This is a genomic window from Myxococcus sp. AS-1-15, from assembly GCF_020037055.1.
Taxonomy (GTDB): Bacteria; Myxococcota; Myxococcia; order Myxococcales; family Myxococcaceae; genus Myxococcus; species Myxococcus fulvus.
Map to the genome: position 1 here is coordinate 56669 of NZ_JAIQDF010000020.1, position 110859 is coordinate 167527.

At 70.0% G+C, this 110859-nt stretch carries 102 protein-coding genes (2 of these 102 only partly in view); 61 read left to right on the forward strand and 41 right to left on the reverse strand.

The features are described from left to right. Positions 1–343, forward strand: partial view of a hypothetical protein gene (locus K8625_RS37955; protein WP_223785447.1) — the 3' portion only. Its footprint begins 314 nt before the window's first position; the window shows 343 of its 657 coding nt (coding positions 315–657); the start codon falls outside the window, past its left edge; the stop codon is at positions 341–343. Between the two features lie 169 nt (positions 344–512). Further along, complete coding sequence (locus tag K8625_RS37960; RefSeq protein WP_223785448.1) at positions 513–1412, forward strand: nucleoside hydrolase; 900 nt, start codon at positions 513–515, stop codon at positions 1410–1412. Between the two features lie 78 nt (positions 1413–1490). Here the strand turns inward: K8625_RS37960 and K8625_RS37965 are convergent, their stop codons facing one another. Both K8625_RS37965 and K8625_RS37970 read right to left on the reverse strand, forming a co-directional pair. Next, the gene (locus K8625_RS37965; protein ID WP_223785449.1) at positions 1491–1820 is read right to left on the reverse strand and encodes a YgdI/YgdR family lipoprotein; all 330 of its coding nucleotides are present in this window, start codon (positions 1818–1820) and stop codon (positions 1491–1493) included. Between the two features lie 234 nt (positions 1821–2054). Further along, complete coding sequence (locus K8625_RS37970) at positions 2055–3029, reverse strand: LysR family transcriptional regulator (protein WP_223785450.1); 975 nt, start codon at positions 3027–3029, stop codon at positions 2055–2057. Positions 3030–3134: 105 nt separating this feature from the next. Between K8625_RS37970 and K8625_RS37975 the strand changes: the two genes are divergently transcribed. Further along, positions 3135–4406: an MFS transporter gene (locus tag K8625_RS37975; RefSeq protein WP_223785451.1), complete on the forward strand. Its 1272-nt coding sequence runs from the start codon at positions 3135–3137 to the stop codon at positions 4404–4406. A gap of 21 nt (positions 4407–4427) precedes the next feature. On the opposite strand, the gene K8625_RS37980 is transcribed toward K8625_RS37975, so the two are convergent. After that, the gene (locus K8625_RS37980; protein WP_223785452.1) at positions 4428–5726 is read right to left on the reverse strand and encodes a hypothetical protein; all 1299 of its coding nucleotides are present in this window, start codon (positions 5724–5726) and stop codon (positions 4428–4430) included. 82 nt (positions 5727–5808) lie between these two features. Between K8625_RS37980 and K8625_RS37985 the strand changes: the two genes are divergently transcribed. Then, positions 5809–6735 (forward strand): zinc metalloprotease, encoded by a 927-nt coding sequence (locus tag K8625_RS37985; RefSeq protein WP_223750218.1) that lies wholly within the window; start codon positions 5809–5811, stop codon positions 6733–6735. 22 nt (positions 6736–6757) lie between these two features. Continuing rightward, complete coding sequence (locus K8625_RS37990) at positions 6758–7246, forward strand: PQQ-binding-like beta-propeller repeat protein (protein ID WP_223785453.1); 489 nt, start codon at positions 6758–6760, stop codon at positions 7244–7246. A gap of 22 nt (positions 7247–7268) precedes the next feature. Here K8625_RS37990 and K8625_RS37995 read toward each other — a convergent pair whose 3' ends face one another. Beyond that, on the reverse strand, positions 7269–7628 hold the full coding sequence (locus tag K8625_RS37995; RefSeq protein ID WP_223785454.1) for a DUF1428 domain-containing protein: 360 nt from the start codon (positions 7626–7628) through the stop codon (positions 7269–7271). Between the two features lie 336 nt (positions 7629–7964). Between K8625_RS37995 and K8625_RS38000 the strand changes: the two genes are divergently transcribed. The 8 genes from K8625_RS38000 (at position 7965) to K8625_RS38035 (ending at position 17373) form a co-directional block, all read left to right on the forward strand. Then, positions 7965–9728 (forward strand): FAD-dependent oxidoreductase, encoded by a 1764-nt coding sequence (locus K8625_RS38000; protein WP_223785455.1) that lies wholly within the window; start codon positions 7965–7967, stop codon positions 9726–9728. A 39-nt stretch (positions 9729–9767) separates the two neighbouring features. Then, entirely contained in the window at positions 9768–10946 is a 1179-nt protein-coding gene (locus tag K8625_RS38005; RefSeq protein WP_223785456.1) for an FAD-dependent oxidoreductase, read from the forward strand. A 32-nt stretch (positions 10947–10978) separates the two neighbouring features. Then, positions 10979–11512, forward strand: coding sequence for an AidA/PixA family protein (locus K8625_RS38010; RefSeq protein WP_223750223.1), 534 nt, complete (start codon positions 10979–10981; stop codon positions 11510–11512). 63 nt (positions 11513–11575) lie between these two features. Next, positions 11576–12109, forward strand: coding sequence for an AidA/PixA family protein (locus K8625_RS38015; protein WP_223750224.1), 534 nt, complete (start codon positions 11576–11578; stop codon positions 12107–12109). A 31-nt stretch (positions 12110–12140) separates the two neighbouring features. After that, positions 12141–13652 carry a peroxidase family protein gene (locus tag K8625_RS38020; RefSeq protein WP_223785457.1) on the forward strand — a complete coding sequence of 504 codons (1512 nt, stop codon included), beginning with the start codon at positions 12141–12143 and terminating at the stop codon, positions 13650–13652. 145 nt (positions 13653–13797) lie between these two features. Continuing rightward, on the forward strand, positions 13798–14502 hold the full coding sequence (locus K8625_RS38025) for an ABC transporter ATP-binding protein (protein WP_223785458.1): 705 nt from the start codon (positions 13798–13800) through the stop codon (positions 14500–14502). A gap of 10 nt (positions 14503–14512) precedes the next feature. After that, complete coding sequence (locus tag K8625_RS38030; protein WP_223785459.1) at positions 14513–15940, forward strand: DUF3526 domain-containing protein; 1428 nt, start codon at positions 14513–14515, stop codon at positions 15938–15940. A gap of 17 nt (positions 15941–15957) precedes the next feature. After that, entirely contained in the window at positions 15958–17373 is a 1416-nt protein-coding gene (locus tag K8625_RS38035) for a DUF3526 domain-containing protein (RefSeq protein ID WP_223785460.1), read from the forward strand. 13 nt (positions 17374–17386) lie between these two features. Here K8625_RS38035 and K8625_RS38040 read toward each other — a convergent pair whose 3' ends face one another. Next, positions 17387–18679 (reverse strand): general secretion pathway protein GspE, encoded by a 1293-nt coding sequence (locus tag K8625_RS38040; RefSeq protein ID WP_223785461.1) that lies wholly within the window; start codon positions 18677–18679, stop codon positions 17387–17389. A 289-nt stretch (positions 18680–18968) separates the two neighbouring features. Here K8625_RS38040 and K8625_RS38045 point away from each other — a divergent pair, with 289 nt between their 5' ends. Continuing rightward, positions 18969–20684 (forward strand): serine hydrolase, encoded by a 1716-nt coding sequence (locus K8625_RS38045; RefSeq protein ID WP_223785462.1) that lies wholly within the window; start codon positions 18969–18971, stop codon positions 20682–20684. A gap of 182 nt (positions 20685–20866) precedes the next feature. After that, the gene (locus K8625_RS38050) at positions 20867–21529 is read left to right on the forward strand and encodes a hypothetical protein (protein ID WP_223785463.1); all 663 of its coding nucleotides are present in this window, start codon (positions 20867–20869) and stop codon (positions 21527–21529) included. A 111-nt stretch (positions 21530–21640) separates the two neighbouring features. Here the strand turns inward: K8625_RS38050 and K8625_RS38055 are convergent, their stop codons facing one another. Beyond that, entirely contained in the window at positions 21641–22399 is a 759-nt protein-coding gene (locus tag K8625_RS38055) for a 2OG-Fe(II) oxygenase (RefSeq protein WP_223785464.1), read from the reverse strand. A gap of 177 nt (positions 22400–22576) precedes the next feature. On the opposite strand from K8625_RS38055, the gene K8625_RS38060 reads away from it, so the two are divergent. Next, a complete protein-coding gene (locus K8625_RS38060) occupies positions 22577–23206 on the forward strand; it encodes a TetR/AcrR family transcriptional regulator (RefSeq protein ID WP_223750233.1) in 630 nt (209 codons plus the stop codon). Then, positions 23203–24336 (forward strand): FAD-dependent monooxygenase, encoded by a 1134-nt coding sequence (locus K8625_RS38065; protein ID WP_223750234.1) that lies wholly within the window; start codon positions 23203–23205, stop codon positions 24334–24336. The genes K8625_RS38060 and K8625_RS38065 overlap by 4 nt, the downstream gene beginning before the upstream one ends. Positions 24337–24396: 60 nt before the next feature. On the opposite strand, the gene K8625_RS38070 is transcribed toward K8625_RS38065, so the two are convergent. Next, positions 24397–25266 (reverse strand): oxygenase MpaB family protein, encoded by an 870-nt coding sequence (locus K8625_RS38070; protein WP_223785465.1) that lies wholly within the window; start codon positions 25264–25266, stop codon positions 24397–24399. A gap of 59 nt (positions 25267–25325) precedes the next feature. Beyond that, positions 25326–25547, reverse strand: a complete 222-nt coding sequence (locus K8625_RS38075; RefSeq protein ID WP_223750236.1) for a hypothetical protein — start codon at positions 25545–25547, stop codon at positions 25326–25328. A 263-nt stretch (positions 25548–25810) separates the two neighbouring features. On the opposite strand from K8625_RS38075, the gene K8625_RS38080 reads away from it, so the two are divergent. Continuing rightward, entirely contained in the window at positions 25811–26077 is a 267-nt protein-coding gene (locus tag K8625_RS38080; protein ID WP_223750237.1) for a hypothetical protein, read from the forward strand. A 136-nt stretch (positions 26078–26213) separates the two neighbouring features. Here K8625_RS38080 and K8625_RS38085 read toward each other — a convergent pair whose 3' ends face one another. Then, positions 26214–27422 carry an RICIN domain-containing protein gene (locus K8625_RS38085; protein WP_223785466.1) on the reverse strand — a complete coding sequence of 403 codons (1209 nt, stop codon included), beginning with the start codon at positions 27420–27422 and terminating at the stop codon, positions 26214–26216. A gap of 586 nt (positions 27423–28008) precedes the next feature. Between K8625_RS38085 and K8625_RS38090 the strand changes: the two genes are divergently transcribed. After that, positions 28009–32043, forward strand: coding sequence for a PPC domain-containing protein (locus K8625_RS38090; RefSeq protein WP_223785467.1), 4035 nt, complete (start codon positions 28009–28011; stop codon positions 32041–32043). Positions 32044–32139: 96 nt separating this feature from the next. Here K8625_RS38090 and K8625_RS38095 read toward each other — a convergent pair whose 3' ends face one another. Both K8625_RS38095 and K8625_RS38100 read right to left on the reverse strand, forming a co-directional pair. Further along, positions 32140–32829, reverse strand: a complete 690-nt coding sequence (locus tag K8625_RS38095) for a TetR/AcrR family transcriptional regulator (protein WP_223785468.1) — start codon at positions 32827–32829, stop codon at positions 32140–32142. A 57-nt stretch (positions 32830–32886) separates the two neighbouring features. Next, positions 32887–34299 carry an amidohydrolase family protein gene (locus K8625_RS38100; RefSeq protein WP_223785469.1) on the reverse strand — a complete coding sequence of 471 codons (1413 nt, stop codon included), beginning with the start codon at positions 34297–34299 and terminating at the stop codon, positions 32887–32889. Between the two features lie 208 nt (positions 34300–34507). Here K8625_RS38100 and K8625_RS38105 point away from each other — a divergent pair, with 208 nt between their 5' ends. The 3 genes from K8625_RS38105 (at position 34508) to K8625_RS38115 (ending at position 39418) form a co-directional block, all read left to right on the forward strand. Next, a complete protein-coding gene (locus K8625_RS38105; RefSeq protein ID WP_223785470.1) occupies positions 34508–36154 on the forward strand; it encodes a serine hydrolase in 1647 nt (548 codons plus the stop codon). 199 nt (positions 36155–36353) lie between these two features. Further along, entirely contained in the window at positions 36354–36695 is a 342-nt protein-coding gene (locus tag K8625_RS38110; protein ID WP_223785471.1) for a PadR family transcriptional regulator, read from the forward strand. 17 nt (positions 36696–36712) lie between these two features. Continuing rightward, positions 36713–39418: an ABC transporter permease gene (locus K8625_RS38115; RefSeq protein WP_223785472.1), complete on the forward strand. Its 2706-nt coding sequence runs from the start codon at positions 36713–36715 to the stop codon at positions 39416–39418. A 7-nt stretch (positions 39419–39425) separates the two neighbouring features. Here K8625_RS38115 and K8625_RS38120 read toward each other — a convergent pair whose 3' ends face one another. Both K8625_RS38120 and K8625_RS38125 read right to left on the reverse strand, forming a co-directional pair. Next, positions 39426–40292, reverse strand: a complete 867-nt coding sequence (locus K8625_RS38120) for a hypothetical protein (RefSeq protein WP_223785473.1) — start codon at positions 40290–40292, stop codon at positions 39426–39428. 105 nt (positions 40293–40397) lie between these two features. After that, positions 40398–41168: an SDR family NAD(P)-dependent oxidoreductase gene (locus tag K8625_RS38125; RefSeq protein ID WP_223785474.1), complete on the reverse strand. Its 771-nt coding sequence runs from the start codon at positions 41166–41168 to the stop codon at positions 40398–40400. A 124-nt stretch (positions 41169–41292) separates the two neighbouring features. Here K8625_RS38125 and K8625_RS38130 point away from each other — a divergent pair, with 124 nt between their 5' ends. Further along, positions 41293–41724 (forward strand): helix-turn-helix domain-containing protein, encoded by a 432-nt coding sequence (locus K8625_RS38130; RefSeq protein WP_223750247.1) that lies wholly within the window; start codon positions 41293–41295, stop codon positions 41722–41724. Here K8625_RS38130 and K8625_RS38135 read toward each other — a convergent pair. Together K8625_RS38135 and K8625_RS38140 are read right to left on the reverse strand one after the other, a co-directional pair. Then, positions 41702–43528, reverse strand: coding sequence for an aspartyl protease family protein (locus K8625_RS38135; protein WP_223785475.1), 1827 nt, complete (start codon positions 43526–43528; stop codon positions 41702–41704). The two genes, K8625_RS38130 and K8625_RS38135, sit on opposite strands and share 23 nt — an antisense overlap. Further along, positions 43525–44355 (reverse strand): TrmB family transcriptional regulator, encoded by an 831-nt coding sequence (locus tag K8625_RS38140; RefSeq protein WP_223750249.1) that lies wholly within the window; start codon positions 44353–44355, stop codon positions 43525–43527. The genes K8625_RS38135 and K8625_RS38140 overlap by 4 nt, the downstream gene beginning before the upstream one ends. A gap of 211 nt (positions 44356–44566) precedes the next feature. Here K8625_RS38140 and K8625_RS38145 point away from each other — a divergent pair, with 211 nt between their 5' ends. After that, a complete protein-coding gene (locus K8625_RS38145) occupies positions 44567–45493 on the forward strand; it encodes a DUF808 domain-containing protein (protein WP_223750250.1) in 927 nt (308 codons plus the stop codon). Between the two features lie 142 nt (positions 45494–45635). Beyond that, entirely contained in the window at positions 45636–47885 is a 2250-nt protein-coding gene (locus K8625_RS38150) for a S41 family peptidase (RefSeq protein ID WP_223750251.1), read from the forward strand. Positions 47886–47901: 16 nt separating this feature from the next. On the opposite strand, the gene K8625_RS38155 is transcribed toward K8625_RS38150, so the two are convergent. Next, positions 47902–48894, reverse strand: a complete 993-nt coding sequence (locus tag K8625_RS38155) for a hypothetical protein (protein ID WP_223750252.1) — start codon at positions 48892–48894, stop codon at positions 47902–47904. 825 nt (positions 48895–49719) lie between these two features. On the opposite strand from K8625_RS38155, the gene K8625_RS38160 reads away from it, so the two are divergent. After that, positions 49720–51456 carry an FG-GAP-like repeat-containing protein gene (locus K8625_RS38160; RefSeq protein WP_223785476.1) on the forward strand — a complete coding sequence of 579 codons (1737 nt, stop codon included), beginning with the start codon at positions 49720–49722 and terminating at the stop codon, positions 51454–51456. A 336-nt stretch (positions 51457–51792) separates the two neighbouring features. After that, positions 51793–52857, forward strand: a complete 1065-nt coding sequence (locus K8625_RS38165; RefSeq protein ID WP_223750254.1) for a hypothetical protein — start codon at positions 51793–51795, stop codon at positions 52855–52857. 106 nt (positions 52858–52963) lie between these two features. Here the strand turns inward: K8625_RS38165 and K8625_RS38170 are convergent, their stop codons facing one another. Continuing rightward, on the reverse strand, positions 52964–53941 hold the full coding sequence (locus tag K8625_RS38170) for a hypothetical protein (RefSeq protein WP_223750255.1): 978 nt from the start codon (positions 53939–53941) through the stop codon (positions 52964–52966). Further along, the gene (locus K8625_RS38175; protein ID WP_223785477.1) at positions 53938–55221 is read right to left on the reverse strand and encodes a radical SAM protein; all 1284 of its coding nucleotides are present in this window, start codon (positions 55219–55221) and stop codon (positions 53938–53940) included. The genes K8625_RS38170 and K8625_RS38175 overlap by 4 nt, the downstream gene beginning before the upstream one ends. Before the next feature lie 119 nt (positions 55222–55340). Between K8625_RS38175 and K8625_RS38180 the strand changes: the two genes are divergently transcribed. Both K8625_RS38180 and K8625_RS38185 read left to right on the forward strand, forming a co-directional pair. Continuing rightward, positions 55341–55718 (forward strand): hypothetical protein, encoded by a 378-nt coding sequence (locus tag K8625_RS38180; protein WP_223750257.1) that lies wholly within the window; start codon positions 55341–55343, stop codon positions 55716–55718. 253 nt (positions 55719–55971) lie between these two features. Then, positions 55972–56217, forward strand: coding sequence for a DUF1272 domain-containing protein (locus tag K8625_RS38185; protein WP_223785478.1), 246 nt, complete (start codon positions 55972–55974; stop codon positions 56215–56217). Between the two features lie 98 nt (positions 56218–56315). Here the strand turns inward: K8625_RS38185 and K8625_RS38190 are convergent, their stop codons facing one another. Next, on the reverse strand, positions 56316–57221 hold the full coding sequence (locus K8625_RS38190; protein ID WP_141324988.1) for a LysR family transcriptional regulator: 906 nt from the start codon (positions 57219–57221) through the stop codon (positions 56316–56318). A 101-nt stretch (positions 57222–57322) separates the two neighbouring features. Between K8625_RS38190 and K8625_RS38195 the strand changes: the two genes are divergently transcribed. Next, positions 57323–57727, forward strand: coding sequence for a RidA family protein (locus K8625_RS38195; protein WP_141324986.1), 405 nt, complete (start codon positions 57323–57325; stop codon positions 57725–57727). A 67-nt stretch (positions 57728–57794) separates the two neighbouring features. On the opposite strand, the gene K8625_RS38200 is transcribed toward K8625_RS38195, so the two are convergent. From K8625_RS38200 to K8625_RS38210, 3 genes are read right to left on the reverse strand one after another with little or no spacing between them, the layout of a single operon-like run. Beyond that, positions 57795–60236 (reverse strand): excinuclease ABC subunit UvrA, encoded by a 2442-nt coding sequence (locus tag K8625_RS38200; RefSeq protein ID WP_223785479.1) that lies wholly within the window; start codon positions 60234–60236, stop codon positions 57795–57797. Between the two features lie 56 nt (positions 60237–60292). Next, a complete protein-coding gene (locus tag K8625_RS38205; protein WP_223785480.1) occupies positions 60293–60718 on the reverse strand; it encodes a VOC family protein in 426 nt (141 codons plus the stop codon). 14 nt (positions 60719–60732) lie between these two features. After that, positions 60733–61176, reverse strand: a complete 444-nt coding sequence (locus K8625_RS38210; protein ID WP_223750261.1) for a helix-turn-helix transcriptional regulator — start codon at positions 61174–61176, stop codon at positions 60733–60735. Between the two features lie 126 nt (positions 61177–61302). Here K8625_RS38210 and K8625_RS38215 point away from each other — a divergent pair, with 126 nt between their 5' ends. The 6 genes from K8625_RS38215 to K8625_RS38240 are packed head-to-tail and all read left to right on the forward strand — an operon-like array spanning position 61303 to position 65104. Then, complete coding sequence (locus K8625_RS38215) at positions 61303–61635, forward strand: helix-turn-helix transcriptional regulator (protein ID WP_046711976.1); 333 nt, start codon at positions 61303–61305, stop codon at positions 61633–61635. After that, the gene (locus K8625_RS38220; RefSeq protein WP_141323005.1) at positions 61632–62198 is read left to right on the forward strand and encodes an SRPBCC family protein; all 567 of its coding nucleotides are present in this window, start codon (positions 61632–61634) and stop codon (positions 62196–62198) included. Before K8625_RS38215 ends, K8625_RS38220 begins: the two co-directional genes overlap by 4 nt. Positions 62199–62200: 2 nt before the next feature. Next, positions 62201–62614: a DoxX family protein gene (locus K8625_RS38225; RefSeq protein WP_141323004.1), complete on the forward strand. Its 414-nt coding sequence runs from the start codon at positions 62201–62203 to the stop codon at positions 62612–62614. Continuing rightward, the gene (locus K8625_RS44705; RefSeq protein WP_324289062.1) at positions 62611–63120 is read left to right on the forward strand and encodes a DUF1801 domain-containing protein; all 510 of its coding nucleotides are present in this window, start codon (positions 62611–62613) and stop codon (positions 63118–63120) included. Before K8625_RS38225 ends, K8625_RS44705 begins: the two co-directional genes overlap by 4 nt. A gap of 49 nt (positions 63121–63169) precedes the next feature. Next, positions 63170–63751, forward strand: a complete 582-nt coding sequence (locus K8625_RS38235) for a DUF1801 domain-containing protein (protein WP_141323003.1) — start codon at positions 63170–63172, stop codon at positions 63749–63751. A gap of 27 nt (positions 63752–63778) precedes the next feature. Continuing rightward, the gene (locus K8625_RS38240; protein ID WP_223785481.1) at positions 63779–65104 is read left to right on the forward strand and encodes a thioredoxin family protein; all 1326 of its coding nucleotides are present in this window, start codon (positions 63779–63781) and stop codon (positions 65102–65104) included. A 395-nt stretch (positions 65105–65499) separates the two neighbouring features. Here K8625_RS38240 and K8625_RS38245 read toward each other — a convergent pair whose 3' ends face one another. Next, positions 65500–67092, reverse strand: a complete 1593-nt coding sequence (locus K8625_RS38245) for a PKD domain-containing protein (protein ID WP_223785482.1) — start codon at positions 67090–67092, stop codon at positions 65500–65502. A 346-nt stretch (positions 67093–67438) separates the two neighbouring features. On the opposite strand from K8625_RS38245, the gene K8625_RS38250 reads away from it, so the two are divergent. Next, a complete protein-coding gene (locus K8625_RS38250) occupies positions 67439–70051 on the forward strand; it encodes an MXAN_6230/SCO0854 family RING domain-containing protein (protein WP_223785483.1) in 2613 nt (870 codons plus the stop codon). Between the two features lie 10 nt (positions 70052–70061). Here the strand turns inward: K8625_RS38250 and K8625_RS38255 are convergent, their stop codons facing one another. Both K8625_RS38255 and K8625_RS38260 read right to left on the reverse strand, forming a co-directional pair. Beyond that, positions 70062–70838, reverse strand: coding sequence for an SDR family NAD(P)-dependent oxidoreductase (locus tag K8625_RS38255; RefSeq protein ID WP_223785484.1), 777 nt, complete (start codon positions 70836–70838; stop codon positions 70062–70064). Continuing rightward, positions 70838–71506 carry an SDR family oxidoreductase gene (locus K8625_RS38260; protein ID WP_223785485.1) on the reverse strand — a complete coding sequence of 223 codons (669 nt, stop codon included), beginning with the start codon at positions 71504–71506 and terminating at the stop codon, positions 70838–70840. The genes K8625_RS38255 and K8625_RS38260 overlap by 1 nt, the downstream gene beginning before the upstream one ends. Positions 71507–71642: 136 nt before the next feature. Between K8625_RS38260 and K8625_RS38265 the strand changes: the two genes are divergently transcribed. Further along, positions 71643–72614 carry an AraC family transcriptional regulator gene (locus tag K8625_RS38265; RefSeq protein WP_223785486.1) on the forward strand — a complete coding sequence of 324 codons (972 nt, stop codon included), beginning with the start codon at positions 71643–71645 and terminating at the stop codon, positions 72612–72614. Positions 72615–72663: 49 nt separating this feature from the next. Continuing rightward, the gene (locus tag K8625_RS38270; RefSeq protein ID WP_223785487.1) at positions 72664–73566 is read left to right on the forward strand and encodes an SDR family NAD(P)-dependent oxidoreductase; all 903 of its coding nucleotides are present in this window, start codon (positions 72664–72666) and stop codon (positions 73564–73566) included. On the opposite strand, the gene K8625_RS38275 is transcribed toward K8625_RS38270, so the two are convergent. From K8625_RS38275 to K8625_RS38295, 5 genes are all read right to left on the reverse strand, one after another. Then, entirely contained in the window at positions 73554–74327 is a 774-nt protein-coding gene (locus tag K8625_RS38275; protein ID WP_223785488.1) for a Coq4 family protein, read from the reverse strand. The two genes, K8625_RS38270 and K8625_RS38275, sit on opposite strands and share 13 nt — an antisense overlap. Positions 74328–74444: 117 nt before the next feature. Then, positions 74445–74723, reverse strand: a complete 279-nt coding sequence (locus tag K8625_RS38280) for a hypothetical protein (protein WP_223750270.1) — start codon at positions 74721–74723, stop codon at positions 74445–74447. Between the two features lie 267 nt (positions 74724–74990). Further along, complete coding sequence (locus tag K8625_RS38285; protein ID WP_223785489.1) at positions 74991–76229, reverse strand: hypothetical protein; 1239 nt, start codon at positions 76227–76229, stop codon at positions 74991–74993. Positions 76230–76370: 141 nt separating this feature from the next. Further along, the gene (locus K8625_RS38290; RefSeq protein ID WP_223785490.1) at positions 76371–77561 is read right to left on the reverse strand and encodes a HAMP domain-containing sensor histidine kinase; all 1191 of its coding nucleotides are present in this window, start codon (positions 77559–77561) and stop codon (positions 76371–76373) included. Then, a complete protein-coding gene (locus K8625_RS38295; RefSeq protein WP_223785491.1) occupies positions 77551–78225 on the reverse strand; it encodes a response regulator transcription factor in 675 nt (224 codons plus the stop codon). Before K8625_RS38295 ends, K8625_RS38290 begins: the two co-directional genes overlap by 11 nt. Positions 78226–78365: 140 nt before the next feature. On the opposite strand from K8625_RS38295, the gene K8625_RS38300 reads away from it, so the two are divergent. Beyond that, positions 78366–79154, forward strand: coding sequence for an alpha/beta hydrolase (locus K8625_RS38300; RefSeq protein WP_223785492.1), 789 nt, complete (start codon positions 78366–78368; stop codon positions 79152–79154). Position 79155: 1 nt separating this feature from the next. On the opposite strand, the gene K8625_RS38305 is transcribed toward K8625_RS38300, so the two are convergent. The 5 genes from K8625_RS38305 to K8625_RS38325 form a co-directional block, all read right to left on the reverse strand. Continuing rightward, positions 79156–79971, reverse strand: a complete 816-nt coding sequence (locus K8625_RS38305) for a MerR family transcriptional regulator (RefSeq protein WP_223785493.1) — start codon at positions 79969–79971, stop codon at positions 79156–79158. Then, entirely contained in the window at positions 79968–81038 is a 1071-nt protein-coding gene (locus tag K8625_RS38310) for an alpha/beta fold hydrolase (protein WP_223785494.1), read from the reverse strand. The genes K8625_RS38305 and K8625_RS38310 overlap by 4 nt, the downstream gene beginning before the upstream one ends. A gap of 80 nt (positions 81039–81118) precedes the next feature. After that, positions 81119–81805, reverse strand: coding sequence for an endonuclease Q family protein (locus tag K8625_RS38315; RefSeq protein WP_223750277.1), 687 nt, complete (start codon positions 81803–81805; stop codon positions 81119–81121). A gap of 216 nt (positions 81806–82021) precedes the next feature. Continuing rightward, entirely contained in the window at positions 82022–82561 is a 540-nt protein-coding gene (locus tag K8625_RS38320) for a GFA family protein (RefSeq protein ID WP_223785495.1), read from the reverse strand. Then, entirely contained in the window at positions 82558–83199 is a 642-nt protein-coding gene (locus K8625_RS38325; protein WP_223750279.1) for a TetR/AcrR family transcriptional regulator, read from the reverse strand. Before K8625_RS38325 ends, K8625_RS38320 begins: the two co-directional genes overlap by 4 nt. Positions 83200–83301: 102 nt before the next feature. On the opposite strand from K8625_RS38325, the gene K8625_RS38330 reads away from it, so the two are divergent. From K8625_RS38330 to K8625_RS38360, 7 genes are all read left to right on the forward strand, one after another. Continuing rightward, positions 83302–83553, forward strand: coding sequence for a hypothetical protein (locus tag K8625_RS38330; protein WP_141322985.1), 252 nt, complete (start codon positions 83302–83304; stop codon positions 83551–83553). Positions 83554–83742: 189 nt separating this feature from the next. Beyond that, positions 83743–84321, forward strand: a complete 579-nt coding sequence (locus tag K8625_RS38335; protein WP_194868998.1) for a NapC/NirT family cytochrome c — start codon at positions 83743–83745, stop codon at positions 84319–84321. Then, positions 84318–84515: a hypothetical protein gene (locus tag K8625_RS38340; protein WP_223750280.1), complete on the forward strand. Its 198-nt coding sequence runs from the start codon at positions 84318–84320 to the stop codon at positions 84513–84515. The genes K8625_RS38335 and K8625_RS38340 overlap by 4 nt, the downstream gene beginning before the upstream one ends. After that, positions 84512–84877 (forward strand): c(7)-type cytochrome triheme domain-containing protein, encoded by a 366-nt coding sequence (locus tag K8625_RS38345; protein WP_223785496.1) that lies wholly within the window; start codon positions 84512–84514, stop codon positions 84875–84877. The genes K8625_RS38340 and K8625_RS38345 overlap by 4 nt, the downstream gene beginning before the upstream one ends. Then, on the forward strand, positions 84864–87149 hold the full coding sequence (locus K8625_RS38350; protein ID WP_223785497.1) for a hypothetical protein: 2286 nt from the start codon (positions 84864–84866) through the stop codon (positions 87147–87149). The genes K8625_RS38345 and K8625_RS38350 overlap by 14 nt, the downstream gene beginning before the upstream one ends. After that, the gene (locus K8625_RS38355; protein ID WP_223785498.1) at positions 87139–87558 is read left to right on the forward strand and encodes a hypothetical protein; all 420 of its coding nucleotides are present in this window, start codon (positions 87139–87141) and stop codon (positions 87556–87558) included. The genes K8625_RS38350 and K8625_RS38355 overlap by 11 nt, the downstream gene beginning before the upstream one ends. Before the next feature lie 26 nt (positions 87559–87584). Beyond that, entirely contained in the window at positions 87585–89906 is a 2322-nt protein-coding gene (locus K8625_RS38360; protein WP_223785499.1) for an Ig-like domain-containing protein, read from the forward strand. A 58-nt stretch (positions 89907–89964) separates the two neighbouring features. On the opposite strand, the gene K8625_RS38365 is transcribed toward K8625_RS38360, so the two are convergent. From K8625_RS38365 to K8625_RS38375, 3 genes are all read right to left on the reverse strand, one after another. Further along, the gene (locus tag K8625_RS38365) at positions 89965–91056 is read right to left on the reverse strand and encodes a hypothetical protein (RefSeq protein WP_223785500.1); all 1092 of its coding nucleotides are present in this window, start codon (positions 91054–91056) and stop codon (positions 89965–89967) included. A gap of 54 nt (positions 91057–91110) precedes the next feature. Further along, a complete protein-coding gene (locus K8625_RS38370; protein WP_223785501.1) occupies positions 91111–92307 on the reverse strand; it encodes a cytochrome P450 in 1197 nt (398 codons plus the stop codon). Between the two features lie 281 nt (positions 92308–92588). Further along, positions 92589–93785, reverse strand: coding sequence for a cytochrome P450 (locus K8625_RS38375; RefSeq protein ID WP_223785502.1), 1197 nt, complete (start codon positions 93783–93785; stop codon positions 92589–92591). A 371-nt stretch (positions 93786–94156) separates the two neighbouring features. Here K8625_RS38375 and mxcH point away from each other — a divergent pair, with 371 nt between their 5' ends. The 10 genes from mxcH to K8625_RS38425 all read left to right on the forward strand — a co-directional run bounded on the left by mxcH (position 94157) and on the right by K8625_RS38425 (position 104546). Further along, on the forward strand, positions 94157–96733 hold the full coding sequence (gene mxcH, locus K8625_RS38380; RefSeq protein WP_223785503.1) for a TonB-dependent siderophore myxochelin receptor MxcH: 2577 nt from the start codon (positions 94157–94159) through the stop codon (positions 96731–96733). A gap of 48 nt (positions 96734–96781) precedes the next feature. Continuing rightward, entirely contained in the window at positions 96782–98074 is a 1293-nt protein-coding gene (locus K8625_RS38385) for a hypothetical protein (RefSeq protein WP_223750289.1), read from the forward strand. An 82-nt stretch (positions 98075–98156) separates the two neighbouring features. Further along, the gene (locus K8625_RS38390) at positions 98157–98429 is read left to right on the forward strand and encodes a hypothetical protein (protein ID WP_223750290.1); all 273 of its coding nucleotides are present in this window, start codon (positions 98157–98159) and stop codon (positions 98427–98429) included. Further along, a complete protein-coding gene (locus K8625_RS38395) occupies positions 98429–98719 on the forward strand; it encodes a hypothetical protein (RefSeq protein WP_223750291.1) in 291 nt (96 codons plus the stop codon). Before K8625_RS38390 ends, K8625_RS38395 begins: the two co-directional genes overlap by 1 nt. Before the next feature lie 17 nt (positions 98720–98736). Further along, complete coding sequence (locus tag K8625_RS38400) at positions 98737–100392, forward strand: PepSY domain-containing protein (RefSeq protein ID WP_223750292.1); 1656 nt, start codon at positions 98737–98739, stop codon at positions 100390–100392. Continuing rightward, a complete protein-coding gene (locus tag K8625_RS38405; RefSeq protein ID WP_223785504.1) occupies positions 100392–101345 on the forward strand; it encodes an alpha/beta hydrolase in 954 nt (317 codons plus the stop codon). Before K8625_RS38400 ends, K8625_RS38405 begins: the two co-directional genes overlap by 1 nt. A gap of 306 nt (positions 101346–101651) precedes the next feature. After that, on the forward strand, positions 101652–102509 hold the full coding sequence (locus K8625_RS38410) for a hypothetical protein (protein WP_223750294.1): 858 nt from the start codon (positions 101652–101654) through the stop codon (positions 102507–102509). Then, the gene (locus K8625_RS38415) at positions 102506–103168 is read left to right on the forward strand and encodes a M23 family metallopeptidase (RefSeq protein WP_223750295.1); all 663 of its coding nucleotides are present in this window, start codon (positions 102506–102508) and stop codon (positions 103166–103168) included. Before K8625_RS38410 ends, K8625_RS38415 begins: the two co-directional genes overlap by 4 nt. 27 nt (positions 103169–103195) lie before the next feature. After that, positions 103196–103813, forward strand: a complete 618-nt coding sequence (locus K8625_RS38420) for a hypothetical protein (protein ID WP_223785505.1) — start codon at positions 103196–103198, stop codon at positions 103811–103813. Positions 103814–103838: 25 nt separating this feature from the next. Next, entirely contained in the window at positions 103839–104546 is a 708-nt protein-coding gene (locus tag K8625_RS38425; RefSeq protein WP_223750297.1) for a hypothetical protein, read from the forward strand. A gap of 5 nt (positions 104547–104551) precedes the next feature. On the opposite strand, the gene K8625_RS38430 is transcribed toward K8625_RS38425, so the two are convergent. After that, positions 104552–105481 carry an AraC family transcriptional regulator gene (locus K8625_RS38430; RefSeq protein ID WP_223750298.1) on the reverse strand — a complete coding sequence of 310 codons (930 nt, stop codon included), beginning with the start codon at positions 105479–105481 and terminating at the stop codon, positions 104552–104554. A 139-nt stretch (positions 105482–105620) separates the two neighbouring features. Here K8625_RS38430 and K8625_RS38435 point away from each other — a divergent pair, with 139 nt between their 5' ends. Next, positions 105621–106361, forward strand: a complete 741-nt coding sequence (locus tag K8625_RS38435) for an SDR family oxidoreductase (RefSeq protein ID WP_223750299.1) — start codon at positions 105621–105623, stop codon at positions 106359–106361. Here K8625_RS38435 and K8625_RS38440 read toward each other — a convergent pair. Next, positions 106333–107286, reverse strand: a complete 954-nt coding sequence (locus K8625_RS38440; RefSeq protein WP_223750300.1) for an NmrA family NAD(P)-binding protein — start codon at positions 107284–107286, stop codon at positions 106333–106335. The two genes, K8625_RS38435 and K8625_RS38440, sit on opposite strands and share 29 nt — an antisense overlap. A gap of 282 nt (positions 107287–107568) precedes the next feature. After that, positions 107569–108351, reverse strand: coding sequence for a carbonic anhydrase (locus K8625_RS38445; RefSeq protein WP_223785506.1), 783 nt, complete (start codon positions 108349–108351; stop codon positions 107569–107571). Positions 108352–108736: 385 nt separating this feature from the next. Between K8625_RS38445 and K8625_RS38450 the strand changes: the two genes are divergently transcribed. The 3 genes from K8625_RS38450 to K8625_RS38460 all read left to right on the forward strand — a co-directional run. Beyond that, positions 108737–109279, forward strand: a complete 543-nt coding sequence (locus K8625_RS38450; RefSeq protein ID WP_223785507.1) for a TetR/AcrR family transcriptional regulator — start codon at positions 108737–108739, stop codon at positions 109277–109279. A 69-nt stretch (positions 109280–109348) separates the two neighbouring features. Further along, positions 109349–110221 carry a hypothetical protein gene (locus K8625_RS38455; protein WP_223785508.1) on the forward strand — a complete coding sequence of 291 codons (873 nt, stop codon included), beginning with the start codon at positions 109349–109351 and terminating at the stop codon, positions 110219–110221. A gap of 38 nt (positions 110222–110259) precedes the next feature. Then, positions 110260–110859: the 5' portion of a S41 family peptidase gene (locus K8625_RS38460; protein ID WP_223785509.1), read on the forward strand. It continues 1686 nt past the right edge of the window; 600 of the gene's 2286 nt are visible here — the first part of the coding sequence; its start codon is at positions 110260–110262; its stop codon lies off the right edge, out of view.

Genomic DNA, 110859 nt, shown 5'->3' on the forward strand with positions numbered 1-110859 from the left:
GATTGGCGTCGCCATGGCGTGCCTGGGGCCCGCGGAGGGCTTCCATCAATTCACCGAGGGCTTCCCCGCCGTGTTCAACCTCTCCGCGCTGCCGGGTCGCGTGGAGCGCTTCGTCGGCCTGCTCCGTGAAGGAGAGCTGGTCCGGGCCTGGGGCATCATGAGCGCGCGGATGGCGTCCCTGAACCTGCTCCCCATCCCCTCCCTGGCGGGCGGCTACCTGATGCTCCTGCCCTGGCGCGACAAATCGCCGAAGTGGGTCCGCCCGATCGCCGCCGTCCTGCTCGCCCTCTCGCTCCTCTGGGCCGTGTGGGTCGCGTCCCTCTTCGTCAGGGCCATCCTCTAGACGCCTGTCGCCAGAAGCCAGGTCCTGCTCGCCGCGAATCCGCCCCGGGCCGTTCAGGACCTCGTCCAGCAGTGCGTCAGGCGCGACGCACGGGTGAGCCCCTCATCCGTCGTCCCCGCCGCCCGTCACCGACGTGCTTCGACGAGGACGTCACGCCCCGGAGTCACTCATGGCCTTTGACATCCTCTTCGACATGGAGACGAGCGACCCCGACGACGCGCTCACCCTCTGCCTGCTGGCCACACACCCCGCCGTCACCCTGCGGGCGGTGACCGTGACGCCGGGCACGCTCGCCCAGGTGGGAATGGTGAGGCACCTGCTCGCGCGGGCTGGCCGGGGAGACGTGCCCGTGGGCGCGCGCAATCCGGAATCACAGAAGGAGAGCCTCTCCGCCTTCCACACGAAGTGGCTGGGACCGCTGGCTCCCGCCGCGCCGGATGCCCTGGCGCACGAGGTGCTGGCTCGCACGCTCAGGCGGTATCCCCAGGCGACGCTGTTGACGGGCGCACCGCTCCAGAACCTGCGGCTGCTCCTGGAGCACCACCCGGACGTCCACCTGCACCGGTGGGTGGCGCAGGGCGGCTTCGCGGGCGACAACGTGGTCCCTCCGGAGCACCGGCTGCCCAAGTTCGCGGGCCTGCGCACCTGCCCGACCTTCAACTTCAACGGAGACCCCAAGGGCGCGCTGCTGGCCCTGTCCTCGGACCGGGTGGGTCGCCGAGAGCTGGTGTCCAAGAACGTCACCCATGGCGTGGCCTACGACGGCGCCTTCCACGAGCGCATGAAGCCCCACGCCTCCGCGACGCCCGGGCTTACGCTCATCTTCGAAGCCATGGAGCGCTACCTGGCGCAGCGGCCCGAAGGCAAGCTCCTGCACGACCCCCTCGCCGCGTGCGCGGCCATCGACCCCGGAATCGTCACCTGGGCACAGGTGGAGGTGGTGCGCGAGCGCGGGGAGTGGGGCTCCGAGCTGGCACAAGGCACCCGGACCTTCATCTCGGTGGCCATGGACCCCGAGCGCTTCTTCCGGACCTTCGTGGGACTCGACCAGCCGCCCGCTCCCCGCTGAAGCCCCGTGCCATTCGTTGTCACCTTCGGACCTCTCGGCCACGGCCGAGAGGTCCCATGCGTCTGCCGCGGTGAAGGCTCAGCAGGTCTTCCTGATGAGCGCCTGACAATGCTTGATGGCCTGGGCGATGGTGCAGCCGGTGGCCGTGCAATGCGGCCGCCCCGTATCCGGGTGCCGGCAATAGTTGAGCACCACCCAGCAGGCGAGACTGTCCTCGTCCACACTCACGTTGGCGGCATCGACATCCGGCGCTTCCTCACCGGGCTCGGCCGACCGCTGCTCGATGACCAGCTCGCGGCCATCCTCCGTGGTCATCACCTGTCCGGTCTCCGGCAGGTTCGCCTCCTCGGGGCCACAGCCGACGAGCGACAGTGTTGCCAGGAACATTCCCAGGAGCAGCTTCTTCATGGTCATGCCTTTCTTTGGACGTGAGACGCCAGCGGGCGCCGCCGGACTCTCGGATAAATCCAGCACTCCATGTCTAAGGCACGAAATAGATGAACACAAACGCGTCGGCCCGAACGGCGGGCATCAGACAATCGGGCTGTGGCATTCTGGTGAGATGTGCCGGGGAACTCGGGCGGGGCCCCGCTGTCTGCGGGGGCTACCTGCGGGGAGGCGATGTCTGTGTTTCGCGAGGTCTCACTGCTTGCGCGTGGCCACGGCGAGCGCGGTGGGAATCAGCTCGCGCATCAGGGCCACGAACTTGCGCAGCCTCGCGGGATGGAACCGCGCGGCGGGGTAGAGCAGGTACATGGGCAGGGCGGAGGCCTGCCACTCCGGCACCAGGTGGACGAGCCGGCCCTTCACGATGTCCTCGTGCAGCACCCACGCCGAGGCCACGCAGATGCCGAGCCCCTTCAGCGCCGCGCTCCTCAATGCGTAAAGACTGTCGGTGCTCAGGCGCGGCTGGAAGGCGATGGGCTGGGCCTCACCCGTGGCCACGTGGGTCAATGACAGCTCGTTGCGATAGAAGGTGCGCAGCGACAGCCAGGGCAGTCGCGCCAGCTCGTCGGGGTGGGTGGGCCGGGAGCGCCCCGTCAGCACCGAGGGCGCGGCGGCGACGATGCGCGGCACCTCCGCCACGCGGATGGCCACCACGCTGGGGTCCTTCACCTCGCCGACGTGAATCGCGCAGTCGATGCCGTCCGCGATGAAGTCCACCGCGCGGTCGTGCAGCAGCCACTCGACGCTGACGCGCGGGTGCCGGTGCAGGTACTCCGTCAGCGGCTCCACCAGGAGCTGCTGGCCGAAGGCGTGGGGGACGACGACGCGCAGCGTGCCCTCCGGCTCGTCGCTCGCGCCGCGCAGGTCGGCCTCGAACATCTCCCAGTTGGCGAGCAGCTCCTTCGCCCGCTCGTAGCAGCGCGCGCCGTCCTCGGTGAGCTTCATCGCGTGGGTTGAGCGCTGCAGCAGCCGCAGGCCGAGCGAGCGCTCCAGCGCCTGGAGGCGACGGCTCACCGTGGGCTGCGTGGTGCCGAGCTGCGCGGCGGCCGAGGACAGGCTCCCGGCGTCGACGATGCGCAGGAAGGTCTGCATCAGCTCGAGCCGGTCGGCGGTGGTGGGCGGCGGCTTCGGGAGGGCACGCGGCCGAGCGGACTTGGGGGGGCGGGGCATGGCGTTATACGTGGAGCGTATATCCGCTGTGCGGACCCCGCTACTACCATGGACCGCCGCTCTGGGACACCTTCACCTCGACTCGCAGCAACCCAGGTGAACGTCATGTCCTTCATTCGCGCTGTACATGAACCCGCCGGAAGAGGCGCGCTGCCCTCGGACGAGGCCCGCGCGCCTCGGCTCGCCCTGGTGGGCCCCGGAGACTCGGGCTCGATGTCGAGGGGGCTGCGCCTGCTTTTGGCGGCGAGCGCCGGGTTCTCGGTGGCCTCGCTCTACTACAGCCAGCCGATGCTGGGGGTGATGGGCTCCTCCATCGGCGCCTCGGACACGGCGGTGGGACTCTTGCCCACGCTCACCCAGCTGGGCTACGCGCTGGGCATCCTGCTGCTGACGCCGCTGGGGGACCGCTTCGACCGGCGCCGCATCATCCTCATCAAGGTCGGCCTGCTCGCGGTGGCGCTGCTGCTCAGCGGCCTGGCGCCCGCCATCGGTCCGCTGCTGGTGGTGAGCTTCGTGGTGGGGCTCACGGCGACGGTGGCGCAGGACATCGTGCCCGCCGCGGCCACCCTGGCTCCCGAGAAGGAGCGCGGAGGTGTCGTCGGGACGGTGATGACGGGCCTGCTGCTCGGCATCCTGCTCTCGCGGGTCGTCAGCGGCGTGGTGGCCGAGCAGCTCGGCTGGCGCGCCATGTACCTGATGGCCGCGGGCAGCGTGGTGGTGATTGGCGCGGTGGTGTGGCGCGGGCTGCCGGCCTTCCGTCCGACGAGCACGCTGTCCTACGGCGCGCTGCTCGGCTCGCTCGTGGGCCTGTGGCGCAAGCACGGGGCGCTGCGCCGGGCCGCGCTGGCCCAGGGGCTGCTCTCGGTGGGCTTCAGCGCGTTCTGGTCCACGCTCGCGGTGATGCTGCATGGCGCGCCGTTCCACCTGGGCAGCGCGGCGGCGGGCGCCTTCGGCCTGGCGGGCGCGGCGGGGGCCCTGGGCGCGCCCATCGCCGGGCGCGTGTCGGACCGCTTCGGGCCCGAGCTCGTCACGCGGCTGGGCGCGGGGCTGACGGCGGTGGCGTTCGCCGCGATGTTCGCCTCACCGTGGCTCCAGCCGGATGCGCGGCTGTGGTTGTTCGGCGCCAGCGCGATTGGCTTCGACCTGGGCGTGCAGATGACGCTGGTGGCGCATCAGACGATGGTGTTCGGCATCGACCCCGCCGCGCGCAGCCGGCTCAACGCGGTGCTGTTCGTCTGCGTGTTCATCGGCATGTCGCTGGGCGCGGTGAGCGGCAGCCTCGTGCTGGCCGGGTGGGGCTGGGGCGCGGTGACGTTGCTTGCGACCGTGTCCGCGCTGGCGGCCCTGGTGGTGCGCCTGTGGTCGGCGGCTCGCTGAGTCCCAGAAAGGCGCCCTCGGCTACCAGGTGCCGAGGGTGCCAATCACGTTGCCCGTCTTCGCGTCGAAGACATCCAGCCACATCCAGTGGGGCACGTAGAGCCGGTCCCCCTGCTTGCGAAAGCTGGTGACGAGCGAGCCGTCCTTGGAGCGGGGGATGGGCACGTCCCAGACGACGGCCCCCGTCCTCACGTCCCGGCGGACCAGGTGCATGCCGCCGGCCCTCAGCCGGTAGGCCACGAAGAGGGCGTCCTCGGAGATATCGAGGGCCTCCGGCGTGGTCTCCAAGACCTGCTCGATGTCCATGTCGGCGATGGCGCCGTGCCACAGGGGCTCCTTCGCGCCCTTCTCGAACACCGCCGCCATGGGGACGCGCGTCCCCGGGTTCCGGGCGCCCAGCACCACGTCGAGCCCATGCGCCGTGTAGCGATATTGCCCTCGGAAGCCCGGGATGGGCGGGGCCTTGAGGGCGAGCGAGCACGGCAGATGGGTCTTCCGGTGGATGGCGGGGGAGCAGTCGTAGCGGCCGCGCTCGGGGGGCTGACAGTTGGGCGGAGTCTGGGAGGCGGGGCGCGCGGTCGCCGTCGTCGTGTCGAGCAGGATGTTCCGCTGGTCCATCACCGAGACCCACACGGAGGAGGTGTCCCCCTGGGGGATGCAGAGCTTGTCGGGCTTGTCTGACAGTGCCACGCGCCCCACCACCTTGCCAGTGGCCAGCTCCAGCAGGCTCACCGCCATGGCCTCCCGTCGCACCAGCCGAGGTCCCTGCCGGATGTAGCGCTCGCGGGAGGCGAGGTCCGTGGGGGCCGCGCCTTCGATGGGCACCTCCCAGAGGGGCTCGAGCGTCTTCCCGTCGAAGGCGGCCGTGGAATAGCGGTCGAACGACGTGCCGCGACGAATGGTCCCGATGATGTCGTCCGTGCCGTCCCCGTTGACGTCCGTCACCGTGGGGGTGTTGTCCATGTCCCACGCGAACCGCGGCTTCGGGGGCGGCGAGGGCGGCACCTGCGCGGCGGGGGGCGGTGGGGGTGGCTCGGCGCGCGCGGGCGGGGGCGTGTAGGAGTCGCTCGAGGACGCCATGGCGAAGAAGCCCGCCGCGGAGCCCAGCAGCATGACGGCAAGCCCCGCGCCCAGGACGAGCGGCAACCTGTTGGGACCCGTCGCTGACGGAGCTTGATAGAGCGGACGCGGAGCCTGCTCTCCCCGCGTATCGATGGACGCGTTGCAGTAGTGACAGGTGTACAACACCTGCTCGGCGACCAGGGTGAACGGCGCGTTGCACCGAGGGCAGCGTGGCGATGTGGGACGAGCGCGAGCCATTCCTTCTTCCTACCATTCCACCCCCCATGCGCCCACCCCGGCCACCTGGAAGGCGTCAGCGTGGCTCGGTAGCGTGAGGCCCATGCTCCCAGCCCATGCCCTCGTGTCCTCCGTCCTGGCGCTGTTCTCCTCGGATGTCTTCTCGTTGCACGCGGACCGCTGTGTCGCGCCCGAGCCTGCGGCCGCGCTGCGCGTGGCCAGCTTCACGCCCTCGGATTGCTCCCTGGCGCAGACCGTGCCCGGGCCGCTGTGGCAGCCCACCACGGTGCGGCGCATCCCGGTGGTGGTGCACCTCATCTCGGATGCGGCGTGCGCGAACGGCAACATCTCGGACGCGCTGGTGCACAGTCAAATCACGGTCCTCAACGAGGACTTCCGCGCGCTGACAGGGACGCCGGGGGCCGCGGGCGTGGACAGCAAGCTGGAGTTCTTCCTCGCCACCGAGGACCCCGCGGGCAACCCGACGACGGGCATCCAGCGCTATTGCAACACGACCTGGTACCAGGACCAGGGCAGCTACTGGAACACCATTGCGTGGGACCCGACGCGCTACCTGAACCTCTACACGAACAGCGCGGGCGGCTCGCGCGGGTATGTGCCCTTCCTCCCCGCGGACCCCTCGGGCGCGGTGGGGCAGCCGCAGGACCGGGTGGTCATCAACTGGCTGGCCTTCGGCCGCGTGGGGCCCGTGGTGCCGTATCACCAGGGGAGGACCGTCACGCACGAGGTGGGCCACTACCTGGGCCTGTTCCACACGTACTACGAGGGTTGTGGCATCGCCACGGCGCCGGCTTGCTACACCACGGGCGACCGCATCTGTGACACGGCGCCCAACGTCACGTCCCACAAGGGCTGCCCCGTGGGGCTCACCAGCTGCGGCGGTGCGCCCGTGCCCGTGCAGAACTACATGGAGCTGACGGATGACGCGTGCATGACGGGCTTCACCGCGGAGCAGGTGCAGCGCATGCGGTGCACCCTGGCCTCGTACCGCTCCACGCTGGCGCAATAGGGTTGTGGTATCCCGGCGTGGCATGAACGACACCTCGCCAGCGCCCGGCTCCCTACTCATCACGGCCTTCAACGGACTCGTCGCGGCGTATGAGCGCGCCAGCGGCGACACGGTGTGGACCTTCGCCCTGCCCGGCAAGTCGGTGCCGGGCGTGCGGCCCCGGCCGACGTACGCGGAGCTGCGCGAGGGGCGCGTGTTCGTGTTCTCCGGCGGGGCCGAGGGGACGTTCACGAAGAGGGTCTTCCTGGAGGTCCACGCGCTCGACGCCGGGAGCGGGCGCCTGCTCTGGGCCCAGCGCGTGGACTCCGAGCAGTCGTCGACGTTCGCCGGCGGAACGATGCTCGTCGAGCAGGGGCAGGTCATCGTCTCGCACCGGGAGACCCTGACGGCGTTCGACGCGGACTCCGGCGAGCTCCAGTGGAGCCGCGTCAGCGAGCATGGCGGCGGCGGGCTGCATTCGCCCCTGCTGCAGCTGGTCGTCGAGGGCGCGCGGGGGCGGCTCTTGACCTGAGCCCCCGGCGCTTTCGACCTGGCTACTTCTTCAGCTCGACCACCGGCGCGAAGCCGCCGTAGATCATCCGCGCGCCGTCGAACGGCATCGGGTTCTTCTCCGGGCTCATGTCGGGGTCTTCCATCATCTTCGCCATGCCGGCGTCGCGCGTGGCCTTGTCGGGCCACTCGACCCAGGAGAAGACCACCGTCTCGTCGTCCTTGGCCTGCACGGCCCGGCGGAAGTCGGTGAGCTTGCCGCTCGGCACGTCGTCCCCCCAACACTCGAGCACGCGCAGGGCCCCGTACTTGATGAAGACGGGGTCGCCCTTGCGGGCGTGGTCGATGAACTTCTCCTTGTTCGCGGTCGGCACGGCGATGACGAAACCATCGATGTAGGACATGGGAGCTCCTCCAGGTGCGAGAGGGTGCCGAAAAGGCGCCTTCAAATCGGCGACGAATATCCGCTGGGAAGATCGACACGGACCCCCAATCACGTCCAGCCCGGAATTTTCCTCGTCAGGGGCTCTCCGGGCGTTGACGTGTCCGCGCCGTCCATGACGTGTCAGCGCCCTGCGTCGTCCGCCCGAGGCGGCTGAAGCCTGACACGTCAATGCCTGCCCCCGCCGCGCCGCAAGTCCTTGAAGGCAGACGAAAGGCAGTCGTGAAATTGGTGGTGCAGGGATTGCACTGGATTTCCCTGAAATAGGGCGCGGTGCCCCATCCCCTGAGAGGCAGACATGTCGCGAGTGAATCCACCCCCGATGGACACGGGAATGGACGACGGGCTCCAGCTCGACGTCGCCATCATCGGTGCGGGCGTCTCCGGGCTCTACACGGGCTGGCGGCTGCTCGTCGGCGACCTCGCGGAGGGCGGCACGCGCCCATCCTCGGTGCACGTCTTCGAATTGAGCGAGCGATTGGGCGGCCGCATCGAGTCGGTCTTCCTGCCCGGCGTCTCCCTGGCGGCGGAGATTGGCGGCATGCGCTATCTGCAATCGCATGTCATCGTCAACTCGCTCATCTCGGAGGTCTTCTCCCAGGAGCTGACGCCCCAGGACTTCCCCCTGGGCGACGACAAGCACCACTACCGCTACCTGCGCGGCCAGCGCTTCAAGGCCGACGAGTGGGCGAACGCCCAGGCGGAACGCCGCACGTTCAAGACGCGCTACTTCCTGCCCGACGACGTGGTGGGATTCGACTCGGACCAGCTCTTCAACAAGGTCATCTACGACGTCCTCACGGCCGACCCCTGGTTCCAGGAGCGCTACGCGAACCAGGTGAAGTTCACCGCGCCCTACGACTACTCCTTCGAGCTCACCGCCCGGGACTGGGACGACATCAAACCCAACCTGACCTACCGCAAGCCGGGGCCCTATCAGGGCAAGAAGGTCAATGATCTGGGCTTCTGGAACCTCCTCAAGGACCAGGTGGGCCAGGAGGCCTACGAGTTCCTGGCCGTGGCCGGCGGCTACTACTCCAACACCATCAACTGGAACGCCGCGGAGGCCTTTCCGTACCTCGTGGGCGACTTCTCCCTGGCGAGCGTGGAATACCAGACGCTGAACGGCGGCTATGACCAGCTGGGCAACACGCTCGCCCAGCGCTTCGTCGCCCAGGACCCGAGCGGCAAGCGCGCCCACCTCTGGGGACAGAACGGCCTGACGGCGCTCACCGCCGCGCCGGAGGGCAGCCCGTACCGGTATGTCCTCACCCTGAACAACGTCCAGAGCGGCAAGTCGTGGACGGTGTATGCCAATGCCGTGGTGCTCGCGATGCCCCGCCGCGCGCTGGAGCTGATTGGCGCGGACCGGTTCTTCACCAGGCCCCAGGTGAGCGCGCAGGTGCGCAAGAACCTGGACGCCGTCATCTCCGAGCCGTCCTTCAAGCTGCTGATGGGCTTCGAGTCCCCCTGGTGGAACCAGGAGTTCCAGGCCGTGGCGGGCGAGTCCATCACCGACCTGCCCATGCGGCAGTGCTACTACTTCGGCACCGACCCTGTGAACAGCCACTCCATCCTGCTCGCCAGCTACAACGACATGCGGACCACGCCCTTCTGGTCCGCGCTGATGGACTCGCCCCACCAGCGGCTCGAGCGCTTCAAGCCCCGGCCCACGGCCCTGGCCTCACGCGAGGCGCTGGCCCAGGTGGAGGACCTGCAGGCCCCGGCGGTGATGGTGGCGGAGGCCGTGAGCCAGCTCCAGGAGCTGCACGGGCCCGCGAACCCCGTCCCCCAGCCGTACGTCTCCTACTTCCGCAACTGGACGGAGGACCCCTATGGCGGCGGCTATCACGCGTGGCGCGCCGGGGTGAGCGTGCGGGACGTGATGCCCTTCATGCGCCGGCCGGACCCGGACGAGCACCTCCACATCTGCGGCGAGGCCTACTCGGACCAGCAGGGCTGGGTGGAGGGCGCCTTCTGCGAGGCGGAGAAGATGCTCCAGGCGCACTTCGGGCTCGCGTGGCCCGCCTGGTTGGACAGCCAGTACTACCTCGGCTGGTAACGACAGACACCCTCCTTCGAAACGAAAGCAGACGAAGACATGGACTCCTATGACGTGGTCGTCGTGGGCGCGGGCGCCATCGGTCTGTCCGCGGCCTGGTGGTGCTCGAAGGCCGGCAAGAAGGTCCTGCTGTTGGACCAGTTCGACTTCGACAACGACTTCTTCTCCTCGAAGGGCGAGTCGCGCTTCTTCCGGGTGATGTACTCGGACCCGCACCTGTCCCTGCTCGCGCAGTCCGCCTATCCGCTCTGGCGGGAGCTGGAGTCGGACAGCGGCCTGAACGGCATCCTCAACGACACCTCGCTCCTGTTCTTCGGCCCGCCCAGCGGCGTGGACACGCCCGAAGGGGACTTGAAGGACTCCGAGGCCGTCCTGGAGGAGCAGGGCCTGCCCTTCCAGCGCCTCACCGCGGCGGACTTCCCGGAGCGCTTTTCCGTGCTCCAGGGCCTGAGCGACGACGTGGTGGGCCTGGTGCAGCCCCAGGCGGGTGTCATCGCGGCGGACCGGGCGCTCCGCGCGCTCGCCGACCAGTGCCGCGAGCGGGGCGTGGACATGATTCCGCGCCGGACGGTCAGCCGCATCCAGGACGCGCCCGGCCAGGTCACCGTCACCACCGCGCAGGGGACGTACACCGGCAAGAAGCTCATCCTGGTGCCGTCCGCGTGGACCAACGGCGTGCTCGACAGCCTGAACATCCAGCTCGCGCTCGAAATCTGGAGCATGACGTATGCCTATTTCGAGGTGTCCCCGTCCCAGTACACGTATCCGCTCTGGTTCTACTTCGGCGCGCCGAAGTTCCCCGGGGACGACACGACGACGTACTACGGGCTGCCGCCGCTGTTGACGCCCGGCCGCATCAAGGTGGGCACCGACTTCACCTTCCTGAAGTCCCCGCTGCCGCCCACCTCGCCACCCCAGGCGGACCCGCGCATGGTGGACCTGCTCAACACCTTCATGCGCGAGCACTTCCGGGGGCTGCAGTCCCTGGCGGTGGACCCGGTGGGCTGTCTCTACACGATGACGCCCGACCTGAACTTCGTGCTGGATGTCCTCCCCGGGCACCCGGACGTGCTGCTGTTCACCGGTGACACGGGGCAGGCGTTCAAGTTCGCGCCGCTGCTCGGCCGAATCCTGTCGGAGCTCGCGCTCACGGGCGTCACCCGCACCAACATCCAGCCCTTCTCCATCCAGCGGCCCGGAATCCTCCGGCCCCGCTGAGCACTCCACCCCGAAAGCACCCAGAGGTCGTCATGGCAGATACCGAGAACACCGCCAATGTCTTGATTGTCGTGGACGCGGAGAACCTCTACCTGGACTACCAGGGGAAGTTCAGCACGGACTCCAACCACCCCGTGGACCTGGGGGAGCCCACCCCGTACGTCTACATGTTCATCCGCTACGACGAGATGCTGTCGGGTCAGGCCACGGATGACCTGAACATCGTCGTCAACACCAACAACAACATCCGGTGGCGAATCACCTCGCTGACGGGCAACACGCGCTTCAGCGTCGCGCTCAACGGGTGTGACATCCTCCGGGGAGAGGGCTGCATCACGCCGCCCTTCCTCATCGAGCCCACGGTGACGGTGCCCCTGCCGTCGGTGCACGGCACCCAGGTCACGGTGGACTCGAAGCAGACGTACAAGGATGCCTACTTCCAGGCGACGGCGGTGAACCCGACGACGACGCCCGTGGTCTACACCTTCACGTTCGCCCTGGCGAACAACGACGGGAACATCCTGAGCTACTTCTCCTGGGACCCGAAGATCACCATCACCGCCTGACGCGCGGCGCGCGGGTGGATGTCTGGATTTGTCTCGACTCGAACTGGAAGGAACAGGTGCGTCATGGCGCAGGATGATGGCTTCATCGATGTTCTCACCGTGGTGGATGTGGACAAGGTGCTGAAGGTGCATGGCCCCAATGGCTCCGCGGACGAGCCGGGGGTGCCCATCTCGGACTGTGTGTACATGCTGGTGCGCAAGGACGACGCGGTGGGCATGGAGGCGATTCCCGAGCTGACCGTCGCCGCGAAGACCAGCGACACGCTGCGCTGGCGGATGGCGTCGCTGACGCTCAACACCCAGTACTCGGCGGTGCTCTACAAGATGCGCGTCTCCGGCAATGCCCAGTGCATCTCTCCGCCCCAGCCCCTGGTGTCCCATATCAAGGTGCCGGTCCCCGAGGTCGCGGGGGGACAGGTGGATGGCTACAACACCCAGCCCTACGTGGACTTCTATTTCCAGTCCACCGCGCTGCAGCCCACCGCGTCGCTGACGGACCAGAAGGTGACCTACCAGCTCTACGTCCAGGTGACGGACAACCAGGGCAACAAAGTGGGGACGTACTCGTGGGACCCGTACATCACCATCACCACCTGAGCCACGCCGCTCGACACACAGGAGATTCGTCATGAGTGACAAGATTCCCCCGCGCGTCACGGCCGCGCTCCCGGGCAGCGGCTGTCCGTTCCACCGGGGCACCGGGGCGGCCATGTTGTCCAAGGCGCCGTCCGGCAACCTGGTGCGCCCCCACGGCGTCGTGGGCCCGGCTGTCTCCAGCAAGTCCGCGCAATCCCTCACCGGCGACAACGGCCCCGTCGTCTCCGACTTCTTCCGCATGTTCCCGGACCTGCGTCCCTCCGTCTTCAACGTGGAGGACCTCCGCGCCCTCACGCTGCCGGGCGGGCCCATGGACGATGACCGGCTGGGCCCGAGCGTGCCGCAGGACAACCCCACCATCCCCGCGGGCTACACGTTCCTGGGCCAGTTCCTGGACCATGACCTGACGTTCGACGTGTTCTCGGACATCAACAGCCGGGGCACCCAGCCGAACCAGACGCGGGACGCCATCACCCCGACGTTGGACCTGGGCAACATCTACGGCCGGGGGCCGGTGCAGGACGCCTTCCTGTTCGACGCGAAGGACGGCGCCACGCTGCTGTTCGGGCGGCAGGACAACCCGGACGGGGACGTGCTGCGCAACGTCCAGGGCACGGCCATCATCGGAGACCCGCGCAACGACGACAACATGTTCGTCAATCAGCTGCACCTGGCCTTCATCAAGTTCCACAACCAGGTGGTCAAGGACCTGTCGGGCTCGTTCTCCGGGGGCGCGCTCTTCACCGAGGCCTCGAAGCGGGTGCGCTGGCACTACCAATGGATTGTCTACCATGACTTCGTGCGCCGCTTCGTCGGCGACGAGCTCTACGGCAAGCTGGTGAACCAGGGGCCGCAGTACTTCCCGCCCAACCTCCAGCAGATTCCCATCGAGTTCTCCGCCGCCGCCTACCGCATGGGGCACGCGACGATTCGGGAGACGTACACCGTCAACTCGAGCTACTCGAACGTGCAGATCTTCGACCTGCACCAGCCCGGGACGTTCCTCAGCCCCGAGAAGCGCGTGGACTGGAAGAACTTCTTCAACCTGGGCTCCGGCGTCACCCCGCAGGGGGCGAAGCTGTTCGACACGTACCTGGCCTCGGAGCTGTTGAACCTGCCGGAGGCCCTCATCCCCGGCTTCGACCATCCGCAGTACCAGGGCAAGCCGGACCCGCTGTACCTGTCGCTCGCGGGGCGCAACCTGCTGCGCCAGAACGAGTTCACCCTGCCGGCCGGCCAGACGGTCGCCGAGGCGCTGGGGACGACCCGCTACGCCAACTCGCAGCTCGGCCTGCCGCAGGGGTGGGGGAGCACGGTGGCGCCGCTCTGGTACTACATCCTCAAGGAGGCGAACCTCGCCAACCAGGGCCGCTTCCTCGGGCCGGTGGGCGGACGCATCGTCGGGGAGACGTTCTTCAGCGTCCTGCTCAACGACCCCACGTCCTTCCTCCAGAACAAGGGCTGGAAGCCCACCTACGGCTCGGGCGGGGACTTCACCATCGCGGACCTGCTGCGCATCGCGGACGCGTACAAGAAGTCCTGAGCCGCGCACGTCCAGGAGGGGCCGCAGGGGAGCTCGTGTCCGTCCCCTGCGGCCCGGAGTGTCCCCGGAGTCACACGGGACGTGTATCGATTTGTAGATGCAATCAAGTTGCGATATTGCGGGTGGCTCCGTTATGGGAGTCTCCATGCTTGAAGCGAGGAACCTGTCCAAGCGCTACGGCGCGCACCCGGCGCTCGAGGGGCTGGACCTGTCCATCCAGGCGGGTGAGGTGTTCTGCCTGCTGGGGGCGAACGGCGCGGGCAAGACGACGACGCTGAACCTCTTCCTGGGCTTCATCGAGCCCACGGGCGGGGAGGCGCGCGTCGCGGGGCTGGAGGTGCGTCACCACGAGGCCCAGGTGCGCGGGCTGCTCGCCTACGTGCCGGAGCTGGTGATGCTCTACCCCCGGCTGACGGGGCGGGAGAACCTGGCCTGCTTCAACACGCTGGCGGGACGGCCGGCGCTGTCCACGCTGGAGTCCACGGACTGGCTCGCCCGCGCGGGGCTGCAGCCGGAGGCGATGGACGTGCCCGTGGGGCGCTATTCCAAGGGCATGCGGCAGAAGGTGGGCATCGCCATCGCGCTGGCCAAGGGGGCGAAGGCGTTGCTCCTGGACGAGCCGACGTCGGGCCTGGACCCGCTGGCCTCCAACGAGCTGTCGGAGCTGCTCCTGCGCTTGAGCGGCGAGGGGATGGCGGTGCTGATGGCGACGCATGACCTGTTCCGCGCGAAGGAGTCCGGCACGCGCGTGGGCATCATGAAGTCGGGCCGGCTGGTGGAGACGCGCGCCACGCGGGAATTGGGGCACGCGGAGCTGGAGCAGCTGTACCTGACGCACATGCGGGGCTGAGGACGCACGAATGATTCGGGCCATCGCACGCAAGGAATGGGTGGAGCTGTCGCGGGACGGGCGCTTCCGGACCGCGGGGATGTTGGTGGGGCTGCTGGCCGTCGTGGGGCTGGCGATGGGCGCGCTGCACGTGCGCGAGTCGCGCGCCGAGCGCGAGGCGGGCGCGCGGCTGACGCGTCAGCACTGGCTGGAGCAGGGGGAGAAGAACCCCCACTCGGCGGCGCACTACGGCGTCTGGGCCTTCAAGCCCGAGTCCGTCCTGGCCGCGTTCGACCGGGGCGTGGAGCCGTACCTGGGCGTGGCCGTCTACCTGGAGGCGCACAAGCGCAACCTTACCCAGCACCGCCCCGCGACGGACGCCACCGCCGTGGCCCGCTTCGGAGAGCTCACCGGCGCCGGAGTGCTCCAGCTCCTCCTGCCGCTGCTCATCATCCTGTTGACCTACTCCGCCTTCACGGCCGAGCGGGAGCAGGGCACCCTCCGCCTGTTGTTGAGCACCGGCGTGCGGCGTCACCAGCTCGTGCTGGGCAAGGCGCTGGGCGTGGGGCTGGCGCTGGCGGCGCTGCTGGTGCCGCTCGTCGTCGTGGGGCTGGGCCTGGTGGTGGGGCTGGGCGGGGGCCTGGATGTCTCGTGGGGAGACCTGCTGGGGCGCCTGTCGGTGTTGTCGCTGGGGTATGGGCTGTACCTGGCGGGCTTCGTGTTCCTGGGGCTGGCGGTGAGCGCGTGGGCGCGCACGTCGCGCGGCGCGCTGGTGGTGCTGCTGGCGGTGTGGATGCTCAACGCGCTGCTGGTGCCCCGGCTCGCGGCGGACGCGGCCCGGACGTGGGCGCCGGTGCCGACGGCGCAGGACTTCGCGCGCAGGCTCGCGGAGGACTACGAGAAGGGGCTGAGCGGGCATGACCCGGCGGACGCGCGGCAGGTGGCGCTGGAGCGCGAGACGCTGGCTCGCTACGGGGTGGACTCGGTGGAGGCGCTCCCCGTGAACTTCCGGGGCATCGCGCTCCAGGCGGGTGAGGAGTACAGCAGCAAGGTGGCGGCGGTACGCTTCGGGGAGCTGCGGGAACAGTATGCGTCGCAGGAGCGCCTGCACCGTGCCTTCGCCCCGCTGTCGCCCATGCTCGCGCTCCGGCAGGTGTCGGCGTCGCTCGCGCGCACGGACCTGTCCGCGCACCTGCGCTTCACCGAGCAGGCGGAGGAGTACCGGCAGGCGCTGGTGAAGCGGATGAACGACGACGTGGCGTTCCGCTCGAAGCACGGCGACGCCAGCTACAAGGCGGACGCGTCCTTGTGGCGGCAGGTGCCGGAGCTGCGCCTGGAGGGGGAGCGACTGACGGATGCGCTTTCGTCCCAGGTTCCGGGGCTGCTGTTGCTCGGGCTCTGGTTGTCGTGGACCACGGCGTTCGCCCTGCGCGCCGGCGCACGCCTGAGCGCGCTGTGAGGCACGAGCCCATGAACATGTCCCTGCTCCGACACGAGTGGTTCCTGCTTCGCAAGGACCGGATGCTCCTCTTCGCCGCCGCGCTCCTGCTCGGGCTGATGGCGTTGGGCCTCTACAACGGCTGGCGCTTCACCCAGGACCTGCGCGCCCATCAACAAGCGCTGCTCACCCAGGAGGCCCTGCGACGCGACCAGCTCGCGGCCCAGGCCGAGGCGCTGCGTCAGGGGCAGGGGACCGCGCCCCCCGCCTGGAAGAGCCCCACGATGCCGGTGCCGGTGGGCAACTTCCTCGTCCAGCCCGAGGCGCTCCTGCCTCCGGGGCCGCTGAGCGTCTTCACGGTGGGCCAGATGGACCTGCTGCCGTCGTCCTACCAGGTGTCACTGCAGGGCCGCCTCACGGACTTCGCGCGCGAGACGCTGGAGCACCCGGCGCACCTGGCCACCGGGACGCTGGATGTGTCGTTCGTGCTGCTCTACCTGCTGCCCTTGTTCGCGCTCGCGTTCTCGTTCGACCTGGTGTCGCGGGAGCGCGAGGACGGCACGCTCCGGTTGGTGCTGGTGCAGGCCACGGGGCTTCGGGGCTGGGCGCTGCGCAGGCTCGCCGTTCGCGCGGCGGTGCTCCTGGGCCTGTGCGTGCTCGCGGGCCTCGCGGGGCATGTGCTGACGGGAGGAGGCGGCGGGCTGCCGAGGCTCCTGGGGTGGCTGGCGTTGGTGGTGGGCTATGGGGCGTTCTGGTTCTGTCTGGCGCTGGCGGTGAACGCGCGTGCCTTGAGCTCCGCCACGAATGCGCTGGTGCTGGTGGGCGTGTGGTTGCTGCTCGTGGTGGTGGTGCCCGCGGCGGCGCAGCTCGGCGTGAGCGCGCTGTACCCGGTGCCCTCGCGCGTGGCGTTGGTGGGGGCGACCCGCGACGCCTCGCTGGATGCGCAGCGGCGCGGCAGCGAGGTGCTGTCCGCCTACTTCGAGGACCATCCGGAGCTGGCGCCGAAGGGGACCCGGACGGAGGGCTACTGGCCCACCGCGCTGGCGGTGCAGGATGAGGCGGCCCGGGCCACCGCCCCCGTGGTCGCGGCCTTCCAGTCGCAGTTGGACGCGCAGCAGTCCGCGCTGGAGTTGCTGCGCTTCGTGTCCCCCGCGCTGGCCTTCCAGCAGGCGCTCCAGGACGTGGCGGGGACCGGGGGGGCGCGGCACGCGCACTTCCTGCGGCAGGTGGACCGCTTCCACGCTTCGTGGCGCGAGGCCCTGCTGCCGCGCGTCTTCGCGGGAGACACGCTGGGCGCGGCGGACCATGCGCGACTGCCGCGCTTCGCCTATGTCGAGCAGCCCGGTGCCGACGTCGTCCCGCGGGTGGCACTGGGGTTCCTCGCGCTCGCGTGGCCCACGTTGCTGGCCCTGGGGTTGGGGCTGCTGTGGCTGGGCCGTCCCCGGTTGTCGTGAGCGAAGGGGCGCTTCAGCGTCGCGCCTTGTGCTGGCCCGCGTTGGTGGCGTCCGCGCGCAGGCACATCACCGAGTAGAGGTTCATCGTGTAGAGGTTGTTCTCCGGCGCCAGGTCGGAGGCCTTTTGGAACAGGGCCGTGGCGCGCTCGTAGTCCCGGTGGTGGTTCAGCAGAATCATCCCCAGGCGGTTGTAGAGCGGCGCGGGGTGGGGGAGCAGGCCGATGCCTCGCTCCAGCAGCTCGATGGCCTCCGCCCACCGTCCCGCCTGCTCCAGCCGGATGACGCGCTGGAGGACATCCTCGTTGGCGTCTTCGACGAAGGGCTTGGGCACCGCGCGTCCGGCCTGCGTCGCCTGTGGGACGGGCGGAGGCGTCGGCTCGGCCGGGACGGAGGCCGCGCGGGCTGTCGGCGCGGGGGGCTCGTAGAGCCGGGTGACGCCCCGCTCGCCCAGCGATGCGAAGAGCGCGCGCAGCTCCACCTCCGCGAGCTGGGTGATGAGCGACAGGTCCGACAGCGACGTTTGCCCGTCGACGAGGGAGAGCACATACGCCTCGAAGGGGCTGAGCCGCAGGTTCGTCACGCTCAGGCCACCCACCAGGAACGGCCGGGCCTGTGAGCCCTCCTGGGCCGCGTCGAACGGCGCCACCCGCGTGGTCTCCGACTGCGGAGCGCGCGGGGTGCCCGAGGTGCCCTGTCGCTCGGGCTGCGTCAGGAGCGCGCGGACGAGGGAGACGTTGTCGCGGGGCGGCAGGTCCTCGACGTGGCGCACCAGCAGCAGCTCACAGCGGGGGCACTGGAAGTCCTTGGGGAGCGTGGGCGCGCCGCAGTGGGGGCAGGCCTCGTCCTCCGGCGGGTGCTCGAAGGCGTCCGCCACCGCGTAGTAGTGCTTGCGGATGGCCGCGCGGATGGACCTGCGCACCGCGATGAAGGGCAGCACCTGCGTGACGCCCACGGTGCGGACAATCTCCTCCAGCGCGCGCTGGCGCTGCGGCTCCGCGATGGCCACGTAGAGAACGCCTTGCGCCAGTCGCAGGGGCATGAAGTCGAAGCCCTCCGCCAGGCGCACGGGGACCTTCTCCAGCAGGGCGGGGTCCACCTTCGCCAGGCTCAGCTTCTCGGTGGAGACGAAGCGCGTCGAGAGCGTCTGCGCCAGCAGCCTCAGCACCGGCGTCTCGTCCACGCCCAGCCGCACCAGGCATTCACCCAGCTTCTGGCCCGTCTCCTGTTGATGCGCGAGCGCTCGCGACAACAGCTCCGGCGTCAACACGCCTTCCAGCACCAGCCGCTCGCCGAGTCTCCGCGTCATGCGGCGGATTCAAGGACGGCATCCCTCGTCCCGTCCACCTCGGAGAAGGTCTTGTCGTCGGACCGCCGGGGGAGGCGGCCTTCCTGAATCGTGACTCAGGTCTCACCCGAGAGGCTTCCTATGATTCCGCGCGCTTATGGGCTGCGGACCGGGAGGCACCTGGGCGGGGCCGAGGGGACTCGCCTCCAAGGGGCGTCGTCCACCGCCGGAATCGAGGCGCTCACCGATGCCGGGCGGCGCTTCGCAGATGTGCGGCACATGGGGGAGCGGGTTCCGGAATCCTCCGCGCATGCGACCTTCCCGTTCCCTCCTGCTGTGGGTGGCCCTCGTCTCGTGGGGTCTGGTGGTTCCCGTTGCCCGCGCCCAATCGGTGCGAGAGACGCGGGCCCAGCGTCACGCCCGCATCGATGCGCTCTTCGCCACCTGGCGTGGCAAGGCGTCGCCCGGTTGTGGCGTGGGCGTCTCGCGCGACGGCGTGCGCGACTACGTGAAGGGCCATGGCCTGGCGAACCTGGAGTTCGGTGTGCCGCTCACGCCTCGCTCCTCGTTCAACCTGGCGTCCATCACCAAGCAGTTCGTCGCGTTCTCCATCGGCTTGTTGGCGCAGGAGGGGAAGCTGTCGCTGGATGATGATGTGCGCAAGCACGTGCCGGAGCTGCCCGACCACGGCAAGCGCATCACCGTCGCGCACCTGATGCACCACATCAACGGGCTGCGCGAACAGGGGCAGCTGCTCTCCCTGGCGGGATGGCGCGGCGAGGACCTGTACACCGAGGAGGATGTCCTCTGGGTCCAGTCGCGGCAGCGCGGGGTGAACTTCGCTGCGGGCGAGGAGGTTCTCTATGGCAATGCCGCGTACTCGCTGCTGGGCATCATCGTGCGGCGCGTGTCCGGCAAGTCGCTGCGGGCGTTCGCCGACGAGCGCATCTTCAAGCCGCTCGGCATGGTGGACACCTCGTTCCGGGATGACCTGGCGCCGCCCATCCCCCAGCGCGTGACAGGGTACATGCCCCGCGCGGAAGGGGGGTGGCGGTTGAGCTCGGCGGACCTCGGGTACAACGGCACGAGCGCGGTGTACTCGTCGGTGAACGACCTGCTGACGTGGCAGCAGAACCTGCTCGATGGCCGCCTGGGTGGGACGGCGCTGCGGGACCTGCTCCAGACCTCGGGTCGATTGAACGACGGCCGGGAGACGGGCTACGGCGGCGGGCTGCGGCTGGGGGCGTATCGGGGCCTGCGCACGGTGACCCATGATGGGTACGTGGCGGGCTTCCGCACGGAGAGCATCCTCTTCCCCGAGCAGAAGCTGGCCATCACCGTGTTGTGCAACGACGGGAAGATCGACCCGACGGTGCTCGCGCGGAAGGTGGCCGAGGTGTACCTGGGCAACCTCCTGAAGGACACGACTCCGCCCGCCGTGGTGGTGCCCGCGGAGGAGCTGGCGGCGCTGGCCGGCAACTACTGGAGCCCCCAGACGGACGAGGTGGTGCGGCTGGAGGTGAAGGACGGCGCGCTGCGCGAGGTGGGCGCCACCGCGGCGCTGACTCCCATCGGCCAGGGGGCGTTCCGGCCGGCCGAGCCGACGCCCGGGGTCTGGCGCTTCAACGCGTCGGCGGCGCCGGGTGCGACCGCGCTGGGCATCCAGGACTTCTGGCCGACGACGCGAGAGTTCGTCCGGGTGCGCGAGCCGATGCCCACGGTGGGCGAGCTGGAGGCCCTGGTCGGGCAGTACCGCAGCGACGAGGTGGACATGACGTACACGGTGCGGCTCGTCGACGGGAAGCTGGCGCTGAGCTGGTTCCGTCGCGACGACCTCCTGCTCGAGCCCGTGGGGGGCAACCGCTTCGTGAGCTCGTTCGGCGCGGTGTCCTTCACGAAGGGGTCGTCAGGTGGCGTCGATGGCATGTTGGTGAGCAGCCGGCGCCTACGTCGCTTCCGTGCCGAACGCGTGTCGCGGGGCGCTCCTGTGCCCTCCGCGGGCACCAGCGCTCCCGGTCCTCGCTGACGCGTCGCGCGGGCATGTATTTGATTGCATGGGAATCGTACAGCGCGCTGCTGGCTTCCCCGGGAAATGCACAGCCGACGATGACCAGGATTCACCAGGGCTTCGTATCTCTCTCGGCGACCTCCGCCGATGTTCCTTCCAGGAGAGAGAGAATGTTTGGAGCCGTGCGAATTTCCAAGCTCGTGACATCCCTTGCAGCCGCCATCGTCGCACTGGTCTCGGCCCCCGCCCTCGCGGGGATTGTCTTCTTCGACACGACGGCCGCCGACAGAAGCGCGGGGGGATATCCCATCACGAATCGTAACGACGTGGGCTGGGCCTACGCGAACCGCAGCGCCGAGCGGGTGTGTGCCAACTATGGCTATGCGCGAGGCATGTATACCGGAGAGCAGTCGGGTGAGCTGATGGGCATCCATTGCTTCACCTCCGACATGGTGACCTGGCAGGACCTCCCTGGCTCGGATGCGAGGGCGTGGGCTCTGTGGCAGGGCAGCTCCACCTCGCTCGATTCGCAGGCGGCGTACAACGCGGGCGCCATCGCCGACAGGGAGTGTGGCTCTGTCTACAACACGGGGTTCTTCACGGGCTTCCAGAACACGTCGGCGGACCTGATGGGATTGGTCTGCATCCCGAGCACCCACGTGGCGCCTCGCGGAGTCGACACCGATGACCCCCGGTTTCCGTTCCTCAGCGGCATGAACCCGCCGTTCACCTCGTGGTGGCAGTTGCGCTCGTCCGTCAACCGGGTCTGCCAGTACTTCGGCTACACCACGGGCACGATGAACCTCTACGCCAACACGGGGGTCCCGTTCGTGCTGAACCTCGGACTCCAGTGCATCTATTGAGTCGAGAGGACCTCCTCGGCTCGGATTGAAGTCGCGGAGGGGCCCGTGCGTGAACTGGCCCTCCCTGACTTCGTCCTTTCTCCTGCTCGCGGATGCGGGCGGGGGAAGAGGCTACAGGCGCGTGGGAGCCCAGATGGCGCTGTGGGGCTCCGGCGCGTCCGCGGCGACCTCCGCGGTGTAGAAGTAGGCGGCGACCGCGGCGCGACCTCGTCCCTCGGGACAGTCCAGTGGGGTGGGGTGGCCGTGCCAGTGGTCATCGCCATGGGCCATGACCACCAGCCGGTCGAGCACCGGTGAGATTCGCGTCTCGCATCGCGTGAGGTCGGCGTTCCATAGCTCCAGGTCGCCGCCCCAGGCAGGCTGCCAGTCCGGGTTCAGGTAGTAGAGGACGGTCAGTCGACGGGTGAGGGCTCGGAAGCGGTCGCGGTTGAAGTCGGCGTGCAACGCCAGGTGTCCGCCGCGCAGCGTGAGGTGCAGGCCGGCGCCCCGGAAGTGCGGGTCCGGGATGAGCCCCTGCACGCCGGTGACGGTCTCCAGGAAGTCGATGAACGACATGCCGGAGAACTCCGAGAGCAGGTGCCGGAGCGGGCCGGGGACGTCCTCGAACGCCTTGCGTTGGAGTTGTCCCAGGCGGGCCGCCTGCTCCACGTGGTCCCTGCGCTTCCACTGCGCGTCGTTCGCCCCCGGGAAGACCGAAGCCAGCTCGGACGCCAACCGCGTTCCGAGGAAGCCGTCGATGACGACGTGGGGATGGGGCTTCGCGACGCCGTAGCGGTCGCGATGGGCCAGCGCCACCGCCCGCAGCGCCGTGCGGTCGAGAAAGAAGCTCGGCCCCCTGAGCGGGCCTTCTTCGAGGGTTGCGACTGTCACCCGTCCTCCTCCGCCCGAGCAGGTCGGGCACGGCGCATCCCTACATCGCCGCCTCGCGAAATCCCACGCCGGCGGCACGCTCCTTCCTTCAACGCTCGACGCGTCGCCAGCGCCTGCCTGTGTGGCTCCCGGTGCGGTTGGGGAGCGAATTCCTGGAGATTTTGAACGCGTTCAATTATGAACCTGTTCAATATGTCCCTGAGGGAGCGAGCCAAGAGCGAGAAGTGGGAGCGCATCCGGGCAGCGGCGAAGCGGCTGTTCGCGGAGCGTGGCTATGAGGGGACGACCGTGCGCGCCATCGCCGAGGCGGCGGGCGTCGCGACGGGCACGGTGCTGGTGTACGGCGAGACGAAGGACGCGCTGCTGCACGAGCTGTGGCGCGCGGAGGCGATGCCGCTCGTGGAGCGGGCGGTGACGTCGCTGCCGGGGGAGGGGCTTTTCGTGGACCGGTGCATGCACCTGTTCTCGCCGCTGTTGACCCACTACGCGTCGCAGCCGGAGCTGGCGCGGGTGGTGGTGAAGGAGCTGCCATGGCTCACGGGCGCCGCCGAGGAACTGCATCGCCCGGCGCTGGCGAGGCTGGTGGGGGCGCTGGCATCGGTCGTGTCCGACGCGAAGTCGCGAGGTGAGCTGCGAGCGGAGGTGGACGGCGAGCGGGCGGCGGAGCTGGTCTTCGGCGTCTATTACGCGGCGGTGATGCGGATGCTCGTGCCGATGGCGGGCTCCACGGTGGCCACGGCGCGAACACGCCTGCGGCGTGATTTGGAGATGCTGCTCGTGGGGTTGGGTTCGAGGAGGTCATCGTGAAGGTCCTCGTGGTGGGTGGAGGAATCGGTGGGCTCGCGCTGGGGGCCGCGTTGGCGAGGCGGGGTGTGGTGGCGGAGCTCGTCGAGCGGCGGCCCTCCTATGGGGACGAGGGGGCGGGCATCGTGCTCGGTCCGAACGTGATGGCCGTGATGAAGGGGCTCGCGCTGCATGAGGCCGTCCTCGCCGTCGGGCATCCGGTGGGACTGGCGCGCATCACGGATGCATCGGGGCGTGTGCTCCAGCAGACGCCGTACTCCGTGCCGGGGCTGTCGCTACCTGCGACCACGCTTCATCGGAACAAGCTGCTCCAGGTCCTGCGCTCCGTGTCCCCCGCGCCTCGCCTGGGTGTGACGGTGGTGGGCTTGCGAAGTGGGGTGGATGGCGTGGACGTCGAGTTCTCCGATGGAACAGGGGGACGCTACGACGTCGTGGTCGGCGCCGATGGAATCCGTTCCCTCGTGAGGGAGCACGTGTGTGGTGCCGAGGTGCACCCTCGCTACTCCGGTTACTCGTGCTGGCGCGGCGTGGTGGAGGGGCACTTCGAGGACGCGGTGGTGGAGATGTGGGGCACGGGCAGGCGCGTGGGTGTGGTGCCGCTGGGCGAGCGGAAGTCCTATGTCTTCCTCACGCTCAATGCCCCGCGTCGCGCGCCGGCTCCGTGGAGGGACCTGTCCGGCTTCCAGGCGTTGTATGCAGGCTTCGCGGACCCGGCCCGCTCGGCGTTGGCGGCCTTCGGTGGGCTCGACGGGTTGCTTCACAACGACATCGAGGATTGTTCGGCGCCGCGGTGGTGGAAGCCTCGCGTCGTGTTGCTCGGTGACGCGGCCCACGCGGTGACGCCGAACCTGGGGCAGGGCGCGGGGCTGGCCATCGAGGACGCCGCGGCGCTCGCGCAGCTCCTGGTGACGATGGGCCCTACGGACGAGGCGCTGGCCCGGTATGAGCAACTCCGTCGGCCGCGTGCGGAGCGGATTCGCGACCGCTCGTGGATGATCGGGCGTGTTGCCCAATGGGAGAACGGCCTTGCGCGAAGTGTGCGCGACACGCTGATGCGGTGGACGCCGGAGTCGGTGGCCCGCTCGGAGCTCGAGAAGGTCGTTCGCGACATGCCCGGTGTTCCCGTGGGGTGAGGTGGAGTTGCACCGAAGCCTCCGTACCCGCCGGACTCCCGGCGCTGACGGCCGACGACGTCAGAACAGCGGGCGCCCCTCGGCCAGCCGCCGGCGCACGTCCCGCAGCTGACGGCGCAGCGGCGCCTCGCGTACTGCGGCGGGGGCCAGACGCATGAAACCCGCCAGCCGTCGGTTGAACTTCTTGAATGCCCGGACGTCGGCCTCCGTCCACGGTAGCTGCATCAGCGTGCGGAACTCCGGCCCCAGGTAGCCCGCGACCAGTCGCTGCCGAAGCCGCAGGACGGGCGCGGGGATGCGGCGGCCGAGGTACTCGAGTCGCACGATCCGGCAGAGGTAGTCGCGCGTGCGCTCGTCCATCGTGAGCCCCGAGATCTCCGCCTGCCAGTACGCCTCGAAGTCGTCGCGGGTCGGCGGCCACGATTCGGGCGGCATCTGCAGGGTCGTGCCGAACACGCTCCCCTGCTGGTAGAACCGCTCCCGGAACTCGCCCTGAAGCGGGCCGTGCACGCGCTGGTACGCGTCCTCCGCGCCGACGTACAGGCACGCCGTCACCCAGCGCTGGTGCGCGGGGTCGAACGCGTTGTAGCCGACTGGATGCCCGGGCTCGGAGCGGACGCGCGCGTGGGAGACGTTCGTCGCCCGGCGTATCGCGGCGCGCTCCTCCGCTCCGCCGAGCATCGTCACCGCGATGTACGCCAGCGTGGTGCGGGCCCGTCGCTTCGGGTTCTTGAAGAGGTTGCCCTCTTCGACCTTGCTCTCCATGACGCCGTAGGCGACGGCCGGCCGGGAGAGCTGCATGATCACGTTCGCCGTGCCGGCGGCGAGGATGAACCAGTTGGCCGCTTGTCGAAGTGCGTCGTTCTCCATGGCGTCCAGTTGCTGCCGTAGCTGCGTCTTCGTGGTCGAGCCTTCGGCCTCATCGCTCATGGTCATGAACGCACCTGGGTTCAGGGGGGAACCGCGATTCACAAGTCACGGCGCACGGGTCAGTCGCTGTTCGGCTCCACGAGCGTAGCCACGAACCGCGCGGTGCGCTTATTGGCAATTGGATGCAGTTCGGTCGCGCTCAGCCGGGTCATGGTCGCGAAGGCCGACGTGTCCGCCCAAGCTTGGCGGATCAGCCCCGCGAACTCGGTCGACGGCACGCGCAACCGGATGCCGTACACGAGCGCGAACTCTTCGATGACCGAGCCGACGCGATCCACCATGCCGCCTGCCACGCCAGAGAGGCCTCGGTCAGCCACAGGTCGCCCAATGAGAACGGCCTCGCGCGGAGCGTGCGCGACACGCAGATGCGGTGGACGACGGAGTCGGTGGCCCGCGCGGAGTTCGAGAAGGTTGTTCGCGACATGCCCGGTGTCCTCGTGGGTGAGGCGGCTGCATTTCGGCGACCAGTCGTTTGCCGAGCAGTATCCTCGAACCACACGGCGCCGGCTCGCGCCTACCCCTACTCATTCCATCGGAGACATTCGTGGGAATTCACTTCAAGAAAGTCGAAGGCAGCTCGGTCATCGTCCATATCGATGAAGGGTCGCACCCCACGATGGCCAGGGCCGTGAAGGTCGTCTCCGACAGGCTCGGTATCCCCGAAGTAGAGCTGACGGCCTCAACCGCATTCGGCGCCGCCAACTTCGCCGTCACCCTGCGTCCCGGCGCCGACCATCCGACCATCTATGTATTCGAACTTGAACTTGAAGGTCTGAAGAGTGAACTCGAAAGCAAGAACGAGGGCACGTAGACCATTCTGGTGGCTGGCCGACTTCGCGTACCGGCAGCAGCTTCCCATCTCGTTCCAGTGATGTTGGCGCAGTCGCACCCGTGGGGTGAGGCCGTCGATTCTCCGGCCCCACTCCACGAGCGTTGGGACTTGCCTCTCAGCAGCCCAGGTTGCCTCCAGGACTCACGCCGAGCAGGTTGGCGATGTCCTGATACTTCTGGATGCGGCTCTGCACCTGCCCCGGGTTTCCACCGTTGCACTCCAACGTGCCATTGATGGTGCGGATGGTCTCACCGAAGCCGGCCCCGTTCACCATGGCGCTGTGCGCAGTCATGCTTCCGGCACCCGTCTGGGTGGTCCAGAACCAGAAGGCGGAGCGCCACGAGGCGTTCGCGTCCTGGGCCAGCAGGTCGGGGTTCGTGTGCAGGGGCAGGTTCAGCGCCGCTCCGGCGGCGCAGTAGTTGCCGTTCCAGGACAACTGGATGGGCCCACGGCCGTAGTACTGCTTGCCCGCGACGCAGTTGCACCCCGGCGGGCCCCAGGTCCCACAGTAGGGGCCACGGGCGATCTCCTCGATGTAGACATAGTTCCCGGTCTCGTGCGCCGTGTTGGCGAAGAAGGCCGCCACCTCGCGCTTGCGCGTCTCCAGCGAGCCTGTATTGGCGAAGGCCGGGAAGGTGCTCGCGGCGGCGATGAGGCTGCTGTAGGTGTAGAAGGGGTTCCGGTTCGGGAACATGGCGTTGAACGTGGACTCGCTCAGGATGGCCGCCAGCCCCGTGCCGCCGCCTCCATCGACACGGTCGAACGTCCAGCGCTGGTTCGTTCGCTGCTCGTAGGGGTACTGCACCAGCTCCGTGCCGTTGGCCGTATTGCCCCAGTACACGTCGATGGCCATGTCCGTGTGGCGGGCGCGGATGCTGAACTCACTGCCCACCTCCTTCACGAAGCGGAACTGCTGGTTCGTTCCACCTCCGTAGCTCCACTGGTGGACGAGCGCGTTCGCCGCGACGCTGGCCTCCTTGATGTCGAGCGCCTTGTTGCTGTTCACGTTGATGATGCTGAAGTAGCCGCCGGACGTCGGCGTGACGACGAAGCGCTGTGCATTGGTTCCATTGCAATCCCATTGCTGCACCTTGGCGCCGTCCGCCGTGCTCGACGAGGCGACGTCGATGCACTTGTTGGTCATCACCGAGCGGATGACGTAGGTACCCGCGGTGATGGTGTCGACGATGGCGGCGCTCTCCACCTGGCCCACCGGGTCGAGGTCCGCGGACGCTGGCTCGGCGCGCTCACAGCCTCCCAGAACGCTCAGGCCCCCACAGATTCCCAGCAACGCCAGACTGCGTGAAGCAAGATGGCCAGACATGATGGTGCTCCTTGTGGTCGACGGTTTCTCGGGCGCTCCACGCCAAGGGAGAGCGGAGGCGCTGGCTCCGGATGGCCGGGCCGCCAACATCATGCATAGAGCAGTAAAACATGATTAAGCTAATTAAGCCGATGGGCGGGGAGCGTTGACCAGCAGACGCGCTGTGGCGGCGCAGGTCGACTGATGAGCAATGCAAATGTCCTGGGGTCGCAAGCCACTTCGTGAGCGTTCACCGCTTCCTGCTGCAGCCGCGCGATGAGGTCACCGGGCACGAGATGGCTTCCATGCCATGGCGCCCAGTCCGGCCTGTCGATGTCGCCTTCGGCGTCGCGCGCCCGGAAGTCCGGTGGAGATGGAGACCTCGAGAACCCGAGACGTCGAGGAGGTGGCCGTGTCCTCCGAGGGCGGCTTCGAGACCTCGTGGGTCCTCCTTGTCCGAAACGCCCGGTGAAAATTCCGCGCGGCGCGACGCGACAATCCGCGCCCGGGTCCGTTCGAGGGTGACGGAAGCAAGTGTCACCTGATTGCAAATTCCAGCGGCTTCGCGGCCCTCACCGCGAGGCCCTGACTCGATTCGAGGACCCCTGTGAAAAGTCTTCAACGCATCTTCCTGCTCGCGGGAGCGCTGCTCCTGTGGAGCGGCTGCAGTGGTGAGTCACGCGATTCGGACCCGGATTCCACCGACGGCCGCTCGCAGAAGCTGGTGGACGGGGTCCTCACCCCGGGCACCCCCATCCCCTTCATCGCGGCTCCCGCGGGCGGGCAGCGGCTCTACACCCTGGACGTCCCGGCCCACCAGAGCGCGGTGACCTTCGCCACGACGGGAGGACCCGGCAACCTGGACATGAAGGTGGGCTTCGGCGCCGCGCCGACGGCCACCACGGGTGATTGCACGTCCGCGGGAGCCGACAGCGTGGAGCGCTGCACCGTGTCCGGCCGAGATGTCGCCGGGACCTGGTACGTGTTGCTCACCGCCACGAGCTCCTTCTCCAACGTGACGCTCACGGCCACCGTCTCCGCCTACGGCACGGGCACCAGCCCCGTGCGCGCGCTCACCAGCGGCCAGGCCGTGACGGCCGTGTCCGGCGTCGTGGGCGACTGGCTCATGTACTCGCTCCAGGTGCCCGCGGGACAGACGCGGCTGAGCGTGGCGCTCTCGGAAGGCACGGGCAACGCGGACCTCTACCTCCGGCATGGCTCCACGCCCGACCTCGCGACGTTCAACTGCCGCTCCAACACCTCCGGCAACACGGAGTCCTGCGAGGTGTCAGCCCCCCAGGCAGGGACCTGGTACGTCATGCTGCGCGGCTACACGGGCTTCAGCGGCGCGAAGCTCGTGGGCACGGTGGTGCCTCCCGTGACGGCGCTCATCAATGGCCAGCCGGTGACGAACCTCTCGGCGGCCAAGGACGCCATGCTCTTCTTCACGCTGGAGGTGCCCGCGCAGCAAGCCTCCCTGAAGGTCACGCTCTCGGGAGGCACCGGCGACGCGGACCTCTACGTCAAGCGGGGCGGGAACCCCTCGACGACCAGCTATGACTGCCGCTCATGGGCCACCGGCAACACGGAGACGTGCACGGTGACGGCCCCGGTGGCGGGGACGTACCACGTCATGGTGCGGGCCTACGCGGCGTTCAGTGTCGTCACGCTGCTCGCGCAGTCGGTGAGCCTGGAGCTGGCCGTTCCGCTGGTGAACGGTCAGGAGGTGTCCCGCCTCGACAGCGAAGCGGGCGGGCCGTTCCTGTTCCGACTGGACGTCCCGGAGTCCGTCGCCACGCTCTATTTCGAGGTGCCGTCCCTCTTCTTCGGCTCCTTCCTGATGACGGTGAAGTACGGCAGCCCGCCCGAGGGCACCGACTACGACTGCAGCCGGTCGAGCACCGGGAGCCGCTGCACCTTCGAGGAGCCTCGCGCCGGTGCCTGGTATGTCCGGGTGGCTCCGGAGTACCCGTATCGCAAGTTCGAGTACCTCTCGGTCCTGGGCCGCTACAAGGGCGTGGTCAGCAACACGGCGCTCACGAACCTCCAACCGGTGACGGGCGTGGGCGGCCACAGTGATGACCGCCTCTACTACACGCTGGAGGTCCCACCGGGCCAGGCGCGGCTGGCCATCTGGGCGCAGGGTGGGACGGGCTCGGGCTACGTGTCGGCGCGACGTGGCAGCCGGCCCGTGCACGACGGCGGCTATGCCTGCCGGAAGTCCCTGCCGGGCTCGTGTGTCATCGACGCGCCGGCGGCGGGCACGTGGCACTTCTGGGTGGAGCCGGGCGGCTACGGCGACTTCGCGGGCCACACGCTCACGGCCGGCTACACCAGCGTCGTGCCCGTCTCCACCGGAGAGCTGGTGCTCGACCAGCCCTCGGCACCGTTCTCCGGCATGCCGCTGGAGGACCGGCTGTTCACCCTCCAGGTGCCGCCCCACCAGGTGAAGCTCGAGTTCGCCCTGAGCAGCCCCACCCTGGACGTCATGGTGGATGCCCAGCCGGGCAGCCCGCCCCCCGCGACGGGCACCACGGGGTGCTTCATGCTCACGCCCTGTGTCATCGAGCGTCCCGCGGGTGGCACCTGGTACGTGCGCGTCCGCTCGCGCGCGGCCTTCACGGACCGCACGCTCACCGCGAAGGTGACCGCGCCGCTCCCCCTGTTCAACGGCGTCACCGTGAACGGCATCGCCGAGACCTTCCAAGGGACCTACTACCGCTTTGACGTACCGCCTGGGCGCACCGGCCTGACCTTCGTCACGCAGGGCTACAGCCAGGCGGACGCGAGCCTCTACGTCAAGCGCGGCGCCCTGCCGACGAACACGGACTACGACTGCGCCTCCACCCAGTCGTACTCGTCCTACGAGCGGTGTGACTACTTCGACCCCCAGGAGGGCCCCTGGTTCGTGCTCGTGCGCGTCACCAGCATGTGGCCGCCTCCGGGCTCGGGCTCCAACGCCTCCCTCGTGGCGAGGCACTCGGAGACGGGGCCCATCTCCTCCGTCGTCGCGGACACCGCGACGCCCGTGCCGTCCTCGGCGAACGTCTTCCGGACCTACCGCCTGGAGCTCCCCGAGGGCCTGCCCTATCTCCTGGTGGAGATGCTGGGCCGCCAGTACCACGACTCCGTCGGGCCGGAGCTCTGGATCCAGCACGGGGCCTATCCGACCGAGTTCTCCTACAAGTGCAAGGCCTGGCGCTCCTGTGACATCCCCACCCCCGCGGGAGGCGTCTGGTACATCACCCTGTCTGGCAGTACCGCGTTCAACGGCGCCATGCGCATCACCACGACGAACCGGGAGGCGCGCGCGCTGGTCAACGGCATGTGGGAACAGCCCGTCCAGAACGTCCCCGTGTCCACCATGACCGTCTATCGGCTGGAGGTCCCTCCGGGCGCGAGCCACCTGAACTTCAACCTGAAGGGCGAGGGCACGCTCACCAGCGACGCGAACCTCTACGTGCGCTACGGCGCTCCGCCGACCACCTACAGCTACGACTGCGCGTCGAGGAACGCGATGGGCAGCGAGGAGAACTGTGACTTCGTCCAGCCTCGCGCCGGCACGTGGTACGTGGGGCACTGGACGCAGACGGTGACGAACCTGTCGTCCATGGCGCGCCTGTCGGGGACCTACTCGATGACGCAGGCGGAGGGGATTGCCTCGCTGGCGTCCCACGTCGCGCTCACCGGCCTGACGGCGGAGGGCGGCTCGCAGCAGGTGTGGCGGATGGAGGTTCCTCCGGGCCAGGGCCTCTTGTGGTTCGGCACGGGGAACGGCGTGGGCAACCCGACCCTCAAGGTGAAGTTTGGAGGTCGGCCGGTGGGCAGCGTGAGCGTGGACTGCACCGGATCCACCACCACCCACGGACGGGTGTGTGTCATCCCCAACCCGAGCGCGGGGACGTGGTTCGTGTCGCTCACGGGGACGGCGCGGTATCGCGGCCTGTCGCTCACCGGCGGCATGCTCGCCGCGCAGACGGTGACGGCGCTCACCAACGGCGTGCCCCTGCCCAACCTCGTCATCAAGCCGGGCCAGCCCCAGTTCTTCACGCTGGAGGTGCCGGCGGGGGAGACGGAGCTGCTCTTCGAGGTGTCCGGCCAGCAGACGGCGACGACGGGCGACCTGGCGGTCTTCCTCGCGAAGGACGCGCTGCCGACGACGGCGAGCACGCGCTGCGCGGAGCCCACCGCGGGCACCGTGCGGTGTCAGGTGTCGGCGCCCGCTGCGGGCACCTGGTACGCGCTGGTGAGGTCCACCTCGGCGACCTTCACCTCGGCGCGCGTCGTGGGCTTCCATGCCCAGCAGGTGGACGCCGTGTCGCTGGTGCGCAGCGGCACCTATACGAAGGGGCTCACCGCCTCGTCCGCGCTCGCGAGGACCTTCAAGGTCATGGTTCCCCCGGGCATGGACCACCTCGCGGTGGAGGCGGCGGGCATGGACACGGGCTCTCCCTCGGGCGCGATGAAGGTCGCGGCGCGCAAGGACAGCCCGCCGACGGCCACGGAGTACGGCTGCATGTCGTCGGACTTCCGCAGCTACAACTCCTGCTGGGTCTTGGACCCCGAGCCGGGCGTCTGGTACGTCACCATGACTCCCTCCGGTGCCTATCGCGACCTGGCGATGTTCGTGGAAGCGCTGTAGCGCGCTCCGGCGCACGCGGGGGGGGCGCGAGATGCGCGGCGCCCCCCGCCGTTCGTCCGCGCCCTGGACGTCGGCTTCAAACGTTGAGCCGTCCGACTATCGCCCCCGGGGCTTCCTGGCGCGGTGTTGCTCCAGGCGTCGGCCGATTCCCTCCAGCATGAAGTCGAGGCTGTTCTGGAACTCGGCCTCGACATCGAGGGTCCGCATGCGCGTCAGCGTCTGCGCCACACCCGGGTAGTCCTTGGCTGGGAGCGCGAGGGCGGCGGCGTGGAAGCGCTGGAGGGGAGGGGGCGCATCCTCCTGCCTCGCGGCCCACTGCTCCTGGCGACGGATGGTGCCCGCGAGCCAGGAGAAGAACGTGTTGTGCAGGTCCCCCGCCTCGTGCCACGGCACGCCCGCCTCGTGCAGCTTCGTGACGGTTCTGTCCAGGACGACCAGCGCCCCGTGCACGGCGGGCCCTTCCTCCAGGAGGAAGTCCATCACCCCGCGATGCTCCAGCCCCAGCGCGCGCACCCGCGTCGCCACTTCACGCAGCCAGTCCAGCGGCGCGAGGCTGGCGTCGGGGAGCACGAGCTGCTCGAAGATGTGCTCCACCACGTGGGCCACCAGCGCGTCGCGGTCTCCGACGTGGTGGTAGAAGGCCATGGGCGTCGCGCCGAGCCTGTCCGCCAGCGCGCGCATCGAGAGGTTTCGCAGCCCGTTCTCCCGCACGAGCTTCGCGGCCGTCTCGATGACGAGCGGACCGGACAGCCGGGGAGGCCGCCCTCTCGGTTTGGGGGTCTTCACTCCCGCGAACGTAGTCGGCTTCCAGGGACGCGCAACCGGCTTCTGGGCCTCGTGTCGTCAGCGCGTGACAGTCGTCCCAGGTGCACGCCCCGCGCCCAGGTCCCAGTGCTCCTCCAGCCGCGCGTGTTCGGCGACGAGCGCCGACATCCCGCCGACCCGCTCGAGCACCGCGTCGCGGGCCCGCAGCACCTGTCGTCGGACACCGGACACCTCCGTCCCCAGGAGGACGCCTCGGTGCTTCACGAGCTTTCCGCGCACCATCACCGACTCGACATTTCCCGCATGCGCCTGCATCACGATGGCGTCTCGCGGTGCGCCCAGCGGGCTCAGGTTCAGCGAGTCCGCCGAGAGCACGACCAGGTCCGCCTGCTTCCCGGGGCGCAGTGAGCCCGTGACGGCCCCCAGGCCGATGGCGTCCGCCGCGTCCTGCGTCACCATGCGGAGCAGCTGGCGGGCCTTCAGGTCCAGGCGTCGAGGCAGTCCCGCGAGCGCGTTCGCGCGTCCCCGCTCCGACTGGAGCGCGAGCCGCATCGCCGTGAACAGCTCACCCCCGTTGCTCGCCACGACGTCACAGCCCAGCGTGGTCCTCACCCCCGCGCGCAGGGCGCGCCCGACGATGGGGAACCCCATGCCCATCTGAAGCTCCGACTCCGGCGTCGCGCTGATGGAGCCGCCGCTGTTTGCGATGCGCGCCAGGTCCTCGTCCCCGCTGAACGTGCAGTGCACGAAGAGGAGGTCCGGACCGAGCAGCCCTTCACGCGCCAGCTGTTCGACCTCGCTCGGCCCGGTGACGGGCCACGCCGAGCAATGCAGGCTGATGGGGACCCCCAGCGCGCGCGCCGTGTGCACCTCCGCGCGGCTCTGCTCCCAGGGCACCTGCATCTCGGTGAGCGCGATGCCCAGGCGCACGCGACTGGAGTCCGAGGACAGGGGGCCCGCTCGCAGTCGGCGCGCGTCCGCGAAGCGATGTTCGGGGGAGGGGAAGGCCGGGCTTGGCGTGGGGCCCGGCGCGAAGCCGTAGGCGAAGAGGGCCTGGATGCCGGAGTCCTGGAGCCCCTGGAGCGCCGCGTCCGCGTGCTCCGGCGAGCTGATGCAGTGCGAGTAGTCGACCAGCGTGGTGATGCCCGCGTCGAGCGCCTCGAGCGCCCCCGCGAGCGTCCCCGCATGGAGGTCCTCGGGGCGGAACACCGGGGAGAGCTTCACGCGGACCGCGGCGAGGTAGTCCATCACCGTCCAGTCCGCGCCCAGCCCACGCAGCGGTGTCTGCCAGGTGTGTCGATGCGTGTCGATGAGTCCCGGCATCACCAGCTTCCCGGTGAGCGGCAGCACCCGACATCCCTCCGTGCTCAAGCCGCGCCCCATCGCCACGATGAGGCCGTCCTCGATGAGCAGGTCACCGCACGGGAGGTCTTCGTGCTCGGGGTCTCCCGTCACCACCGTCGCCCCCTGGAGAAGCCAGCGCTCCGCCATGCGTCTCTCTCCCGGGCCACGTCGTCGGCCCCATGACTCGTTTCCAGGATGATTTGTATATACCGTATATAAAGTCAACGTGTGGCCCTGCTCCGAGGGTGCGCGCCGCGCAACTGGACTTCGGGACGTTGCGCGGGTGCCTGCTGCCTCCCACCCTCCGCGCGCCGGTTCGTCGAAACCTCTTCGACGTCAGACCGAGGAGGCCGACATGGCGCAGGACGATGTGAACGGCTCGACATCCGTGTTGCCGCGCAGGGCGGTGTTGCAGGGGCTTGGCGCCGCGGGTGTCGGGGTGGCCGTGACGGGAGGCCCCTCGACGGCCCAGGCCGCCGTGCCCGCGCAGGTCTCTCGTGGGCCCACGGCCGCGCCGGTGCCGGCCTGCGGCGAAATCACCGCGGAGGGCGTGACGCGCGCGCTGGCGGTGCTCGAGGACATCATCAAGAAGGACAAGGCGGCCACCACCGTCCCGGGCATCGCGGTCGCCGTGGTGTACGACGGCGTCGTCCGCTACCTGAAGGGAATCGGGGAGAAGCAGGCGGGAGTCGTGGGTGACGTCGACCCGGACACCGTCTTCCAGCTGGCCTCCGTCTCCAAGCCCCTGAGCTCCACGGTGATTGCCGCCGCCCTGACGCGGCAGCTGTCCAAGGGGCAGGGCTGGAACGACACGCTCCAGTCGCTGCGCCCCGGCTTCACCCTCGCGGACCCGTGGGTGGGCCAGCACGTCACCGTCGCCGACATGTTCTCGCATCGCAGCGGCCTGCCGGACCATGCGGGAGATCTGCTCGAGGACCTCGGCTACACCGGCGAGCAGATCATCTCGAGGCTCGCGCTGTATCCCCTGTCACGCTTCCGCGACACGTATGCCTATACCAACTACGGGCTCACGGCCGGCGCGGTGGCGTTCGCCGCGTCCACGGGGCGCTCGTGGGGAGACCTGGCGCGCGAGGTGCTCTTCGCTCCCTTGGGGATGACCAGCGCGAACTATTCCTTCGCGGAGCTGCAGGCGAGCAAGAACCGCGCGGCGCTGCACACGCTGGTGAACGGTCGGTGGACGCCGGACCTGGGCGCGAACAATGACGGCCAGGCGCCCGCGGGGGGCGCCAACGCGTCCGTGCGAGACCTGGCCCGGTGGCTGACGATGCTGCTCGCGGGCGGCGTCGTCCCGGGCCTCCAGGGGCCGTTGGTGGACACCGCGGGGCTGCAAGCCATCTGGCGTCCGCAGAGCGTCACGCATGGGCCCGAGGAGCTCGGAGGCCGCAGCGGCTTCTACGGCCTGGGCTGGAACGTCGACTACGAGAACACCGGTGAGCTGCGGCTGAGCCACTCGGGGGCCTTCGGGCGTGGCGCCGCGACGAGCATCCTCCTGTATCCGTCGAAGAGGCTGGGCATCGCGGTGCTGACGAACACGGACCCTCGGGGACTGCCGGAGGCCATCGCCGCCGAGTTCGTGGACATCGTCCGCTACAACGCCTCGACGCGGAACTGGCTCGCCTACCTGGGGCCCATCGTGTCCGAGCCCGTCACCGAGGACCAGACGAAGTACTCGCGGCCCGCGGTGAATCCGACGCCGCCGCGAAACCTGGGCGCCTACGTCGGCACGTATCCGAACCGCGTCTACGGCGACCTCACCGTGTCGCTCCAGCAGGGCATGCTGTCCTTCACGGTGGGGCCCGCGGGCAAGCGCTTCCCGCTCATGCACTACAGCGGCGACGAGTTCTTCTTCCAGACCACGGGCGAGAACGCCTCCGGGTTCTCCGGCGCCATCTTCACCTTCGCGCGCAACCGGGCCGCCTCGCTGACCATCAACGCGTGGAATCGCGACAAGCTGGGCGTGTTCACCCGCCGGCAGGCATGACGCGGAGGGCAGGCGGGCGGGCCCGTTGGCTGCACGCCGGTGCCCGTTGGCTGCACCCGCTCGGAGGCGGCCGGGTTCGGGCGTAGACTCCGACGCCGCGTGGCGCATGCGCAGCTCGACGCCCTGCGCGCCGACACCCGCTCCCCTTGACGTTCTAGGGGAGCGGCGTTATCTACCCCTAGACATTCTAGGGGACACGATGCAGACCGAGCTGCTGCAGGGCACGTTGGACATGCTCATCCTCAAGACGCTGACCGGCGGGCCCATGCATGGCTACGCGGTGGCGAGCTGGCTCCAGCGCACGACGGATGACGCGCTGCGGGTGGAGGAGGGCTCGCTGTACCCGGCGTTGCACCGCATGACGAAGCGGGGCTGGGTGAAGGCGGACTGGGGTGTGTCCGAGAACAACCGCCGCGCGAAGTTCTACACGCTGACGGCGGAGGGCCGCAGGCAGCTCGCGCAGGAGGCCTCCTCCTGGGAGCGGATGACCGAGGCCGTGTCGAAGGTGCTCCAGGCCCGGCCCGTGATGCAGGGCGCCTGAGGAAAGGACCGCGTCCCATGCGCTGGATGAAAGACCGCTATCACGCGCTGCGCGCGCTCGTGCGTCGCGGGCAGTTGGAGGACGACGTGGCGGAGGAGCTGGAGTTCCACCTCGCCATGCGCACCGAGGAGTACGTGGCCCGGGGAATGACCCCCGAGGCGGCGCGCGCGGAGGCGCTCGCGCGCTTCGGTGATGTGAAGGCCTATCGGGAGGAGACCCACGTGATTGACGAGCGCATGGCACGCGAGGAGCGCCGCACGGAGCTCTGGGACATGGTGGCGCGCGAGACGCGCCAGGCGCTGCGCTCGCTGGCGCGCAGCCCGTCCTTCGCGGTGATGGCGGTGCTCACCCTCGCGCTCGGGTTGGGGGCGACGACGGCGCTGTTCTCCGTGGTGGACGCGGTGGTGCTGCGCCCGCTGCCGTACGCGGACCCGGAGCGGCTGGTCTGGCTGGACAGCCCGGTGCCGAGGCTCGCGCCGGAGGCCCGGTGGGACCTGTCCGTGGCCGGCTACCACCACTTCCAGAAGGAGGCCCGCGGCTTCGCGTCCCTGGGGGCGCTCGACACGTCCAACGGCAGCCTCGCCGCCGAGGAGGGCGCGCTGCGCGTGGACGTGGCGCTGGTGTCGGCCAGCCTGATGGACGTGCTGCGCGCGCGGCCCGCGCTCGGCCGCATCATCACCCCGGAGGTGGATGCGCCCGGCGCGCCTCGCACCGTGGTGCTCGGCTACGACTTCTGGGTGCGGCAGTACGGCGCGGACCCGAAGGTGCTGGGCACGTCGATACGGCTGGATGACGAGCCCACGGAGGTCATCGGCGTCATGGCGCCGGGCCTCCACCTGCCGGACGACACCGTGGACCTGTGGCGGCCGCTGCAGCTGGACCCGACGAGCCCGCCGGAGAACTCGCACTGGGTCCGGGCCGCGGGCCGGCTGAAGGACGGTGTCACGCTGGAGCAGGCTCGGGCCGAGCTCGCCACGCTGACCACGCGCCTGCCGGAGCTCTTCCCGCTCGCGTACACCGAGAGCTTCATGCGGGACACGGGCTTCACCACCCGGGTGTCGCCCCTGGCCCGGCACGTGGTCGGGGACGCGGACCGCGTGTTGTGGATCCTCCTGGGCTCGGTGGCGCTGGTGCTGCTCATCGCGTGCGCCAATGTCGCCAACCTCTTCCTCGTGCGCTCGGAGGCGCGCTCCCGGGAGCTGGCGGTGCGCACCGCGCTGGGCGCCGGCCGGCGGGACCTGGCCTGGCATGCGCTCACGGAGAGCCTGCTGTTGTGTGGCGTCGCCGCCGGGCTGGGGCTCGTGCTCGCGCACGGGGCGCTGAGCCTGCTGGTCTCGATGGAGCCCTCGGGGCTTCCGCGTCTGCGGGAGATTGGCCTGGACTGGCGCGGCGGGGTGTTCGCCGGAGGGCTGGCGCTGCTGGCGGGCGTCGTCTTCGGGCTCTTCCCGCTGCTCGGGGGGGACAAGGCGCTGGCGCGGCTGCGCGAGTCGGGCCGGGGGCTGACGTCCTCGCGCCGCAGCCAGGCCGTGCGCGGAGGGATGGTGGTGGGGCAGGTGGGGCTGGCGGTGGTGCTGCTGGCCGCCGCGGGGTTGATGCTGCGCAGCTACTGGACGCTGCACCGGGTGGACCCGGGGCTGGACTCGCGCGACGTGCTCACGTTCGACATCGTGCTGCCTCGCACGCGCTACACGGGCTACGACGAGGTGAACCGCTTCTACGGTGAGCTGCTGTCGCGCATCGAGGCGCTGCCCGGGGTGAAGAGCGCCAGCCTGTCCACGCACCTGCCGCTGGGCCGCTTCGGAGGCTGCGCCGCCCTGGCCGTCGAGGGGATGTCCCAGGAGCCCTCCAAGATGCCCTGCGTCACCACGCCCGGCGTGGCGCCCGGGTACTTCAAGGCCCTGGGCATCCCGCTGGTGCAGGGGCGTGAGCTGACGTGGGATGACCTGGAGCAGAAGTCGGATGGGGTGGTGGTGACGCAGGCGCTCGCCGAGCGGCTCTGGCCGGGGCAGGACCCGCTGGGCAAGGGCATCCGGGGCAACGGCTTCGGTCCGCCGTTCTACAAGGTCGTCGGCGTGACGGGGCCGCTGCGGGCCCACGGGTTGGACCAGGCGCCGTCGGAGGCGGTGTTCTTCCCGCTCGCGCCAGCCGCGGACCTGCCGCTGTGGGGGCCGCGCCGCTCGCCCGCCGTGGTGGTGCGCACGGCCACCTCCCGCCCGGAGTCGCTGACGCCCGAAATCCGGCGCATCCTGGCGCAGATGGACGGCACGGTGCCGCTGGCCAACGCGCAGACGATGGACCGCGTGCTGGCGAAGTCGCCGTCGGTGGCGCGGGCGTCCTTCACCCTGTTCCTGCTCGGCATCGCCGGGGGGATGGCGCTGCTCTTGAGCGCGGTGGGGCTCTACGGCGTCATCGCCTTCATCGTGGGCCAGCGGCGGGGGGAGATGGGCATCCGGCTGGCATTGGGAGCCCGCGCGGCGCAGGTGGCGGGCATGGTGGTGCTCCAGTCGCTGCGCTTCACGGGGCTGGGCATCGTGCTCGGGCTCTTGGGGGCGCTGTTGATGGGGCAGGTGCTGGGGGCGCTGCTCTTCGAGGTGAGCGCCACGGACCCGCTGGTGCTGGCGGCGGTGTGCGCGCTGCTCGCCGCCCTGGCGGTGGTGGCGAGCTTCGGGCCCGCGCGCCGTGCCGCGCGCGTGGACCCGGCCGAGGTGCTGCGCTCGGAGTAGCCTCCCGCTACTTCACTTCGATGAAGGCCACGGGTGCGCCCCCGTTGGACCAGGACAGCGCCTGGTCGCAGGTGAAGGCCCACTGGGCCGCGGCCCAGACGGGATAGAGGCCCGGCTGGGTGGGCGCGGTGAGCGAGAAGGTGCTGTTCGTGGCGCTCGTCGTGCCCATGCCATTGTAGATGCACGTCTTGGAGCCCTGGTCGATTCCGAAGACCAGCTGGGCCCAGCAGCCGGGGCAGCCGCCCGACCCCGGGTCGAGCTTGTAGTCGGTGGTGATGTCGACGCGAGCCCCCGGGAAGACGTTGATCTTGTGCGAGCTGTTCCCGTTCAGCCGGAGGTTGTTGACCCTGCCCCAGCTCCACTCCCACGGGTCGGCGTAGACGCCGATGAGCCCGAAGGCCGGTCCGCTCACCGCCGCCCCGAGCGCCGCGGCGCAGTCCGGCGCGCGCGTGTGATTGCCGTGCACCTTGTGGATGCCCGGGGTCGTGGGCGCGATGAGCTCCACGTCAGCGTGGCTCTGCACGGGACCGACGCCATCGAAGGCGCACGCGCCGGTGCCATCCTGCACCCCGAACACGAGCTGGTTGTTGCACCCGATGCACGGGTCCGCCCCCACGAAGTAGTCCGTGGACAGGGAGAAGGGCTTGCCCGGCGCCACCGCCACGGTGCGATGCCCCGACCCCAGGGACACGTCCGTCACGTTCGCGAACGGGGGCCAGTCGAAGGAGGTGGTGGGGGGGATGACCACGGCGCTCGCCGACTCGCCCAGCGTGGCCTCCGACTCCAGTCCAGGCGGCGGTGCCGCCTCGCAGCCCACGAGCCCCAACCCCACCACGAGACTCCAGCTCCACAGCCTCGACGCGTTCAAGGACATACGTCCTCCGGGATGTGGTGCTTCGTCGACGGGGCCTGTTCCCCGTGCGCGAGCACCACACCTGGACGACGCGGGCCTGGGTTGTTTGTTATTTCGCGCGCGCCGTCAGAGCCGATAGCCGCCGGTGACCTCGATGCGCTGGCCGGTGACCCAGCCCGTCTCCGGCGCGAGCAGCATGGCGATGACACCCGCGACGTCCTCGGGCTGTCCCAGGCGCCCCATGGGCGTCTGTTCGATGACGGTCTTCTGGAGGGCGGGGTCCTTCATGACGCCGCCGCCGAAGTCGGTGACGATGCCTCCGGGCGCGACGGCATTCACCGCGATGCGCCGCGCGCCCAGCTCGACGGCGAGCGACCGGGTGAGCACCTCGAGGGCGCCCTTGGCCGCCGAGTAGACCGAGAGCCCCGGGAGGGCGTAGCGGGCCAGCCCCGTCGACACGTTGACGATGCGCCCACCGTCGGCGAGCAGGGGCAAGAGCTTCTGCGTCAGGAAGAAGGGGCCCTTGAAGTGCACCGCGAGGAGCTCGTCGAACAGGGCCTCGCTCGTCTCGACGAAGGGCGCGTAGCCGCCGACGCCCGCGTTGTGGACCAGGGACTCGAAGCGCTCGCGGCCCCACGTCTGCTTCAGGGCCTCGCGCACCTGGGACACGAAGGCGTCGAAGGTGTCCGTCCTGCCGACCTCCAGCCGCAGGGCGACGGCCTTGCGCCCCCGGGCCCGGATGGCCTGGACGACCTCGTCCGCCTCCTTGTTCCCCGAGCGGTAGGTGACGATGACGTCGCTGCCTCGCTCGGCGAGCGCCAGCGCGGCGCTCCGGCCCAGGCCCCGGCTGGAGCCGGTGATGAGGGCGATGGGGACCTGCCTGGTGGCTTCGGACATGGGCGTATTCCTCTCTCGTGCCGCGTGATTGCTGGCCTGAGTTGTAAATACGTCCCGTCCCGGGAACTATAGACCTTTTCCCCCTCTACGGACGTCTTCGTTCCCTAGGAACCTGGAGGTAACCATGCCCATCGTGAAGGAGCTCCCGCTGGTGCCCGCGGAGCGCGCGCTGAAGGTGATTGGCGGGCGCTGGAAGATCTTCGTCCTCTACTTCCTCTTCGAGGGACCCAAGCGGCTGTCGGAGCTGCGACGGGTGATTCCGGGCGTGAGCCAGAAGGTGCTGGTGCAGCAGCTGCGCGAGATGGAGCTGCACGGCGTCGTCGCGCGCGAGGTGTTCGCGGAGGTGCCGCCGCGCGTCGTGTACACGGCCACCGCGCTGGGGCTCAGCCTGCGGCCCATCGTGGGCGCGCTGTGTGATTGGGGCAAGCACCACGCCGCCGAGCTGCGCGCCCTCGACGAGCCGGCGCCGACGGGCGCGTCATCGAGGCGACGGGCACCCGCGACGCGAGCGGGTACCGCCGCCCGCCCGGCCGTCAGTAGTAGTCGCGCAGGGTGAGCCTGCGCTGCTCGCCGCCCTTCACCGTGAGGACCACCGTCTGGCCGCTGGCGCGATACCGCCAGCTGGACCGCGCCTGGTTCGACGCGTCGGGGCCGAACGGCTTGCCGTCGATGGCGACAATCTCCTCGCCCACCTTCCAGCCCGCGGCCTCCGCGGGGCTCCCGGGCGCGACCAGCTTCACCTCGAGCCGGCCCTCCGAGGAGGGGAGCACGAGCAGGCCGGACCGGTCCTTGCGGAAGGGCTGACGCAGGGCCCGCGCGTCGGGCACGAGCATCAGCGTGTCCGTCTGGTAGTCGGTGAGCATCCGGAAGCGCGCGAGGACGCCCAGGCCCAGGTTGCCGAGCAGCCGGTCCGAGGTGGAGATGCTGTTGCCGGCGTCGTCGAACACCGTGGGCACGTTTTCCAGCGTGACGCCCGCCAGCTCGATGTGCTTCAGCGTCGCCACGTCGCGCTCCCTCAGGCCGCCCACGGCGCCGGACAACGTCTTGGAGCTGGGCCGTCCCTCCAGCAGCCGGGCCTCCTCCCAGTACGCGGGGAAGAGCGAGAGCGCGCCGCCGTTGCCCACGTCGAACAGCACGGGGATGGCGGGCCGGCCCTCGATTGAGAGCTGCACCGCGCGCTGCCCGCCCGCGGACTCCACCAGCGGCAGCCGCACCGCCTTCGCGGGCGGCTTGAAGTGGGCGCGGTCGTGGAAGGCGACGCGCCGGTTCGGGAAGTCCACGTCCACCACGAGCTGATGGAAGGCCTCCTTGCCCAGGATGACGGGCAGCGGGTGTCCCAGCATCCGCGCGACGGGGGCCAGGTCGATGACCGCCACCGTCAACCCCGTCAGCCTGAGGTTGCCCATCCCGATGTCCACGCCCGACGCGAACTGCGCCTGCGCCTGTCCGCCGCTGCCCACCGCCGCGACCTGGCCCTCCGTCTTCAGCCCCAGCGTGCGGGCGTAGGCCGCGTCCACCACCGTCATCGCCGCGCCGCTGTCGAGCAGCACCTGCGTCGGCTTGCCGTTCACCCTGGCCGGGATGAAGACGCGGTTGTCGTCGAAGAACTCGAACGGGAGGAAGCCCGTGGTGTGGCGGCCGTTCGTGAAGCGCGCCTTGCGCACGTCCTGGGGACGCTCGAACACCGCGGGCGCGATGGGCACGTTGAGCTCCAGCGTCTCCACCACCGTGCGCGAGTCGGAGTCCGGGTTGTCGGTGAGCTCCTCCTCCAGGAAGGGCATGCGCACGCCCTCCACCTGCCGCCAGTCCCCCAGGCGCACGAAGCGCGTGACGTTGTTCTCGCGGATGCGCAGGCCGTGGAGCGCTCCAGTGGCGTCGTCGAGGAACAGGTCATAGAGGTCCTCGTCGCCGAAGGTGACGCGCACCACCTTCCAGGCGCGGCCATCCCGCGTCTCATCGGCGCGGGGCTCGAGCTTCGCGCCGTCGCCCCCTCGCAGCGCGGTCCCCAGCTCCAACGCCAGCTGGTGCCGCGCGTCGCGGGCGTCGGTGGGCGAGGCATCCTCCACCTGACCGCTGGCGTTGAGCTTCCAGCCGCCCTCGGGCGTGAAGGCCATCGAGTGGCGCACCACCCCGAAGTCCTCGTCGTGGCGGACGCGTCCGTCGCGATGGCTCCAGGACTCCATCGTCCCCTGGAGCCCGGAGGTCGAGGTCTTCCCTCGGACATGGAGGCTCTCCAGGCGCGTGAAGGCGTCCCCACCGCGCCACGCGAGGTGACGCGCGATGAGCGTCCGCGTCGCGTCCGCGGGGGCGGTGAGAGGGAGGAGCACGAGGGCCAACAGGAGCGGGAGCAGGGGTCTCATGGGGTGTTTCCGCGCTTGGGGGTGGAGGGCTGGCCCACGAGCTGCCGCAGTCCGGGCGGGCTCGAGCCGACGAGGGAGAAGGCGCGTGACAGCCGGGCGCGCGTGGCCTGGGGCGCGCTCAGGCGCACCTCCGCGGACAGCCCGCTGTGTTGCAGACAGGAGAGGTAGCCGCTGTCGCTCCAGATGGCCTGCTTGACGCCGGCGCCGTCGGGGGTGAGCAGCGCGACCAGGAACTCGCGTGCGTCGACCACGAGCGTGAGCTGCGCGCCCGGCCAGCGCTCGCGCACGAACTCCGCGTTGGAGGACAGCACGCAGTCGAAGGCCACCTTGGGCGTCTCGTCGTAGACGAGCCCCGCGATGGCCACGTCGCGCGCGCTCGCCTCCGTGAGGGCGGGGACGAGCGCGGTGAAGGGGGGAGGGAAGAGGTCGAAGAGCACCTGCTCGGTGGCCGAGGCAATCATCGCCCGCGCGCGCTCCATCACCTGCGCGGTGCTCTTCAGGTGGTAGATGCGGTCGTCCTGCGCGGGGGCGTGCAGCTTGCGCAGCGCGCTCGCCGCCTCGCTCCTGCGCGTCTCGAAGCCCCGCTGCAGCGCGGCGAGCACCTCGTCCGGAGGCACGGGACGAAACGAGCGCGGCTCGCCTTCCTCCACCAGCACCGCCCCCTTGTGCTCCAGCGACGCGAGCGCCTGGTAGATGCTCGGCGGCGCCTTCCCCAGCGCCTGCGCCAGGCGGTAGCCCGTGGCCGGCGCCCCCTTCAGCAGCTCGCAGTACACCCGCGCCTCGACCTCGGTGAACCCGAGCGCCACCAGCCCTTCATCCGCGTTCATGGGGCTGTTATTACTCGAAGATAATAATAGTCAAGCCGATGAAGCGGCCCGGGGTGCTCGCCTGCCTTCCCGGGGGAGGACTTTCGCGTTCCGGGGCGCCTGCTTAGGGAGGTCCGAGGGCCCCGCGCGAAGCCGTGCCCCGGACTCCCCGCTGTGCTAATCCGTCCTGGCGGTACAGCGACGTCCCTCACCTCCCTCGGGAAGACACTTCATGGCCGGCAGCAGTCTGATTGCGCTCATCGACGACATCGCGACCATCCTGGATGACGTCTCCATCCTGACGAAGGTGGCGGCGAAGAAGACGGCAGGCGTGCTCGGAGACGACCTGGCGCTCAACGCCCAGCAGGTGACGGGCGTGAACGCGGACCGCGAGCTGCCGGTGGTGTGGGCGGTGGCGAAGGGCTCGCTGGTCAACAAGGCCATCCTGGTGCCGGCGGCGCTGGCCATCAGCGCGCTGGCGCCGTGGCTGGTGACGCCGCTGCTCATGGTGGGCGGCGCCTACCTGTGCTTCGAGGGCTTCGAGAAGATCGCCCACAAGTTCCTGCACGGCGCGGAGGACGAGGCGCACAAGGCGGAGCTGCGCGAGGCGCTGGCGAACCCGGCCGTGGACCTGGTGGCGCTGGAGAAGGACAAGATCAAGGGCGCGGTGCGCACCGACTTCATCCTCTCCGCCGAAATCATCGCGATCACCCTGGGCACCGTGGCCGCGGCGACCTTCGCCACCCGCGTCTCGGTGCTGGTGGGCATCGCGCTCATCATGACGGTGGGCGTGTACGGGCTGGTGGCCGGCATCGTGAAGCTGGACGACGCGGGGCTCTACCTCAGCCGTCAAGCCAGCGGCTTCCAGCGCGGCCTGGGCGCGGGCATCCTCCGCGCGGCGCCGATGCTGATGAAGTTCCTCTCCGTGGCGGGCACGGCGGCCATGTTCCTGGTGGGCGGCGGCATCCTCGTGCACGGCGTCTCCACCCTGCACCACATGGAAGAGTCGTTCACGGCCTGGGCCTCGTCGGCGCCCGGCGTGGGCAGCATCCTGGGCGGCCTGGCCCCCATGCTGCTCAACGGCGCGGTGGGTCTGGCCGCGGGCGGCGTGCTGGTGCTCCTGCTCACGCTGGGCCAGAAGCTGGTGAAGAAGAAGTAGCGGCGCGCGAAGCCCTCGACGGCGCGCGTCAGGCTCCGCGTCGTCCGAGGGCACGCCGCCCCGGTGGTTGCGTCACCCGTGCGAAGTCGGGTGAGCTGCGCGCAGGTCGCAAGCTCCACCCCGAGGTCGGGAGGATGTCCCGATGACGCGCGCGCTGCTCCAGCGAATCTCCCTGTGGTCCCTGGCCCTCCTGTGTCTCACGGGGGCGGCGCCGCCCGGTGCCACCACCGCCGACACGACCGAGGCCCTGCGCGCGGAGCGTCGGGTTCGGCTGGTGAAGCTGTGGGGCGACGTCCGCTTCCGACACCCCTGGGCCTTCTCGATGCCCGCCGAGTGGGACGCGGCCTTCCTCGCCGCGCTCCCCAAGGTGGAGGCCGCGAGGGACGCGCGCGAATACGCCGCCGCCGTGCAGGGGATGCTCGCGGTGCTCGGTGATCCAGCGACGCTGGTGGAGCCCGAGACGCCCGTCGTCCGGAAGGAGCCCGCGCCGGCCCTGCGTCCGCTCAAGAGCTGGGAGAAGGACGTCCTGGTGCTGGACCTGCGCAACCTCCTGGGGCCGGAGGCGTTCGCGACCTTCCGTGAGCTGAGCACCACGCTCGACGCGGAGGCCGCCCGCGCGCGCGCGGTGGTGCTGGACCTCCGCATGCGCGGGCTCGAGCGCTATGGCGCCTCGTGGGTGGGGTCGCGGCTGCTGCCGCACTTCATCGAAGGCGAGCTGAGCGTGCCGGGGCTTCGCGAAGTGGCCCACGCGGGGCTGCGCGCGCAGGATGGCACGGACGGCACCTACCACACCGAGCTCGTCGCCTCCGCCAGTGAGCTGCTTGTGGGCACCCCGGGACGCAAGCCCGCGCGGCTCGTGTTCCTGGTCGATGAGGACTCCGCGCTCGATGTCGCCATCCTGGCCCTGCGCGCCCAGGGAAAGGCGCTCCTGGTGGCCGAGGGGCCGCTGAGCATCGCGTCCCTGAATCACCAGCTCCCCGTGCCGTTGGGCGAGGGCTTCCAGGCGCTGGTGAGCCTGGATGAGCCGGTGTTGCCGCTCGAGGCGGACGTGAAGCGGCCCGCGCGCGCGACGACGACGGGGCCCGACGAGGGGCTGCGGCAGGCGCTCGCGCTGGCGAACCGGCCTCCCAAGGCGGCGGCGGTGGCACTGTCTTCCAGGCCCGTCCCCGCCTGGCGCCCCGAGCCGGCGTATCCGGACGCGCTCCAGCCCTCGCGGGAGCTGCGGCTGCTCGCGGGGGCCAAGTTCTGGAGCGTGGTTCAATTCTTCTTTCCCTACCACTCGCTGCTGAGCCGTCCCTGGGAGGCGCGGCTGCCCGGGCTGCTCCAGAAGCTGGAGGCCGCGAAGGATGCGCAGGCGTATGCGCTGACGTTGGTCGAGGCGGCCACGTGGCTCGAGGACGGGCACGCCCAGATGCGAGGCCACCCCGAGCTGGAGCGCTTCTATGGCGCCTCGTTGCCCATCTGGCTCACCGACCTCGACGGCAAGGCCGTGGTGCTGGAGGTGTTCGTCCCGGAGGCCGTGCCGGGCCTGGCCGTGGGGGATGTCATCGAGACCTTCAATGGCGAGCCCTTCGAGGCGAGGGTCCGTCGCGTCACGCCCTACGTGGCGGCGTCGACGCCGCAGATGCTGCGGGACTTCCGCCTGCGCCGCGCGGCGTCGGCGCCGGACGGCACCGTGTCCACGCTGGGCGTGCGCGGTCCCCAGGGCCTGCGGGAGGTGAAGGGCACGCATCGGCGCGGGATTCCACCCCAGGCGCAGGTGGGGAGCCCCTGGCGGATGTTGGAGGGCAACATCGGCTTCGTGGACCTGGGGCTGCTGGAGGAGCAGCAGGTCCCCGCGATGTTCGAGGCGCTGAAGGACACGCGCGGCATCGTGTTCGACCTGCGGGACTATCCGCGCGGCACGATGTGGGCGCTCGGGCCGTACCTCGACGTGAAGGGCTCGCGTCCGTATGCCGTGTATGAGCGCCCGCTGGTGCGGGGCCTGCGTTCGAGCCAGCTGAAGTCCAGTGACGCCGTGCCGGCGCGCCCGGGCCCGAAGTACCGGGGCCGCACGGTGACGCTCATCGACGCGCGCGCCATCAGCCAGGCCGAGCACACCGGGCTCCTGCTGGCGGCCACCACGGACACCGTCTTCGTGGGCAGCCCCACCACGGGGACGGACGGAGACGTCACCCGGGCGCTGCTGCCCGGAGGGGTGGTCTTCTACTTCACCGGGCAGGCGGTGCTGCACGGCGACGGGCGGCAGCTCCAGAAGAAGGGACTGGAGCCGCACGTGAAGGTGCGGCCCACGCTCGCGGGGCTGCAGGCGGGCCGCGACGAGCTGCTCGAGCGCGCGCTCCAGGTGCTGCGCGAGGAGCCCGCGCCGAAGGCCGCCACCCGGAGGGAGTGAGGGCGGCGGCGCGTGGCTACTGCTGCAAGTAGCCGGAGGCCTGGATGAAGGCCTTCACCGCGGCGACGTCGCCGTAGTCGAGCTGAATCATCTCCCGGAGGGCCGCGCGCTTGTCGGCGGCCCGCGCGTGGTAGCCCCGGGCAATCTCGTAGCCCACGTAGTAGCCGAGGTCCGACACGCCGAAGGTGTTGGTGGGCGCGTTGTAGAGCCAGTCCGTCAGGGACGCGCCGTCCATCTGCGCGACGAAGTGTTCGCGGATGGCGTCCGCGTGCGCGGGGCCGTAGCGGTACATCTCCAGCGGGGGGCGCTTGCCGGTGACCTGCTCGGCGACGAACTCGGCCACGCCCTCGTAGACGACGCGCGAGGCGAGCACGTCCGCCATGTCTCGCTGCTGCGTGTGCACGTACTCGTGGACGTTGTTCTGGCCGTTGTTGTCGATGGGGCGCGTGGCGAAGAAGGCGCCCAGGCGGGTCTTCATCGGCTCGGGGAACTCGGACACGTCCACCGACTCGTCCGTGAGCGCAATCTCCGCGCCGATGAGCACCTTGTCGCCGAGCGTCGTGCCGCCGGTGCGCATGGCGCCGATGGCGTAGGTGATGGTGGCGGGCCGCAGCTCGGGATACAGCTTCCGCAAGGTGGCCAGGTCCTGCTCCAACGACGCGGCCGCGCTCCGGGCCCGCGCCGTCAGCGGGCGGACGGAGGCCCAGTACCTGGGATAGCGGGTGATGACGTCCGCGTAGGACTGGGCCGTGTAGTCACGCGCCTGCATCAGGGCGTGCAGCCCGGGGCTCCCCGGGTCGATGTAGAGGCGCTGGAGGAGGGCGGCGCGCTCGGCGACATCCGGGGTCGCCACCGCGGCGTCGTGGGCCACCCAGAAGCGCTCGATGTCCTCCGTCACCACGGCGGTGGACGCGGCGACGGTCGGGGATGCGAGGGACGTCTCGGGGGGCTTCAACGTGGGGGCGCACCCCATGAGGAGGGCCGCCAGTACCGCTGTTCTCCACTGCATTCGGTGCTCCAGGAATCCCCCCAAGGTGATGTCCCTATACCCGGGCCGCCCTGTCTCCGCATTCGCGCACCGCGCTGTCGATGCGAATCGTGACGGCTGTGTCGGGAGTTCCGTGGTCTTCTGCCCCGAGAACCTGGAGGCGACACGTTGGCGAGCAAGCGACTGAGGGGCCTGAGTCTGTGTGCGTGGGGGGTCTGCCTCGCCTGTGGTGACTCGACGTCGGAGGACGCCTGTGATGGCCCGCCGCCGGGCGGTGCCTCGGCTATCGAGTGCAGGGCCGGGTGCGGCTACCAGTGTGGACAGCAGTGCGCGGATGTCTGCGCTGCGGGAGGTTGTTGGTCCTGCTCGGCGGGGACGTGGAGGAACCAGCCCATCGACTGCGTCCCCACGTGCCCCTGATGGGCACGGCCGCCACGGACGCTTCACGGAGAGGGAAGCTGAAGCCCAGCGCGAGGAGCACGCCCATCGCGAGCCCCAGCAAGAGGCCCAGGCTCAACCGGGCGAAGCCTCCGCCCGCGCTCAGGGCGCCGCCCAGCGTTCCGCCGACGGTGGATGCAACCCACAACAGGCTCAGCATGTCCCACAGGCTCACCATGAATGACCTCGGCGCTGCGAATCATGGCCCCTGACCCGGGTCTGATTCAGCGCGCGGTGTGAGTGAAGCGGGATGCGCTGTGCAGGGAAGGGGGCGGCGTGCCCTCCGCCTCACAGTCCCTGTGCCATGCGGTGCACGCCTCGCACCTGTCCTCCTCGGGGCGCGCATGGGCATATGGCTTGCTCAGCGGGCCGTCCATGGCTGGCCGGGGCTCTTCGAACAGGGACGGAATGATGCTTCATGTGCATGCGCGCGGCTTCGTGGCCACGCTGCTGGTGGGATTGCTCGGGGTGTGCGCGGGTTGTGGCTCCAGCGGTGGAGGCGAGGGTCCTCCGCCGAAGCCGGAGCCCGAGGTGACGGTGCCGGGCGCGCCGACGGAGGTCCAGGCGCAGGCCGGTGTCCGCTCCGCGCAGGTGAGCTGGAAGGCGCCCGCCTCGAACGGTGGCGGCGCCATCGTGAAGTACACGGTGACGGGCACCGGCGGCGTCACCACCACGACGACCGGCGCCACGACCGCGCTGGTGGCCGGGCTCGCCGACAACACGAGCTACACCTTCCACGTCCGCGCCACCAACGCCGCCGGTGACGGGCCGGAGTCGGGCTCCTCGACCCCCGTGACGACGCTGGCCCTGCCGGGCGCCCCACGCATCCTCGAGGTCTTCCCCGGGAACTCGACGCTCCAGGTGAGCTGGGCGCCGCCCGACTCGGATGGAGGCGCGAGGGTGCAGTCGTATGTCGTCGAGCTCCTCGATGCCGCCACCCCGCGCTCCGAGGCGACGCTGAGCACCAGCGTGCTGCTCACCGGGCTGACGCCGGAGACGGAGTACCAGGTCGTCGTCCGCGCGGTGACCGCAGTGGGGAAGGGGCCGCCCTCGGCGCCTCGGCTGTCGAAGACCCGGTGTGACAACGTCGGCTGGACGAAGCTCCCCCAGGTCGCCGTGGAGGCGGAGCTCCGGGGACTGGTCGCGGGGGACTTCGACAAGGACGGGAAGCCGGACCTCGCCGGGACCCGGATGACCGAGAGGACGGTGGCGAGCTACCTCGGACAGGGCGAGGGGCGCGTGCGCAAGCAGGGAGAGTTCGGCGTCGGCGCGGACCCGCAGCAGGTCCTCACCGGCGACTTCAACAACGACTCGCTGCTGGACGTGGCGGTGCTCAACACTCGCAGCCAGACGGTGAGCGTGCTGCCCGGGCTCGGGAACGGCGACTTCGGCGAGGGACGCAGCGCGCTCACCGGCGCGGGGCCGTGGGCGATGACGACCGCGGACTTCGACGGTGATGGGAACCTGGATGTCTTCACCGTCAACACGAGCCTCTCGACGGGCAGCTCCACGCTGAGCTGGATGCGGGGGAATGGGTTCGGTGCGCTCACCCGGCAGGACTTCAACCTCCCCTTCGCCGCGCTCACCGTCACCACGGCGGACTTCGACGGGGACGGACACCTGGATGTGGCGCTCCCCGCGTCGCTCGTCTCCGACGTCTACGTCTACTTCGGCTCGGGAGACGGCAACTCGTTCCGCTCGGGCGCTCGCTACTCCGCCCAGAACCAGCCCAGGCACGTGGCGGCCGCTGACTTCAATCACGATGGCCGGGCGGACCTGTTGGTGACGAGCAAGGGAGATTCCTTCAACGAGCCCGAGGTGAGCGTGGGGCTGGGCCGAGGCAACGGCACGTTCGATGCCGCGAAGCGCTTCCCCGTGCTGGGTGAAGTGGGCGCGCTGCTCGTGGCGGACTTCGACCAGGACGGCCACCTGGATGTCGCGGTGACGCACGACGAGTCGAAGACGGTCAGCTTCCTGCGCGGCCTGGGAGATGGCTCGTTCGCGGCGAGGAGGGACGTGGTGCTGGACGCCATGCCGCGCGGGCTCGCGGCCGGGAACTTCAGCGGCGGTGACCGGCTGGAGGTGATGGTGAGCCAGGTGGGCTCGACGTCCCTCACGCTGCTGTCGACGACCTGCCTGCCGTGACACGACGCCCCGCGCCGGTACCGCGTGTGCCGGAGCGGGGGGCGCGGCTTCAGCCCATGTGGCTGCCTTCCCCTTTCCTCCTCGACCCCGTCGAGCTGCGTGGCGCCGTCCCGGAGACCGAGGCGCCCAAGCTCCGCGCGTTGCTCGACTGCCGCGCATCGCCCTGGGCTCTCGGCCCCGGCGAGGCCACCGCGAAGTGGCGGTGGCACCCGCGTAGGGGGCTCGCCATGACGGCCCTGTCACGAAAGGACGGGTCCTGCTCCGCGCCTCCAGAGGGAGCGGCCCCTGCGCCCGATCTTGCAATGAAGCCCCGGCTCATTGGCCAAGGGGGTTCCCATGCGATGGATTCGCGCGTTGACACTGGGTGGTTTGACGTGGGTGGTCGGCTGTACCGAGAGCAAGGTCGCGGATGACCTGGACATCGTCCTGAAGGGGCGCCTGGTCGACGAGGCGGGCGCGGCGTTGCCCGAGGCGATGTTGAAGGTCTACCGCAGCGACAACTCGTCGTGTGCGTTCGCGGGCTTCACGGCGAGCTGGAAGTCGGTGAAGGCCCGCGCGGATGGCACGTTCGAGCTGGACCTGTTGGGAGCGGACACGCGCAACGGGAGCATCGCGCGCTGCTTCGTCCTCCGCTCGCCGGCGCAGCGTGAGGGTCGGAGCGTCTCCGCCGCGTTCCTCGTGCAGGAGTCGGAGGTCCAGCTGCCCGTGCTGCAGGAGTGGACCGGCACGATGACGGCCACCGAGGAGGCGGGAGGGGTGAGCGTGGGCTTCCGCTCCCTGCGCGCGACGCACGGGCTGGAGAGCGATGGGCACGTGTTGTCCGTGCGCCCCTCGCTGCGTGAGGCCTGGCGGGTGACGGATGCCGTGTCGCCCGTGCGCCTGAGCGACTACGTCCTCGAGGACGCGGCGGGGCTCGAGGCGTTCGTCAGCGTCGAGCGTGACGCGAAGGCGGGCTCGGAGTCGGTGAGCCTCACCTATGTCAGCGATGAGCGGGCCCTGCCTCGCCGGGCGCTCGTCCCCGTGAGCCGTGGCGCGACGTGCACGTACCTGAACGCGGAGACGCCGTGCCGCCTCACGAACGGAGAGCTGGATGGGCTCGTGCTCTTCCAGACGGGCGTCCAGGAGGTCGTGGTGCAGCTGGCCAGGCCGGTGGTGCCACGCAAGGCGGTGCTGCGCAACTTCGAGGTGTCCGGCGCCGTGAACGAGCTGGTGCTGGAGGGCAGCGCCGACGGCACGCAGTGGGTGCCCCTGGCCAACCTGCTCGAGGGCACGGGCGCGCGGCCCTTCGTGGAGGTGGACCTGACCGGCACGACGGCCGTGTCCCAGGTCCGGGTGAAGGCGGTCCCGCGCGAGACGACGGGGCAGCTGCGCTCGCTGGGGCAGCTCTCCCTCTTCGAGTAGCGACGGCTTCACGAGAGAGGGCGCACCGGTCGCGGGAGAGGCCCGGTGCGCCCGCGAGCTGGGTGTCAATACAGGCCGCGCTGCGTGAAGAACCACCGCCGTGCCATCAGGTCGCTCGTGCCGACGGCGCGGCGGGGAGGCTCGAGAGGATGCTCAGCGCCTCGGGGCCGCCGAAGACGGACGCCGGCACGCCGAGGACGCCCTGCTCCAGCAGCGCATCGAACGAGCACTGTGACGTGGCGAAGTATCCGATGCAGCGCGAGGCCCGCAGCTCGGGTCTGCGGGTGGTGAGCGCGTCCAGTGCGCGCGCATGCTCGACGAGACGTGCTCGGACCTCGGTGGGACGCGCTGCGTGCTCGGTGAGCGCGGCGTAGCCGATGCGCAGCTTGCGCTCGTCCTTCGGCAGCGGCGCGAAGGCGGCGCGCATGTCCTCGCGCCACCGCGATGGCGTGATGCACAGCCCCGCGTGGTCCGGGATGAGCCAGCCCTTCGACAGCGAGACGAGGACGAACGCGAGCTCCTCTTGCATGAGCCGCAGGACCCACGGCGCCGGAGGTGTCGCGTACGCGGAGTCGATGAGCAGCACCCGCTCCCCCGGCTCGGCGCGGACCCACGCCTCCACCTGCTCGGCCTCCTCGCGTCCGAGCTCGCGTCCCCAGGGCTTGAGCGGCTCGCACAGCAGGAGCGCGTCGCAGTCTTGGAGCGCGGGCAGGCCCTCGCGCGAGGCGTAGCGAACGACCTGGACACCTGCTTCGTCGGCGAGCTGCAGGTACACCGGGTACACGTCCTCGGGGACGCCGAGGCGCGCCCGCCGGGACGCGAGCCAGCCGAACAGCGCGCGCAGGGAGCGCCGCACCCCGTGGCTGACCTGCGTTCGCGCCTTGAGCCCCGCGTCGAGCCCCAGGTGCGCGAGATAGCGCTCGGCGAGGTGACACCGGTAGGGCGACTCCGCGTGGGTCGAAGGCGCGATGGGCGCGAAGCCAGGCCCGAGGCTCCGGTAGACGTTGAGCTCCGCCAGGTCGATGAGCCCGGGCCGCTTCGCGCGCCACGAGTCCCGCAGCGCGAGGAAGTCCTCGTGTCTCATCCGCGCAGCTCCGAGGCGGGGTCCTCGAGCGAGGCGAGGCAGGTCCCATCGCTCATGAGGTTCCACGAGCGGACCTTCCGGTGCGTGCGCTCCCAGCCGACGGACGGCTCCGTGTACGCCGCCACGCGCAGCACCCGCCCCGCGACTTCTCCCTCGAACACGGGGCTTCCCCACGGGAGCGCGTCGACCTGCGTGAAGCCTCCGACCTCCATGGCGTGGAGCACGAGCGCGAGCGGCACCTGATGCGCCGCGCAGTACTGGTTCGCGGCGCTCGGCGCCCACGCGTTCTCGGAGAGGCTGGAGACGTAGAGCTCCTTGAAGCAGACCTCGTGGAACCCGTCGCGCGCGCTGCGCTCCAGGTAGGCGAGGACCTTGGGGACGTCATCCACGCCGCCCCGCTGGAGGACGCAGATGGCGCGGCTGCGCAGCCCGAAGGCCCGCGCGAGCGCACCCGAGTCCACCGACAGGCCCATGATGCGCGCGTCGTCCTCGCGCGTGACGCCGTGGCGACTGACGGCCAGCGTGGTGAGGCCCTCGTCGCGCAAGGCGTGCAGCTGCCCCGCATCCAGGCGCGCGCCGTTGGTGATGAGGAGTGTCTTCGGGAACCGCTCGGCGAGGCCGCGCACCAGCGAGCGCAGCGGGCCGGGGGCCATCAAGGTGGGCTCGCCTCCACCGGTGATGACGGCGCGCTCCGCCCCTCGGGCGCGGGCGAGGTCCGCCCAGTGCAGCTGATGTTCGAGCGAGGCGCTGCGCTGCCGCGCCAGGTCGGAGACGCTGGCCTTCGAGAAGCAGAACGCGCACTTCGCCTGACAGGCCTTCGCCACGGGCAGCACGGAGAAGGAGCGGGGGCGGCAGTCCTCCCACGGCGCGAGCCCCGTGTCGTCCAACTGGAAGGCCTGCGCGGTGACCTCCTCGTGGAGGGTGGGGCGCAGCGTCCCGTCGTCCTCGACCCACGCGACGCCGCTCAAGGGGACCTCGGGCGAGGGCCACCGCCAGCCGATTCCCGTGCCCGTGGTGTCGTTGGGGCGCATCGCCCGCTCACCCGACGTGGGCAGCCGGGCGCGCAGCGCGACGACGCGGTCCTTCGCGCGGCCGAGCTTCGCGACGAGCCGCCGCGCCTTCGCGAGCCCCGGCGTCCAGGGCTCGTCCTCCCTCAACATGTAGAACGCGTCGGGGAAGGTCGACTCGGCGATGGACGCTTTCGAGTACCGCATGCGGTAGCGATCGAATCCGCGCAGCCAGTTCGAGAGCGGAATGAAGGCGACGAAGGCGGTGTCCATGACGTCGGCACTCTCTCAAGCTCCATGCTTCGTGTCAAATAGACACAAAGCATGGGCCGGGAGGGGAGTGCTGGGTGGGTTGCCTTGAGTGTTCGGGTGGGGACCTCTACGGTGGGCCGATGAGAACGGTGGGTGACTGGAAGACGCGGCTGCGGGCCGCGCTCAAGGATGCGCTGAGGGACAGGAACGCGGCGGCGGTGGCGGTGCTGCGGGAGACGCTGGCCGCGCTCGACAACGCCGAGGCGGCGGACCTGAGCGTCGCCCCCAAGGCCGTCACGGGGGTCGTCGCGGGGGGCGTGGAGGGGCTGGGCAGCGGAGACGTGCCGCGTCGGCTCCTGTCACCGGAGGCGGTGGATGCCCTCCTCCAGAAGGAGCTCCAGGAGCGGCGGGAGGCGGAGGCCCTCTACGTCAAGCTGGGCAAGCACGAGGAGGCGCGGACGTTGCGCGCCCAGGTGGAGCTGCTCCTCGCGCTTCGGGCGGAGCCCTCGGGCGACTGACCTTCGTCAGCGCGCGCCATCCAGGAGCGCCGCGAGCGCTTCCGGTTGGGATGCGAACGGCGAGTGAGGGGACTCCAGGGCGAGTTCTCCGATGTTCATCCGACTCTCCTAGGGGCCACGCCAGCCCCTGACACCCGTGGCAAGGTCAGGCGCTCCTGTTAACGGGCAGCGGGGCTGCGCGCTGGGGCCGGGGAGATTGCACCGGTCGCGTCCCCGTGTTTCGTTGGGTCCCGACGCCCAGGAGGTCTCCCACGTGCTGCAGCTCCGCCCCGGCTGTGAGTGTTGTGACCGTGACCTGCCGCCCGACGCGACGGACGCGTTCATCTGCACCTTCGAATGCACGTTCTGCGCGAACTGCGTGTCGGAGCGCTTGAAGGGTATCTGCCCCAACTGCGGCGGTGACCTCACGCCGAGGCCGCGCCGGCCCGCCAGCAGGCTCGCCCGGTTCCCCGCGTCCACGGAGCGAGTGTTCAAGCCGCAAGGCTGCGCTCCGCGCTGAGGCGCGGCAATCGTGGGTGACGCTGGCCGAGGATGGGCCGGACGCCGTGGTGGCGCGCCTGGGCCTTCCCGCCCGGGTTCGCGTGGCGGCGACCCACGTCAGCGCGACTTCGGCTTCCAGCGCTCGACCATCAGGTCGATGAGGCGCCGCACCTTGGCGGGCAGGTGGGTCTTGCTCGGGTAGAGCGCGGTGATGCGCACGGTGCCCGTCTCGACGGAGGGCAGCAGCGCCCGCAGACGCCCTCGCGAGAGGTCCGCGTCGACGAGGAAGCCGGGGAGGAACGCGACGCCCATCCCGGCGACCGCCGCGTCACGCAGCGCCTCGCCGCTGTCTAGCCGGAGGCGGCTTCGTCCCTCCACGTGGACCCAGGAGCCGCCCTGCTCACGCAGGCGCCAGCGCTGCCTGCGCGCGCGGCTGCTGAAGAACAGGCAGTCGTGAGCGGACAGCTCCTCCAGCGTCCGGGGCTCTCCACGCGCGGCCAGGTAGGTGGGTGAGGCGCAGAGGATGGCGGGGTACTCGGCCACGAGCCGGGAGACCAGGCGCGTATCCGTATGGGTCGCCTGGATGCGCACGGCCAGGTCGTAGCCCTCCTCGATGACGTCCGCGACGCGGTCGCTGAAGCTCACCTCCGCCTGCACCTCGGGCCACATCCGCAGGTAGTCCCGCAGCACCGGGAGCACCAGCAGCCTGCCGAACGCGTCCGGCACGGTGAGGCGCAGGACGCCTCGCGGAGTCCCCGTGTGCTGTCCGACGCTGGCCTCCGCTTCCTCCAGCGCGGCGAGGACCTGCTGGCAGTGCTCATGGAAGACGCGGCCATCGTCGGTGAGGCTCACGTGGCGTGTGGTGCGGTGGAGCAGGCGCACGCCGAGCCGCGACTCCAGCCGGGCCAGCGCCTTGCCCGCGGCCGAGCGCGTCAGTCCGATGGCCCGCCCTCCCGCGACGAAGCTGCCCGCGTCCACGACGGACATGAAGGCGAGGATTTCGTCGAGGTTGGCGCGCTTCATGGGCCCCACGATTGTAGCGGCCTCATCGCTGGAGTGGGGAACGCTGTTCGTCAATCCCAGCGCTATAGGGTCATGACATCGCCAACCCCAGGAGAACCGCCATGCCCGTCACGCTGCTCAACCCCGATGGAATGATGAAGCCCGAGCTCTACCATCAGGTGTCCATCTCCACGGGCTCCCGGCAGGTCCACATCGCCGGTCAGGTCGCCTACGACGCGGAGGGGAAGCTCGTCGCGCGAGGAGACCTGGCGGGGCAGGTGGCGCAGTCGCTGCGCAACGTCGGCCTCGCGCTCGCGGCGGCCGGAGCCTCGTTCAGCGACGTGGTCCGCTTGAGGTTCTACGTGGTCGGCTGGAAGCCCGAGCAACTGCCCCAGTTCGGCGCGGGTGTTCAGCAGGTCGCGCAGGAGCTGAAGTTCGTCCCCGCGCCGGCCTCGTTGATTGGCGTCAGCGTGCTCTTCGAGCCGGACATCCTCGTGGAGGTCGAAGCCACCGCCGTCCTGCCCTGAGCCATCGCCTCGGCAAGGCTCCGTGTCCCTCGCGTTGGGAGCACGGAGCCTTCGTGGGAGGCCGCGACTACGAGCGCCGCGCCGCGCGCCCCCGGGGAGCTTCCGGCTTTCCGCCTCCGACCTTCGCGCCCGAGGCCCCGCCGACATACGCCGCCAGGTGCTGGCCGGTCAGCGTGGCCTTCGCGGAGACGAGGTCCGCCGGCGGCCCCTGGAACACGATGGTCCCGCCGTCGTGCCCCGCGCCCGGACCCAGGTCGATGATCCAATCCGCGTGCGCCATGACGGCCTGGTGGTGCTCGATGACGATGACGGACTTGCCCGAGTCGACCAGCCGGTCCAGCAGCCCCAGGAGGTTCTCCACGTCGGCCAGGTGCAGGCCCGTGGTCGGCTCGTCGAGCACGTAGACGCCGCCCTCCTCACCCATGTGCGTCGCGAGCTTCAGCCGCTGCCGCTCGCCGCCCGACAGCGTGGTGAGGGGCTGGCCGAGCCGCAGGTAGCCCAGCCCGACGTCGTTCATCCGCTTCAGGATTTCATGCGCGGCCGGCGTGCGCGCCTCCTTGGAGCCGAAGAAGGTCGCCGCGTCCTTGACGGGCAGGTCGAGCACCTCGGCGATGTTGAGCGCGCCCAGCCGGTACTCCAGCACCGCCGCCTGGAAGCGCTTGCCCTCACACTCCTCGCACAGCGTGCTGACCCCCGCCATCATCGCCAGGTCCGTGTAGATGACCCCGGCGCCGTTGCACGTGGGGCAGGCGCCCTCCGAGTTCGCGCTGAACAGCGTGGGCTTCACGCCGTTGGCCTTGGCGAAGGCCTTGCGAATCGGCTCCAGCAGCCCCGTGTACGTCGCCGGGTTGCTGCGCCGCGAGCCGCGAATCGCGCTCTGGTCCACCGTCACCACGCCCTCACGCCCCGACACCGAGCCGTGGATCAGCGAGCTCTTCCCGGAGCCCGCCACGCCCGTCACCACCACCAGCACGCCCAGCGGGATGTCCACGTCCACGCCCCGCAGGTTGTGCGCCTTCGCCCCGCGCACCTTCAGCGCCCCCGACGGCTTTCGCACCGAGGGCTTCAACGACGCGCGGTAGCCCAGGTGCCGTCCGGTGAGCGTGTCGCTGGCGCGCAGCCCGTCGACGGTGCCCTCGAACACCACCGCGCCACCGGCGGTGCCCGCGCCCGGGCCGATGTCCACGACGTGGTCCGCGATCTCGATGACCTCCGGCTTGTGCTCGACCACCAGCACGGTGTTGCCCTTGTCGCGCAGGCGCAGCAGCAAGTCATTCATCCGCTGGATGTCGTGCGGATGCAGCCCGACGGTCGGCTCGTCGAACACGTACGTCACGTCGGTGAGCGACGAGCCCAGGTGGCGAATCATCTGGATGCGCTGGGACTCGCCGCCCGACAGCGTCCCCGACGGACGGTCCAGGCTGAGATAGCCCAGGCCAATCTCCACGAACGAGTCGAGCGTCTGGCGCAGCGTGGCCAGCAGCGGCGCGACGGAGGGCTCGTTCAGCCCGCGCACCCACTCGGCCAGGTCACTCACCTGCATCGAGCAGGCCTCGGCGATGTTGATGCCCTTCACCTTGGAGGACCGGGCGGCCGCGTTGAGCCGGGTGCCTCCGCACTCGGGGCAGGGCGTGAAGGTCACCGCGCGCTCCACGAAGGCGCGGATGTGCGGCTGCATCGCCTCCTTGTCCTTGGACAGGAACGACTTCTGGATGCGGGGCACCAGGCCCTCGTAGGTGAGGTTCATGCTCTCGAACTTCACCTTGGTGGGCTCCTTGTAGAGGAAGTCCTCCAGCTCCTTCTTCGTGTACTTGCGGATGGGCTTGTCCGGGTCCAGGAAGCCCGAGTTCGCGTAGATGCGCACCTGCCACCCGTCGGCGTTGTAGCCGGGGATGGTGAGCGCGCCTTCATTGAGCGACTTGCTGTCGTCGTAGAGCTGGCCCAGGTCGATGTCCGTCACCGAGCCCATGCCCTCGCACCGGGGACACATGCCGCCGGAGATGGTGACCACGCGCTCCTCGACCTGGCCCTCGCCCTTGTCGACCGTTATCTGCCCCGACGCGCGCGCCGACGGGATGTTGAAGGAGAACGCGTTGGAGGAGCCGATGTGCGGCTTGCCCAGGCGGCTGAACAACACCCGCAGCCTCGCGTTGGCGTCCGTCGCGGTGCCGACGGTGGAGCGGGAGTTGGCGCCCATGCGCTCCTGGTCGACGATGATGGCCGTCGTCAGGCCCTCCAGCACGTCCACCTCGGGCCGGCCCAGGGACGGCATGAAGCCCTGGACGAACGCGCTGTAGGTCTCGTTGATCATCCGCTGGGACTCGGCCGCGATGGTGCCGAAGACCAGCGACGACTTGCCCGAGCCGGAGACGCCGGTGAACACCGTCAGCCGGCGCTTGGGGAGCTCGACGCTCACGTCCTTGAGGTTGTTCTCCCTGGCGCCCCGGACGCGGATGAGGTCGTGGCGGTCCGCGGGATGCGCGGGAGTGGAGTGCTTGGGCTCGGTCATGACAGGGGTACCAACGGCGAACGGGTGGGGTGTGGGGACGACGGGGGCGGGCTTGCTCAGCCCGCGTTGCCGCGCAGGGGGAAGGCCTGGCTGATGCGGATGAGGTTGCCGGCGGGGTCTCTCACGGCGCAGTCGCGTACGCCCCAGGGCTGGTTCGTGGGCTCCTGCATTACGTCCGCGCCCGAGGCGCGCAGCTTCTCGAAGGTCTCCGCGAGGTTGGCGCTGCTGAACAGGGCGCCGCCCAGCGTGCCCTTGGCGAGCAGGCGCGCGATGGCGTCACCGTCCTCCTTCGTGCGGCCGGCGTGCGGCTGGCTCAGGACGATCTGGATGTCCGGCTGCGCGGGAGGCGAGAGGGTGAGCCACCGGAACGCCTCGTGGGAGACGTCGCCGATGAGCTTCAGGCCCAGCAGGTCGCGGTAGAACGGCAGCGCCTTGTCCGGGTCGTCGACAATCAGGTGAACGGTGGTGAGCTTGAGGGTCATGACTCCACTGTGGGTCAACGGGTGGGAGGGTGCTTCTCGAATCCTGCTCGGCGGGGGCGCGTCCGCTCCTTCTGGATGCAGGCGGGCAGCACCTGGTCCTCGGTGTGCTGCTTCGCGCGGTAGTCGGACGGCGGCATGCCCACCAGTCGGGTGAAGCTCGCGCTGAACGAACCCAGGGAAGAGCAGCCCACCGCCATGCACACGTCGGTGACGCTCTGGTCCCCGCGCCGCAGGAGCGCCATGGCGCGCTCGATGCGGCGGGTCATCAGGTAGCCGTAGGGGCTCTCGCCGTATTCCTTCCGGAAGCGGCGCGAGAAGTGGGCGGGGGACATGGCGGCCGCCCGGGCCACCGACTCCACCGTGAGGGGACTGTCGAACTCCCGGTCCATCAGGTCTCGGGCGCGCCGCAGCCGCGCGAGCTCCGCGAGCTCGCACGCCAGGTCATCTGGGGTGGCCATGGCGCCGGAGGCTACGTCGCGAGCCGGGCATCTCGAAGCCAAAACCCCCCGATGTCCTGACAAGGTCCTGTCATATTTCCAGTACATGCCTTGACGGTTATATGAATTCATGGGTATATATGCGGCATGGAATCCTCGTTCGGAATCATCGCGGAGCCCAACCGGAGGAGCATCCTCAGCCTGCTGGCCGCGTCGGAGTGCTCCGTCGGCGAAATCGAGCGGGAGCTGCGGATGTCCCAGCCCTCGGTGTCCAAGCACCTGCGGGTGCTGCGCGAGGCGGGCTTCGTGGAGTCCCGGGTCGAGGCCCAGCGACGTGTCTACCGGCTGCGGCCCGAGCCGCTCATGGAGGTCGACGAGTGGCTTGCGCCCTTCCGTCGCTTCTGGACGGCCCATGTCGACGCGCTCGAGCGCCATCTGGACCGGATGGAGCAGACCTCCAGCAAAGGAAAGAAGCGATGACTCACCGTGCGAAGTACACCCCCGGCCGCGCGGCCGGGGCCCACATCAAGAAGGACGCGGAGCGCTGGACGCTCGTCCTCGTGCGTGACCTGCGCCACCCGCCCGTGAAGGTCTGGGAGGCGCTCACGGACCCCGAGCAGCTGCGGGAGTGGGCGCCGTTCGACTCGGACCGGAACCTGGGCGCGGTGGGCTCCGCGATGCTCACCACGGTGGGCGCGCCCAAGCCGCTCGTCGCCGAGACGCAGGTGAAGCGGGCCGAGGCGCCGAAGCTGCTCGAGTACAGCTGGGGCGGGAACGATGTCCGCTGGGAGCTGGAGCCGCGCGAGAGCGGCGGCACGCGGCTGACGCTCTGGCACAACATCCACCAGGGCTTCATCGCGATGGGCGCGGCGGGCTGGCACATCTGCTTCGACGTGTTGGATGGACTCCTGGCGGGCGAGCCGCTGGGGCGCCTGGTCGGCCCGGAGGCGATGCGGTTCGAGGGCTGGCAGCGGCTGCATGCCGAGTACGCCGAGCAGTTCGGCGTCGTGACCCCTGGACACACTTCTTCCCCGAGGAACTGAAGATGACGCGCTCGAAGAGAATCACCATCGGCTTCTGGGTTGTCACCGCGCTGTTCTGCTTGCAGATCGGCTTCACCGCCTACGCGCAGCTGAGCCTGCCGCAGGTGGCGGCGGCGTTCACCCACCTGGGCTTCCCCGACTACTTCCGGGAGGAGCTGTCGTGGGCGAAGTTCCTCGGGGTGGTGCTGCTGCTCGCGCCCGTGCCGGCGCGGCTGAAGGAGTGGGCCTACGCGGGGTTCGCCATCAACCTGGCCTCCGCGTTCATCGCACACCGCGCGGTGGGGGACGGCCCCGAGGCGTGGGGTTGGGTGGTGGGGACCAGCGTGCTCTGGGGGCTGTCGTACTTCTTCTGGCGTCGCCTGCAGGTGGCTCCGGTTCCGGCCGCGGCGCCGGTGCTGGCCGGAGGTCACTCGTGAAGAAGGGGGAGGGGCAGGCGAGCGGGGAGGCCGCGTCGAGGCTCATCGACCAGCGCATCCTCGACCTGGGGGACTGGCGGGGAGAGGCCCTGGCCCGGATGCGGAAGCTGATCCTGGAGGCCGTCCCGGAGATGACCGAGGAGTGGAAGTGGGGCACGCCGGTGTGGTCCCACAATGGGATTGTCACGACGGGGGAGGCGTACACGAAGGTCGCGAAGCTCACCTTCATCAAGGGCGCCCGCGTCCCCGACCCGACGGGCATCTTCAACTCCAGCCTGGAGGGCAACGCGCGCCGGGCCATCGACATCCGTGAGGGGGAGAAGGTCGACGCGAGTGCGTTCAAGGCGCTGGTGAAGGCGGCCGCGGCCCTGAACAGTGCGCCGAAGAAGAAGGCCACGCCGGTGGCGAAGAAGGCGGTGGCGGCGAAGAAGGCCCCGGCGGCGCGGAAGCAGAGCGCCGTGAAGAAGGCCGCGAAGCCGAGCGGTGCGAAGGCGAAGAAGCGATAGGGTTCGGGGCGTGATGGCGCCCCACCCCCGTCATCCAGGAGTGCGCGACATGGTTGGCAAGACGGCCGCGAAGGCCGCGGCGAAGAAGGCCACTGCGAAGAAGGCCACGGCGAAGAAGGCCACGGCGAAGAAGCCCCAGGCCAAGAAGACCGCCGAGAAGAAGACCACGGCGAAGAAGCCAGCGGCGAAGAAGGCCACGGAGCGCAAGGCGACCTCGGCACCGGCCAAGGCGCCAGTCCTCCTCTCCGGAGGCAATCCGCAGATCGCGAAGGGGTACGGGGAGGCCCCCATCCAGGCCTACATCGCGGCCATGCCGGGCTGGAAGCGGGAGGTCGGCGCGCGACTCGACGCGCTCATCTCTCGCGCCGTCCCGGGAGTGTCCAAGGCGGTGAAGTGGAACTCGCCGATGTATGGCATCGAGGGCCAGGGGATGTTCCTCGGCATCCACTGCTTCGCGAAGTACATCAAGGTGGCCTTCTTCCGGGGCACGGCGCTGAAGCCCATGCCTCCGGGCGAGTCGAAGAGCCAGGACACCCGCTACCTCGACATCCGCGAGGACGACGCGCTCGACGAGGCCCGCTTCGTGTCCTGGGTGAAGCAGGCCAGCCAGCTCCCCGGCGAACGGATGTGAGCTGTCGCGGTGGTAGAGTCGCCTCCCATGAAGCGGCTCCTCCCCGTCTGCCTCATGGTCCTCGTGGGTTGTGCCACCACGAAAGCACGTCCCCCCGAGCACGCGGCGTTCATCCAGAACGACTACGCCGCGGCGCTCGCCCAGGCCCGGGCCGCGCGCAAGCCGCTCTTCATCGACTTCGGCGCGGTGTGGTGTCCGCCGTGCCGGACCATGGAGGCGCAGGTCTTCGCCGCGCCCGGCTTCATCGAGAAGTCGAAGGACTACGTCCTGCTCGCGGTGGATGTGGATGACCCCATCAACGAGCCGCTCCTCGAGCGCTTCCCGGTGGACAACCTGCCCACGCTGCTGGTGCTCGACTCCGAGACGGAGACGCCCGCGCTGCGCTGGATGGGCGGCGCCGGGCTGGAGGACGTGCTGGCGTTGCTCGACGATGCCCGGCGCGCATTGAGAGCCCAGGTGTCGGGGCCGGAATTGCTGCTGCTCGAAGGAGACCGCGCCCATGCCAGGCGGGAGCACGAACTGGCGGCGCGCAAGTACCAGGAGGCGGTGGCGAAAGGCTCCAAGCAGTGGAGCCGTCGTGCGAGGGCCGTGGAGTCCGCGCTCAACGCGCTGTGGAACGCCGAGGCCTTCCAGGCGTGCGCGGAGTACGCGGTGAAAGAGGTCCCGAGTCTCGACGAAGCGCGCAGGGCGGGCGCCGCGAGCACCGCCTACGCCTGCGCGAGGTACGCGGACGAGCCCAAGCCCTGGGCCGCGCCGGCCATGAAGGCGCTGGAGGTCTACTTCGAGAAGGCCTTCGAGCAGCTGCGCGAGCGCGACGCGAAGGGGCAGACGTGGCTCTACGGCTCCATGGCGGACCTGCTCGAGGAGCGCGGCGACAAGGAAGGGGCCCGGAAGCTGTCCGAGGAGTACTACGCGAAGGTGCTCGCGTATCGCGCCGAGGAGACCACGGCGCGGGGGCGGGCGGCGTGGGACCCTCCGCTCTACAGCGCCGCGGAGTCGAGCGGGCACCTGGCGGACACCCTCGCGCTCTTCGTCCAGACGGAGCGCGAGCTGCCCGACGACTTCTCCGCCAGCGCGCGGGTGGCCGCGAACCTCCGGGAGCTCGGTCGCTACGACGAGGCGCTCGCCGCGACGGACCGCGCGCTGAAGCGGGCGCAGGGAGGGCGACGGCTGGCGGTATGGCTGAGCCGGGCGCGGACGCTGGAGCGCGCTGGCCGCAAGGACGAGGCGCGCGAGGACCTGGAGACGGCGCTCGCGGAAGCGGAGCGGCTGCCCAGGATGCAGCGGGAGTTCTCCCAGTACGCGGTGGACGCGGTGCAGGCCGCGCTGTCCGCGCTCGACGCCGGGAAGTAGTGCCCGCGCACTCGCGGGGCCTTCCAGCTCGGCACGGCTTGTATCGATGAGGCCGGCTGTCGCGGCCTTCCGTGTCGACGCTTGAGGTTGGCAAGGCGCGCCCCTTTGTCCGCGGGCGCTCCCACGGGGCACGACGTGTATGGATGTGAGCGCCCGTCGCGGCCTTTTGTGTCCGCGCTCGACGCAAGGAAGTCGCCCCCGTGCGCCGCCGGTCCGTGCGCGCCACGTCGATGCAGGGTGTGCCGGCATGTCATGGCCGTCTTCTCGAGACGTAGGGCCACGGACGCTGGTGATGTTTGTAGGGGCGAGTCACACGCACTTCTGAACAGCGCCCTGACGAGGGACGCCCACGCCGACCCGAGACATGCTCGCGGGTCGGCGCGGATGCCTGGAACTCAGCGGACCTCGAACTCGTAGATGCGTGCCGCCGGCGAGAAGTCCTGGGTGGGCAGCGTCACATGGAGCCGGATGTAGCGCGCGGACGTGGCGGTGATGGGGTGGGTGGAGACGTTGGCGGTGTTGGCGCTCACCGTGACGACGGTGTTCCACGTCGTCCCATTGGTCGAAGTCTGGATGGTGAACGCCTGGGTGTTCCAGGTCGCCGTCTCACCGCCTGCCCCCGCGTGCTTCACGGTGAAGCTGCTGACCGTCTGGGCCGAGCCCAGGTCGATATCCATCCACGCCGGTGACGTCAGTGAGCAGAACTTGTCGGTGGTTCCACCCGAGACACTCCCGTTGACCGCCTTGGCCGCCGTCTCGTTGCTGTTGCAGGGCGTGGTGCTGCTGGTGGGCTTGTTCAGCGCCAGGTTGATGAAGCCCGTGCCCACGGAGACCGTCTGGGTCCTGCTGTGGCTCGCCCCACCGTTGTCCGTGACCGTCAGCGTGACGTTGTAGTTGCCGCCACTCGCATACGTGCGCGCGGGGTTCGTCGCCGTGGACGTGGTGCCGTCGCCGAAGCTCCAGCTGCGCGAGACGATGCTGCCATCGGCGTCCGTGGACGCGTCGCTGAACGTCGCCGTGAGTCCGCTGAGGGTGACGCCGAAGTTCGCCACCGGAGGCGTGTTGCCGCTGACCGCGGTGTTGATGGCCGCCGCGTACTGCGCGCTCGTCCCTTGCGCCGAGCACCGCTGGATGTCGTCATACAGCCACATGAAGCCGCCCGGGATGCCGGCATTGGCCTTCCATTGGGTCATCTTGGTCTGCACCGAAGCCGGGCTGTCACCCGACGCGCAGTTGGTGCCGTGCCGCGACCACAGGCCCGGGGACACCGTCATCCCCATGGCCGTGTTCCAGCTCGCCGGGTTGTTGCCCGCGCCGCCGTCGTAGACCTGGAGATAGATGCGGTCCACCGCGCTCCCCAGGTTGTTCCGGAGGTTGCGCCAGAATGTCTGCTGCGTGTACGGCACGAAGGCGATCTTGTAGCCCAGGCCGATCAGCATCTGCCCGAAGGTCGTCGTCGGAGCGAGGTCATACGCGCTCTCGTCGTCGAAGTTCACCGCGTCCGCGCCGGTGATGGTCTTCAGCACCTGGAAGTTGCGGTACAGGATGCTGTTGCTCCCGGTGCCGCAGACCAGCGTGGTGCCGCAGCCGGCGGCGGTGCCGTTGACCAGCCTCGCCATGCGCTCGAAGTCCGGGACGCTCCAGGCGCCGATGGACACCTCGATGCGATTGACCGACGTGGGCGCCCGCTTGAGCGTGGCCAGCCGCGTGGGCCACGCCGCGTCGCCGATGTACGCGCCATTCCGGACCACGGGGATGTCGTTGTAGACGAGGTCCCCGTTGTCCTCGATGTGGAAGCTCCACAGAATCACCGTGGTGAACCCCGACGCGCGCAGGTCATCCATCACCGCGGTGCCCCCGGAGTAGAAAGGTCCTCCACCATAGACAGCCGAGTGGGCCTGGGCGGCGGGCGCCAGGAGCACGCCCCAGAGCGTGGCGAGTGTGAAGAACAGACGGCTGGATACAGTCGACGGATTCGATTTCGACATGGAACAATCCTCGGCATGGGAATGACGCGATGGACTGCGATGCGTGTCTGGGTCTGAGAGGCATTGCGCCCGCCCACACCCTCACGTGCTCCAGATCGCCGGCGTCGGCGACGGCCCAACTTGAGAGGGGTGGGTTCACGCTGTCAATTCAACGTCGAGGATGTCTGGCGATGGTTCGCTGGCGCACGGCGTGTGTCCGATGCCCCGGTCTTTTTCCTCGTTGGCGGTTCCTGGTGGGCCCTGGTAGGGTTCCCAGCGGGGCGGCTTTGGGTGTGCTTCCTTCTCACTCCTATGAGGTAGCTCATCCGCTCTCCGCCCCGCCTTTCCCCTCTCTCAGGGAGTCACCATGGGCGCCCCTTCGCTCCAACTCACGGGCGATTCCGCCGCGCTGTTGCTCTGGACCACGGGGCTCGTCTTTCCTCCCACGGGCCTGCCCGCCGGCGGTGACACGAAGGCACGCGAGGAGGCCCTGGTCGCGCTGGATGCGGACCTGGCGGGTGTCGGCTACGTGCTCGCGGGGGCCCTCCGGGACGCGCTGCTCGCGCTCCCCGACGAGACCCTGGCCGCGTCCGGCCGCTTCCTCTACGAGAACTGCGCGGCGACGGTGGGCAAGGACCGCCCCTTCGTCCCGCTGTTCCGCGCCTTCCCCCACAGCGTCCCGCGCGACACGCAGGCGCTGTTCGTCCAGCGCGTGCTGTCGTGGCTGTACCAGAACCCCGAGCAGCCGTGCATCCACTGCGGCACCCTGGGCTCGGTGCGCGCGCTGTCGCCGTGCGCCCACCTCGTCTGTGAGAAGTGCTTCGACGGCAAGGACTACTCCGCCTGTCCCATCTGCCGTCGACGTCTGTCGCCGACGGACCCCTTCCTGCAGCCCAAGGAACTCAAGGGCGCTTCGCGGACCGTCTACTCCATCCGTCGGAGCCAGTTGACGCGGTTGTCCCTGGGCACGGACCCCGAGGCCACCGCGAGCGGACTGATGCGACGGCTGGCATCGCGGTCCACGGTGCTCAACCCTCGCGACCTGGAGATCCTCAAGCGACTCGTGTCCGCCTTCGGGCCCCGGGTGCTGGGCTGGCTGCCCCGGCGCATCCCGGTGAAGGAGACCCTGGCGCTCATCGTGGGGCACCTCCTCCGGGACCCCCGGACGGCGGGGGACGTGCTGGCCGGCGCCGCGGCGCACGTGAAGACCGCCTCGGATGTGCTCCGCGTGCTGGTGGCCTGGGCGGGTGGCAACCCCGACCTCTCCGTCAAGGTGCCCTTGAAGAGCCCGCCGCGTCAGGTGCGGCGCGCCGTCCTCCAGATGATGGAGGGCTTCTCCCTGTTGAACGTCACCGAGGACGTCGGTCGCAACCCGGGCCTGTGGAAGGCCTTCGGCGGGCTGCTGCACGTCTTCGAGGAGTGGCGGCGTCATCCCAAGGTCTCGCTCGCGTTCGCCGTGCTGCGCGGGACGGTGCTCTCCGTGCAGACGCCGTTCGGCGCGACGCTGCTGGGCCTCGCCGGTGCACATCCCGAGTCCTTCCAGACGCGGGACGTCGAGGGCGGCGTCGTGGTGGAGTTCCGCTCCTGGACCTCGCGCGTCGAGGAGGCGCTGCGCGCGAGGGCGCTTCCGGGCGCGCTGACGCTGCTCCGGCAGCGGCCCGGTGAGCTGCTGCGCAGGTTGGACCATGTGAGCCGGCTCTCGGTGGCGCTCGCGGGCTCCGCGTCGCTGGCGCCGGAGCTGCTCGCGACGCTCGATGCCGTGCTGGCCCGGTCTCCGCCCGCGTTGCTGCTCGCCGCCTCGGCGCACCTGCGCAAGCGGCACCAGCCGTTCGCCCGGCGCATCTTCTTCCCGAAGGGTGAGGCCACCCACGCCTGGGGCATGGAGGACCGTCGTCCGTTGCTCCCCGGGGATGTGATTGGCCAGCTGGTGGCGCCGCTGGAGCGGGAGCTGCTGCGACGGGCGGAGGCCCTGCCGTCCTTCCCTCAGGCGGTCATCGACGAGGCGCTGGGGGACCTCCTGGTGCCGATGGCGGAGAAGACGGCCTCGAAGGCGTTGGTGGCGGTGCCTCGCGGCAGCCTGCTGCCGATTCCGGAGGGGAAGGTCCTGCGCTTCTTCGTCCACTGGACGGAGCCCCAGAACACGTACGTCGACCTGGACCTGTCGGTGGCGCTCTACGACAAGAACTGGTGGCTGGTGGACCGGTGTGACTACACGAACCTTCGGCTGGAGGACGACGCCGCGGTGCATTCGGGGGATGTCACGTCGGGCTCTCCGCCGCTGGGAGGCGCAGAGTTCCTGGACGTGCACATGGAGCGCCTGCTCGCCCAGGGTGTGCGCTACGCCATCCCCGTGGTCTTCTCCTTCAACAGCGTCTCGTTCGACCGGATGGAGGACGCGTTCGCGGGCTTCATGGTCCGGGACGAGGTGGAGGGGGAACACTTCGACGCGCGCACGGTGGAGCAGCGCTTCGACTTGCAGGGGAGCGCGCAGATTTCGGTGCCGCTCGTCATCGACCTCGTCGAGAAGCAGCTTCGCTGGGTGGACGTGAAGGTCCCTCCCGAGGACGGCTTCCAGAGCGTGGCCCGCTCCCGGGGGGGACTCGCACACCTGGGCAAGGACACCCTGGCCTACTTCGGCACCGGCGCCCGGCCCACGCTGTGGGAGCTGGCGACCCTGCACGCCGCAGCGCGCAGCCGCACCGTGCACGTCCGGCGTCGGGATGGCTCCGTGTCCGTCCTGAAGCGGGCGGAGGACGAGGACACCGCTTCCTTCCTTCGCAGGCTGCGAGGCCTGGAGGCGGACTCCACCGCGCGGAGCTTCACGCCCGGCAAGGCGCCCACGTTCTTCGCGGGGCTGACGGATGTGCCCGCGCTCTCTCAGGGCAGCGAGGGGTATGCCCTGCGCTTCCTGCACACCTCCGCGGAGGAGGTCACCCGGCTGGGCGCGGGCGACCTGGTCTCCGTGCTGAAGAAGGCGTAGCGGCGCCGCCTCAGAAGGTTGGCAGGTCGTTGGCCAGATGGGATGACAATCCCCCGTCGACGACCAGCGTGGTGCCGTTGATGTAGCCCCCGGAGGGGCCCGCGACGAAGGCCACCAGTCGGGCCACCTCGTCGGGCGTGGCGAACCTCCCGGCGGGAATCCTGCGCAGCAGCTCCTCGCGGAGCGCGGGCGGCGCCTTCGCCAGCATCTCCGTGTCGATGTAGCCGGGGCAGATGGCGTTGCAGGTGATGCCGTGCGCGCCCCACTCGGCGCCGATGGACCTGGAGTAGCCCACGAGCGCGTGCTTGGTGGCCGCGTAGGTGGAGGAGAGCGCCCCGCCGAAGAGGCCGAGGGAGGAGGCGATGTTGACGATTCTGCCGAACCTCGCCGCCTTCATGCGCGGCAGGGCCCAGCGGCAGAGCTGGTGGACGGCGTCCACATTCACCCCGAAGAGCTGCTCCCACTCGCTCCGCGAGACCTCGTCGGCGCGGTGGAAGGGCCCGCCGAAGCCCGCGTTGTTCACGAGGACTCCTGGCACTCCCACGGTGGACTCCAGCCTCGCGAGCGTCGCGTCCAGCGCGGCCTCGTTCGCCAGGTCGCACGCGAAGGACCACGCCTGGGCTCCCGATGCGCGCAGCTTCGCCTCCTGTCGGGCCAGGGCCTCCTCGTCCCGCGCGAGGAGGACGACGTGCAGCCCCTGCCCGGCGAGCACCTCCGCGATGGCCGCGCCGATTCCCCGGCTGGCCCCCGTGACGAGCGCCAGGTCCGCGTTCGAGGGCGACGTCATCACAGGACTCCCTTCGAGGGGACCAGGCGCAGCTCGTCCACGCGGATGTGCAAGGGCTTGCGGGCAATCTCCCAGATGGACTCGGCCACGTCGTCCACGGACAGCATGTCGGCGGGGCTGAACTCCGGACGCGTCTTCCAGAAGGCCGTGTACACGGCTCCCAGCGACAGCAGCGTGGCCCGGATGGCGTGGTCCTTTCCCTCCGCGTTCAGCACGCCCGTCAGCCCCCGGAGGCCATGCTTGGAGGCGGCGTAGGCGCCATTCATGGGCAGGGTGAGGTGGTCGCTCACCGAGCCGATGTGGACGATGCGCCCTCCGCCATGCGCCTTCATCCGCTTGAACGCCTCGCGCGCGCACAGGAAGGCACCCGTCAGGTTCACGTCCAGGCTCCGCCGCCAGTCCGCGAGCGAGGTCTCCTCGATGGGCGTGAAGGCCCCGAAGCCCGAGCAGTTGACCAGCAGATGAAGGGGCCCGTTGGCGGACGCCTTGTCGAACAGCGACCTCACGGAGGCTTCATCGGTGACGTCCACCCGCATCGAGTCGGATGACTCCCGCGTCACGTCCTCCGAGGCGCAGATGACGTGCAGTCCCTCCGCCCGCAGCCTGTGGATGACAGCGGCGCCGATGTTGCCCGTTCCTCCGACGACGATTGCATTCCGAGCGCTCATGCCGGCAGGCATACAGGCGGTCGTGGTCCGAGACCAGGGCCTTGCGTGAGGGATTGTCCTGGCGCGCGGGGGCACCGTCCGGGCGATTGGCGCGATCGGATTGGTCGCGTGCCGGGGTGCTCGTTACGCTTCTTCGATGAGCGGAGACCTCGTCCACCTCGCGCCGGATGTGGGCGCGCGTCTTGCCCGGCTCGGCGTGAACGTGGCCCACGCCACCGCCGCCGCGCGCGTGCCCGCTGGGGGCGCGATGAGCACCGCGCAGTTCTTCCACTTCTGGGAGGTGCTCGGGGAGTCGTCTCCGGCGGACATCGGGTTGCGCCTCGCGCGTGAGACGCAGGTGCACGAGTACGACATCTCGTCGCTGGCCGCGTTGCACTCACCGGACCTGGGCACGGCCCTGGGCAAGATTGCCCGCTACAAGCGCCTGTGCGGCCCGAAGGACATGTCCGTCGACACCCAGGGCGGCGAGGTCACCGTCCACACGACGTACCTGCACGCCTCCAGCCCCGCGCCCGCGCGCCTCGTCGATGCCTCGCTGGCCTCGTTGTTGGTGCTGCTCCAGCGAGGGAGCGGGTTGTCGCTGGCACCCAAGCGCGTGGAGCTCCTCCGCGCCCGGGCGGACGAGCCGATGCTGATGCGCTTCTTCGGCTGCCCGCTGCGCTTCAAGGCGCGGCGCGACGCGCTCGTCTTCGACGCGAAGGTGCTCTCCACGCCCTTCGTCACCCACAACGCGAACCTGCTGCGGGTGTTGCTCCCCAGCCTCGACGAGCGACTCGCGCCCGTCGAGCAGGACTCGCTCGTCGAGCGGGTCCGCGCGGTGGTCGCCCGGCGCATGGCGGGGGAGCGGCCCAGCGTGGCGAAGGTGGCGCGGGAGCTGGCGCTCAGCGCCCGGACGCTCCAGCGTCGGTTGGAGGAGCACGGCCTGAGCTATCAGCAGGTGCTCGATGACGTCCGGCATCGCACGGCGCTGCGGCTCTTGCGCACCGAGCAGGTGGGCGTGGACGAGATTGCCTTCCTGCTCGGCTTCGAGGAGCTCAACTCCTTCACGCGGGCGTTCCGCGCCTGGGAGGGCACCACGCCGCACCGTTGGCGCGATTCGATGAGATAGTGGCGCGTCTGGATTTGAGGCGCGCGGGCTCGCGCCGCATCTTGAGCCCATGACCCAAGACACTTCGCAGGTGTGGTTCCTCACGGGCAGCTCGCGTGGCCTGGGCCGCGCGCTCACCCTCGCCGTGCTCGCCGCCGGGCACCGCGTCGTCGCCACGGCGCGCAACCCCGAGTCGCTCGCGGACCTCGTTCGCGAGCACGGCGCGCGCATCCGACCGGTGGCCCTGGACGTCACCCAGCCCGAGCAGGCGGCGCGGGCGGTGCGCGAGGCGGTGGAGGCCTTCGGCCGCATCGACGTGCTGGTGAACAACGCGGGCTACGCCAACATCGACTCGGCGGAGGACCTGTCGCTCGACGACTTCCGCGCGCAGATGGACACCAACTTCTACGGCGTGGTGCACGTGACGCGGGCGGTGCTGCCGGTGATGCGGGCGCAGCGGCAGGGGCGCATCCTCCAAATCAGCTCGATTGGAGGGCGACGCGGAGGCACGCCGGGGCTGAGTGCCTATCAAGCCGCGAAGTTCGCGGTCGCGGGCTTCAGCGAGGTGGTGATGAACGAGGTGGCGCCGCTCGGCATCCAGGTGACCATCGTGGAGCCAGGTGGCTTCGCCACGGACTGGGCGGGCGCGTCGATGACGATTCATCCCTCGAAGCCCGACTACCAGGCCACGGTGGGGGCGCTCAACGCGAGCGTGAGGGCCAATCCGGGCGCGGCGCGCGGTGTGCCCGAGAAGGCGGCGAAGGCGCTGCTGCGGCTCGCGGCGATGGAGAAGCAGCCACGCCGGTTGCTCCTGGGGAGCGATGCCTACGCCCTCGCCGGGCTGACGCTGCGCGAGATGGGGGCGAGCGACGAGGCCCTGCGCGAGCTGAGCGTCAGCACGGACGCGGATGGGCTGCCGGACTTCGCGGACACGGAGGTGGGGCGGCGGATGCTGAAGCTTCACGGCACCTGAGCGGTGGCGTGCGTGAAGAAGGCGGGGACGGAGCGGCCCGAGCAGGTGTTCTCGCCGGGATGCCCGGGTCGGAAGTCCGTCCGTGCCCCCAGGCCGAGCCGCTGCCGCAGTCCGTCCAGCGGCTCCTCCATCAGGGACTCGAGGCGCGCGCCCAAGAGGGCGGTGGCGGCGACGCCGCGGACGAAGTCGTGGGCCTGGATGCGCCCTTCGTAGATGTCGCGCAGGTGCTTGTACTTGTCGCGGAGGATGTCCGGGTGCACGGAGGCCGCCGCCAGGAACAGGGCGAGCGCGGAGGGGGCGAGTCCGAACACGAACGACTGGACGGCGACCTCGTCCGCGTCCGAGGTCTCATAGGCGCCCAGGACGTGGAAGAAGTCGTGGCACTTGTTGAGCCGGTGGACGGCGTAGCGGGTGGGCGTCGCCTCCGGGTCGAGCTCGGCCTGGATGGGGAAGAAGTCCGGGGCCAGCCGGTAGTGCGCCATGTAGGCCGCGTAGCAGCGGCCGAACGAGCCTTCCGGCAGGGTGGAGAGGGCCTCGGGCTCGGGGAGGGCCGGGTCCCACAGCTCGGCGTGGAGCTCGCGGAACCCGGGCACCGACAGCAGCAAGGCATCACTGGCGGCGAGCAACTCGGGCTCGGAGAGGAAGGGGATGACCTCCCCCAGCGTCACGCGCTGGTTCACCAGGTCGCGGGCCTGCTCGACGAGCCTGGTCGGCTCTGCCAGAGGCGCCTCGAATGACAGACGGTCCGCACGAGTGTGCATGCCTCCCCCACTTGCACACGATAAGCCATCCCCCCAGCGCCTGTCATTCCGGGGGGATGTGGTGTGTTCAAGAGAGGGTGCTTCGGGCCTACACGTCAAAGCACCTGGCCTGACACGTCAATGGGGGCGTGTTGTCGTGTCAGCCGCGGTGGCCTGACTCTCGAGTGCGTGGGTCAACGCCAGGGACTCCCGCCGGACCTGTCGAGAGCCCACGAGCCACGGCAGGCCCGCGAAGGCATACATCATCGCCAGGAAGCCCCAGAGCCAGGCGGTCCCCCACAGGAACCGGAACGTCGCGAGCGTCCCGAGCACCAACGCGGCGAGGGGCAGGATGACCGAGTCGTGCCACACCAGGCGAGTCACCACCTGGACCTCCTTCTCAGCCACCTTCTCCACGGAGGACTCCACGTGGTTCCTCGGGCGCCACACCCAGCGCTCCCAGGCAGGGATTTGCCGGTGGATCACGAGGCGCTCGCCGCGCCGCTTGCCCGAGTACCACTGGGGCCCTCCGGCTTCGCCAGGCGCCGCGGGCAACCTGAAGGAGCCCTCCCATGCGGCCCACCGCGGGTCCGTCGTCGGGTTCACCTCGAGTCGAACAGTCCGTGTGACGCGCATGTGTGACTCCCTTGTTCGCGCTTCCTGGGCAGGTGTGGAACCCGGCCCTCACTTCGCGGCGGGGTCCAGGTCCGCCGGAAGCCGCATGGAGGACAGCAGCTCGCGGAACACCTGCCAGCGGCGCTCGGGCGAGGTGTCGGTGCCCATGTGGCGCTCGACGTACTGCTTCACCAGGTCCTGGCCCAGGTTGTAGTTGATGACATACGCGCGATACGAGTCGATGAAGGCCATCTTCTGCGTCGCCCGCTCCACGGACACCAGGCCGTAGCGCACGAACCAGTCCCGCGTCGCCTCGCGGCTGAGCTGTCCGTCCAGGTACCGGCGCGCGCCCTCGTTGCTCGCGTAGGACAGCTTCGCCGCCAGCGCCTCCACGGCCACGTAGTTGGCCGCGCGCTTCGGGTCGAGCCCCGCCAGCGGGAAGAGGACGTCCCGCAGGTACGCCTCCGCGTCCGGGAACGCCACGTCGATGCCGTAGTTCGCGCTGCCCTCGGCGATGAGCGACATGGGCGAGTACAGCGGATACACCGTGAGCTCCACCCACCCGCGTCCGCGCACCAGGTGCTGCTCGAGCAACGCGTTGTAGACGTGGTGCCCCGGATAGCCCTCGTGCGCCGCCAGGTCGATGGCACGCAGGATGTAGAAGGGCAGGTCCGTGTTGATTTGAATGACGCTGGTCGAGTTGCCCTTGTACCAGTTGTAGCCACTCCACGGCTTGTTGGTGACGTACTCCAACGTGAAGTGCTCGTTGGCGGGCAGCTCCACGTGCTGGAGCGTGCGGCGCCGGGCCTCCTGGATGGCGACGCGGAAGACCTCGTCCAGCTTGTCCTTCGGGATGACGAAGTCGTTGCGGAAGCGGTCCAGCCGGTCGACCAGCGGCCCCTGGCCGGGCAGGCGCTTGTCCAACTCCGCGAGCACCGCCTCGAACTCCGCGTCGGTGTGCCCCGGGTCCTTCGCGCCGTAGAGCGCCTGGCTCTCCTCGTCGAACTTCAGCTTCTCGCCGGACAGCATCCGCACCCGCGCCTCCAGCGAGCGCAGCTGGGTCAGCAGGAAGCGGTGGCGCATCGCGAGCAGCTCATCGGCGGGCACCGGCGTCGCCTCCACCGCGGCCACCATCGCGGCGGCGCGCGCGGCAATCTCGGGCAGGGGCAGCTTCGTGGCCTCGGCCTCCTTCGCCCAGGCCTCCGGCCCGTAATAGGCGTCCACGTAGTTGCCGTCGTGCTGCCCCACGGCGAGGGCCAGCTTCACGTACTGCTCGGCGGGGGCGTCCAGCGGGGAGGGCGTCGTCATGGGGGGTCCTGGGGAGGGCGCCGCGGCTCGCGTCGCGCAGGCGAGCGTCAGCGAGACGAGGACAAGAGCGGTCAGGCGGCGGAGGCTCGAGTGCATGGGCCAGTTGTAGATGGCCCCGGTCATGAGTTCCAGCGCCCGCCCTCATGAAGGCCAGGTCAGTCGGACATGTGTGCCATGCGGCTCCACCGCGCGGAGGTCCAGCGTCCACTGGAACCGGCGCGCCAGCCGCTCCACCAGCGACAGTCCGACACCAAAGCCCCTTTGCTCGGGCTCGCTCCGACCGAAGCCCACCCCTGTGTCGTCGATGCTCCACGCCTCGGGCGTGACGCGGATGACGATGCGCCCCTCTTCCGTATACGCGAGCGCGTTCTTGATGAGGTTGCCCAGCATCACCCGCGCCACGGAGCCGGGCAGCGGCACGACGACCTCGTCCGTCGCCTCGACGACGAGCTCCACGTCGCCTCGGGAGAGGTGGTCACCGTACAGCGCGAGCAGCTCGCGAGAGATGCTCACCAGTCCGCACGTCTCGTCCGAGCGCCCCGGCCGCGCCAGCCAGAGGATGCCCTCCGTCAGCAGGCCCATCTGGAGGACCGCCTGCCGCAGCCGCTCGAAGGTCGCCGAGTCCCTGGGCGGGTCCAGCTCCAGTATCTCCACCGCGCCCTGCGCCACGGCGAGCGGCGTGCGCAGCTCGTGACTGGCGTCCCGGTTGAACGCCCGCTCCCGCTCCAGCAGCTCCTGGATGCGGACATCCCGGGCACTCAAGGCCTGGGACAGGGCCCGCACCTCGGTGACGACGATGTCCTCGGCTCGCGGCTCATGGCCCGACTGCACCTGCGCGACGAGCCGCTCCAGCGGAACCCCCAGCCGCCTCGCGACCAGCAGGGAGAGCCCGGCGGCGCCCAGCAGGGCCAGCACCGCGCTCACCACCAGCAGGCCCGACGTGCGACGCAGCTGGCGCGTGGTGCCGGTCAGCTCCGTCGTGTCGAGCACGCCGTAGCGCGTGAAGCCTGTCGACACGTCCGGTCGCACCGCGACATGGAAGTGTCCATGCCCGGGAGGAAAGATTTCGTACTCGCCACCCAGCGCGTCCGCCGGCACCTCCGCCTGGAGCCAGGACGGCAGGCTCGCGTGGCCCACATAGGTCCTGATGCCGAGTGGCATCACCCCATCGCCGCCCCGCTGGTCCATCGCGGCGGCGACGAGCCGCGCGAAGAGGGTGTCCTCGAGGTCGTAGCTGAAGAGCGTGAAGAACGCCCCCATGAGGACCAGCGAGAGCGCCGCGGACGACACCATGGCGCCCAGGAGGAGCGCTCGTATCGACCTAGTCCTCACGGGCCTCCAGGCTGTAGCCCTTGTTGCGGTGGGTGGTGATGCAGTCGCCCATGCCCAGCTCGGCGAGCGCGCCTCTCAGCGCATAGACGTGCGTGCGCAGGGCGCTGGACTCCGGTGCGTCGTCGCCCCAGAGCTGATGGGCGAGCGTCGCCGTCGACACGGGCTCTGGCGCGGACTCCATCAGCAGCTTGAGGAGCAGCGCCTCGGTCCGGTTGAGTCGCACGCCGCGCTCGCCGCGCCTGGCCTGTCCTGTGTCGGGCTCCAGGGTGAGCGAGCCCACCGTCAGACGCCGACCGCTCGGAGGCACGGGGCGGCGCGCCAGGGCCTCCAGCCGCAGCCGGAGCTCCCTCAGCGAGAACGGCTTGACGAGGTAGTCATCCGCGCCTGCTCGGAAGCCCTCCTCCTTGTCCTCGAGCGTGTCGCGCGCGGTGAGCATCAGGATGGGCACCAGCCGGGCGGCGAGCTGCCGGTAGCGCTGACACAGCTCGATGCCGCTCATCCCCGGCAGCATCAGGTCCAGCACGATGACGTCGTACTCGTGGCTCAGCGCGAGCGTGAGCCCCTGGGGCCCGGTGGCGGCGAAGTCGAGCTGGAAGTCCGCGCCCAGGAACCTCGCGATGTTGGCCTGGAGGTCACGGTTGTCTTCGACGACGAGCACTCGCATGAGCGGGCAGGGGACCTCGGGATGGCAGGACGGTCGCAGGCTACCGGAGGGAACGTCAATCGAACGTCAACCGCGGGTTGACGCCTGTCCGACACAGCGGAGGGCAGGGTGACGGTGAAGCTCACTTCCAGGAGTCCACCATGTTCCGCTGGCTGTCGCTGTGCGTGCTGCTGCTGTCCGCCTCCCTGGCCCGGGCCGATGCCCCGACGCCGACGCTGGATGTTCGTGGCGCGGATGGAGAGCGCATCCCCACGCGGGTGCTCGAGCCCGAAGGGGGGCACGCGAATCCACCCATCGCCGTCCTGGTGCATGGCCTCACGCGCCGCAAGGAGGACTGGCTGTCGGACGCGGGGCCCACGCATGGCGGCGTCTTGAAGGACGAGCTCCTGCGGGCCGGCTACCGCGTCTATCTCTTCGACGCGCGACTGCACGGAGAGCGGGCGAACCCCGAGGCGAAGCCCGGGGCGCTCGCGAAGCTGGCCCACAAGGGCGAGCCCGCGCGGTACGTGAAGATGATCGCCGACACCGTGCGGGATGCCCACGCGGTGCTGTCCGCGGTGCTCGCCCAGGGCAAGCCGCCGCGCGTGCTCGTCGTCGGGTACAGCATGGGCGCCCAGGTGGGGCTCCTGCTGGCGGCGCGCGAGAAGCGCGTCACCCACCTCATCACCATGGTGCCGCCCCACATCGATCCGTCGATGGAGGAGGTCGCCCCGTCGCGGCACATGTCGACGATTCGCCAGGACTGGTTGCTGCTGACCGCGAACCAGGATGACTTCGCGCCCGTCGCCGACAGTCGCGCCCTGTTCGAGTCCGCTCCGTCCGTGCGCAAGACACACAAGACCTTCGACAGCGGGCATGCGCTCCCGAAGGAGTACCTGGACGAGGTGCGTCGCTGGCTCTCCACGAGCCACCGGGCGCCGTCGCCCTGATTCAGTCCGGGCTCGCCTCCCACGACAGTGCGAGCTCGCTCATCCACGAGGTGCCCTGGGCCGAGTCCACGCGCAGGTAGGTCTCGCGAAGCGGGACGCTCGGGGTGCGCTCCTTCGCGTGGAGGTGGGCGAAGAGGCGGGCCCAGGATGGGCCCACGGAGTGGGGCGGGCCGGAGTGCGCGAGCGTGACGGCCTGCACCTCGGGCAGCTCCGTGATGGCGACGCCCTCCGGGATGGCCCCGGGGGCCAGGGGCACGCACCAGGACTGGTCCGCGTCGTCCTCGCGGTACTCCGCTTCGTGGAAGAGGCAGAAGGGCGCCCCGGCCACGTGGGGGCCACACGCGGCCAGCAGCCGGGGGAAGAACACCGACGCGTCGGAGTAGCGCCCCCGGGCCCGATGCACGGCGACACGAACGGGTGGGAGCCAGCGTTCGAGCAGGGGCGGCGGCGCGCGCAGGTAGGTCTCCGCCCGGGCCTGGTTTTCGAGCAGCGTGTCCAGCGCGAGCACGGAGCGTCGCGCGCTCGCGGCCTCCTCGGCGAGTCGGGCCCGCACGCGCGCGAGCTGCTCCGCGAGCGAGGCGCCCTGTCCCAGCTGCGTGAGCACGCCGTGAATCTCCTCCAGGGAGAGCTTCAGGTCGCGCAGCGCGCGCACGGTGTGGGCGAGCGAGATGTCGTGCTCGGTGTAGTAGCGGTAGCCCGTGGAGGCGTCCACGCGCGAGGGCTCGAGCAGCCCCTTCTCCTGGTACAGGCGCAACGCCTTCACTGTGAGCCCGGTGATGCGAGACACCTCGCCGATGGAGTACAGCAGTCCGCTCACCGCTCCTCCTCCTGGAGGAAGGCGCGCACGGTGGCCGCGAAGGCCTCGGGCTGCTCCTCGAAGGGGAAGTGCCCGCTGCCTGCCAGCTCCACGAGTCGCGCGTGGGGAATCGCTTCTACCACGCGCGTGGTGGCCGAGCGCGGCTGGAGGTCCTGGGCGCCATGGATGACGAGCGTGCGCGCGCGCACCCGGCGCAGCCATTCGCTCCAGTCGTGATGGCGTCCCAGGCTCAGGTAGAGCCCGAGCGAGAGGAAGCCTCCAGCGGCACCAGTGTCGGGATGCCTCGTGTCGGGGCGCTCGGCGTTCAGGGCCCGGGCATACAGCGGTCCGAAGGCGGCGAAGTGCTCGGCGAGGCGGGCCTCGTCGTCCTTCAGGCGGGCAGGGAAGTCGAAGGTGTGCTTCATCCAGGCCGCGAGCTCCCGCTGGCCTGCTTCGTCCAGACGGGTGCGCACCTGGGTGAACAGGTCATCGCCCTTCGAGGGCATCGTCACCAACGGGGCCGGCGCCACGAGCACGAGCGCGTCCACCCGCTCCGGCCACTCCGCCGCATACAACAGGGCGAGCAGGGCCCCGAAGGAGTGGCCCACCAACGTCAGTCGCTCCCGGCCGAGCAGACGCCGGATGCGCTCGATGTCCGCGAGCTGCTCGGCGAGTCCCAGGCGGGCCTCCACCTCCTGCATGGCCTGCCAGGTGCCTCCGGGCGGAGGCTGGGAGATGGGGCGCGAGGAGGCGCCACAGCCTCGCTGGTCATAGAAGTGCCAGCGCAAGGCGTTGCCCGTCAGCGCCGCTGCCCGCCAGGGGTTCGCTGGAGGCAGGCCAGGGCCTCCATGGATGACGAGGACGTCCCGCCCCTCGCCCACGGCGACGTGGTGCAACTGGACATCCCCGGTCACCTGCCAGGACGAGGCGTCCGCGCGTTGTCCCGGAGGAACCTCCAGCGTCTCGCCCCGCGCGGCCAGCACCTGCGTCACGGTGCCGGGCTGGAAGAGGGCCCTCCCCATCCACCACCAGGCGCCCGCCGCCGCGCCCGCCAGCAGGATGAGGGTTCCAAGGATTGCCGCCGCCATGCGCTTCCTCCGAGACATGTCCGTGGGTGACATGCCCGGAGGGTGGCGGTCTCCCCCAGGGGGAGAGTCAAGCACGAGGGCTACTGGAGGGCGACGGGCGGCGCCTTCTGCGTCATCTGCTGGGCGTAGTCGGACGCATGGTCCCGCATGTAATCGATGGGGTTCGCGAGTACGCCCAGGCCATTCGTCTTCGAGCGTCCCGTGTAGACGAGCTCTCCGCTCTCGTTGATGTAGTGGACGAAGAGTCCCGCGGTGCCGTCGGCGCCGAAGCGGTCCGTCTCCACGCTCCCGATGGGCGAACCATCAGGGCCCAGGACATCCTTCATGATGGGCGAGCGATACAGGTGCGCGACCGGGATGATGACACCCCTGGCGCCGGACTGTTTCACGTACTCGGCCAGCTCCTTCTTCATCCGCGGCGGGACGATGAAGCGGTCCGCGGCGATGTTCGGGAACGCGTCACACCATTCGCTGTCTCCCTTCAACTTCTTCACCTTCACCTCGGAGACATCCTTGCCATACGCGCTCCAGATGGCGGGCGCGAGATGGTCCTCGAGGTTGCGATACACCTTGTCGTTGCCCTCCGCCGGATACGCGCAGGCGAGCATGGGCGTGAGGGCATACGGGCTGTCCAACGCGTTCCATTTCCCGTCGGTGAAGTAGCGCGGGTTGGACGTCGCGAGGCCTCCGCCACAGCCGGAGAGGAGGGCGAGCGCGACAGTGGCGCACAGTGAAACAGGGACCAGGGATACACGGCGAGCGGGCATGGGAACTCCTCGAGCAAGTCGATGAACTCACGAACAATTCGTGAGCTGCTTCGACGCCCCTCGTCGCGTCCGGGGTTCCATCTATCTGCTGATGCCCGGTCGTTCCTGTGCGTTGCTGTTGCACCTGGAGGGCTCTGGTCATGCGATTGTCGGTGGTATCGTGACGTCCGAGGGCTCGTCGTCGGCAGGCTCTAGCAGGCGCATCCGCGCGCGAGGTCAGCGCGGCAGCTCCGCCTTGACGAAGGTGAGCTTCGGGCTGCGAAAGCCCATCCCCACCCACGCGCCGAGCAGCTTGATGAAGAACGCGACGGATTGGTGCCGGCTGTTGGGCACGTCCGTGGGGAGCGCGGGCCCGGGCGGCAGGTCGGAGGTCATCGTCCGCAGCTCCAGCGGAGGCAGGGTTCCGTCGGCCCAGAGGCCCCCATAGAGGCTGAGCCAGTGGCCGCTCTGGAACTCGAGGAACACGGGCGTGTTGCAGCACGTGGCGACGACGCGGCGGGTCTTCGACTCCGGCGTGAGCCGGAACTCCGCGAGGCGGTCCGTGCCCTGGAGGAAGTGGACGCGGTCCTTGCGGTAGAGCACGAAGCGTGACGCGTCCCGAGGCCCCAGCAGCAGCCGTGACGCGGGCAGCGTCTGGAATCTCGCGACGGCCGCGCGACAGCTGTCGCAGCAGCACTCGGCGCTGATGATGGGGGCTTTGTCCACCCGCAGGGAGACTTCCCCGCAGGCGCAGCCGAGCGATGAGGCCTGGGTCATGGTGAGGCTTTCTCCGGGGGTGTGAGCCTGAAGAGCAGGCGGATGTAGCGGTCCAGGTGGTCCAGGCTCTCGCGCGCGAGGGCCGCGTCGTTCCCCGCCTTGGCGAGCACGAAGGCGCCTTGAATCACCGTCTGGGTGTGGCGTGCCAGGCTCGCGGCCGTCCAGCCTCCGGAGACGCGGCGCTTGCGCATGGCGGCGGCGATGTCCGCCTCGAGCGTCTGGGCATGACCGAAGATGCTCGCGGCGCAGGCCTCCCGGATGTCGGGCGCGCTCGCGTGGACCTCCTGCGCCAGCGTGCCCACCAGACAGCAGAACTCGGCGGGGCTCCCGGTGATGATGGACTTGCGGAAGGCCACGTAGGCCAGGACCCGGTCGAGCGGGTCCGCGGGGGCGTGGTAGGGCGCGCTCGCGAAGAAGGCGGTCGTCGTCTCCTTCCAGTGCTCCGCGGCGGCCACGCCGAGCCCCTCCTTGCTCTTGAAGTGATGGAAGAAGGCGCCCTTCGTCACCTCCGCGACCTGGCAGAGCTCCTCGACCGAGGTCGCGGCGAAGCCCTTCGCGCGAATCGTGTCGCGCGCGGCCTCGAGCAGCCGCGTCCGGGCATCCCCGCGTTCTGGCGCGTGTTTCGGTGGGCGTGGCATGGTGATGTCATACCGTACGGTTGGTATGCATGCAAGTCCCGGAGGTCGAGCGTGGGTGGGCCGGCCTGTCGAAGAGGGCTCGCCAGGCGCTACGTTCCAGGGATGCGCGACCTGCAATCCCACCGGTGGATGTGGGTGAAGGCCATCCTCTTCGTCGTCATCGGCTGCGTCTCGTCGGCGCTGCTCCTGATGGAGCTGCCCGAGTGGCGCGTCCTGCTCCTGCTGCTGCTCGCCATCTGGGCCTTCTGTCGTGCCTACTACTTCGCCTTCTACGTGCTCGAGAAGTACATCGACCCGTCGTTCCGCTTCTCCGGGCTCACCTCGCTCCTGCGCCACCTCGTCGACAAGCGCTAGGGATTGGACGTGCTGTCGCTCCCCCCCGGTCATGGTCGCGCAATTCTTGCGCGCCATGGCGCGGGTGCGCAGGAATTGCGTGTCGATTGCGCATCTTCATTCCAGGGTTCACGCATGGGCATGAGACCTGTATAGGAAAGGGAGCGAGGTTCCCGCCTGCCCACCCTCTTGATAGTGGTTGTCATCGCCGTGGCGGTCCTGGTCGCCCTGATTGCGTTCGCGGCGGGAGTCCTGACCGCGAGCCACCTGGGGCGGCTGGTGTTGCTCGCGGGTCTGGCCATCCTCCCACTGGTCGTCACCGGCGCGGGCGTCGCCGTGGGCGTGCGTGAGTCGTCGCAGACGCAGTTCTGCCTGGGCTGTCACGAGATGGAGCCGTACGGGCAGAGCCTGTTCGTGGACAACGCCGCGTCGCTGGCGGCGGTGCATTACCAGAAGCGGCTCATCAGCCGGGACACCACCTGCTACGCGTGCCACACGGACTACGCCCTGTTCGGTGACGCGAAGGCGAAGTTCAACGGGCTCAAGCACGTCTGGGTCCACTACTTCGGCACCATTCCCGAGCGACCGAAGCTCTATCAGCCGTATCCCAACTACAACTGCCTGCACTGTCACAGCGACGCCCGGAGCTTCCTGGAGGCGTCCGCGCACCAGGACATCCAGGCGGAGCTCCAGAGCGGCGCGCGCTCGTGTCTCACGTGTCACGACCTCGCGCACGACCTGGAGGGCGTGAAGGCGCGGAACTTCTGGCTGCCGGAGCCACGTCCATGAGCCACGAGAAGCGCATCCGGAGGGCGGCCCTGCTGGTGCTGGCGGGGTTGTGTGTCCAGCTCTTCACCACGCTGTTCTGGTCACCGCTCACCTTCGTGGTGTTCACCGCGGTGGGCGTGCCCCTGGTGTTGCTGGGAGTGGGCCTCTACGTGGTGTCCGTCTGGAAGATCCTCAAGGAGCGCAAGGCGCTATGAGCACTCCGACCTCGGAGCCCTGGCGCGCTCGCGCGGGGGCCGTGCTGCATCGCTGGCGCTGGCGGGTGGTGCTCGCCGTGCCGCTGCTCTTCGCGCCGCCCATCCTCGCGGTCAACGCGCCCCAGGATGTCCGGATTCCTCCCTTGAAGGAACGCAAGGCGCCGGTGCCGGCGCTGTTCTCACACTGGGCCCACGACTCGCAGCGTTGCTACAGCTGCCACCCGGGGGTGTTCCCCCAGGCCCCACTGGGCTTCACCCATCAGGACATGCGCGAGGGCCGCTACTGTGGCAGTTGCCACGATGGACGGGCGGCCAAGGCGCCGAGCTCCATGCGCTGCGAGGCCTGCCATGCGCCTCGCTGACCTGGGCCGTCTCTGCGTGGGGGTGTTCCTGCTGACGGCGGCCATGCCCGCGCGCGCGCAGACGCAGGAGGAGAAGCGCCGCCAGCTCCAGGAGCGGCTGGGCATCCAGCGTCCGCCGACGCCTCCGCCCGCACCAGAAGGCAGCGCTGACGCGGGGACTCCCGAGACCTCCGCGGCACCTGCCGCGCCCACGAAGGCGGCACCAGCACCGGTGCTGACTCCGTCGGGGCCGAGGACGGGAGGGGCGCCGAAGCCGCGCGGACCGACCTTCGCCGCCGACGCCCGGCCCATCCTCGTGGCCCGGTGTCTGTCATGTCATCGCCCGGAGGGCATGGCTGGCAGGTCGAAGTGGGTGCTGCGTGGCGATGGCACGGACTACGAGACCACGCTGCGGTTCGTGAAGCTGGATGCCGCCGCGCAGAGTCCGCTGTTGAAGAAGGGGACCGGCGCGGTCCTGCATGGTGGCAAGAAGTCGCTCGCGGCCGAGTCGCCCGAGTACGCCACGTTGCTGAGGTGGGTCGAATCCGGGGCGCTCCCAGGACAGGCCCCTGCCGGGACCGCGCCGCCCCCCTCGTCGGCGGCGGCAACGACGTTGGGGGCTCCGACTTCCGCGCGCGTGGGGGACGTGGCTTCAGCGACACCTTCGACGGTGGCAACGCCTCCGGGGGGCGCGCGCCTGGGGGAGGTGCCCTCGGCGCCACCCGCGACGGCGGCAATGCCTCCGGGGGCTCCTGCTTCCGCGCGCGTGGGGGATGCGCCGACGCCTCCTTCGTCCACGCCGCTCGCGCCAGGGACGCAGCCCGTGCCGGCGTCTGCCTCCATTTCGGACTCGCTGCGCTTCGCTCCCCGCATCCACGAGCAGCTCCTGGCGGGCTGCGCGAGCTGTCACGCGGCGGATGGGTTCGCCGGGTCCACCCGCTATGTCGCCCACTCGGAGCCCGAGCCCCACCTGCGCACGGTGCTGGCGCTGGTGACGCCCGGCTCGGCCGACACGAGCCTCCTGTATCAACGCGCGCGAGGTGCCTCGCATCAGGGCGGCGCGGTGTGGGAGCCCGGGAGCGCGGAGCTCGCGCTCCTGGCCCGGTGGATTGAGGAGGGCGCGCGCGGGACGGAGGCTCCTCCCCTGGCCACCGCCGCGCCCGTTGCTCCGTCCCTGACGCCACCTGCCACCGTGGCCACCGCTGCGCCCGCTTCTCCGTCCTCGACGCCACCCACCGAGCGGCCCGCCGCTTCATCGGGTGGGCCGCCGCCGGGCGTCCAACTCGGGACCTTCCCCGTGCTCGGCTCGCTCACGCTCAACGGGCGCTTCGACCTCAACTACGAGCGCCTCGGCTACAACGACCAGCCCTTCCAGAAGGGCGCCTCGAACGCGCTGCGCAGCTACCACCACTTCCTCTTCCTGACGCGCCAGTCCACCGAGGACCCGGTGACGCTGACGCTGGAGATGTTGTCGCTCCAGTTCTGGGAGGTGGGCTATCGCGTCAGCGGCGAGGACTGGCCGGTGCGGCTCTCCGCCAAGGTGGGCAAGGTGCTGGTGCCCTTCGGCGCCGAGCCGCTGTTCCACCATAGCTACGGCGGCCTCGCGGGCTTCGACCAGAAGGTGCTTCCGCCTGTCTACGCGCGCGAGGGGCTCACGGCGAACGTGCAGCGCCGCGAGGGGCCGTTCCTGCTCTCCGCGGATGTCTACGTCATCGCGGGCTACCAGCTCCGGCGGGCCGATGCAGTACTCAACCTCCAGTCGGACTTCGCTCCGTTGGAAGCGACGCGGCTGGGCGTGGGGACGCGGCTGGGTGGCTCCTGGGGCCCGCTGAGCCTCTGGTACTCGGCCTACTACAATCCGCTGGGATACGGCCGGAGGCTGTTCCTCCAGGCCCTGGACGTCGCGTCGTGGCGCCCTCGCGGGGTGCCGGTGCTGGAGCGCTTCTCACTGGGCGCGGGTCTGCTGCGCGCGGACGTCTCTGGAGGCGAGGCCGAGGGGTACGGCGGTCCCGGCGCGGACTACTACCACTTCGCCAGCTACCTCCAGCTCCGCTTCCATCCCACCGATTGGCTCTACCTCCAGTATCGGCAGGGCCTGCGCACCTTCGGCAATCAGCGCGGGCGGATTCTCGACACCACCGCGCTCACCCGCGAGGACGCCTCCGCGCACAACGTGGGCGCGGTCGCACGCTGGAAGGGCTTGAGCGTGGGCCTCTTCCAGTTCTGGAACCTGGAGAAGGTGGACGAGGTGCCGGACGACTTCACGCGACTGGTGGTGGCGTATGAGTTCTAGGCTCGGACTCCTGCTCGCGCTCCTGTTCGTCCCGGGCTGCGCGGACTTCCACCGCGGCGACGCGAGCCCCGACGCGGGCACGCCCTCCGGTGGTGACGGCGGCGGTGGTGGCGACGGAGGAGGTGACGCGCCCTCGTTCGCCACGGACGCTCATCCCCTGTTGCTATCGGGCTGTCAGTCCTGCCATCGCGCTGGAGGCGCCGCGGGCAACACGGGCTTCGTGTTGACGGGCGACGCGGACGCGGACTTCCAGGTGTCGAACGCGCTGACGGACACCGCGGCGCCCGCTGGCAGCCGCCTGTTGCGCAAGGCCGCGGGGGCGGGACACGGCGGCGGAGCCATCTACGCCGACGGCACCCCCGAGTATCAGACGCTCCTGGCGTGGATCGCCGGAGGCGCGCTGCCATGACCCACACATCTCCCAGGAGGGACCCGATGAGACGAACGACGTTGCTCCTGGTCGCCGCGCTGCCCTGTCTCCTCGTGGCTTGCGCGAAGCTGGAGAACGCCAACCCGGGCATCACGACCAGCGGGGCGCATTCGGTCCTGCTGGGACAGACGCTCCAGCTCGGCGCCGCCACGCGCGAGGCCACGGATGACGGCTACACGTGGGAGAGCGAGGACCCGGCCATCGCCACGGTGGACGACACGGGATTGGTGACGGGCGTCAGCGTGGGTGAGACGGCGGTGAAGGTCGTCGGGAAGCGCTCGCGGTTGGAGGGGCGTCACGCGGTGGTGGTCGTCGGGCCCTCGGCGGGGGACGCCGGCGTGGACCCGTCGCAGGTGCCCTATTACGTGGCCTGGGCGGGCTCGCCGCACGCGGACACCACGGCGGAGGCCTTCTCTCACTGGAACGAGGAGGGGATGGTGCCCGCGACGTGCGCGCGCTGCCACAGCTCGGAGGGCTACATCGACTTCCTGGGCGGGGACGGCTCCGCCCCAGGACGGGTGGACGCGCCGGGCAGGACGGAGTCCGTGGTGCGGTGCGAGACGTGCCATGACGCCGCGGCTTCGCGGCTGACGGCCGTCACGTTCCCCTCGGGCAAGGAGGTCACCGGGCTGGGCGCGGAGGCGCGGTGCATGGTGTGTCACCAGGGGCGCGCCGCGGGGAAGGACATCGACGCGCAGGTCGCCGACGCGGGAGTGGGGGAGGACACGGCCTCGGCGGCGCTGGGCTTCACCAACATCCATTACTACCCGGCGGCCGCCACGCTCTTCGCCGCCCAGGCGGCCGGTGGCTACCAGTACGCCGGGCAGGTCTACGACACGCGCTTCCGCCATGTGCCGGACTTCGACAAGTGCAACGAGTGCCATGACCCGCACAGCACCCGCGTCCGCTGGGACGCCTGCGCGACGTGCCATCCGGGCGTCACCGATGTCACCCAGGCGTGGAACATCCGGCAGATCGCCTCGCGCAACCAGGACTACGACGGCGACAACAACCGCTCCGAGGGCATCTACTTCGAGATTCAGGGGCTGCGCGACAGGCTGCTCGCCACGCTCCAGCGCTATGGCGCCGAGCGGGCCCAGCCCCTCTGCTACGGCAACGCACATCCCTACTGGTTCCGGGATGCAGACGGTGACGGCGCGTGCTCCACGGCCGAGGTCGTGGGCACCAACGCCTACAAGAGCTGGACGCCACGGCTGCAGAAGGCGGCCTTCAATTATCAGCTCGCCCGCGTGGACCCGGGCGCGTTCGCCCACAACGCGAAGTACATCATCCAGCTCCTGCACGACTCGATTCAGTCGCTCAACGGCGCGCTGACGACCCCCTTCGATACCTCGCTGCTGGTGCGCAACGACCCCGGCCACTTCAATGGAGCGAGCAAGGCGGCGCGCAACTGGGACGCGAGCGAGACGGTGCAGGCGAGCTGCTCCCGCTGCCACAGCGGCGCGCAGGGCTACCGGTTCTTCGTGCAGTACGGCGTGGGGCAGGCGGTGCCGGAGACGGCCAACGGACTGGAGTGTGCCACGTGTCACGAGAGCTTCGCGCCGGACTACGACGTGTTCGTCCCCACGCGCACGTGGCTGCCGGATGGCACGACGGTGAGTCTGCCGGGCCAGGACAACCTCTGCGCGAACTGCCACATCGGACGCGCGTCGAAGGCCACGCTCGACAATGCCTTGGCGGCGGGAGGCACGCCCCGCTTCCAGAACGTCCACTACATGCCCGCCGCCGGGACGCGTGAGGGCGCGCTGGCGAAGACAGGGTACGAGTACCCGGGCAAGACGTACGCCGGGCGGCTGTCGCACCTGGGCGGCGTGCAGTGCTCCAGCTGCCATGTCCCCGGCGTGAGCAACCACACCTTCCGCATCGCGGACGTGTGGCGCACGCGGTGCGAGACGTGTCACGCCGACCAGGAGTCGGCGGAGCAGATTCGCAACGTCCACCTCCAGGACTACGACGGGGACGGCAACACCACGGAGCTGCTCCGGGCGGAGGTGGATGGCATGGCCGCGCGCCTGCTGGCCGCCATGCGCACGGTGACGAGCAACGGCCTCTGCTACAACGGAGACGTCAATCCGTACTTCTTCAAGGACACGGACAAGGACGGCACGTGCAGCGCGACGGAGGCCGTCTCGTCCAACGCGTTCGCGCCCTTCACCCCGGCGCTCGTGAAGGCCACGCACAACTACCAGCTGAGTCGGAAGGACAAGGGCGCGTGGGCCCACAACTTCAACTACGTGGGCCAGCTGCTCTTCGACAGCGTGGAGGACCTGACGGGGGCTGTGCCCGTGAACATGGTGCGCCCGTAGCCTGGGGCGCGCGGTGACGGGCTGCCAGTTCCGGGGCCAGGAACTCCTGATGCGCCGCTCAGCGCGTCGTGAGCGGGACGACGCGCAGGTTCTTCTCCGCGCCTCCGAGAAGCATGGACGCGCCGTCGGGCGAGAACGCGATGGCTCGGTGCGAGCGGTTTCCCGCCTTGAAGGCGCACCAGCGCCCATCGGTTCCGATTTCGATGACCAGGCCGTTGTTGGTGCCGATGACACCCAGGCCGTCCTCGCGGAAGTGGACGGCGTCCCCGCGGGTGCTCGGCCCCGGGGGCATTCCGCGCGTGAGCTTCTCCAGGGAGTGGCGTGAGAGCTCGTCACCGCTCCTCGCATCCAGCACGAGCGTGTCGTGCTCCACGCCGCCGCCCACCGTCACCAGTCGGTTCGTCGAGGCGTCGAGCGCGATGGCGTAGATGGTGCCCTGCGTGACGAGCCGTGACGGTGGGCGCTGCCAGAGCAGTTGCCCGTCGGAGACCCTCACCGCGGACACGCGGGAGAAGGACGTGGCCGTGTAGAGGATGTCCTTGTCGGGCGACAGTACGGCGCAGGTCTCCTCATCGAGCAGGAGGGAGGGAAGCAACGGCCGACAGTCGAGGGAGGCCAGGGAGACGAGGACCATCGACGGCTCCGGAGTCACCAGGGCGGGCACCGCGGCCGCGAGCGCCGGGTCCACGCGTCGCGTCTCCGTCCGCGTCACTCCTTCCTCCGTGACGGCGGTCCTCCAGTTCGGCGACTGGGCGATGAAGTGCGCATCGTCCACCCAGACGAAGGGGCGCATGACGGACAGGGTGTGCACGACCTGGAAGGTGTGCAGGTCGATGACCTGGCAGCACGCCGCCTGTCCCGAGAACAACGCGCCACCCGTGAGCAGCCAGCGCCCCCCCGGCGAGAGCGCGCCGGGGCCGCGCAGGCCCGTCAGCTCGGCCTCGACGTCGAAGCGGGGGCCGCTGCGTCGCACCAGCCGACCCAGCTGACTGGCGAGGTTGGGCGCCTCGACGACCAGCAGGGAGCCGCCTGGCTCGAACGCGAGGAACTCGACGTAGGGGACGGTGTCCTTCGCGATGGACGTGGACGCCGCGCGAGGCGGCGCCGGTGCGCGCTGGGGGTGCAGCTCCACGCTGTCGATCATCCGCATGCGCGGACCCTATACCACGGCGGGTCCGCGCCCCTTCCCGTGGGACACCCCGCCTCACACGGGGAAGAGCTCGACGGGCAGCGTCGTCGGCCCTCGAACGATGAGGGACGGCGTCCACTCGAGGCGCTCCGTGCGCAGCTCCATCCGGTCCACGCGGGAGACGAGCTCCTCCAGGGCGATGCGCGCCTCCAGTCGCGTGAGCCTCGCCCCGATGCAGAAGTGGATGCCGTGGCCGAAGGAGAGCTGCTGGGCGTTCTCCCGCTCGAGGATGAACTGGTCCCCGTCGGGAAAGTGCTTCTCGTCACGCGACGCGGAGACCAGCGAGAGCAGGACGGTTGCTCCCTTGGGCAAGGGGACTCCCGCCAGCGTCACGTCCTCGGTGCACGTGCGTATGACGGACAGGATGGGGGGCTCGTAGCGCAGGGTCTCCTCGATGAACCGGGGGATGAGCGTGGGCATCGCTCTCAGCCGGGGCAGCAGCTCCGGCCGCATCGTGAACAGCCGTGCGCAGTGGCTGAGCAGGCTGACCGTCGTCTCCAGTCCGCCGACGAGCAACGCGACGAAGAAGCCCACCAGCTCATCGTCGGTGAGCGCCTCCGTGCCCACCCGGGCCTGGAGGAGCTCGCTGACCATGTCCTCGCGAGGCTCGCGCCTCCGGTCGTCCAGCAGCCGCCGGGAGTAGCCATCCAGCTCTTCGACGGTCGCGCGGCACCGCGCCGTCCCCGCGGCGTCATCCGCCGCGACACCGCTGATGGTCGCGATGTCGGTGGTCCATTGCTTGAGCTGCGCGTGCCTGGATTCGTCCAGGCCGAGCAGATGCCCGATGACACTCGCGGGGATGGGGGTGGAGAGCGCGTCGACGAAGTCGACCCTGCGCTTCTCCAGCATGTCATCCACGCACTTCCGGGCGGTGGCGTGGACGCGAGACTCCAGACGCGCGAGCGCCTTCGGGGTGAAGGCCTGGGTGACGAGGGCTCGCAGCCGCCCGTGGTGGGGCGGGTCCATGAACGCGATGGAGTAGGAGAGCGGGTTGATGCGTCCGAGCCACGGCGGAGAGAAGGCGAAGCGCAGCCCCGACGAGGAGAACAGCTGCGGGGACTTGAGCACGTGCTGGACCTCGTCATGGTGGATGACGGCCCAGATGCCGCCGGGCTCCACCTGGACGACGGGGCCCTGGCGTCGCAGCTCCGCCAGGTGGGGGTGGGGGTTCTCCATGAACTCTCGCGACAGGAAGTTGATACGGGGACTCATGTGGGTGGCCTCCAGGTCCTCGGATGGATGAGGCGGTGAAACCCTGTGCGACGAGCGTCTGGAACACGGTCCTGCGGGGTGCGCCCTCGCCCGCAGGGGACATGAGGCGATGCTGTGACGAAAATTCTCGCCGGAGCCCTGCCTTGGTTGTCTGCCTGTTTGTCTTTGCAGTATTCGAACATGCTGGAGCCGCGTGAATATTGCTCGGCAAAGTGATGGCGACGAAGTCCACCACCGGACACCTTGCCGCGGGACGCGTCGTGCGGGGCGGACTGCGGGCCTCAGGAGGGGAAGAGCTCGATGGGCAGCGTCTTCGGCCCGCGAACGACGAGCGACGTCGTCCAGTCGATGCGCTCCGTGCGCAGCTCCATCCGGCTCACGTGGGGGATGAGCTCCTCCAGGGCGATGCTCGCCTCCATCCGCGCCAGCGTCACCCCCAGGCAGTAGTGGATGCCGTGGCCGAAGCTGAGGTGCTGCGCGTTCTCCCGCCCCAGGATGAACCTGTCGCCGTCGGGGAAGACCTTCTCGTCGCGGGCCGCGGAGGCGAGCGACACCAGCACCACACTTCCCTTGGGCAGCGCCGTGTCCGCCACCGTCACGTCTTGCAGACACGTGCGCAGCAGGGCCACGGCGGAGGGCTCGTAGCGCAGCGTCTCCTCGACGAAGCGGGGGATGAGGTCCGGCGTCTCCCGCAGACGCAGGAGCAGCTCCGGGTGCTGGCAGAGCATCCGGGCGCTCTGGCCGATGAGATAGGTCGTCGTCTCCACCCCGCCGGTGAACAGCACGAAGAAGAAGCTCATCAGCTCCTGTGCAGTCAGGGCCTGTCCGCCCGCGCTGGCCTGGAGCAGATCGCTCATCAAGTCATCGCCGGGCGTCTTGCGCCGCGCGTCCAGGGCGTCCTGGACATACCGCTCCATCTCGTCGAGCGTCCGGCGGCACTGCTCCATCTGCTTCGTGTCCTCCGGGTGGACACCGCCGATGAGCGCGATGTCATGCGACCAGCGCTCGAAGTGCTTCAGCAGCGCGGTGTCCAACCCCAGCAGCCAGCAGACGACGGTGGCGGGAATGGGCACGGCGAGCGCTTCCATGTAGTCCACCGTCCGCCGCTCCAGCATCCGCGCGATGCGCTCGCGGGTGATGGCGCGGATTCGCGGCTCCAATCGCTTGATGGCCGAGGAGGTGAAGTCCCGAAGGATGAGTGCCCGCAGGCGTCCGTGTTGGGGCGGGTCCAGGAAGGGGAGCGACTCCCCCAGGGGATTGGTGCGTCCGAGCCATTCCGGTTGGAACGCCAGGCGCATCCCCGTGGAGGAGAAGAGCTGCGGCGACTTGAGCACGTGTTGTGCTTCGTCGTAGCGGGTGACGGCCCACATGCCGCCCGGGTCCACCTGCACGATGGGACCCTGGCGTCGGAGCTCCGCCAGGTGGGCGTGGAGGTTCGCGATGACTTCGGGAGACAGGCAGTCAAGACGGGTCCTCATGATGCGATGGCCTCCGTATCCGCGGAGCGTCTCCACGGGTCGTGTGGGGGGGGCAGGTGTCTGGCTTGTCTTTGTGAGGGGCGAGCATGTCGTAGTTGAGCAGGAATTGCCCGGAGCGTGAAAAGGCGCGGAGTCCGCCACCGGACACCCGCCGGGCTTCCCTCCCCGCGCAAGGATTGCGTGTCGCGAGTCGCCGTCCCCATCAGTCCCAGTAGCGCAGGTCTCCGGACGGCCCCCTGTTCCGACCCGGGAGGTCCTCCCGGATTGACCCCCACCGCCACCACTGATAGGACAAAGGGGTGCGCGTCGATAATGAATATGAGATTCAATATCGAAATCGACCTGGGAGCTCCGACCCGCACCCCTTGAACATGCCCACACCTCGTCGCTGGCGGGGCGCCCTCGCGCCGACCTCTTCGTTCTCCGCACTCGTGCTCCTGTCCCTGCTGTCGGTGGGAGCGGCGCGAGCCCAGGAGGCGAGTGAGCCCTCGGGGCCCGCTGTCGCCGCGCCGGCCAGCCCGACGCCGCCCGAGGGGGCCAGCGCGCCGGCCCGCGGCGTCGTCCCCCCGGTGCTCCTGTCCAAGCCGGAGGCCGTCTATCCCCCCCAGGCGCTGGCCGCGAAGGTGGAGGGCGCGGTGAAGCTCCTGCTGACGCTGGACGAGGAGGGCCGCGTCACGCGCGCGCAGGTCGTCGAGGGGCTCGGCCACGGGCTCGACGAGGCGGCCGTGGACGCGCTGGCGAAGGCGAGCTTCACACCCGCGATGCAGGACGGCACCCCCGTCGCCTGCCAGTTCGAGTTCATCCACCACTTCGTCCTCGCCGCCCCCGCTCCCCAGGTCGCCGAGGGCCCCGCGCCCCAGCAGCCCGTGGACGAGGCGCCCGTGGCCCAGGCGCCCGCGGAGGTCCCCCCGGAGCCGGAGTTGCCCTCCTTCACGTCGATTGTCCGGGGCAAGGCCACCGAGGCGCGCGTGCTGGTGCGTGGCTCGGAGGCGGTGGACGTGGTGGAGCTGGAGAAGGCCCATGAGCGCGCGGAGGACCTCGCGGAGGTGCTGACGCGCGCCTCGGCCGTGCAGGTCCAGAGGACGGGCGGCCTGGGCAGCCGCACGCAGCTGTCCCTGGGCGGCCTCTCCGGCGACCAGGTGCGAGTCCTCCTCGACGGCGTGCCCATCGAGTACTCGCCGTATGTCTACGGGCTGGGGAGCGTCCCGGTCTCCCTCATCCGGCAGATGGAGGTCTTCAACGGCGTCGTCCCGGTGCGCCTGGCGACGGACGCGCTGGGCGGGGCCATCCACCTGCGCTCGGACCTGGCGGCCCCGGAGACGGGCGCGTCCCTGTCGCTCCAGGCGGGCTCCTTCGGCAGCTACCGCGGCACCGGCCGGGTGACGTGGCGGGCGAACGAGCAGGTCTTCGTGCGCGCCGCGGGGTTCCATGACCGGGCCCGGAACGACTACCGCGTCACCGTCCCCGTGGCCGACCCCGTCACCGGGCGGGTGGGACCTCGCGCGCTGAACCGCAGCCATGACGCCTACCGGGGCTCCGGAGGGAGCCTGGAGCTGGGCGTCGAGTCGCTGCCGGGGCTCGACCGGCTGGTGCTCACCGGCTACCTGGGCCAGTACGACAAGGAAGTCCCGCACGACCAGCTGATGATTCGCCCCTATGGCGCCGTCACCTCCGGGCAGGAGAGCTACGGCGTGGGGCTGCGCTACGAGGTGTCCGCCCACGAGCGGCTCAAGGTGCTGGCCATCGCGGGATACAACCAGCGCATCGGTGAGCTGTACGATGTCTCGGATTGTCTCTACGACTGGTATGGCGTCTGCCAGGGGACCCAGGCACGGGCGGGTGAGATTGGCTCGTCCCCGCTGGAGAACACGCAGAAGCGGCAGACGCTGTTCGGACGTGTGCGATTGCTCGGGACGCTGCTCGACGTGGAGGACCTGGAGCTGTCGCTCGGCGCCGACGACAGCGAGCGGACGGGCGAGAACGCCTACCTCACCCGGCTGGGGCAGGAGGACCCGCTGCGGATTCCGCTCGGGCTCACGTCCGGCTTCGGAGGGCTGTCCCACCGGCAGTCCCTGTGGGAGGGCCGGCTGGAGAACACGCTGTTCGTGAAGGGCTACGTGCAGCGCCTCTCCTCGGGGACGAACGCGCAGCTGTCGGAGACGCGGTGGGCGGGCGGTTACGGCGACACGCTGCGCTTCAGCGTGACGCGCTGGCTCCTGCTCAAGGCGTCCTACGAGCGCACCACGCGGATGCCCCGGGTGGAGGAGCTCTTCGGCGACGGCGGCCTGCTGGTGGAGAGCACGGCGCTGCTCCCCGAGTCGAGCCACAACGCCAACGTGGGCGTGGAGCTGCTCTCGTGGGTGACGCCCGTGGGCCGCTTCGGCGCCAACGCTTCAGCGGGCCTGCGCGACATCGAGAACCTCATCCAGCTGTTCCCCGGCGACACCACGCAGGCCTACGAGAACGTGGACCACGCCCGCTCCGTCACCGCGCACGCGGGGCTGGACTGGGACTCCCCCGGTGACTGGGTGGGGCTCACCGGCGCCGTCACCTGGCTCGACTTCAAGAACCTGGCGCAGGAGGGGCAGTTCGCGCGCTTCAAGGGCGACCGCATGCCCAACCTCCCGTGGCTGCAGGCCACCGGCACCGCGCGGTTCCAGGTGAGCCGGCTGCTCTCCCGCGAGGACGCGCTCGGCCTGGAGTGGACCACCCGCGTCGTCGGCTCGTTCGACCGCTCCTGGGAGAGCGCGGGCAATGGCGGCACGAAGCAGTCGGTGCCGACGCAGGTGCTGCACTCCACCGCGCTCACCTACCGCGCCCGGTTCGAGCGGCGCGCGTATTCCTTCTCCGTCAACCTCCACAACCTCACCGACGCCGCCGCCTTCGACCTCGTCGGTGTCCAGCGGCCGGGGCGCGCCCTGTCCGCGCGCCTCACCGTCGACCTCTGAGCCGCCCTCCGTGTCCCCTTTCAGGATGTCATCGCCAAAGGAAGCCCGATGAAGCTGAAGTCCGCACTGCTCGCTCTCGCCGTGTTCGCCACCGCCTGCTCGGATTCGGATGACCCGACGCCGACCCCGGATTCCGGCAACCCGACGGACCCGGACGCGGGGACGCCGGACCCGCTCTACGCCCTCATCACCCAGGTGCCCATCGCCGGAGGCAACACCCAGAGCTACCTGGTGACGGTGGACGACATCCAGGAGGCGAAGACCGTCGGCATCGCCAACGCCCTCGAGCTGACCGCGGACGCGTACATCGTCGCGGGCTACCCGGGTGCCGGGAAGCTGTTCGTGAGCAGCTCGACCCAGCCGACGATGACGCCCTACACGCTCAACGCCTCCGGGGCGCTCGTGCCGGAGGCCGCGCTGTCCTTCACCGGCTACGGCGTCCGCGCGACCAACGGCTACCAGTCCCAGCACTACTTCGTCAGCGAGTCGAAGGCCTATTACTTCGACCACGTGAACTACAAGCTGGTCATCTGGAACCCGAAGGACCTGTCCCTCATCGGCTCCAAGGACCTGACGGCGCAGCTCAAGGACGGCGAGTTCACGTTCCGCTATTCGCAGAGCCTGGCCGTCACCGCGGGCAATGACGTCATCATCGCCGGTGGCTGGCACGCCGCCGACGTGAAGACGATTCCGGCCAAGACAGCGCTGGTCATCGTGGATACGCAGACGGACGAAGTCACGGTGAAGACCGACACCCGCTGCGGCTGGGCGCGCGACGGCGTCAAGCACACGGACGGGAAGATCTACTACGCCACCGAGTCGCTCGCCGCCGGCGCGCACTTCGTGTCGCCCACGACGGCGGCGAAGCCGTGCATGATTCGCTTCGACCCCGCGACGGGCGAGTTCGACAACTGGTTCACCACGCTCGACGCCTTCGTCTCTCCCGGCACGGACGGAGACATCGCGTCCATGCTGCTGCCCGGCGCGCCCGGCAAGGGCTACGTGCGGGTGATGGACAAGGCGGCCGCGCAGGTCGCGTTCGACGCCGCGGTGGCGGGTGGCCGGCCCTTCCACGGCAGCCATGCCTCGACGGGCGGGTGGTGGAGCCTGTGGGAGGTGACGCTCGGCGACGCTCCGACGGCGACGGCCGTGGTGCGCGACGACCTGGTGCCCACCAACGGCCGCACCATTCCCCAGAACCCGGGCGAGTTCCTGGTGCTGCCCGAGTTCGTCAACGACAACGCCCAGACGCGCTTCCGCATCATGAGCCCGCAGACGGGCCTGGGTGACGCGAAGACCGTCGTCGAGGGCCAGGTGCGCGGCCTGCTGCGCATCCGCTAGTCCTCGCTGTTCCTCGAGCAGGGCCTCCGCCGTGTCCCGGCGGGGGCCTTTGCTCCCGCTGTCCCTTGCTTCCCCGGGCGCCATGAATCCCTTCGTCCCCCTCGCGCTGCTGCTCTCCCTCGGGGGATGTCTCGGCCTGTACCTGTCCTCGCGCCACCAGCGCCTGCTGCGCGCCGCCTTGCCCGCGCGTCCGGCGCGCTGGGTGGGCTCGCTCCTGGTGCTCGCGGCGCTGCCGCTCCTGGGGCAGTCGCTCCAGCCCTGGGTGGCGCTCTACGTGCTCTTCGTCTGGACGACGCTGCTCCTCATGCTGCTCCCGTACGCGGCGCTGCTCGTCGGGCGAGGGGAGGCTCGGTGATGGCGGGCGGCGATGAGGAGGTCCTCCGGCCGGACTGGCTCTCCAAGACGCTCGCGGGCGTGCTGCTGGGGCTGGTGCTCGCGTTCGGCGTGAGCGGCCTGTTGTCCCTGGCCCTGGCGCCCATGGCGACGAGCCCCCGCAACCAGCTCGTCATGTGGAGCGTGGTGCCGGTGTGGATGGGCGTCGTCGGCGGCTGCTTCTTCTTCAGGACGGGGCCGCGCGCCTGGCTGTGGCTGGGCGGCGCGACGGTGCTCACCTGGGGCGCCTTCCTGCTCCTGCGCAACCCCTGACCCCCGCCGGCACTCCCATGCGCTCCGCCCTCATCAAGGTCTACAAGGTCGTCCACACCTGGGCCGGCATCGTCGCCGGACTGGGGCTCTTCATCTGCTTCTACGCGGGCGCCTTCACCGTCTTCAAGGACCCGCTGGCCCGCTGGGCCACTCCGCCCGCTGAGCGCGCCTCCTCGAAGCCCAGGTCCTCCGCGGAGCTGCACGCCCTGGTGACGACCACCCTGGCCCAGCACCCCGAGGTGGCCGAGGAGTTCACCCTCGCGCTCGAGGCGGCGCCGGCCCAGGCGCCTTCGCCGATGAGCTGGCACCGCAACGAGGGCGACGAGGACCACGACGTGCTCGGCGAGCGTTGGTTCCACGCCACGCTCCAGGCGGACGGCGCCGCCGTCGTCACCGAGGGACACCCCAGCAAGGTGGGCGAGTTCATCGACGTGCTGCACCGGGTGGTGGGCCTGCCCTTCGACACCGAGGTGGGCCGCGTGCTCACGGGCGTCATCTCGCTGCTCTACGCGCTCGCGCTGCTGTCGGGGCTGGTCATCGTCCTGCCGTCCCTGGTGAAGGACTTCTTCGCGCTGCGCGTGGGCAAGGGCCTCAAGCGGTGGTGGATGGACGCGCACAACGTGGTGGGCATCGCGAGCCTCCCGTTCCACCTCTTGATTGCCATCACCGCGGCGGTGTTCGGCCTCCACGACATCATCTACGACGTGCAGGACCAGCTCATCCACGGCGGGACGCTGCGCGCCGGCTTCAGGCCGGCGGCCGGTGACGTCCGGAGCGCTCCGGACCCCACCACGATGCTGCCGCCCGCGGAGCTGCTCGCCCGGGCGCGGGTCGCCGCTCCCGCGCTGGAGCCGCACTCGCTCCAGTACGTGAAGGTCGCCACGCCTCGCGCCCTGGTGCGCGTGTGGGGGCATGACCCGGCGGCGCTGTCTCCGCGCGCGCTCGGAGGGTTCGTGGCGCTGGACCCGTACAGCGGGAAGGTGCAGTCCACCGACTTCCTCCCGGGCCAGATGTCCGCTCCCGTCACGCTCATCAGCAGCTTCTTCGCGCTGCACTTCGGGACCTTCGGCGGCCCGCCGGTGAAGTGGATCTACTTCCTGCTCGCGCTCAGCGGCGCGTGGCTGTTCTACAGCGGCAACGTGCTCTGGGTGGAGACGCGCCGCAAGAAGGCGCGCGTCGCGGGAGCGCTGCCCGTCCAGCGGCGGGACGTGCGCTGGATGGCGGCCGTCACCGTCGGCATCTGCCTGGGCTGCGTGAGCGGGATTTCCTTCACCCTGGCGCTGGCGAAGTGGCTCGGCGCCCACGTGGCGGACGTGCGGGTCTTCCACCAATACGGCTACTACGCGGTCTTCTTCGCCTCCATCGGCTATGCGCTGGCGCGAGGCGCGGCGCGCGCGTCCATCGACCTCTTGTGGGGCGCGGCGCTCTGCACGCTGGCCATTCCGCTCACCACGGTGGTGGGGTGGCTCGTGCCGGGGCTCGGCCCCTGGGCGACGCTGGACGGGCTGGGCGTGGACCTCACCGCGCTCCTGGGGGCCTTCTGCTTCGCCTGGATGGCGCGGGCGACGTCCCGACGCGCGCATACGGGTCCCCAGGACAGTGTCTGGTCCCTGGGCGCTCCGGCCGCGAGCCCCGGCCAGGAGCCGTCTGTTCCCAAGGAGTGGGCCACCTGATGCGAATCCCCTTGTTCCTCGCGGCGGGGCTGTTGACCGCCAGCTGTTCCTCGGGGCCCACGCCCCGCGCCGATTCGGTGGTCCAGGTGGACTGGGCGCCGGTGACGCTGCCGGGCACGTTCCAGTTCGACCTGGCGTCGACGCACACGGGGCGGACCCACCGGATGTTCGTGGCCATCCCGGAGGGCCCCGCGCCCGCGGCGGGCCACCCCGTCATCTACCTGCTGGATGGGGGCTCGCACTTCCCCACGCTGGAGCGCCTGTCGCGTGCGCTCCCCAGGCTCGCCAAGGGCTTCGGGGTGCCGGCCGCGCCGCCCATCATCGTCGGCCTGGGCTACCCGGGCGACACGGCCGCGAGTGACCAGGCGCGCGGTGAGGACTACACGCCGCCGGCCCCGGACCTGTCGAACACGGGGGACTGGTTCTCGAAGAAGCAGGGGGGAGCGGACCGCTTCCTGGACTTCGTGAAGAAGGAGCTGGAGCCCGCGCTCGCGGCGCGGCTGCCGCTGGACACGTCGCGCACGGCGCTGATGGGCCACTCCTATGGTGGGCTCCTGGTGGTGCACGCGCTCTTCACGCGGCCCACGTCGTTCCAGACGTTCATCGCCGGCAGCCCCTCCCTCTGGTGGAACCACCGCCACGTGCTCACCGGGAAGCCGTCCTTCCTGGCGCACCACGCGGCGACGCCGGTGAGGGCGCGTGTGCTGCTCACGGTGGGGGGGCTCGAGCAGACGCCGCGCAAGAGCCAGGGTGAGCGGGGCATGCTCGCCGTCGAGCGGCGGATGGTCGACAACACCCGCGAGCTGTCCGGCGAGCTGTCCGCCCTGGGCGGCGGGCTGGAGGTGCGGTTCCTGGAGTTCCCGGGCGAGGACCACTACGGCGCCTGGATGCCCATGCTGAGCCGCGGGCTGCTGTTCTTCTCCGCGCCCCCGCTGTTGCCGGGCGCCGAGTGACGCCCAGCGGCGTGTAGTCGTGCCGTTCACGGTGGCCGCCCTCGAGGCGTGAACAAGGTCGGCCACCTTGGCGAAGAAGGACCTGGAGACCCGCGCCCTGGCGCCGTGGTCCGGTCCGTCGCGCCGGGAAATGGGACGTAAATCCGCCCCGTCGGTCATGGGGGCGAAGGGCGTGCTTCCCACGTCCCGATGCCCCGCATGGGGACACCCGCGCCCTTCGTCAGTGGTGAGTCGCCGTGTGCCCGGAGCCGTGTGTCGGCCGGGCATGGCTGCATTGCAATCATGAAGGTTCAGTGAGGTCTCGTGATGAAGACATTGGGAATGGCGGTGGCCGGACTGTTGCTGTCGGGGCCGGTCGCTCAGGCGGAAGAGGGTGGGGCGTCGCGCGAGGTGACTCGCGTGCGGGCGATGCGCGCGGCGGTGGAGCCCATGCTCGCCAAGGAGTTCGGCGCGAAGGCGTTCGTCGCCACGCTGCACGGCCGCGGCGCGCAGACGGTGCTGGGCGTCATCGAGGAGGCACCCCCGCCGGGGACGGACCTGCAGCCGAGGCTGGCGGTGCTGCGCTACGACGAGGCCCGGGGCACCGTGCGCGTGGTGGACCGCGCCTTCAAGTACGCGGAGGCCAGCGCGCTGGGCGACAAGACGCTGCTGCTCACCCCGGAGGGAGATTTGCGGCTGCGCGAGGACTCGGGCCGGGAGCGCCTGCTGGCGCAGCGCGTGCTCGGCGACCTGGCGCCGTCCGTGAAGGGCGATGGCGTGGTGGCCACCCTGTCGCGCACCGGCGCCGAGTCCCATGAGACGGCGGTGGGCTTCGTGGGCGTGGATGGCCGCGTCACCGTGGTGGCGGACGGGCCGGGTCTGGATGCGATGGGCACGATGTCCCCGGACGGGCGCACGGTGGTGTTCGTGTCGGGACGCACCACCATGGCGTCGTGGTTCCGCACCACGCTGGATGGCGCGGAGCCGGTGCAGCTCACCAACGTCGGCCTGAAGGCCGGCGCGCTGCGCGACGGCGTGCCCGCGAACTTCGTGCCGCCTCCCATCAACACCGGGGCCATGGAGTGGTTGTCCGAGGACCGGCTGCGCTACGCGGCCGGCGGCGGCGAGCAGTGGACGCTGGATGTGCGCACCGGTGTGGCGGTGCGGGAAGGAGGTGCCCGGTGAAGACGACGCTCTCGATGAAGCTGCAGGCCCTGCTGGTGGGGGCCTTGCTGGTGGCGCCCGCGTCCGCGCTGGCGGGCACGATGTTCCGCTTCCCCATGTCCATGAACCCCGGCCAGTGCGCCAGCGGCGGCTGCTATGTCGGCGCGTACAAGGACCTGGGGGGCGTGAAGGACTGGACGTGCCAGGGCTGGACCTACTACGGCCACCTGGGCACGGACTTCTCGCTGTCGGGCGGCCTCGCGGCGATGGACGCGGGCGTCTGGGTCATCTCCGCCGCCTCCGGCGTCCTGGAGAGCGCCGTCGACGGATTCTACGACCGGTGCCTGGCCTGGAACAAGGACGACCCCAACGCCAACTGCGGCATCCGCGCGGCCAACTACATGATTCTCCGGCACTCGGACAACCGCCGCAGCAAGTACTTCCACCTGAAGAAGTTCAGCTTCCAGTACAGCGTGGGCGCGAACATCCCCTGCGGCAACTGGATTGCGAAGGCGGGCTCGTCGGGCGCGTCCACGGGGCCTCACCTGCACTTCGAGTTCTCCGACCCGACGTGGGGAACGGATGACCCGTACGCGGCCACGCCGGGCTGCGGCGGCACCATCTCCCTGTGGACGTCCCAGGGCTCCTACCAGGGCCTGCCGGGCATCACCTGTCAGTAGCCCACGCCCCGCCAAGAGGAACGGCTCATGCGAACGCTCTGGAACCGGACGGCCGCCATCGCGATGGTGGCCGCGCTCGGAGGGCTCACCTCGCCCGACGCTCAGGCCTGCACCCGCGATGACTGCGGCTCGGGGGGATTGAACGCCTGCTACAACCTGTCGGGCTGGAAGTGGTGCGGAATCACCTACAGCGGCTCCCAGCACTGGACTTCGGTCAACGTCTACAACCACTCGTCCATCAGCCAGGTGCCGCAGGCCTGGACGAACCTCAACAACCCGCCCGCGGCGCCGGGGAACACGCTGTACCTCAACACGGACGGCTCCAACCACTCCAACCACGACATCGACTACTGGGACGCCAACACCTCCGACACGTGGTGGGGTTACACGACGTACCCGGGCGGCATCGGCGCCAACAACTGCATCAACCGGGGCGGCGCGATGATCCAGTTCAACCTGAGCCGCGTCACGGCGGACGCCACCTGGCGGTTGTGGCTGGCCGAGCACGAGACGGGGCACGCGGTGGGAATGAAGCATGTCTGTGGTTGCACCCAGGGCCGGGTGATGAACCCCTGCACCGAGTGCTCCAACCCCGCCACGCTCAGCGGCTGCGACGCGCAGGGCCTCAACGCGCTGTATCCCTGACGGGCCGCCAGGAAAGGAGAACGCCATGCATGAATTCAAGAAGGCACGCAGGCTGTTGCTGCTCCCGTGCGTCTGGGGCGCGATGATGGGCTGCGCTCGCGAGGCGCCGTCCGCCGAGGTCGCGCAACCGGTGTCCCAGCCGCTCGAGTCCGTGGAGCACAGCCACCCGATGACGGTGCATTGGGTGACGCACGACAGCTTCAAGGAGATGGTGGGCGAGTCGGGCGTCATCGTCCAGGCCCGGGTGGTGTCGTCGCGTCCGGCGGTTCAGCGCGTCTACGGCTGGAACGAGAAGGCCCAGCGGTACTTCACGCCGGAGGAGGCGGGAGACCGCTACGCGGAGACGCCGCTGACGGTCTCCACGCTGGTGGTGTCGGACGTCGCCCGCGCGAAAGAGGGGCTGGTCGCGCTGGGGGGCGCGAAGCTCGGGCCCGACAGCAAGCTGGAGATCGTCGAGCTGGGGGGACTGGCGCCGGACGGCCACCGGATGGAGCCGGATGACAAGCCCGTGCTGCGGCTGGCGGAGGAGGCCATCTTCTTCCTCATCCCCGCGGCGAAGCACCCGGGCGCGTACCACGTGCTCGGGGGCTGGCAGGGGCGGCTCCGGGTGACGGCGTCGGGTGAAATCCAGGCGCTCGGCTCCGAGGTCCACCCGGGGCTCGCCGACTTCAGCGTGCATGACGGCCGCACGGCCAAGGCGCTGATGGACGAGCTGCGCGGCGCGCCCCGCTGACGGCGTCACTGCACGGCTCCGAGCGACTCGCGGAGCCGTGCGATGTCCCGCGACGGCGGGGCGCCGAACATCCGGCTGTACTCGCGGCTGAACTGGGACGGGCTCTCGTAGCCCACGGAGTGCCCGGCCATCGCCGCGTCCATGGCCTCGGCGAGCATCCGGCGACGGGCCTCCTGCAGGCGCAGCTGCTTCTGGTACTGCAGGGGGCTCATCGCCGTGACGGACTTGAAGTGGTGGTGGAGCGCGGACGGGCTCATGTGGACGGTGCGCGCCAGGTCTTCGATTCGCAGGGGCGCGGCGTAGTGCGCCTTGAGCCAGTGGATGGCGCGGGCGATGGCGTCCAGGCGGCTGTCCGCCATGGCGATGCGCCGCAGCCGCGCGGTGTTCTCCCCGGACAGCAGGCGGTAGAGAATCTCCCGGGTGATGAGCGGCGCGAGCACGGGGATGTCGCGCGGGGTGTCCAGGAGCCGCACGAGCCGCGACGTCGCGTCCAGGAGCGGTGCCGCCACCGGGCCCAGCGCGAGCCCCCGGGCCACGCCGCGGTCCTCGGGCGCCTCCAGCGCCGCCTCCATCATCAGGCTGCTGAGCTGGCCGGGCTCCAGGTCCAGCCGGAAGCAGAGGTAGGGCCTGGCGGGCGTCGCCTCGATGACCTGGCCGGTGACGTGGAGGTCCATGGAGGCGACCAGGCACTGGTCCGTCCCGTAGACATAGACGTCGTCACCGAGCAGCACCTGCTTGCGGCCCTGCGCGACGATGCACAGCGCGGCGGCCTGCAGCGCGTGCAGCTCCGGGGTGGGGGCGGAGGCGCGGATGAGCGAGAGCCGGGGGATGGCGGTGGCGTGGATGCCGTCCGCGGGCGTGTGGCGCGCGAGGAGCGTCGCCAGCTCGTCCAGGCTGGGATTCGGGGCGGACGCCGAGGGTGGGGCGCGCTTCATGGCAGGCAGTCAAACGTCCCGTGCAGGATTAGGCAAGAGCCGGCGAGCATCCGGATAACGCCCCCAGGCCCTCGGTTGAGAAGGTGTGCATGTCCCCGGCGCCCTCCTGGCACCGGGCAATCCATCGAGGGACGTGCACATGACGACGAACATCCAGGGCAAGGTGGTGGCCATCACCGGAGCGAGCAGCGGAATCGGCGAGGCGGCGGCCCGCCTGCTTGCCCAGCAGGGCGCGAAGGTGGTGCTGGGCGCGCGCCGGCAGGAGCGGCTGGAGGTGCTGGCGAAGGAGCTGACGGCGGCGGGAGGCGAGGTGCGGGTGCGCGCGGTGGACGTGACGAAGCGCGAGGACGTGGAGGGCTTCGTGCGCTTCACGGTGGAGGCGTTCGGGCGGCTGGACGTGCTCATCAACAACGCGGGGGTGATGCCGCTGTCGCTGCTGGAGAAGCTGAAGGTGGACGAGTGGGACCGGATGATCGACGTGAACATCCGGGGCGTGCTGCACGGCATCGCCGCGGCGCTGCCGGTGATGAAGCGGCAGAAGTCCGGGCAGGTCATCAACCTGTCGTCCATCGGCGGGCACGCGGTGAGTCCGACGGCGGCGGTGTACTGCGCCACGAAGTTCGCGGTGCTGGCCATCTCGGAGGGGCTGCGTCAGGAGGTGGGCGGGGACATCCGCGTGACGGTCATCTCCCCGGGCGTCACCACGTCGGAGCTGGCGGAGAGCATCAGCGACTCGAACGCGCGCGACGTGATGCGTGAGTTCCGCAAGGTGGCGATTCCCGCCGAAGCCGTCGCCCGCTCCATCGCCTACGCCATCAGCCAGCCGGCGGACGTGGACGTGAGCGAAATCATCATCCGCCCGACGGCGAGCCCGTACTGAGCGCCTCACGGGGTGCCTGGATACGGCGCTGGCGCAACCAGGGCTCGAAGCGCATGAGCGAGAGCCCCAGGTCGCTGGCGAGCTCGGGCCGGGCCAGCGCGGGGGCGACGTTCATGTAGGTCAGCCCTCGCGCCACGCCGGGATGGAGGCCCGCGGCGACGGCCTCCTCGATGGTGCTGGACTGGACGGTGTAGGTCTTTGCATCGACGCGGGAGAGGACCTCCGCCATCTGCCGGGGCGTGAGCACGTCGCCCGCGAGCTGCAGCGTCACCCCGTGGAACCGCGCGGGGTTCAGGAGGGCCGCCGCGGACGCGTTGCCCACGTCCTCCGGGGCAATCAAGGGAATGGGCCGGTCCGCCTCGAGCACCGTCACCCACCGGTGCCCGTCGACGAAGGCGGACGTGTCCAGCATCGCGTGGTCCATGAAGGTGGCCGGCAGGATGAGCGTCCAGTGCCTGAACCCGGCGCTCCGGACGCGCTCACAGGTGGCGAGCTTGTTCTCCCAGTAGACCTCGTGCTCCTTCCAGCGTCCCTCCGCCCAACCCTCGATGTTCCGGTGGTCCCCGACGCCGGACGTCGCGGTGTGCACGTACGTCTCCACGCGCTCGGCCAGCGCGGCCTCGATGAGGTTCTTGCCCTGCTGGACCTCCTTGCTGAAGTCGACGCCCGTCGCGGAGACGATGGGGGACTGCATGGAGAAGACCCCCTGGACCCCCGCGCAGGCGGCGCGCAGTGACGCGAGGTCGTCCAGGTCTCCCACCACGAGCTCGGCCCCCGCCGCCGCGAGCGCCCTGGCGTTGGGCCCTTCCGGATTGCGCACCAATACACGCACCGAGGTGCTGCCTTCGGTCAGCAAGGCCCGGGCCGTGGCTCCGCCCTGTCTCCCCGTGGCGGCGGTGACGAGGACAGTCGGGTGGCGGCGCATCGGCGGCTCCTCTCGTAAGTGGGGGACCCCACCGTTTATGGTCGTTGAATACGGAGGGGCCCCCCGTTTGTCAAGGCAGCGGGATTCCGCACCTGCCTCGGCTGGCAGTGCTTGTCTGTAAACAGGGCGGCATCCTCTGGGCCGCCTCGAGCTCTGTCTCAACACGACGTCTGTCGGGTCCGTGAAGGACGGACGGGTCGAAAGCGGGGGACCCCACCGCTTGTCGGCGGATTGAACAGGGTGGGGGCCCCCCAAGCTTCTGGAGTGCCCCCGAGCCTGACCTCAGTGCGCGGACTGGAGCCCCACGTCGCGGCCGTTCAGCGGCTGCACGGGGCGGTTGTTCGGGTTGAGGTGCGGCAGCCGCTCGAAGGCGGCGATCTGCGAGTCGGACATCTGGATGGGGTTCTTCATCACGAACCACTGCAGCCCCTCGCTGCACGGGGGGGTGGTGAGTGAGCCCGCGTAGTGGAAGAACGCCCGGTTGAACGGCAGGAGCGCGCTGGCGTTGATGAGCGCGCCCAGCGGCGTGCTGGTCTCACCCTCGTGACGGGGCAGGTGACGGAAGGCGGTGAAGAGCGCCGCGTTCACCAGGCCCTCCTCGATGAGCACGCCCACCACGACCCTGGGCGTCCCCGCCGCGTCGGTGTGCACCAGGTGCACCTCGAGCGGATGGTGCACGCCGTTCTGGGTGTGCTCGCTGGGGGTGTGGAAGTGGAACTGCGCCAGCTTGTACTCCTGGTCGCCCAGGCGCAGGGTGCTGCCCACGTCGTAGTTGAACTGCACCGTGTGGCCGTTGTTCACCATGCGCACCTGGCTGGTGCCGTAGTGGAAGCTGGGCGCCTGCACATTCGATTGCGTGGCCCCGGAGGTGGACAGCGCCACGGGGGATTGCTGGATGCCCGTGGAACACAGCGCGCCACCGGCGACCTCGCCCCAGTGCTCGGGGTCGACGGTCTGCGCATAGCCCCAGTGCGTCTCCTCGGCGAGGGCAGGGGCGGCGAGCAACACGGAGGACAGCAACGCGCCCCGAAGAGCGCGCACAAAGAGGGTGCGAGGGTGTGACATGAGTGATGAGTCCTTGAAGGAAGACGCCAGGAATGGGCGGACGCCCGTCATGCCCGGCGGGATGTCTATGCTAGCGGCCGAGCCGATGTTTTGCCGCAAAATCAATCTAAGTGGTACTGGTTTGGATTTCCTGAAATGAATCGAAATGAAACAGCGTGTTGACAGGAAATCCCCGGATGGATGGAACTCGTGTGTGTGTCCATGTCGAGCGCTGACTGCCATTGCGGGCGAGCGGGAGACACGGGGGGGCCTGGGTCCCGAACCGCCTGGGTGACGGCGGCCCTACGGCAGGTGGCGTCCCCCCGTGCCATTCCGTGGTTGAATGTGGAGGGCTCCCCCGGTTGTGGGGGCGCGTCGCGGTGAGGAGACAGGTGTCGTGGAGCGCGTGAAGTCATTGCGAGTGGATGGCCAGCGCAACCGGGAGCGGATCGTCGCGGCGGCCTCGGCGCTGGTCGCGCGGGATGGCGCGCAGGCGTCGCTCGAGGAGATTGCGCGGCGGGCGGGGGTGGGCTCGGCGACGCTGCACCGACACTTCCCGACGCGGCAGGCGTTGTTGGAGGTGGTGTTCCGGGAGGGCGTCGCGCAGCTGTGTGCGATGGCGTCCGCTCAGCCGGGCAGGAATCCGGCCGCGGAGCTGGCGGCCTGGCTGGAGGAGGTGACGGTCTACACGGCGACGCACCGCGGGCTCGCCGCCGCGCTGCTCGCGGGCCCGGAGGGGCTGTCACCCTGGGAGCTGTGCTGCACGGACATGCTGCTCGAGGTGTTGAACGGGCTGGTGGCGCGGGCGTCCTCGGCGGGCGCGATTCACTCCGGCGCCACGGCGGAGGACCTGCTGCGGCTCGTGAACGCCATCGCGGTCGCCAACGAGCAGGATGCCCCCACGGCGCGCCGGGTGCTGCGTCTGGCGCTTTTGGGCATCCGGCCGTGAGGCGTGACTTCGCTTGGAAGGCGTGATTGTCCGACAGGCCGTGAGGGCTGGACGCTACACTCCGGCCCCATGTCGACCCGTGGTGCAATCGCTGTGTACACGTCGGGCTCGGGGACCCCCGAGCACGTCTCCTCTCGGCCCTGGCGCGGTGTCTATCATCACTGGGATGGCTATCCCACGGGCCTCGGGCAACACCTCCTGGCGTGTGTCGAGCGCGCCCGCGGCGACCTCCAGGCCGTGGTGGCGCGGCTCATCGACGAGGCCCCCTGGGGTTGGTCCACCTGCATGGGTGGGAAGGACGAGACGGAGGAGGAGCGCTATTCGGAGGAGAGCCCGGGCCTACCGGTCGCGCCGGATGAGACCGGGAGCGTGTCCTATGTCTATGTCTTCGATGTGGAGGCGCGTCGGCTCGACGCGTTCTCGACCTACGTCGGCGGGGACGGCAAGCGGTTCAGCTCCGTGCGCTTTTCACCCGAGGGCACGCCGGACCTCCCCGCGCTCGACCTGCTGCCGGAGGAGCTCGTCAGCGAGCCGCCCCTGCCCGGCGAGGAGCTCTCGGCGGAGGCGCTCCAGGCGTTCCTGGAGGGACGGCCCAGGCTCGAGTCGGACAACAAGCTCCTCCATTGGTTCAGCACCGAGGAGCGCCCGGACCGGTCGCTCTGCATCGTCTTCCGGGTGGTCGTCTTCGAGGAGGACGCGGTCCGCGAGGTGGTGGAGCGGGAATGGCGGCTCGTGCCTGCCTCCGCGCGACGCGAGCCGGCGCGGGTCCGCAACTTCATCGAGGCGCTCGTCGAGGTGGTCGGCGAGGACCCGACGTTGTTCGACGCGTTCTGGATCGCCAGTCTGGACCCACTGCGTCGTTCCCAGGCACGTCAGCGTGAGAGCTTCGTGCGAATCCTGAAGGCGCACCGGGCCCGCGACTCCGGCTCCGGGTCGCTCTAGAGTCCTCGCTCGCTGGCTGGAACACGAGGAGGACTTGCATGCGGCACCAGGACCTGGGCTCGAGGCTGGGACTGTGTCTGGCGTTTCTGCTGGCTTCGGGAGCGATGGCCTCGGAGGCCCCCTCGAAGCCGGAGGAGGCCCAGGCACAGCTGAGGCTCCAGCGACTCAGCGCGTTGGGCGAGCTCTGGGGGCAGGTGCGCTATCGCCACCCGTGGATGCTGTCGCGGCGCATCGACTGGGACGCGGCCTTCCTGGCGGCGGTGCCGAAGGTGGAGGCCGCCACCAGCGACGAGGCGTTCGCCGAGGCCGTCCAGTCGATGCTCGGCGCGCTCGAGGACCCCGCCACCCGCGTGAAGAGCGCGCGTCCGCCCGCGGCGCTGGCCCCGCCGACGCTCCGGCCCCTCCTGGGCCTGGAGAAGGACGTGGTCGTCCTGGACCTGCGCAACCTCGCCACGCCCGAGGGCCCCCAGGCCTTCTGGGGCCTGGGCGAGAAGCTCTGGGGCCCCGTGCGCAAGGCGCGCGCCGCCGTCGTCGACATGCGCATGCGAGGCTTCGACGAGGCGGCGGCCTGGAGCGCCTCCAACGCCGCGGACTGGATGCTGCCCCTCTTCATCGACGGCGAGCTGTCCGTGCCGGGC

What these genes read in the sequence shown, in the direction of transcription:
- K8625_RS38260 (WP_223785485.1), bottom strand. Translation starts at nt 71,506, where the DNA reads ATGAGCGCTCGGAATGCAATCGTCGTCGGAGGAACGGGCAACATCGGC.
- K8625_RS38360 (WP_223785499.1), top strand. Translation starts at nt 87,585, where the DNA reads ATGAGACGAACGACGTTGCTCCTGGTCGCCGCGCTGCCCTGTCTCCTC.
- K8625_RS38390 (WP_223750290.1), top strand. Translation starts at nt 98,157, where the DNA reads ATGAATCCCTTCGTCCCCCTCGCGCTGCTGCTCTCCCTCGGGGGATGT.
- K8625_RS38180 (WP_223750257.1), top strand. Translation starts at nt 55,341, where the DNA reads ATGAGAACGGTGGGTGACTGGAAGACGCGGCTGCGGGCCGCGCTCAAG.
- K8625_RS38140 (WP_223750249.1), bottom strand. Translation starts at nt 44,355, where the DNA reads ATGAACGCGGATGAAGGGCTGGTGGCGCTCGGGTTCACCGAGGTCGAG.
- K8625_RS38275 (WP_223785488.1), bottom strand. Translation starts at nt 74,327, where the DNA reads ATGCACACTCGTGCGGACCGTCTGTCATTCGAGGCGCCTCTGGCAGAG.
- K8625_RS38125 (WP_223785474.1), bottom strand. Translation starts at nt 41,168, where the DNA reads ATGTCCGAAGCCACCAGGCAGGTCCCCATCGCCCTCATCACCGGCTCC.
- K8625_RS38195 (WP_141324986.1), top strand. Translation starts at nt 57,323, where the DNA reads ATGCCCGTCACGCTGCTCAACCCCGATGGAATGATGAAGCCCGAGCTC.
- mxcH (WP_223785503.1), top strand. Translation starts at nt 94,157, where the DNA reads ATGCCCACACCTCGTCGCTGGCGGGGCGCCCTCGCGCCGACCTCTTCG.
- K8625_RS38035 (WP_223785460.1), top strand. Translation starts at nt 15,958, where the DNA reads ATGTCCCTGCTCCGACACGAGTGGTTCCTGCTTCGCAAGGACCGGATG.
- K8625_RS38120 (WP_223785473.1), bottom strand. Translation starts at nt 40,292, where the DNA reads ATGTCCTTGAACGCGTCGAGGCTGTGGAGCTGGAGTCTCGTGGTGGGG.
- K8625_RS38205 (WP_223785480.1), bottom strand. Translation starts at nt 60,718, where the DNA reads ATGACCCTCAAGCTCACCACCGTTCACCTGATTGTCGACGACCCGGAC.
- K8625_RS38445 (WP_223785506.1), bottom strand. Translation starts at nt 108,351, where the DNA reads ATGTCACACCCTCGCACCCTCTTTGTGCGCGCTCTTCGGGGCGCGTTG.
- K8625_RS38235 (WP_141323003.1), top strand. Translation starts at nt 63,170, where the DNA reads ATGGTTGGCAAGACGGCCGCGAAGGCCGCGGCGAAGAAGGCCACTGCG.
- K8625_RS38255 (WP_223785484.1), bottom strand. Translation starts at nt 70,838, where the DNA reads ATGACGTCGCCCTCGAACGCGGACCTGGCGCTCGTCACGGGGGCCAGC.
- K8625_RS38130 (WP_223750247.1), top strand. Translation starts at nt 41,293, where the DNA reads ATGCCCATCGTGAAGGAGCTCCCGCTGGTGCCCGCGGAGCGCGCGCTG.
- K8625_RS38345 (WP_223785496.1), top strand. Translation starts at nt 84,512, where the DNA reads ATGAGCACTCCGACCTCGGAGCCCTGGCGCGCTCGCGCGGGGGCCGTG.
- K8625_RS38040 (WP_223785461.1), bottom strand. Translation starts at nt 18,679, where the DNA reads ATGACGCGGAGACTCGGCGAGCGGCTGGTGCTGGAAGGCGTGTTGACG.
- K8625_RS37970 (WP_223785450.1), bottom strand. Translation starts at nt 3,029, where the DNA reads ATGCCCCGCCCCCCCAAGTCCGCTCGGCCGCGTGCCCTCCCGAAGCCG.
- K8625_RS38045 (WP_223785462.1), top strand. Translation starts at nt 18,969, where the DNA reads ATGCGACCTTCCCGTTCCCTCCTGCTGTGGGTGGCCCTCGTCTCGTGG.
- K8625_RS38115 (WP_223785472.1), top strand. Translation starts at nt 36,713, where the DNA reads ATGCGCTGGATGAAAGACCGCTATCACGCGCTGCGCGCGCTCGTGCGT.
- K8625_RS38425 (WP_223750297.1), top strand. Translation starts at nt 103,839, where the DNA reads ATGCATGAATTCAAGAAGGCACGCAGGCTGTTGCTGCTCCCGTGCGTC.
- K8625_RS38025 (WP_223785458.1), top strand. Translation starts at nt 13,798, where the DNA reads ATGCTTGAAGCGAGGAACCTGTCCAAGCGCTACGGCGCGCACCCGGCG.
- K8625_RS38170 (WP_223750255.1), bottom strand. Translation starts at nt 53,941, where the DNA reads ATGAGACACGAGGACTTCCTCGCGCTGCGGGACTCGTGGCGCGCGAAG.
- K8625_RS38190 (WP_141324988.1), bottom strand. Translation starts at nt 57,221, where the DNA reads ATGAAGCGCGCCAACCTCGACGAAATCCTCGCCTTCATGTCCGTCGTG.
- K8625_RS38110 (WP_223785471.1), top strand. Translation starts at nt 36,354, where the DNA reads ATGCAGACCGAGCTGCTGCAGGGCACGTTGGACATGCTCATCCTCAAG.
- K8625_RS38240 (WP_223785481.1), top strand. Translation starts at nt 63,779, where the DNA reads ATGAAGCGGCTCCTCCCCGTCTGCCTCATGGTCCTCGTGGGTTGTGCC.
- K8625_RS38410 (WP_223750294.1), top strand. Translation starts at nt 101,652, where the DNA reads ATGAAGACATTGGGAATGGCGGTGGCCGGACTGTTGCTGTCGGGGCCG.
- K8625_RS38435 (WP_223750299.1), top strand. Translation starts at nt 105,621, where the DNA reads ATGACGACGAACATCCAGGGCAAGGTGGTGGCCATCACCGGAGCGAGC.
- K8625_RS38085 (WP_223785466.1), bottom strand. Translation starts at nt 27,422, where the DNA reads ATGTCTGGCCATCTTGCTTCACGCAGTCTGGCGTTGCTGGGAATCTGT.
- K8625_RS38150 (WP_223750251.1), top strand. Translation starts at nt 45,636, where the DNA reads ATGACGCGCGCGCTGCTCCAGCGAATCTCCCTGTGGTCCCTGGCCCTC.
- K8625_RS38420 (WP_223785505.1), top strand. Translation starts at nt 103,196, where the DNA reads ATGCGAACGCTCTGGAACCGGACGGCCGCCATCGCGATGGTGGCCGCG.
- K8625_RS38075 (WP_223750236.1), bottom strand. Translation starts at nt 25,547, where the DNA reads ATGGTGGATCGCGTCGGCTCGGTCATCGAAGAGTTCGCGCTCGTGTAC.
- K8625_RS38070 (WP_223785465.1), bottom strand. Translation starts at nt 25,266, where the DNA reads ATGAGCGATGAGGCCGAAGGCTCGACCACGAAGACGCAGCTACGGCAG.
- K8625_RS38020 (WP_223785457.1), top strand. Translation starts at nt 12,141, where the DNA reads ATGAGTGACAAGATTCCCCCGCGCGTCACGGCCGCGCTCCCGGGCAGC.
- K8625_RS37995 (WP_223785454.1), bottom strand. Translation starts at nt 7,628, where the DNA reads ATGTCCTACATCGATGGTTTCGTCATCGCCGTGCCGACCGCGAACAAG.
- K8625_RS37985 (WP_223750218.1), top strand. Translation starts at nt 5,809, where the DNA reads ATGCTCCCAGCCCATGCCCTCGTGTCCTCCGTCCTGGCGCTGTTCTCC.
- K8625_RS38325 (WP_223750279.1), bottom strand. Translation starts at nt 83,199, where the DNA reads ATGCCACGCCCACCGAAACACGCGCCAGAACGCGGGGATGCCCGGACG.
- K8625_RS38010 (WP_223750223.1), top strand. Translation starts at nt 10,979, where the DNA reads ATGGCAGATACCGAGAACACCGCCAATGTCTTGATTGTCGTGGACGCG.
- K8625_RS38315 (WP_223750277.1), bottom strand. Translation starts at nt 81,805, where the DNA reads ATGCCCGCTCGCCGTGTATCCCTGGTCCCTGTTTCACTGTGCGCCACT.
- K8625_RS38355 (WP_223785498.1), top strand. Translation starts at nt 87,139, where the DNA reads ATGAGTTCTAGGCTCGGACTCCTGCTCGCGCTCCTGTTCGTCCCGGGC.
- K8625_RS38215 (WP_046711976.1), top strand. Translation starts at nt 61,303, where the DNA reads ATGGAATCCTCGTTCGGAATCATCGCGGAGCCCAACCGGAGGAGCATC.
- K8625_RS38165 (WP_223750254.1), top strand. Translation starts at nt 51,793, where the DNA reads ATGCGATGGATTCGCGCGTTGACACTGGGTGGTTTGACGTGGGTGGTC.
- K8625_RS38455 (WP_223785508.1), top strand. Translation starts at nt 109,349, where the DNA reads ATGTCGACCCGTGGTGCAATCGCTGTGTACACGTCGGGCTCGGGGACC.
- K8625_RS38400 (WP_223750292.1), top strand. Translation starts at nt 98,737, where the DNA reads ATGCGCTCCGCCCTCATCAAGGTCTACAAGGTCGTCCACACCTGGGCC.
- K8625_RS38330 (WP_141322985.1), top strand. Translation starts at nt 83,302, where the DNA reads ATGCGCGACCTGCAATCCCACCGGTGGATGTGGGTGAAGGCCATCCTC.
- K8625_RS38105 (WP_223785470.1), top strand. Translation starts at nt 34,508, where the DNA reads ATGGCGCAGGACGATGTGAACGGCTCGACATCCGTGTTGCCGCGCAGG.
- K8625_RS38310 (WP_223785494.1), bottom strand. Translation starts at nt 81,038, where the DNA reads ATGGCGGCGGCAATCCTTGGAACCCTCATCCTGCTGGCGGGCGCGGCG.
- K8625_RS38350 (WP_223785497.1), top strand. Translation starts at nt 84,864, where the DNA reads ATGCGCCTCGCTGACCTGGGCCGTCTCTGCGTGGGGGTGTTCCTGCTG.
- K8625_RS37965 (WP_223785449.1), bottom strand. Translation starts at nt 1,820, where the DNA reads ATGAAGAAGCTGCTCCTGGGAATGTTCCTGGCAACACTGTCGCTCGTC.
- K8625_RS38220 (WP_141323005.1), top strand. Translation starts at nt 61,632, where the DNA reads ATGACTCACCGTGCGAAGTACACCCCCGGCCGCGCGGCCGGGGCCCAC.
- K8625_RS38005 (WP_223785456.1), top strand. Translation starts at nt 9,768, where the DNA reads ATGGACTCCTATGACGTGGTCGTCGTGGGCGCGGGCGCCATCGGTCTG.
- K8625_RS38175 (WP_223785477.1), bottom strand. Translation starts at nt 55,221, where the DNA reads ATGGACACCGCCTTCGTCGCCTTCATTCCGCTCTCGAACTGGCTGCGC.
- K8625_RS38405 (WP_223785504.1), top strand. Translation starts at nt 100,392, where the DNA reads ATGCGAATCCCCTTGTTCCTCGCGGCGGGGCTGTTGACCGCCAGCTGT.
- K8625_RS38430 (WP_223750298.1), bottom strand. Translation starts at nt 105,481, where the DNA reads ATGAAGCGCGCCCCACCCTCGGCGTCCGCCCCGAATCCCAGCCTGGAC.
- K8625_RS38200 (WP_223785479.1), bottom strand. Translation starts at nt 60,236, where the DNA reads ATGACCGAGCCCAAGCACTCCACTCCCGCGCATCCCGCGGACCGCCAC.
- K8625_RS38225 (WP_141323004.1), top strand. Translation starts at nt 62,201, where the DNA reads ATGACGCGCTCGAAGAGAATCACCATCGGCTTCTGGGTTGTCACCGCG.
- K8625_RS38015 (WP_223750224.1), top strand. Translation starts at nt 11,576, where the DNA reads ATGGCGCAGGATGATGGCTTCATCGATGTTCTCACCGTGGTGGATGTG.
- K8625_RS38340 (WP_223750280.1), top strand. Translation starts at nt 84,318, where the DNA reads ATGAGCCACGAGAAGCGCATCCGGAGGGCGGCCCTGCTGGTGCTGGCG.
- K8625_RS38385 (WP_223750289.1), top strand. Translation starts at nt 96,782, where the DNA reads ATGAAGCTGAAGTCCGCACTGCTCGCTCTCGCCGTGTTCGCCACCGCC.
- K8625_RS38210 (WP_223750261.1), bottom strand. Translation starts at nt 61,176, where the DNA reads ATGGCCACCCCAGATGACCTGGCGTGCGAGCTCGCGGAGCTCGCGCGG.
- K8625_RS38145 (WP_223750250.1), top strand. Translation starts at nt 44,567, where the DNA reads ATGGCCGGCAGCAGTCTGATTGCGCTCATCGACGACATCGCGACCATC.
- K8625_RS37980 (WP_223785452.1), bottom strand. Translation starts at nt 5,726, where the DNA reads ATGGCTCGCGCTCGTCCCACATCGCCACGCTGCCCTCGGTGCAACGCG.
- K8625_RS38155 (WP_223750252.1), bottom strand. Translation starts at nt 48,894, where the DNA reads ATGCAGTGGAGAACAGCGGTACTGGCGGCCCTCCTCATGGGGTGCGCC.
- K8625_RS38030 (WP_223785459.1), top strand. Translation starts at nt 14,513, where the DNA reads ATGATTCGGGCCATCGCACGCAAGGAATGGGTGGAGCTGTCGCGGGAC.
- K8625_RS38265 (WP_223785486.1), top strand. Translation starts at nt 71,643, where the DNA reads ATGAGCGGAGACCTCGTCCACCTCGCGCCGGATGTGGGCGCGCGTCTT.
- K8625_RS38375 (WP_223785502.1), bottom strand. Translation starts at nt 93,785, where the DNA reads ATGAGGACCCGTCTTGACTGCCTGTCTCCCGAAGTCATCGCGAACCTC.
- K8625_RS38295 (WP_223785491.1), bottom strand. Translation starts at nt 78,225, where the DNA reads ATGCGAGTGCTCGTCGTCGAAGACAACCGTGACCTCCAGGCCAACATC.
- K8625_RS38000 (WP_223785455.1), top strand. Translation starts at nt 7,965, where the DNA reads ATGTCGCGAGTGAATCCACCCCCGATGGACACGGGAATGGACGACGGG.
- K8625_RS38250 (WP_223785483.1), top strand. Translation starts at nt 67,439, where the DNA reads ATGGGCGCCCCTTCGCTCCAACTCACGGGCGATTCCGCCGCGCTGTTG.
- K8625_RS38245 (WP_223785482.1), bottom strand. Translation starts at nt 67,092, where the DNA reads ATGTCGAAATCGAATCCGTCGACTGTATCCAGCCGTCTGTTCTTCACA.
- K8625_RS38395 (WP_223750291.1), top strand. Translation starts at nt 98,429, where the DNA reads ATGGCGGGCGGCGATGAGGAGGTCCTCCGGCCGGACTGGCTCTCCAAG.
- K8625_RS38300 (WP_223785492.1), top strand. Translation starts at nt 78,366, where the DNA reads ATGTTCCGCTGGCTGTCGCTGTGCGTGCTGCTGCTGTCCGCCTCCCTG.
- K8625_RS38440 (WP_223750300.1), bottom strand. Translation starts at nt 107,286, where the DNA reads ATGCGCCGCCACCCGACTGTCCTCGTCACCGCCGCCACGGGGAGACAG.
- K8625_RS38285 (WP_223785489.1), bottom strand. Translation starts at nt 76,229, where the DNA reads ATGACGACGCCCTCCCCGCTGGACGCCCCCGCCGAGCAGTACGTGAAG.
- K8625_RS38060 (WP_223750233.1), top strand. Translation starts at nt 22,577, where the DNA reads ATGAACCTGTTCAATATGTCCCTGAGGGAGCGAGCCAAGAGCGAGAAG.
- K8625_RS38135 (WP_223785475.1), bottom strand. Translation starts at nt 43,528, where the DNA reads ATGAGACCCCTGCTCCCGCTCCTGTTGGCCCTCGTGCTCCTCCCTCTC.
- K8625_RS38365 (WP_223785500.1), bottom strand. Translation starts at nt 91,056, where the DNA reads ATGCGGATGATCGACAGCGTGGAGCTGCACCCCCAGCGCGCACCGGCG.
- K8625_RS37975 (WP_223785451.1), top strand. Translation starts at nt 3,135, where the DNA reads ATGTCCTTCATTCGCGCTGTACATGAACCCGCCGGAAGAGGCGCGCTG.
- K8625_RS38270 (WP_223785487.1), top strand. Translation starts at nt 72,664, where the DNA reads ATGACCCAAGACACTTCGCAGGTGTGGTTCCTCACGGGCAGCTCGCGT.
- K8625_RS38160 (WP_223785476.1), top strand. Translation starts at nt 49,720, where the DNA reads ATGATGCTTCATGTGCATGCGCGCGGCTTCGTGGCCACGCTGCTGGTG.
- K8625_RS37990 (WP_223785453.1), top strand. Translation starts at nt 6,758, where the DNA reads ATGAACGACACCTCGCCAGCGCCCGGCTCCCTACTCATCACGGCCTTC.
- K8625_RS37960 (WP_223785448.1), top strand. Translation starts at nt 513, where the DNA reads ATGGCCTTTGACATCCTCTTCGACATGGAGACGAGCGACCCCGACGAC.
- K8625_RS38320 (WP_223785495.1), bottom strand. Translation starts at nt 82,561, where the DNA reads ATGACCCAGGCCTCATCGCTCGGCTGCGCCTGCGGGGAAGTCTCCCTG.
- K8625_RS38370 (WP_223785501.1), bottom strand. Translation starts at nt 92,307, where the DNA reads ATGAGTCCCCGTATCAACTTCCTGTCGCGAGAGTTCATGGAGAACCCC.
- K8625_RS38100 (WP_223785469.1), bottom strand. Translation starts at nt 34,299, where the DNA reads ATGGCGGAGCGCTGGCTTCTCCAGGGGGCGACGGTGGTGACGGGAGAC.